Below are 102547 nucleotides of genomic sequence, written 5' to 3' on the forward strand. Positions count from 1 at the left end.
CCGCACGGCATCGCGCAGCCGGTCATGAACCCGGTCCCAGGTGCCGTCAGCACTCCAGCACCGAAACCACCGGTAGGCCACGTCCCACGGCACCAGATCGTGAGGCACATGCCGCCACGCCGCACCAGTGCGCAGCACGTACAGGATCGTGTCGATGACCAACCGACGCGGATAGCGCAACGGCCGACCACCCCGACGTGGATCCCGCACCGGCAGCAGCGGTTCGATCACCGCCCACTGCCCGTCAGTCAGTGACGACTCGTACACCGGTTTACAGACACAGCGACACAGAAGTGATCTTCGCTGACACAGTCAGCGAAGGTCACGTCCAGGTATCACAACACTCTCTAAGGCTGGTTTCAGCTGCGGATGAAGCACTCGAGCGCCTCGGCGGACCCCCACCGCCCGTCGATCTCCCCGCAGCGGCGGGCCCGGCAGCATGCCGGGCCCGCCGTTGTCGGCTTCAGGCGCTCGCCGCGACGAGGGTGAGGCGGTCGTCCAGGCCCGCGGTGATCGGCGCGGTGTCCCGCGACACCAGGAACTCCGGCCGCGTCGGGGCTGCCGGGGCGTTGTCGACCCGGTTGTACGTGATGAGCAGCAACGCGCGTCGGTCGGGCGACTCGTTGTTGGACGACGAGTGCACGATGCTGGGGTGAAACGCGTTGATCGTCCCGGCGGGACCGGTCATGCGCAGGCCGCCCTTGGCCGCCATCAGCTCGGCTGCGCGCTCGTCGCTCACCGTGTAGGTCAGCGTCGTCGACACGTGTTCACGCCAGTGCTTGCCCCGTTGCGCCTCCGCCCGGGGCAGATCGTAGATGCCGTCGTCGTGCGAGCCTGGCACGACCAGCAGCGGCCCGTTGGCGTCGTGCACGTCGTCCAGCGAGATGGCGATGTTCACGGCGTCGGGCCGGGGCATGCCGTCCTCGAGGTGCCAGAACGAGAAGTCCTGGTGCCACGGCCAGGCCGCCCCCTCTTCCGCCTGCTTGAGGTTGACCTTGAACTGGTAGACGTACACCTTGCCGCCGACCAGCGCCTCGGCCAGGCGCACCAACTCCGGCATCCGCACCAGAGCCGCGCACAGGTCGTCGAATGCGTGGCACCCGTGGACCGCGCGCACCGTGGCGCCGTCGTCCTCGTGGACGACCTCGGGTCGCGTTGACGCGCACAGCTCGTCGATGCGGTCGCGGACAGCCGAGACGGAGGCGGCAGCCAGCCGCGCTGCCGGCGAGCACCAGCCATGCTCGTCGTAGCGGGAGCGCAGCGTGGCAAGGTCGGTCGGGGAGAACATCATCTCTTTGCGACTCCGCTGGGCGTGAGGGACGGTCATCGGTGGGACGGGGAGGCCGGTCGGCCACCGTGATCGCGCACGAGCGCCAGCCGGTCGACCTTCCCGCTCGGCGTACGGGGGAACTCCGCCGGGAGGTGGACGAACCGCGACGGCAGCATGTAGTCGGGCACCCGGGCCGTGATCGCCCGACGCAGCGTGTCGGGGTGGATCTGCTCGCCCGAGGCGGTGCGGTAGAAGGCGGTGAGGCGGGTGTCGCCCACCCCGAGGGTCTCTGCGGTCACGATCGCCCCGACGACGCCGGGCGCTTGGCGTACCACGGCCTCGACCTCGCCCAACTCGACGCGATAACCGCGGATCTTCACCATGCCGTCGCGCCGGCCCAGGAACTCGATCCGCCCGTCGTGAAGGAACCGGGCGATGTCGCCGGTCCGGTACAGCCGCCCGATTCCGGGCAGTGGGCTGTCGACGAAGCGTTCCCGAGTCAGCTCGGGCTTGCGCCAGTAGCCGTCGGCCAGCGGCAGCCCGGAGACGCACAACTCGCCGGCGACACCGACGGGCTGGGGTCGCAGCCGGTCGTCGAGGATGGTTACGCGGGCGCTGTTGATCGGGTAGCCGATGGCCGGCAGCAGTGGCCACGTGGCCGGATCGCCGTCGATCCGCAGTGATGTCACGCTGTGGGTCTCGCTCGGGCCGTACTGGTTGAACAGCGTCGCGTCGACGAGTGCGGCGAAGAACTGCCGAATGGCCGGTGTGACGTGGATCTGCTCGCCGGCGCAGACGAACTCCCGAAGGGGCGGCGGCTCCAGCCCGAGTGCGGTCACGTACTGGGCGATGCTCTGCAACGCCGCGAACGGCAGAAACATACGCCGTACGGTGTGCTTCCCGATCACCGCCAGCAGCAGGTCGTAGTCGGCCCGCTCCTCGGCGTCGACGAGCACCAGCGTGCCGCCCGTCGACCAGGTGCTGAAGATCTCCAGGAACGACGCGTCGAAGCTGAGCGCCGAGTACTGCAGGGTCCGGTCGCCGGGGCCACAGGCGGAGTCACCGCATTGCCAGGCGACCAGCCCGGCCAGCGGGCCGTGTGGCATCGCCACGCCCTTGGGTAGGCCGGTGGAGCCGGAGGTGTAGATCAGGTAGGCGAGGTCGGCCTCGGTCGCGGCGGGCAGCGCGGACTCGGCTCCGTCCGGCAGGTCGTACCATCGATCCGGTTCGAGGACGGTGACGCCGTCGGGTATCGGCACCGCGTCGGCCAGCCACGGCTGGGCGAGCAGGCATGCCACGTCGCTGTCGCCCAGCATGTACGCCAGGCGCTCGCCCGGATAGGTCGGGTCCAGGGGCACGTAGGCGGCGCCCGACTTGAGCACCGCCAGCACCGCGATGACCATGTCGATGGACCGCTCCAGGAGAATCCCGATCGGTCGCACCGGTTTCCCGTCGCGCTGCTGATGCAGCACCTGGGCCAGCCGGTCGGCGGCGTCGCCCACCTCGGCGTAGGTGACCTGCCGGTCTCGCCAGATCGCGGCGATCGCGTCGGGGGTGCGTTGCCGCTGCGCCTCGAACGCCTCGTGTGCCAGCGCTGGCCGGGTGGTGGGCGCCGGGGCCTGTGCGAACACCCGCGTGACGAGGTCGAACTCGTCAGGGGCCAGCAGGTCGAGGTCGCCGACCAACTGACTCGGCTGGGTGAGCGCGCTCGCCAGCAGCGTCCGGAACCGGTCGACCAGGCGCTGCGCGGTCGCCGGACGGTAGAGTTCGGTGGAATAGTCGAGCATGCCCAGCATCGGGCCGTCGGATCCACTCAGCCGTAGCAGCAGGTCGAACTTGCTCGTGCCGGTGTGTACCTCCAGCGGCTCGACCCGCAGACCCGGCAGCCGCAGCTGGGTCGACTCGCCGTCGTCTATCCCGATGACCGTCTGGAACAGTGGGAAGCGATCCGGTTCGCCGGCGGTGACGGTCTGGCGGACGATCGTCGTGAGCGGTACGCCGCAATGCCGTTGCGCCGCCAGGCACTCCTGCTTGACCGCCGCCACCAGCTCGGCGAACGACATCTCCGGCGTCACCGTGAGCCGCAGCGGCATCAGATCTGCCAGGCAGCCCACGACCCGGTCCAGTTCGGCGGCACCGCGACGGGCCACCGGCGTGCCGATGACCAGGTCCTGCTGCCCGCCGTGGCGGTGCAGCAGGGCGGCGTACGCGGCCGTCAGCACGGTGAACGCGGTGGTGCGCCCGGCGCGCGCGACGGCCCGTACGGCCTGCGTGGTCGCGGCGTCGAGTACGAACTCGACCCGACCCCCTGCGTGTCCGAGCTCGGCTGGGCGCCGCCGGTCGGCCGGGATCGTCGTGAACTGTGGCGGCGACTGCAGCCGGTCGCGCCAGTAGGCCACGGCTGCGGCGTCGACTTCCTGCGCCCGCTGGCGCTGTGCGTACTCACCCATAGTCAGCGCGGGCGCCGGCGGCAGCGTCGGGTTGGCGTACCAGCGGGCGATGTCGTCGGCCATGACCTGAAGCGACCAACCGTCCATGGCGATGTGGTGCATCAGGACGGCGAGCACATGGTCCTCGCGTCCGAGCCGGAGCAGAAAGGCCCGCATCGGGGTCTGGTCCAAGTCGAGATCGAGCTCAGCCAGCTCACGCAGCCGCCGGTCGACCGCCTCCGGCGGACAGTCTTCGCTCTCGAGCGCCGCTGCCGAGTCCTCGACGATCTGAGTCGGCTGCCCCTCGTGCAGCCTGTACCGGGTGCGCAACCCCGGGTGTGCGGATGTCAGGCGGTCGATCGCCAGTGCGAGCGCGCCGGTGTCGAGCGGGCCGTGGATGCGGTGCGTCCACAGCACGGTGTAGCGAGACCTGCTCTCCGCGAAGGCGTCGCTGAGCCAGATCGCCTCCTGCTCGTGGGTCATGGGGTAGACGGTCAACGCGTGCTCCGGGTTCGGGTCGTCGGGGTACGGGCCGCGTTCGCCAGCGCATCGCGGTCGAGCTTGCCGTTGGGGGTCAGTGGGAACCGGTCCAGGGCCCGCACGATCGTCGGGACGAGCGACCGGGGCAGCCGGTTCAGCAGGTCGCGGCGCAACGCCGCAGGCCCGCCCGGATCGTCGCCGGGCACGTAGAACAGCGCCAGGGCCTGGTCGACGACGGTCACCGTGCAGTCCCGTACGCCAGGTGACTGTCGGGCCGCCGCCTCGACCTCCGCGGGTTCGATGCGATGGCCGCCGACCTTCATCTGGCGGTCGCGCCGGCCCCGGAAGCGCAGTAGGCCGTCCGGATCGATCAGGCCGTAGTCGCCGGTGCGGTACGCCCGCACCATTTCGCCGCTGATCTCGACCGGCGCGAACGCGCGGGCGGTCAGCTCCGGCTCGCCCAGGTAGCAGGTGGCCAGGCCGTCGCCTGCGACACAGATCTCGCCGGTTTCCCCGGGCGGGCAGATCCGGCCCTGCCCGTCGAGCACCAGCACGGTCGTCGCCGGGACGGGGGAGCCGAGAGGGATGTCCGCGCCGTCGGCGCAGTCTTCGAGCCGGACCCGGTGGGTGGTGGTGTGCATGCAGCTCTCGGTCGGGCCGTATCCGTTGAGCAGCACGGTCCGCGGGTGGCGGCGCAGGAACCGGGCTGCGTGCGGCGCGGGCAGGCGTTCCCCGCCCACCAGCACCGTCCCCAGCCCGGCGAAGCTGTCGAGGTCTTCGTCGACGAAGAGCGCGAACAGTGAGGTCGTCAGGCGCAGCGTGGTCGCGCCGTGCTGGTCGACCATCCGGCGCAGTTTCCCGGGGGTGAGGTAGTCGCCGTCGACGAGCAGCGACGTGCCGCCGGTCATCAGCTGGCCGAGCAACTCGTAGCTGTACATGTCCCACCACGGCGGCGCCCCCTGCGGCATCGCGTAGCCGGGGCCGAAACCTGGCGGCGGGGTGGTACGGAACATCCGCGTCATCGCCCGGTGCGGCAGCACCACGCCCTTGGGCCGGCCGGTGGTGCCCGAGGTGAAGACGACCGTCGCCGCCGCCTCCGCGTCGATCGCCGTCTCGGGCGCGGCGGGCGGGCGTGCCGTGCTGCCCGGCCCGGCAGGACCGATCGCCGTCAGCGGCAGGACCGTGCGGCCGCCCCAGTCCTGACCCGGATCGGTGGTGAGCACCAGGGCAGCCCCGACAAGGTCGGTGATGGCGAGCCGGCGCGGCGTCGGCCACCGCGGGTCGATGGTCGTGTACGCCGCGCCGCACCACAGTACGCCGAGTTGGGCGGCGACCAACTCCGGGCAGCGGTGTGCGCAGAGCGGCACGATCGCACCCGCACCGATCCCGCTTGCGCTGAGGCGTGCGGCCACGGCGAGCGCGCGCCGGTGCAGGTCGGCGTACTCGACCGGTGACCCCTGGTGCACGAGGGCGGTGGCGTGCGGAAACCGCTCGGCCGTCCGGGCGACCGCCTGGTGGACCAGGGTCTGCCCTGCACCGTCAGCCGGCGGCACCGGCAGACCTCGCCGACACGAGGGCGATGAAGTCGCCGAACACGTCGTTGTCCAGCAGGTCGACCGGGGTCAGAGCGACTCCGGTCCCACTCTCGATCCGTGCGCAGATCCGCAGCGCCTGCAGCGACGTGCCGTCGTGGTCGTAGAAGCTGTCCGCGGGATCGACCTCGTCCAGGTCGAGGACGTCGGCGATGACGTCCGCGACGATCTGCGCGGTGGACCGCGTCACTGGGCAGCCTCCGCGCTGATCGCTGACGCGAGCGCGACGACCGTACGGTTGCGCAGGATCAGCCGCATCGGCAGGCGACTGCCGACGCGGTCGGTGAGTTCGACCATCACCTGCACAGCGGTCAGCGAGTTGCCTCCGGCGACCTCGAAGAAGGGGTCCTCGTCGCCGAAGTCGGCGTGGCCCAGCACCTTCTCCCACACCGCACGCACCTCGTCGACGAGGTGCTGCGGCGGATTCTGGGTGGCATTGGACATCGTCACTCCGTTTCTCCACAGGCCGATGGTCAGTCGCGACGGGCGGCGCTGTCGAGGCGCTCCGTCAGCGCGGCGGCGAGCGCCGCGACGGTCGGGTACTTGAACAGGTCGGTGACCGGCACCTCGACCGCGAATTCCCGTCGGATCTCGCGGTGCACCTGGATGAGCGTCATCGAGCTGGCGCCCAGCGCGAACAGGGGCACGTCGCGCGGCAGGCGCTCGGGCGCGGCGCCGAGCGCTCCTGCCCAAAGGTCGGTGAGTTTCCGCTCGACCACGCCGCGCGGCTGTGCGTCGGCGGCGACCGGGAGACCCACCTCCGGCACGGGCAGGCGGCGGGGATCCGCCTTGCCGGTGTTCCCGGTCGGGATCCGGTCGATCCCGACCAGGTAGGCGGGAACCAGTTCGGCGGGCAGCTCCCCGGCGAGGTGCGCGCGGAGCCGCGCCGTGTCGAGACCGTCGAGGGTGACCGCGTACGCCACGAGCGCGTCGGGCCGTCGGGGATGGACCGCGACGAGGGCGTCGACGATGCCGGGAAACCTCAGCACGATCCGCCGAACACCCTCCAGCTCGACGCGCAGTCCGCGGACCTTGACCTGGCCGTCCTCACGGCCCAGGTAGGCGATGTTGCCGTCACCGCACAACCGAGCCAGGTCGCCGGTGCGGTACAGGCGGCCTCCGCCCTGGCGGCTGACGGTATCGGGCACGAACACCTTTGCGGTCAGCTCGTCGCGGTTGACGTAGCCCAGTGCCAGTCCGACGCCCCCGACGTGGAGTTCGCCAGGGAACCCCGGCGGCAGTAGCTGTCCGCCCTGGCCGAGGACGTAGGTCCGCGCCCCGGCCACAGGCCGACCGATGGGCAGGTCCGCGTCGGGCTCCAGCGGCCCGTCGGCGAGGACGTGGAATGTCGCATCGATGGTGGCTTCGCTCGGCCCGTAGAGATTCACCACGCGGGCGCGGGTGGCGGCGGCCGCCGCGGCAGCCGTCTCATGGGTCAGCCGCTCCCCGCCGCAGAAGATCCACCGCAGGCGTGGACAGTCCCAGTCGGAGCGTTCCGCGAGCATCGCGTTGAGCAGGGTCGGCACGAACTGCGCCACGCTCACGTCGTGGGTGCGTAGCTCGGTGTGCATCAGGGCCGGGTCGCGGTGGGCGTGGGCAGGAGCGACGACGACAGCAGCGCCGATGACCAGCGGAGTCAGGTATTCCCAGACAGAGGCGTCGAACACCGGTGAGGTCTTGAAGTAGAACCGGTCGGTGCGGTCGAGGCCGAACTCGTGCTGCTTGAAACGCAGGTGGTTGAGGATGGCGTGGTGCGGGATGACCGCCGTCTTCGGTAGGCCCGTGGTACCCGAGGTGGTGATCAGGTACGCCGGAGCGGCGGGGTCGGCGGCAACGTGGGTGACCGGCGCCCCCGACCCGGCTGGCGGAGGCGCCTGCGCTGCGACGATCACCGGCAGCCCGGCCGGGGCGTCGGCGGTCGCCGTGACGACCGCGGCGCCGGCCGCTGCGTCGCTCAGCACGAAGGAGCGTCGACCGGCCGGTTGTTCCATGTCCACGGGTAGGAAGGCGTGGCCGCACCGCAGGACCGCGAGCGCGGCTGCGACGAACGCCGCCGAGCGCGTCATGCACAGCGCCACCACCGAAGCGGGCGGTAGGGACAGCACGCCGATCTCTGCGGCCAGGTGGCCGGACCACCGGTCCAGGTCGGCGTAGCTCACGGTGTGATCGCCGGCGATGAGCGCGAGCGCGTCGGGCCGGTCGTCGGCGCAGGCACGGAACGCCTCGATGACGCCGGGGCCTTCGTGGGCCGGCGGGCCCACGGACCAGTCGGTGAGGATGCGCTCCTGGGTTTCGGGGTCGGCCAGCTGCACCGCGAGCGGGCTGCCGGCGTCGGTGAGGAGCTGGGCCAGCACCGTCTCGAACCCGCGGGCGATGGCGTCGGCCTCGGCGGCGTGGAACAGGTTCGTGCAGTAGTCGAGCCGCCCGGTGAGCGCTCCGTCGCGCATGTTGATGGACAACAACAGCTCGGCCTTGCTGCCCCGGGTGGCGAACTCGACCGGCTCGCTGACGACGCCGGGCAGGGTGAGGAGGGGGAAGGACGCGTCGTTGAAGGAGAGCACCGCCGGCAGCGGAGGACGACCCGGCTGGATCAGGCGTCCGCCCGACCGTGCCGCGTCCAGTGCGACGCCCTGGTGCTCCACCCCGTCCATGACACGGTCCTGCACCAGGCGCGCGTACTCACCGAGCGTGGGAGTGACCAGGCTGGGCGCGCGAAGTCGAAGCATGTCGGAGAACAGACCGACGACCTGCCGGTACCGCGGTCGTCGCCAGTCGACGCCGGGGAAGGCGACCACGACGTCATCGCTGCGGGTGTAGTGCTGCAACACCAGCGTGTACGCGGCCATGCAGGCAGAGAACGGCGTCACCTCGATGCGGGCAGCCTGGGCGCCCAGGTCGACGGGCAGCCGGACCGCGACCGACGCGACGCGGGGCTCGACGGCGGCCGACGCGACGGTGCTCGGGGCGATGCCGCCGCCCGGGTCGACCCCGTCCAGGGACTCCTGCCAGAACCGCTGCGCGGCGCGGCCGGCGGGGGAGGCGGCAAAGTCCTGCTGCCACCGCACGTAGGAGAAGTAGTCGGGGCCGTCGGTCTCCGGTTCGGCGACGCCCGCGTACGCACGCGACAGCTGGTCCAGGAACACGGGCAGCGACGGCGCGTCCACCGCGAGGTGGTCGAAGATGATCAGCAGCAGTGCCGCCGCGTCCCCCTGGCGCAGAAGGTGGGCCCGCAGCCGTACCGAATCCTCGGCCACGAATGGCACCGCGCACAGTGCCGTCAGGTGCGCGTCGAGGTCGTCCGCGACCACGTCTGCGGTCCGCAGCAGCGACGCAGGTGCCGGCTGGAGCACCTGGTAGGTGACGGACTGCTCCTCCTGCAGTTGGACGCGCAGTTGCGGCTGCCGCCGGACCACCTCCGTGAGGGCCCGGTCCAGCCGCCCTTCGTCCAGGGCACCTGTCAGCCGGTACGCCACGGCAACGTTGTAGCCCGCGCCGTCCGCGACGAACTGCTGTGCGACATGCACGGCGCGCTGCTGGACGCTGAGCGGCGCGCGAGCGTGGTCCGGCCGCGATGGCTTCACATGCTCCCCCCGGTCATGAGCGGCTCGGATGCGCCCCTCGTCAGCGGCCGTACGGCCCTACCGTCCCATCCACGTCGGAGTAAGTGGCCCGCCAGATCGGCGACCGTGCGAATTATTGGTCGATTGAAGCACGTCTTTCAATGCAGTGTGAGTTGTTTCACATCGGTTGCTCGCCTGTGATTCCACCGATAGCTTGACCGGAAGCGATTGACGTCAAAGCCGCATGTCGAATGACGGAAATGTCGACTGCTCGCCGCGCCGCCAAGCCGCAAGGGCGTCGCGCTCTACCGGAGGCGCGTGCGTCGAATTCTTCGGAGTCAATTAAATAGCATGCGTATTGCCGGTGTCGCCTGCGCTACCACGGCCGGTCTTGTTGCGCGCACAACAGGCAAAGGAGACCGAACCTGATGGCACTGATCGATCTGCTGTCCGAACTCGCGGGCTTGGGCATGCGCCTTTCCGCACAGGGTGACAAGCTGCGGATAAGCGGCCCGCGCGAGCGGCTCACCGAGCCGCTGCGAGCCCGCCTCGCCGCGCACCGCGACGAGGTGCTGCAGTTCGTTCGCGAGCAGGAGCACGAAGAGCGGCGCCGCAGTGTGCGCATCGTCCCGGTCGACCGCACCCGACCGCTACCGGCCTCGTACGCGCAGCGGCGCCTCTGGCTGATCGAGCAACTCGCGACCGACGTGCCGATCTACAACATGTACATGGCGCGCACCATCACCGGTCCGCTCGACACCGGCGCGATGCGGTCTGCCGTCGAGACCATCACGGCCCGGCACGAGATCCTGCGCAGCGCACTCGTGGAGGACGGCGACGACCTGCTTCAGGTGCCGGACCCGGCGGGACGGCCCGCGTACACCGAGCACGACCTGCGGGAAGCCGCCGATGAGGCGGTCCGGCAACTGCTGTACGACATCGTCGCGACCCGCTTCGACCTGTCGCGGGCTCCGCTCATCCGCTTCGACCTCATCCGCACCGGCGCCTCGGACTGGATCTTCGTCATCACCCAGCACCATGTCATCTCCGACGGCTGGTCGGCGGGCATCATCCGCAAGGAGATCTCGGAGCTGTACTCCGCCGCCGTCGAAGGCCGCGAGCCGGACCTGCCCGACCTGCCGGTGCAGTATGCCGACTTCGCCGCGTGGGAGCGGCAGTGGATCACCAGCGAGGTGGCCGAACAGCAGCGCGAGTTCTGGCGCGGCCAGTTGGCGCACTTGCCGCCGGCGCTGGAGCTGATGCCCGGCCGGCCCCGGGCCGCGGTGCAGAGCTACCGCGGTGACGCGCTGGTGTTCACCTACGACGCGGATCTGATGAAGCGGCTGCGGGAGCTGTGCGCCGAGTGTGGCACCACCCTCTACGGCGCCCTGGTAGCGGCGTACGGCCTGCTGCTGTCACGGATGACCCGCGCTGACGACCTCGCGGTCGGAAGCCCGCTGGCCAGTCGGCCCTACCCGGTGCTGGAGAACACCCTCGGCCTGTTCTTCAACTCGATCACCGTGCGGATGCGGCCCGATCCGCAGCAGACGGTCCGCGAGTTCCTCGCCGCGGTCCGCCGCAGCGTCTTCGACGCCTTCGCCCACCAGGATCTCCCTTTCGACCAGGTGGTCCAAGCGGTCGCGCCGGAGCGCAGCGTCTCGCACTCGCCGCTGTTCCAGGCCATCTTCATCCTGCAGAGCTACCCCGAGACCGGGCTGTCGCTGACGGGCCTGGAGACCGGGCAGGCCGTCGCGCCGGTCTACGCGACGCAGTACGACATCATGTTCAAGTTGCGCGAGGACGGCGATCTGGGCAGGGGCTTCCTCGTCTACAACAGCGAGATGTTCGCCAAGTCCGACATGTCCCGCCTGGTGGACTGGTTCGCGCGTGTGGTCCGACTGATAGCGGCCGACCCCGACACCAGGCTCGGCGACCTGGTGCTGGCCAGTGCCGAAGACCTCGCCCACGTGGCCCGATGGAACGCCGCCACCACTCGGGAACTGCCCGCCCAGCCGGTGCACCGGCAGATCCTGGCCCAGCTGCACGCCGACCCCACCGCACCCGCGGTGACCTTTCGTGGCCGCACCCTCACCAATGCTGCACTGGCCGAGCGGGCCCTGGCCATCACGGCAGGTCTTGTCGCGGCGGGGCTACGCCCCGGCGACCGCGTCGGCGTGCTGGTCCCCCGATCCACCGATCTCGTCGCGACCCTGCTCGGCGTACTCAGCGCCGGCTTGGCGTACGTACCTCTCGACGGCGCCGCACCGCAGCAGCGGTCGGCGGCCAGCCTGACCATCGCCGAATGCGCCGCGCTGATCGTCGAACACCCCGCCGTGCCGCTACCGCCGTTCGGCGGCCGGGTCCTGCCGCTGACCGAACTCACCGAACACCCGCCGCTGACCGCCCTTCCTGAGGTTCCGGCAGACAGCACCGCGTACGTCATCTTCACCTCGGGCTCAACCGGCGTGCCGAAGGGCGTCCGCGTCGGACATCGGAACCTGACCAACTTCTTCACGGCGATGGACGAAACGGTCCCGCTTCCGCCACGGCCGGTATGGCTCGCGGTCACCAACGTCACCTTCGACATCGCGGTACTCGAACTGCTGTGGACTCTCAGCCGCAATGTCCACGTCATCGTCGGCGAGAGCATGGAGACGCTGCACCAGTTGGCGGAAGCCGACACCGAACCGGTAAAGGTCCCCGATCTGATTGAGACCGCCGGCGTCACCGCGCTGCAAGCGACACCCACATTCGTCCGGACGATGCTGCGGATGCCCGGCGGGCCCCAGGCCCTCGCCCGGCTGCACACCCTGCTGGTCGGCGGTGAGCCGCTGGACCCGACGCTGGCCGCCACGCTGCGCGAACTCGGCATCCCCAAGGTGTTGAACATGTACGGTCCGACCGAGACCACGGTATGGTCCACCGCCTGGCAGCTCGACTCCGGGTCGCCGCTGGTCGGTAGGCCGCTCGCCAACACCACCGTGCACATCGTCGATGCCTTCCTGCGTCCGGTGCCCATCGGCATGTTCGGCGAGCTCGTCATCGGCGGCGCGGGGGTCAGCCAGGGCTATGTCGGGGACCCGGAACTGACCGCGCGACGCTTCGTCTCGGCGCCGCACCTCGACGACGGAGCCACCGTCTACCGCACCGGCGACCTCGCGCGGATCACGTCCGACGGCACGATCGAACTGGTCGGGCGCTTCGACAACCAGGTCAAGCTCAACGGCCACCGGATAGAGCTGGAGGAGATCGAGCGGGCGGTGACCGCCCTGCCCGGTCTGCAGGACTGCGCCGTGGTCGTGCAGACCGACGGCGAGCAGACCCGCCTCGCCGCCCACTGCGTCACCGCCGACGGGGCAGCGGTGGACGAGGAATGGCTGCGGGTCGAGCTGGCGCGCACGCTGCCGCCCCAGATGATCCCCGGCCTGGTCGCCACCATCCCCGCCCTGCCGGTCTCTCCCAACGGCAAACTCGACCGCAAGGCGCTTCCCAGGATCGAGGCACGCGCCGCCGGGTCCGAGCCGGTCACGGCGGATGGCGACGTCGAAGAGGCGCTGCTGGCGGCCTGGCGCCGGGTGCTGGGCGACGAGCGTATCGGGGTGACCGACGACTTCTTCCGCTCCGGCGGCAACTCGTTGCTGGTGGTCCGCCTGCTCAGTGAGGTGCGTGCGCAGGCCGCGCCCCAGGCGCGCATCGTCGACCTGTTTCGCTTCTCGACGGTACGGTCATTCGCGGCGCACCTGGCCGGTGCGGCCGCCGACGAGCCCAACGTGGCAGCGGATCACGATGAGGCACAGCGCGCCCGCCTACGCCGGCAGCAGCAGGTGCGCCGCAAACGGCAGGCGCGCACCGAGGGTTAGCGACGCGTCGAACGCTCAGCGGTAGACGACGTTCAAGCGCTCGTTCAGCTCGGTCAGAGATGCCAGGATCGCCTCGTGCGTCGTCGCCGTACCGTGCACCAGACCGATGCTGTTGGCGGTGCCGTCGCGCCAGTCCAGCGCCCGGCCCGGCTTCGAGCGCAACTCGATGCTGCGGATACCGCCGACGTCGCGGGGCCGCACGTCGTTCCAGGACACCAGGGTCTTCGCTTCGACCGGCGGTGCCAGCAGGTAGGCGAACTCCACGCGCTTCCACACCAGGGCAGGCACCGTCACCCGGTCGCCTGTCGCGAGCCGCAGCACGGTCCGCACGAGGTCAAAGCCGGACGCTCGACGCAGCAGCACCGGAACGTAACCGCCAAGCCGGCCGTTCACTTCGATGACGTGAGGGCCGGTCGGGGTCAGCTTGATCTCGGTGTGCGTCACGCCGTGCCGGACCCCCAGCGCCCGCAGTGCGGCACTGGCGACCTCCGCCGCGGCTGCCTGGTCGCGCTCCGACAGCGTGCAGGGAAGCACGTGCCCCGTCTCGCGGAACGGCGGCGCGAGCGGGAGCTTGGACGTCACGCAGACGGTCTGGACGTCCTCGCCCTGCACCACGGATTCGACCGAAACGTAGTCACCCCAGCATTCCCCAGCCACCGAAGGGTCTCCGGTCAGCAGCTCTTCCAGGACGAAGTCGCCGGTGCCGCGTGCCACGAACTCAGCCACGTAGCTGCGGCACTGCCCCAGCGACTCGATGCGGGCGGTGTCCACACTGCCGGCACCGTTGCGGGGCTTCAGCACCGCCGGCAGTCCGACCTCGGCGAGAGCGGCGACCGCATCGTCGACCGTACGCACCAGCCGCGCCTGCGGCGAAGGCACCGCCGCCGCGTTCAGCAAAGTGCGCTGCAAGAACTTGTCGGTCAGGGCGGGCACGGTCGCCGGGCTGTGGAACGACAGCCCGCAGCGCTGGGCGATGCGGGCAGCCAGGTGCAGCCAGTTGTCGTTGAACGCTGCCACCCCGTCCGGGCTCAGGGTCGCAGCCAGGTCGCAGATCTCGTCCTCGGACAGCCCGACAGCATCGACGACGCGAACGTTTTCGGGGATCGCCCACATGTCCGCAGCTGCCGCGTCCTCATGCCTCATCCGCAGGAACACGACATCACAGACGTCGCGGGCGGCCGACAGGACGGTCACCGCGCTGGCCGAGCCTCTGTCGTAGACGATGAGGCAAGTCGGAAGACTCATCTGGCCGGCTCCTCCAACCTTCGGCTCCGGACTCGACGGGCGCCCCTACCGCAGGCATGGACGGACGCCGACGTCGTCAGAACGGCCCGACCTCGACGTTCCGCGCCGCTGCCACCCGGTCGCAGAGAGCGCAACGCCCAATTCGCCAAGCCCGGACGGATTGACCGCGTACCCGGCCGCCCGCGCTGGGGACATGGGCGAAACAGGACCTGCCCGATGGTAGCGGTAATCCGGGGCGGCTGGGTCCCGAGGCACCCACCGGCAAGGGTGAGCATCGGTTGAGAGACGTACGCGCCACGATCGAGCACGTGAGCCGTAATGTCGATCCCGAATGTCCCCGATACCTCAAAAACCGGCGAAGTCTACGGCGCGGCCATCAGGGCCGGGAAATGCGATTCCCCGAAGTCTGAGGTCCTCCAGAGGTGGGAACCGCGGGTGTGCGTGCCGACCAGCCACCCCATCCATCCGAGGGAGGCCCGACGCACTAGCGTTGCCGCGGCCCGGGACGGCTCTGCTGAAACGAGACGAAATGCGTTGGCTCCAGCGGTTACTGGGCGGCGGGCGGGTCCAACTCGATCTGGGGCGGCGGCAGGCGGTCGAGATCATCGCCGAGGCGCACCGCCGGGCCGGGGCAGTCAGCGCGCAGCTGCGGCAGGCCGTACTTGCTGCAAGGGCTCCCGGTCTCTGGGGTGAGCCCCTCACGCCCGGATGGCCACCCATCATGACATGCCGCTGCCGAACCCCGATCTGGTTGAGCGGTGACGATGAGGTCCAGGCCGCGCCCGGGCCGCCTTGGCTCAGCCCAGCGCGTCCATCAGGGCGGTGACATAGGCGTCCAGCCGCTCCTCCACGGCTCGCGTCGTCAGCTCCGTCCTCCCCGCCTCCCGCCATGGCTGCGCCACCACCTGCACCTCCTCTGAGCACGCCAGCGCGTCCCGCACCTGCCAGTACAGCCGCTCGCTCGCGGCCGCGGCCAGCACCCCGCCGGCCTCCTCGTACGCCTGAGCGAACCGCAGACCCCACGCCGGGCCGTGCAACAGCGCGAGATTGGTGCAGCAGTGCGCCACATCGAGATCCGCCGGGCCCCAGGAGGCCGCTGCCCAGTCGACGACGCCGGTGATCCGGACACCTGCCGCCCTGGGGGGCGGCACGTCGAACAGCACGTTGCCCGGTTGGAAGTCCCGGTGCAGGAATCGCCCTTCATGGGGCGGCGCGGGCCTGCGGATCACGTCGATCGCCGCGGCCCATGCCGCCGCGTCGGCGCCCTTCGGAGTCACGACGGTGTCGGCGGTCGTCAACGCCACATACTCTCGGGGCCGCTCGGCGGGCCGCACCGCGTGGATCGCCACGAGTTGACGGGCCAGCAGAGGAACCCGCGTCTCCAATCCCTCGTCCTCGAGGACCGTCCGTCCGGCCAGATGTGTCATCAGCAGCGATGGATACTCGCAATGCACGGCGGTCGGATCAACCGCGACCAGCTCAGGAGCCGGCACGCCGGTCCCCATGAGCAGGGACAGGGCGGCGGCCTCCCGATGCAGCCAGTCCTCGGCGTGCCCCACGTGGAAAGGGTCTACGAAGCTCCGCAGCACCAGCTCACGGGTGCTTCCGTCCCGCGTGCCGATGGTCAGCCTCCGCATTTCGGCAGTGATGCCGCCGTGCAGCGCCTCGGTCCTGACGATCCGTTCGCCGACCTCCAGGTGCCGACTGACCCAAGCCAGCGTCAACGGCAGGACAGCCGCCGCCTCATCGTGGTTGATCACCCTGCCACCTCATCATCCGGAAGGCGGCACGCGAAGCGTTTATGCGGGAGAGCACCGACCGTCGCTGCACAGCGGGATCAATCACCAGCAGCACCGAGTGTCCGGCAGGAACCGAACGTCTCTGATCAGGCCGGCATCGGTGGCGTCAGTGCGTGGGCCAGCGGGTCGGGATGCCCCCGAGCGCAAGTCGTGGCCGCAGCTCGTCAGGGGGCGGCACCGGCTCGCGGGATCGGACCGCGCCGGTCAGCCGCATGACCGCACCCAGGGCCGATGTAAAGATTTCTAGACACGAAGTCAAAGATTCGGTACCTTCGTGATGTCAAAGATTCCAGACATACGGAGGGCTTGCCGTGACCCACGAAGAGAAACGCGCCTGGATCGGGCTGGTCGTCGCCGTGCTCGGTTACTCCGCCTACGTGGCCCTCATCGCCAGCCGCGCCGATGGTCGCTCGCTGCCCGACGTGCCGTACGTGAGCGCCCTGTTGTGGACGGTCGGCGCGGCCATCGTCGCGTCGATCGTGGCGGAGATCGGCATGGCCGTCGTGAATCCGCGCGCGCCGCGCGCCAAGGACGTGCGGGACCGTGAGATCGGGCGGCTCGGCGACCACGTCGGCCAGTCGTTCGTCGTCATCGGCGCGGTCGCGGCGATGTTCATGGCCATGGCGGACTGGGACCGGTTCTGGATCGCCAACGTCATCTACCTGTGCTTCGTGCTGTCGGCCATCGTCGGCGGCATCACCAAGGTCGTCGTGTACCGCAGGAGCTTCCCGCAGTGGTGAAGCCGACGCAGGTCACCAACTGCATCCGCGCGCTGCGCTTCGCGCACGGTGAGATGACCCAGGCCGAGCTCGCCGAGCGCATCGGCGTGACCCGGCAGACCCTCATCGCCATCGAGCAGGGCCGCTATTCGCCGTCCCTGGAAATGGCCTTCCGGATCGCCCGGGTGTTCGGCGTTCCGCTCGACGACGTGTTCCAGTACCCCGACTCCCCTGAGGAGAAGTCATGAAGGCGATCGTCCGAGACGTGTACGGCCCGGCCGACGTGCTCGAACTCCGCGAGGTCGACAAACCCTCGATCGGAGACGACGAGGTGCTCATCGAGGTACGCGCCGCCGGCCTGGACCCGGGCGTGTGGATCTTCATGACCGGCCGGCCCATGGCGGTGCGGCTCGCGGCCGGGCTGCGCCGGCCCAGGGTCGCGGTGCTCGGTCGGGCCGTCGCCGGTGTGGTGGTGGCGGTCGGCGCCGGCGTGACCCGCCTGCGCGCCGGCGACGAGGTGTACGGCACCTGTCAGAGCGGCTCGTTCGCCCAGTACGCGACAGCGCGGCAGCACCGGGTGGCACCCAAGCCGGCCAACCTCACCTTCGAGCAGGCGGCGGCGGTGCCCATCTCCGCGGTGACCGCGCTGCAGAGCATCCGCGACGCACGTGTGCAGCCCGGACAGCGGGTGCTGATCACCGGCGCGGCCGGAGGTGTCGGGTCGTTCGCCGTCCAACTGGTCACGGTGTACGGGGCGAGCGTGACCGGCGTCTGCGGCACCTCGAAGATCGAGCTGGTGCGTTCCATCGGTGCCGAGGACGTCATCGACTACACCCAGCACGAGATCGACCGTGGCGGCGCGCGGTACGACGTCATCGTCGACACCGCCGGCAACCGGCCGTTGTCGCTGCTCCGGCGCGCGACCACGCCGCGCGGGACGATCGCCCTCGTCGGTGGCGGCCACGCCACGGGCCGGCTGCTCGGCGGCTTCCAACGCCAGATGGCCGCGCCGCTGCTCTCCCTGTTCGGCAGCCAGCGGGTGCGCGGCGTAACCGCTCGGGAGCGCTACGAGGACCTCGAGGAACTGACCACCCTCATCGAGGCGGGCTCGGTCACCCCGGTCATCGACCGCAGCTACGCCCTCGTCGACGCGCCCGACGCGATGCGCTACCTCGCCCAGGGCCATCCCGCGGGAAAGATCGTCGTCACGGTGTAGCCCCGCCGGCAGCGGCACCGCACGCCCCTCCCGGCGACCGCGAACCACACCAGTCCATCCGCTGGCGACGACGACCCACCAAAGGGTCGGCCGTGGCGGGCCAGGCCACCGACCGGACGTACCGGTTCGGCAGACGCCAGCGCCACTTCGTCGCCACCGCCGGGGGGGCATTATGGCCGGTCGCCGATCCGTCCACACTGGTCGGACGGTCCGGAGTTCGGAGGCGTTCGTGGTCGGATCTCCGTCCGCCCAGATCTGGTCTGCGCCGGACAACGTCGATATCGTTACCGGCCAATCGGACGGCCGATGACCGTTCGTCGTCAGCCGACCTCCCCAAGATTCGAGATCAGGAGGACGCGCTCGTGGCCTCACCCGCCGATTCGACAGTCACCGGCGACGACGTCGAGCCGCAGCGGCCCATTCCGCGGTTCCTCACCGAGTTCACGCCCACTCGGTGGCGCCGTCGGCTGAGCCCTTTCTCGCGCGTGCCCAAGCACTCCAAGATGGGCGAGACCTGGCACGTGGCGGCGAAGACCGCCCCGGACGAGCTGGTCATCGTCGATCGCCCGCCGGACATCGACCCCGGCGGAGCCGAAGCCCGCACCTACACGCAGTGGGCGGAACTCGTCGACCGCGCCGCAGCCTGGCTGCACAAGGCGGGCGTGCGCCCGTGGGACCGGGTGGCGATCCTCAAGCAGAACCACCTGGACATCGTCGTTCTCGGCTGCGCCATCGCCCGGATCGGCGCCATCCCCTGCATGTTCTCCGGCTCCTACGGGCCGGAGGCGATGATCCCGATGCTGAAGCGGCTGGAACGGCCGTTCCTGCTGACCGACCAGAAGCACCTCGACAAGTGCGGCATCACCCCCGAGGTGGTGGCCGAGCTCACCGTACGGACGATCAGCGTCGACGCGGTCGCGGACCGGCCGGACGTGCTGCGCCTGGACGACTTCAAGGACGCGCCGCCGGTCCAGCCGAACATGCGCGAGTTCAAGGAGCCGGTGGTCATCACGCACACCTCCGGCACCACCGGCATTCCCAAGCTGGTCATGCACTCCGCCGAGTCCATCTACGCGATGGCGATCGTGGAGACCGAGCGGTGGCCCCGGTTCGGGCTGCGGCGCAGCGACACGGTGGCGTTCTGCGACCCCTACACGCACGAGCGGCTCACCACCATGCAGTTGGCGATGGCCGCGGTCGGCCCGCGGGTGATCTACCTGTCCGACCCGCTCTCGCCACGGGTCCGGGAGCTGCTGGCCGAGCACAAGCCGACGCTGGTGGAGGCGCTGCCGAACATCTACCTCGCCTGGGAGCCGCTGGCCCGCGACCCCGCCGGCCTGTTCAGCAACGTGCGGGAGTACGTCAACTCGTTCGACGCCATCCACACCCGCACGATCCGCACCTTCATGGCCGCCACCAAGCGCCGGTTCCCGATCTGGGTCCAGTCGTGGAGCCAGAGCGAGAACGGCGCGCTGTGCATCCGGCCGTTCTTCCGCTTCGTCGTGCGCCGCAGGGGGCACCGGCCGCCGCCGACGCAGCTGATCGGCTGGCCCATCCCGTTCCACGCCAAGATGCGGGCGGTGGACCCGGAGACCGGCAAGGAGGTCCCGCGCGGCCAGGTCGGCCTGATCGAGATCGACCAGCCGGGACGGTGCCTCGCGTACGTGGGCGAGCAGGACCGGCATGACCTGAAGTGCAACGGCAGGTGGTGGAACACCGGCGACCTCGCGGTCATCAACAAGTGGGGCGCCGTGCGGATCGTGGACCGGGAGATCGACCGGATCCCCGGCGGCAGCGCGATCGAGTTCGAGGACCTCATCCTCGACCGGATCGAGTACACCACCGAGGTCGTCATCCTTCCGGTCGCCGGTGACCTGCCGGTACCCGTGGTCAGCACCGCGGACGACGTACCGCTGGACAAGGCCGACTGGGAGCGGGCGGTCGCCGACCTGAGCCCGATGGCCGCGCCGATCCAGATAAAGTGGGACGAATTCCCGCGAACCGGCACATGGAAGATCCGCCGGGTCGCGCTCCGGGAGAAGCTGCTCTCCGGTGCCCAGGCGATCGGCATCGGGCGTTGGAGCTGAGCGTCCTCATCCCCTGATCACCCCGACGCGGCGCCGGTCCTGACTGTGCCGGCGCCGCGTCGTTCCGGACCACCGCGGTCGAGCGAAGGGTAACTGTGATGTTGGATCTCCTCGGCCGGCTCGCGCACCGGGCGCGCTGGTGGGTGATCGCCGCCGCCGCGGTGTTCCTGGTCGGCGCGGGCGGCTGGGGAGCCGGCGCCTTCGACGACCTGGCGGTCGGCGGGTTCACCTACGCGGCCAGTGAGAGTTCCCGCGCCGACGAGGTCGAACGCAAGGCGCTCGGACGCAACGACGCGGACGTCGTCGTGCTGTTCGGCAGCGACCGCTGGACGGTGGAGGACCCCGCGTACGCCGACGCCGCCCGACGCGTGCTGGACGGGCTGCCGGCGGACCGGGTCGAGGGCGTGACCGACTACTGGCGGGCCAGCGTTCCCGCCCTGGTCAGCACCGACCGGCACGAGACGTTCGCGGCGGTGCAGATCGCCGGCGCCACCGAGAACGACCGCCTCACCAACTACCTGGCCATCAAGGACAGCCTGACCAGCCCGGACCTCGACGTCACCGTCGGGGGGCCGCTGGCGCTGATCGACGACGTCAACAGCCAGAGCAAGGCCGACCTGACCCGCGCCGAGGCGCTGGCGTTGCCGATCCTGTTCCTGCTGCTGGTGCTCATCTTCCGCAATCTGCTGGCGGCGCTGCTGCCGGTCGTCGTCGGGGTGCTGGCGATCGTGGGCTCGATGGCCGGCCTGCGGCTGCTGGCGCAGTTCACCGACATCTCGATCTTCGCGGTCAACGTGGTCACGCTGCTCGGTCTCGGGCTGGCCGTGGACTACAGCCTGTTCATGGTCAGCCGGTTCCGGGAGGAACTCGGCGCCGGCCACCCCGTCCCGGAGGCGTTGCGGCGGACCATGGTCACCGCGGGCCGGACCATCGTCGTGTCCGCGGTGACCGTCGCGCTCGCGCTGGCCAGCCTGGCCGTCTTCCCGCAGGTGTTCCTCCGGTCCATCGCCGTCGGAGGGGTCGCCGCGGTGCTGCTGGCGGGGTTCTTCGCGATGACCGTGATGGCGGCGATGCTGTCCCTGTTCGGGCTGCGGCTGCGGGAACGTCGCCGCAGGCCGGTCGACACCGACCCGGACTCCGGCGCGTGGGCGCGGATCGCGCGGACGGTGATGCGCCGACCCGTACTCATCGGGGGCGCGGTCATCGCCGTGCTGGTGGTTCTCGGTCTGCCGTTCCTGCGTATCTCCTACGGCTGGCTGGACACCCGCGTGCTGCCTGCCTCGGCGGAGAGCCGGCAGGTCCAGGACACCATCGAACGGTCGTTCCCGGACAGCGTCACCCGGCCGATCGAAGCCATCGTCACGCTGGACGGCCCGGTGACCGGTTCTTCCGGCCGGGAGGAGATCGCCGCGTACGTGCAGCGGGTGGCCGCCCTGCCGGACGTACGGCAGGCGGACCTCAGCGGTCTGGCCGGCGACACCGCGCGGGTCACCGTCCGCTTCGACGCGGAACCGATCTCCGAGCAGGGACGGGACCTCGTCGACGCCGTCCGCGACGTCGCACCGCCGCCGTCCGGCACGGTGCTGGTCGGCGGCGACGCCGCCGGGTTCGCCGACCTGATGGACATGCTCGCGCAGCGGCTGCCGTGGATGGCGCTGCTCGTCGTGGTCACCACGTTCGTGCTGTTGTTCCTGTCCTTCGGCTCGCTGGTGCTGCCGGTCAAGGCGATCCTGATGAACGTGCTGAGCCTGACCGCGGCGTTCGGCGCGGTGGTGTGGGTCTTCCAGGACGGCAACCTCGCCGGGCTGCTGCGGTTCACCTCCACCGGCAACATCGACGTGGTGCAACCCATCCTGATCTTCGCCGTCGCCTTCGGACTGTCGATGGACTACGAGGTGTTCCTGCTCTCGCGCATCCGAGAGCACTACGACCTCAGCGGTGACAACACCGAGGCGGTGGCGGTCGGGTTGCAGCGCTCCGGCCGGATCATCACCAGCGCGGCCCTGCTGCTGGTGGTGGTGATCGGGTCGTTCGCGACCGCGAGCGTGCTGGTCGTGAAGATCATCGGCATCGGGCTCGCCCTCGCCGTCGTCGTCGACGCCACCGTCGTCCGGGCGCTGCTGATGCCGGCCACGATGCGGCTGCTCGGCCGGCTCAACTGGTGGGTGCCCGGGCCACTGCGACCGCTCTACAGCCGGTGGGGGATCCGCGGCGAGAGCGCCCACCTGGACGCGGAGCGTACGACCGTGTAGAGCCGCCCCGCCGCGGTGTCCGCGGCGGGGAAGTCACCGCCCGTCGTGAGGCGCGCCCGTGGCCTGGGGGACCGCCCCCAGGCCACGGAATGGAAGGTCAGTAGATCAACGCCCGGCCGAGGCCCATGTCGGTGAGGCGGGTGGAGTGCACGATGCTCGTGACCTCGACAGCCTTCTGGAGGCGCTCCTCGGGTGTGGTGTCGACCAGCCGCCGCCCGTCCCACACCTCGTAGTCACCGATGGCGGCCAGGTGCGGGGCGATGCCTTCCTGGAACCAGTTCTCCCAGCGGGTGAGCTGGTCGGACACCGGCAACTGCTCCCACAGCCGCATGCCGTCGCGGATGAGCGCGACGAGGCGTTCCTTGTCGTCGGGGTGCCGCTGCACATGCTCCCGGATGATCGACGTGCCGACGGCCAGGTGGCGCACCTCGTCGATGGCGGCGCCCTTCTCCATGTCCGCCATTCGCGGGTCGATCGGCCGCCACTTGCGCTCGCTGAGTTCGAACGACGGGGCGAGGAACCCTTCGACCAGGATCGTCAGCAGCACCACGCCGCCGAGGAAGTCCTGTCGATCGCGCACGATCGGCATGCCGTACTCCTCCAACGGATCGAGGATGGCCGCCCTGTCGTGCGCGGTCTCCCGGGCGATGACGGCGGCGACGTCCCGCTCGTCGATGCCGAGGTTCCGCAGGTGGTTCCGGAAGATCATCGCGTGCCGGGTCTCGTCCATCAGCTGCGTGGCGTAGAACTCGGCGGTCGTGGAGTCCGGCGCGCACGCCACGATGTAGCCGATCGCGCGGGCCGCCCGCTCCTCGGCCAGCGCCCGGAACGCGACCTCCTGGATCAGTGCGTCGCGCAGCGGACCGGGCTCGTGCAGGAAGTCCGGGGTCACCAGCTCCGGCGAGTAGCCGACGATGTTTCCGCGCAGCGTGCGCTGCGGGACGTTGGCGAACCAGTACCGCAGGTCGCAGTCGCGTGCGGTCAGCCGGATGCCCTCCGCGCCGTCGAACAGGGCGGACGCCTGGTCCCAGTCGGCGGCGTCGTCGGCCGTCATCCCCGACCGCTCGCCGGAGCGGGGGACGGCGGGCTGGGGACTGTAGGTGACCGCCGGCTGCGGGCGCGGGGCGGGCACGGTGACCGGCGCCGCCTCGGCTCGATCAGGGGCCGGGGTGGGGGCCGGCTCGATCGTGCGGTCGGGCGCGGGTGCGCCGGCCGACGCGACCACGGACGGCGGCGCCGGCGCAACCGGTGCCTGAGGCGCGACTGGCGGCTGTGGGGCAACCGGGGCCTGAGGTGCCGCCGCTGATGGTTGCGCGGCCGGTGCCGGGGCGCTGTCGTTCATCATGAACGGGCCGGTGCCGTCGAGGAAGTCGACAAGCGGCGCCGCGACGCTGGCCCGCGACGGCGGGTGGAACGCGACGCACTGACAGGCCGCGACCAGGTAGGCCACCTCGGGGGAGCGGATGAAGGACATTCCCCCGAGCATCTCGACCGCCTGGCGGGCGGCGTCGGTGATGGCGTCCTGCGCGCCGTAGCGGGCCATCAGCACACGGGCCAGCGCGTCGTTGTCCGTGTCGCCGGCCTGCATGGCGCGGGCCGCGCCCTCCAGCAGCTGCGTCGCCGTCTCCAGGCGGGTGCCCAGGGCGGCGCGGTCGGTGACCGCGCCGCGCCGGTCGGCCAACGCGCGTTCGACGAGCGCGCTGGCCATGCCCAGGTACGACGCGGTGATGAGCAGCTCGAACCAGATGAACCCGACGGTCTGCAGGTCGTCGAGCATCCCGTCCGGGCCGTTCTCGGTCGGGATGACCAGTTCCTCCTCGATGAACACGTCGGTCAGCCGGACCTCGTCGCTCTCCGCGCCGGCGAGCACGCTGCTGCCCCAGAACGGGTGCCGGGTGATGCCGCGCAGCGTGGCCGGCATGAGCAGGAAGGCCGTCTGCTGGCCGCCGCCCGGTGCGGGCACCGCCACGCTGGCCGTCAGCAGGTCCATCGAGTGGCTCAGGCTGCACGGCTTCTTCGACCCGTTGATCCGGTAGCCGCCGTCCACCGGCGTCGCCGTCATCGCGGGGGAGAGGATCCCCTGGGCCGGGCGGCCCTCGGCGAAGCCCGAGGAGACCAGCAGGTTGCGGCTGGTGATCGCCTCCAGCAGGGCCCACTCCATGCCCGAGTTCTTGATGCTCTCGGCGAAGGTGAACAGCGTCGCCACGGAGAAGTGGTGCATCGTGGTCGCGACCGCCAGCGACGGCGCGTGGGCGCCGATCGCGCGGGTGACCCGTACCGCGTCCAACGGGGACGCGCCGAGCCCGCCGTAGTCCTTCGGGATCACCAGGCTCGGGCCGCCGCTGGCCCGGAACACCGGCAGCGTGGCGCTCCCGGCGGCCTCCCGCTGCTCGAACGGGATCTTCGACAACCCGTCGAGCAGCCCCGGCAGGTACGACTCGCAGAGGGCGCGGGCCTGATCGAGGGATCGCACAGATGTCCTCCGGGGGCGACGGTCAACGAGGGATGAGTGAGTGGGCCGCCGCGCGGCGCAGCTTGCCCGACGGGGTCTTCGGAAGGGTGCCCGGCGGCAGCACCACGATCTGCGCCGGACGGGCGTCGACGTCGGCGAGGACCCGGTTGGCGATGGCGTCGGACAGCGCCTTCTCGGCGGCCGGGTCCCCGGCCAGGCGTGACTCGACCAGCACCGCGAACGACTCCCGCGCCACCGAGTCGCCGGCCATGAGTCGTACCGCCGCGACGTTGCCGTCCCGGACGCCGTCGACGCCGGCGGCGGCGCGTTCGATGTCGGTGGGGTAGATGTTGCGGCCGCCCATGATGATGACGTCCTTGCGGCGGCCGCAGACCACGATCTGCCCGTCGACCAGGTAGCCCTCGTCGCCGATGTCCAACCAGCCGTCGTCGTCGAGGGCGGGGGTCGGGCCGTCCTCGGTGAGGTAGCCGCGGGTCACCGAGTCACCGCGCAGCTGCAACCGGCCGACCTCGCGGTCGCCCAGCTCGGCGCCGGAGTCGTCGACGACCCGCACGGCGGCACTCGGGTGGGCGGCGCCGAGCATGGGCAGCCGGCGTACGCCGGTCGGGTGGTCCTCGCCCGCCGGCACCGCCCGCCGGTTCTTCTCCAGCTCCAGGGCGTCGACGGTGTCGAGGAGCATCGGATCCGACAGCGCCGACAGCGAGATGACCAGGGCGCTCTCCGCCGCCCCGTAGCAGCAGTTCACCGCCTCGGGCCGCAGGCCGAACCGTGCGCCGGCCGCGACGAACGCCTCCACCGTCGACGGGTCGATCGGCTCCGCGCCGTTACACAGGGCCTTCAACCGGGACAGGTCGAGCGAACCGGCGTCGGCGCGGGCGAGCTGCCGGGTCAGGATCGCGTACGCGAAGTTCGGCGCGGCCGTGATCGTGCCGCCGTAGCGGCTCATCAGTTCCGCCCACACCATCGGGCGGGCGAGGAACTCCGCGGGCGTGACCATGACCAGGTCGATGCCGGTGAACATGGGCAGCAGCAGGCAGCCGACCATGCCCATGTCGTGGAAGAGCGGCAGCCAGCTGACCAGCACGTCGTTGTCGCCGCACTCGAGGTGGGCCGCGGTGTCGACGAGGTTGGCGTGGATGTTGCGGTGGGTGATCCGCACCGCCTTCGGCTCGGCGGTCGAGCCGCTGGTCAACTGCAGCAGCGCGGCGTCGTCCTCGGCGGCGGGCACGACGGTGAACTCCCGGTCGCTGTCCAGGTCGCCGATCATCAGGTGGGGGATGCCCCGCTCGCGCAGCACGCCGGCCATCGCCTCGAACGGGGCGCCCACCAGCACCAGCCGCGCGTCGATCATGCGCAGCACCCGCAGCGTGTCGTCGCGCCAGACCGACAGGTCGGTCCGCGGGGTCGGCTGGTGCAGCATGGTCGCGCTGCCGCCGGCCAGCCACGTCCCCTGGGCGACCCGCGCGACCTCTCCCGGGTCACCGGCCAGGACCGCGACGGCCTGGCGGGGGGCCAGCCCGCCCGCGACCAGTGCCGCCGCCGTACGCCGTGCCGCCTCGTGCAACTGCCCCCAGCTGCGCCGCACCGGGTTCGCGGCGGCGCAGGTGACCATGCCGCCCGGCGACCGCCCGGCGGTGCCGACCACGGCGTCGACGAAACGGCTCACCTCAGTCTCGCCAGAATCATGCCGGCCAGCCTAGACAGCCCGATCGACAAAGACCATAGATCCTTTGTGGAGTCCGTACGGGCGATTGTGCCCGCGGCCATGGCCGATAAAGGATGACCGCTGCCCGGTAGTCGACCGCGGCACTCACGATGATGATCCGGAAGGCGGCCGCCTGAATGGGTGACTCCAGGACGCAGTGGTGGTTGGATGTCGTACGCACCCAGGCGGCTGAGGCGCTCGGCCGGCCGCGGGGCGACGTCACTCCCGACGGCGCCTTCGCCGACCTGGGCTTCGACTCACTGACCGCGCTCGAACTGGCCGACCGGCTGTCCGAGGCGAGCGGGCTCCAACTGTCCGGCACCCTCGCCTTCGACTATCCCAACCCGCAGGCCCTGGCCGAGTACCTGGCCGCACAGGTCGACGGCCCGGACGCGGACCCGGGACCGGGGCACCGCAGCGCGACCGGCGAGCCGGGCGGCACGCGGTCGGGTGAGCCCGAGCCGATCGCCATCGTGGCGATGGCCTGCCGCTTCCCCGGCGGAGCGGCCACCCCCGAGGACTTCTGGACCTTCCTGGCCGACGGCCGCGACGGCGTCGGCCCGTTCCCGACCGACCGGGGCTGGGACCCGCAGGTGTTCCATCCCGACCCCGACCGCCCCGGCTCCACCTACGCCCGGCACGGGGGATTCCTCTACGACGCCGGCGACTTCGACGCCGGGTTCTTCGGCCTGTCGCCCCGCGAGGCGTTGGCCACCGACCCGCAGCAGCGGCTGATGCTGGAGATCTCCTGGGAGGCGCTGGAACGCGCCGGCGTCGACCCCCGCACGCTGCGCGGAAGCCGCACCGGCGTGTACACCGGCGTCATCGCCAGCGACTACGCCCCGCGCCTCGGCGCCATCCCGGCGGAGGTCGCCGGCTTTCTGATGCCCGGCAACGCGTCCAGCATCGTCTCCGGCCGCGTGTCGTACGCGCTGGGCCTGGAAGGGCCCTCGCTGTCGGTCGACACGGCCTGCTCGTCGTCGCTGGTCGCGCTGCACCTGGCGGCCCGCTCGCTGCGTAGCGGCGAGTGCGACCTCGCCCTGGCCGGCGGGGTCACCGTGATCGGGACGCCCTTGGTGTTCACCGAGTTCAGCCGCCAGCGCGGCCTCTCCCCGGACGGGCGGTGCCGGTCGTTCGCCGCGTCCGCCGACGGCACCGGGTGGGCCGAGGGTGCCGGCGTGCTGGTCCTCGAACGGCTCGCCGACGCACGCCGCCACGGCCGGCGCGTCCTGGCGGTCCTGCGGGGCAGCGCGGTCAACTCCGACGGGGCGTCCAACGGCCTCACCGCCCCCAACGGCCCGTCCCAGCAACGCCTCATCGCCGACGCGCTCGCCGATGCGGGGCTCGACGCCCGCGACGTGGACGTGGTGGAGGCACACGGCACCGGCACCCGGCTGGGCGACCCGATCGAGGCTCAGGCGCTGATCGCCGCGTACGGCCCAGGCCGGCAGCGTCCGCTGTGGCTCGGGTCGGTCAAGTCGAACATCGGACACACCCAGGCGGCGGCCGGCGTGGCCGGTGTCATCAAGATGGTGGCGGCGCTGCGGCACGAGCGGCTGCCCCGCACCCTGCACGTCGACGAACCCACCCCGTACGTGGACTGGTCCACCGGCCCGCTGCGGCTGCTCACCGACGAGCAGCCCTGGCCGGCCGGCGCCCGGCCGCGCCGCGCCGCGGTGTCGTCGTTCGGGATCAGCGGCACGAACGCGCACGTCATCGTCGAGGAGGCGCCGCAGGACGAGCCCGCCGCCGGGACCGACGACACGGCCGTGCCGGCGCCGCTGGTGCTCTCCGCGCGGACCGTCCCCGCGCTGCGCGAACACGCCCGCCGCCTCGACGCCTTCCTCGACGCCCACCCTGACCTGCCGACCCGCGCGGCGGCGGTCGCGGCAGCCCGGCGGACGGCGTTCGAACAGCGCGCCGTCGTCCTCGACCGCGCCGCCCTCGCGACGCTCGCCGCCGGGCAGGACACCCCGGCCGTGGTCACCGGCATGGCGGGCGAGGGCAGGCTGGCCCTGGTCTTTCCCGGACAGGGATCCCAGCGCCCCGGGATGGGGCGGGAACTCGCCGCGGCCGAACCGCGCTTCGCCGCCGCCCTGGACGAGGTCTGCGCCGCCCTGGACCGGCACCTGGACCGCCCCGTCCGCGCGGTCGTCGACGGCGACCCGGACCTGCTGGACCAGACCGAATACACCCAGCCGGCGCTGTTCGCCGTCGAAGTGGCGCTGTACCGGCTGCTGCGACACTGGGGCGTGCGGCCGGACTTCGTCCTCGGCCACTCGATCGGGGAGATCACCGCCGCCCACGTGGCCGGAGCGCTGTCGCTGGACGACGCCGCCCGCCTCGTCGTCGCCCGCGGACGGCTGATGCAGGCGCTGCCCGCCGGCGGCGCGATGGCCGCGATCCAGGCCACCGAGCAGGAGGTCGAGCCGCTGATCGCCGACCCCGCGGCGCAGGTCGGGCTCGCCGCCGTCAACGGCCCGACGTCGGTCGTCATCGCCGGCCCGCGCGACGCGGTGCAGACCGTCGCCGACGCGTTCGCCGCCCGAGGACGCAGGACCACCCGGCTACGCGTCAGCCACGCGTTCCACTCCCCGTTGATGGAGCCGATGCTCGCGGACCTCGCCAAGCTGGAGGCGGACCTCACCCACCGGGCGCCGGAGATCCCGCTGGTCTCCAACGAGACGGGCCTGCCGGTGGACATGATCACACCGGGGCACTGGAGTCGGCACGCGCGGCAGCCGGTGCGGTTCGCGCAGAGCGTACGCCGGCTTCGCGAGCAGGGGGTGAGCCGGTTCCTGGAGGTCGGGCCCGGCGGCGTGCTGTCGGCCATGGTCCTCGACTGCGTCGGCGACCTGGACGCCGACACGGGTGACCCGACGATCGCCGTGCCGCTGCTGCGCGACGGGCGCGACGAACGGGACTCCGCCTGGGACGCGGTGGCCCGCCTGTTCGTCCGCGGCGTGGACGTCGACTGGCCCGCGCTGGTCGGCGGGGACGTCCCGCCCGTGGAGCTGCCCACCTATCCGTTCCAGCACCGGCGGTACTGGTTGACCCCAGCGGCCCGGCCGCTGCCCGGGGAGCCGGTCGAGACGCCGGACGCCGCAGTGTTGACCGGCGAACTGTCGGTCGCTGCCCAACCGTGGCTCGCCCAGCACCGGGTGGGCGGGGCGGTGGTCGTGCCGGGGGCGCTGCTGGCGGAGCTGGCGGCGCGCGCGGGGGCGCACGCCGGGTGCCCCGAGGTGGTGGAACTCCTGCTGCAGGCGCCGCTGGTGCTCCCCGAGGCCGGCACCGTGCAGACCCGGGTGGTCGTCGCCGGGACCGACGGCGATCCGACCCGCCCGCTGACGATCCACGCGCGCCCGCCCGGCGGAGCGTGGACGCCGCACGCGACGGGAACCGTCGCCCCGGTGCGGACCAGCGACGCCACCCGGTTGAAGCTGTGGCCGCCGCCGGGCGCGGCGCCGTTGGACACGGAGGGCTTCTACGACCGCCTGCGCGCCGGTGGCTACGACTACGGCCCGGTGTTCCGGGGCGTCGGTCGGGCGTGGAAGCGGGGCGACGAGATCTTCGCCGACGTGACGTTGCCGGCCGACGCCGCCGGCGCGGCCGAGGGCTTCCTGCTGCACCCGGCGCTGCTCGACGCTTCGCTGCACGCCCTCGGCCTGCTCGGCGACGCCGGGGCGGACGACGGGATCGCGCTGCCGTTCGCCTGGACGGGCCTGCAGGTGCACGCCGCAGGCGCCACGGCGCTGCGGGTCCGGCTGACCCGCGACGGCGACGGTGTCGACGTCGTCCTCGCCGATCCGTCCGGTGCGCCGGTCGCCTCGGTGCGGCACGTCGCGCTGCGGCCGATCGCCCCCGACCGGCTCGCCCTCGGGCCGTCCGGGTCGGGCGGCGGGTACGAGCTGCGCTGGGTGCCGGCCGCTGCGGTCCGCTCCGAGCGGCCGGTGGTCTGGCTCGACGGGTTGACGGCCAGTGACCAGGTTCCCGACCTCGTCTTCACCGAACTGCCGCCGGGCGGTGACGACCCGCACCCCACCGTCGCCGCCGCGCTCGACCTGGCACACCGCTGGCTGGCCGACCCGCGGTACGGCGCCGCCCGGTTGGCGGTGGTGACCCGGGGGGCCGTCGGGGAGCAGTGCCGGGATCTGGCTCAGGCGGCGGCGTGGGGGCTGCTGCGCTCGGCGCAGTCCGAGCACCCCGACCGGCTCGTGTTGATCGACCTGGACGACGACCCGGCGTCGCGGCAGGCGCTCGCCGCGGCCGGCGCCGCCGGAGAACCGCAGGTCGCCGTCCGCGCCGGCAACCTGCTGGTGCCCCGGCTGCGCCCGTCGGCCGCCGACGGCCACGGCCCGGAGACCGGGGCCCCCGCTGGTTCCCCGGCCGTCACCCGTGTCGGAGCACGGCCGTGGGCCCCGCAGGGCACCGTCCTCGTCACCGGCGCGACCGGCGCCATCGGCCGTCTCGTGGCACGGCACCTCATCGAGCGGCGCGGGGTGCGGCACCTGGTGCTCACGTCCCGGCGTGGAGCCGACGCCCCCGGCGCCGCCGACCTGGTCGGCGAGCTGTCCGCGCTCGGCGCGGAGTCGGCACGCGTCGTCGCCTGCGACGTCGCCGACCCGGCGGCCCTGACCGACCTGCTGAGGTCCGTCCCCGCCGAGCATCCGCTCACCGCCGTGCTGCACCTGGCCGGTGTGCTGGACGACGGGGTCGTCGAGACGCAGACCCCGCAGCGGGTGGCCGCAGTGCTGCGGGCGAAGGCGGACGGCGCCCGGCAGCTGCACGAGCAGACCCGCGGCTGCGACCTGGCCGCGTTCGTGCTCTTCTCCTCCGCCGCCGGCCTGCTCGGCTCGCCCGGACAGTCGGGGTACGCCGCCGCCAACGCCTACCTCGACGCCCTCGCCGCACAGCGGCGCGCGCAGGGGCTGCCCGGGCAGTCGCTGGCGTGGGGCCTGTGGGAGCTGCCGGACGGGATGGCCGGGCAGGTCAGCGCCACCGGCCTGCGTCGCATGCGCGGGATCGGGCTGACGCCGTTGTCGCCGGCACGCGGACTGGCCCTGCTGGATCGGGCGCTCGACTCGGACGCGGCGACGCCGGTCCTCGTCGACGTGGACGGCGCCCTGCTCGACGGGCACGACCGGCGGTCGGTGCCGTCGGTGCTGCACGACCTGATGGCCACCGACCGCCTGGCCGGCGCGCACGTCGCCGACCTGGCGTCGCCGGCCACCGCGTCGGTCGACCCGGGGACCGGGGGCGCGCCCGGCGGCACCCGGGCCGCAGGCACGGACCTCGCCGGGACGCTGCCCGGGCTCGCTCCCGCCGAACAGGACCGGGTGCTGCGTGAGCTGGTGCTCGCCGAGGCCGCCCTGGTGCTCGGCCACACCTCCGCCGCTGACCTGGACGGCACCCGGAGCCTGCCCGAACTCGGGTTCGACTCGCTGACGGCGGTCGAGCTGCGCAACCGGCTCGCCGCCGCGACCGGGCTGACGCTGCCGGCGACCCTGGTGTTGGACTACCCGAACGTGCGGGAACTCGTCGGCTACCTGCGCGGTGAGCTGCTACCCGATCAGGCGTCCACGCCGATCGGGGTGCTGGAGGAGTTGACCCGGCTGGAGTCCAGCCTGGCCAACCTGACGATGGACGCCGTGGCGCGCAAGCGGCTCGCCGACGCACTGAACCAGCTGCTGTCGCTCGTCGACACCGAGTCGGACAAGGTCGACGCGGCGAAGGACGACTTCTTCGACCTGCTCGACTAGGGGCCCCGCCTCGGCCGCAGCAACGCGGGCCGTCTTCCAGCCGCTCCGGCGACTGGAAGACGGCCCGCGGGTCGCTCAGCCGACCGGGGCGGCCTCCACCACGGTGACCTCGATGTCGGAGCCGAACAGCCCGAGCAGGATGTTCCGGATCGAGTCGCGCATCGCCGCGCACGCCACCGGGTCGATCAGGCTCGCCAGGGAGGCGATGCCCAGGTCGAATCGGCTCTCGAACTCGACCCGAACCGCCTCGTCGGCCTCGACGACCAGCCACGAGCCGGTGAACGTCGCGAAGTCGCCCTTGGTCTGTTCGAAGTCGATGCGGCGGTTGACCGGGTCGATCTCGTCGCGTTCGGTCCAGACGAGGATGCCCCGGCGGAAGTTCACCTCCCACGTCGACTCCACCTGGGTCGGGCTGACCTGGGTCACCCCGACCGTCCGTACGGTGTCGGTGAACTCCGGATACGCCGCGAAGTCGGCCAGCCGGTCGAACGACTCCTTGGCCTCTGCCCTGGGCAGCAGAGCGTGCACGATGACGGAACACTCCATCGCGGGTGGCCTCCTCAGCTCGGGTTGAGGATCACTGCTGCAACCCCCGGATCAGGTGACGCAGGCTGACCCGCCACGCGTCCTCGGCCTGCGCCGGGGTCATCGCGTCCGGTCCGCCGGGAATCGTGCCGAACGACGTCGGCAGCAGTTCGGGGATGATGACCAGCCCGCAGACGGCCACCACGCCGTCCAGCCGTGCCAGGTCCTCGGGGGGAAGGACGTCCGCGAATGCCGGACGGACGAGCCGATCCACGATGGACGGGTCCGCGATCCGGCCGTCGGGTACGTCCATGCCGCACTCGCGGGCGGTCTCCGTCACCAGTTCGAGGTAGCGCTCCACGGGGATGCCGGCGGGTCCGGCGGTCAGCCAGTAGTCGCCCTTGCGTAGATCGGCGTCGAGCACCGCGCGGATCGCCTGCGCGACCATGTCCTGCGGGACGAGGTCGAAGAACGTGCCGGGATGCGCCGGGACGAAGGGCAGCTCGCCCGTCACCAGGTACTCGGCGAGCTGGTGCACCCCCTGGTGCTGGCGGATGACGCCGGTACGGGAGTCGCCGATGACGATCGCCGGCCGGACGATCACCGCGTCGATGCCGCTGTCGCGGACCAGCTGCTCGCCGAGGTACTTCGACGTGACGTACTCGTCGGTCCGGGCGGCTGCCTTCTCGGTGCCCAGCCTGCCGCCGCCGCCTTCGCAGCCGTACCGGGACACGTAGGCGGTGCTGACGTGGACCAGGGTCGCGTCCGCCTCGGCGGCGAACTCGACGACCCGGCCGAGGCCCTCGATGTTGAGCCGGTTGACCTCCGCCTGGTCGGCGGAGAAGTTGACGATGGCGGCCGAGTGGACCACCGCGTCGACCTCGGCGCACAGCTCACGGTAGGCGCGGCGGTCGAGCCCGAGCGAGGGGGCGTGCAGGTCCAGCCTGACCACCCGGTTCGAGCCGCCCGGCAGGCGTCGGTAGGCGGCGGCGAGCACGTCGTACCCGGAGAGCTCGGCCAGTACGGCGGTGCCCACGACGCCGCTGGCCCCGGTGACCAGGACGGTACGTCGCGTCATGCGGGGGAGTCGCTTCCGGTGTCGGGGAAACGCGCGGCCAGGCCGGCGCAGGCCCGCTCGAACGAGGCGACCAGCCGCGTCTCCTCGTCGGGGGTCATCGTGGCGGGTGGGGTCAGCCGCAGCACCGGGTGCGCGTTCATCGAGTGGTTGACGACCACGTCGTTGTCGAGCAGGTCCATCAGGAACTCCGCGGCGTGCATGGCGGAGTGGAACTCCACCCCGATGAGCAGCCCGGCGCCGCGTACGTCGGCCACCAGATGCCCGATCGGGCGCACCGCCTCGGTGATCGCCGCGAGCAGCCGCGCGCCCAGCTCGGCGGCCCGCTCCACCAGCTTCTCATCCCTGATCACCTCGACCGTCGCGCGGACGGCGGCCATGGCGAGGGGATTCGCGGAGAACGTGGACGTGTGCAGGTAGGGGTCCTTGTCGAACGGGGCGAACGCCTCCGCGGTCGCCAGGGTCGCCGCGACCGGCACCAGCCCGCCGCTGAGCGCCTTGCCGACCAGCAGGACATCGGGTCGTACGCCTTCGCGGTCCGCTGCCCACCAGGTCCCGAGCCGCCCCAGCCCGGTCATCACCTCGTCCAGGACGAGCATCGCCCCCCGATCGCGGCACAGCGCCTCGACCGCCTTGAGGTAGCCGGGCTCAGGGATGATCACCCCGCCCTCGCTCTGCACCGGTTCGACGACCACGCAGACGTCCCGGTCGACGACGGCGGCCAGTTCGTCCAGGTCGCCGAACCTGACGTGGGTGACCTCGGGCAGCAGCGGGCGGAACGGATCCTGGTAGAGCGACCGCGCGGTGAGCGACAGCGCGCCGACCGTCTTGCCGTGGTATCCGCTGTGCATGGAGACCAGCCGGTGCCGCCCGTTCGCCCGGGCGATCTTGATCGCGGTCTCGACCGCCTCCGCGCCGGAGTTGGAGAAGTGCACCTTGACCAGGCCCTCCGGCGCCACCGAGACCAACGCCTCGGCGGCCCGGGCGGCGGGCTCGTTCAGCAGCACCCGGGTGGACAACGCCTGCCGTTCGAGCTGGTCGCGCACCGCCGCGAGCACGACCGGATTGCCGGCACCGACGAAGAACACGCCGTAGCCGGCGCAGTTCAGCAGTTGACGGCCGTCCGCGGTGTGCACCACGGTGCCCGTGGCGCCGACCTCCAGTGGTGTGTGGAGCATGGCGGCGACCCGCCCCAGCCCCTCGCCGAGATGGCGGCGGTAGATCTCGAAGACACTGGAGGACACGGCGGAAGTCTGCCCGAACGGCAGCAGCCGGACAATGGTCTACTCAGGACAGGCGACGGTGACCGAACAGCCGACCCGTCGAGCATTGCTGCGGGCGTTGACCTTGCTCTATGGTGCGGCCGTGGACACGTACCGCGAGATCATTTACTCCGTTTCGGACCGGATCGCCACGGTCTCGCTCAACCGTCCAGAGGAGCGCAACGGCTACACCCTGCGGATGGCCGACGAACTCGCCCACGCGTTCGACCGTGCCGACCGCGACGACGACGTCCGGGTCGTGGTCCTCACCGGTACGGGCGAGCACTTCTGCGCCGGGCTGGACCCGTCCGTGACGGAGTTCGACACCCCCGACGACCCCGAGGCCGAGTGGGCGGAGCCGGCGGGGCGGTGCTCGATGCGGATCTTCGCGATGAACAAGCCGGTCATCGCCGCGATCCGGGGCGCGGCCGTCGGCGCGGGCGCCACCATCATCCTGCCGGCCGACTACCGCCTCGCCGCCACCGACGCACGATTCGGGTACGTCTTCAGCCGGCGCGGCATCTACGCCGAAGGCGCGTCCACCTGGTTCCTCCCGCGGCTGGTCGGGATGGGCTGCGCGCTCGACTGGATGATCAGCGGGCGGGCGTTCGACGCCGCCGAGGCGCTCTCGGCCGGCCTGGTGCACAGCGTCCACGAGCCGGAGCACCTGCTCGACAAGGCGTACCAGCTCGCACGGACCATCATCACCACCACCGCGCCGGTGTCCGTGGCGGTCATCCGGCAGATGCTGTACCGCACCAGCGCGCTGGACTCGCCGTACCCGGCGCACCGGCTGGACTCCCGCCTCTCCGCCGAGGCGCTGACCAGCGCGGACGCGAGGGAGGGCTTCGACTCCTTCCGGCAGCGACGCGCTCCGGCCTTCCCCGGGCGGGTCAGCAGCGACCTGCCCGACCACCTCCCGTGGAGGAACGAATGACATCTGTGGTTGCGGCATGACGCGGGCAGCCGGGCACGGTCCGGAAATCGCCGAACAGATCACCGTCGCCGCACCGGCGGGGACGGTCTACGCGGCCGTCGCCGACGTGCAGCGGATGGCCCGATGGAGCCCGGAGTGCGTCGCGGTCTGGGTCACCCGGCGCGACGGCGGGCAGCCGCGGCGGTTCGTCGGCTGGAACCGTCGGGGCCCGTTGCTGTGGTTCACCACCTGCCGGGTCGTCACCGCCACGCCGGGCAGCGAGTTCGCCTTCGACGTCACCACCTTCGGCCAGCCGGTGGCCCGCTGGGGCTACCGGTTCAGCGCGACCGACGGCGGCACCGAGGTGACCGAGTACTGGCAGGACCGGCGCAACGGAGCGGCCCACGTTCTCGGCCGGATCTTCACCGGCAAGGTGGCGGGCGACCGCCCGACCGCGAACCGGAGTGGCATGCGTGAGACTTTGCGCCGGTTGAAGCGGGAGCTGGAAGCGGCCTGAGCCCCGGTGGCAATTGGCGGCGATCGACGCCATGTCCTGCCGGTGCGCGTGTTCGGGACGTGGCCTGCGCGCTGGCCAACGCGCTGCGCGTCGTCACCAGGCAGCTCGCGGCAAGCAGCTCGTGGACGTCAGGGTCATGGTGTCCGGCACCGCGCTCATGAAGCGGCTGCGCCAGGGCGCCGGCGACATCATCGCGTACGACCGCCCCGGCGCCCGGCGCCCGAGGTCCACTGGGCCCGGGCGGTGGCGGACGGTACGTCCCGGCGAACAGCAGGTGCGGTGTGGGGGCGATGAGCGTGCCGCTGCCTCTCGGCCCAATGGCTCCGTGCATCGATGAGCCATCATGAGCGCCGTGGACAGACCGTTGGGACGACGGGTCAGCGCGCTTCTCGCGGCGGCGGTATGGGCGGCCGGCGCCGCCTTCCTGCTCTGGACCGTGGCGGTGCCGTACCTGGTCGCCGCGACCGGCTTGGGCCCACCGGCCGGGACGGTCGTCGTCGAGGATTGCTGGCGGAAGACCGACGTCGACGGCTCGTATACCGGCCACAACTGCAAGGGCGCCTTCACCCCCGCCGGCGCCGACCAGCCGGCGGCTGTCGTCACCTTCACCGCCAGCGGCCTGCACCGGTCGGGGAAGGTGATCGAGGTGTGGGGCGTCGAGGGCGCTGCCCTCACCGAGCGGTATCTCGGTCACATCATGGTCATGACCTGGGTGACGTTGGGCATCGTCATACTCGGCTGGACACCGCTGGTCTGGTTGCTCAGTCCCCTGGGCCGCCACGAGGACGCCGACTTCCCGCGTCTCGTCATAGTCGTCCTGCTGTCGTGCGGGGTGCTGGCCGTCCTCGGCTGCGTTCTGCTGTTGTTTCCCTGAGGGCGGCTCGCCGTGGCCGGCGCAGTCGAAGGCCACTTGCACCGCAGCCCTGGTTGCCCGCCGTGACAGTGGCGTCGTCGTACCCCCTTTGCAGGTCGCGCGCGGAGATCGGCATCCCGGCGACGTCGGAGGAGTCGTTCATCCTCGATGACGACGACACGATCGCCACCGTCCAGCGCGCGCACCGCGAAGCCTGCGAAGCGTCACGCCAAGCGACGTCATCCCTGGGTCTGGACGACGTCCTGCACGGGCACCGGCGGGGCCCGCTTCCGCTGCGGTGGGTGTATCTCCACGTGCTGCGCGAGCTCGCCCAGCGCTGTGGGCACGCAGACATTCTCCGAGAGCAGCTCATGAACGAGTAGTGCGCGGACGTCCGCCCATGCCGCCGACAACGCGCGCCCGGCCTCACGGCGGTGGTCGGCACCGGTCAGTTGCGGCCGGATCTGATCATCTAGTATCGGCGGCCGGTACGGCGCACGACATGGGGGTTGGGTGGCATGTGGCCGTTCACGAAACGGCCAAAGGATCCGGTCCTGGACCCGACCTTTGGTGACCCGCACCGGAAGGCCCTGATCCGCGCGCTGGAGAAGCGCAAGTGGAAGTTCGCCCGGGAACTGCTCGACATGGCGGCCGATCCGGACGAGATGGCCTTTCTGATGGAGGCGGTCGGCGGGGTCGACGGGGTCCAAGACTGGGTCGGCGATTGGATCGGCGCCGAGCCTGACTCGACTCTGCCTGTGCTGGTGGCCGGCTGTCACGCCGTGCACTGGGCGTGGGAGGCTCGCGGCGGCAAGCGGGCGAAATACACCACTGCTGCCCAGTTCAAGGCTTTCCATGAGCGGTTGCGCTACGCCGAGGCGTTGTTGCAGCAAGTACTCGCACGCGAACCGGACAACGTGACCGCGCGGGCATGGTTGGTCACCAGTTCACGAGGCCTGGGCGTTGGGGCGGCGGAGGCCCGGCAGCGCTTCGAGGCGGTGACCCGACTACACCCGGGGCACGTGGTCGCGCACGAGCAGCGGTTGCAGTATCTGTGTGCCAAATGGTCCGGCAGCCACGAGGAGATGTTCGACTTCGCCCGGGGCGCCGCGACGGCGGCTGGACCGAACAGCCTTCTGCACGAACTGGTGGCCGTCGCCCATATCGAGAAGTGGCACGCCAGTGAACGGGAGGAGGGCAACGAGTACATCGTCTCGGACGAGGTCCGTACCGAACTTCTCACCGCGGCGGACAACTCGATCTTTCACCCGGACTACATCCCCGCCGGCCCCGGCTGGGCACCCCGGGTGGCGACATTCGCGATGGCCTTGGAACTGGCCGACGAGTTCGACGCGGCGGGGCACGCGTTCGCGCTGCTGGACGGCTTGGTCACCGAGTGGCCGTGGCAGATCCTCGGCGACCCGGTCGAGAAGTTCACCGCCTCCCGCGACTATGTGAGCACCAACCGTAGCTGACGATCCAGGCGGAGATCGCGGTGTCCCCAGCGCCATTCCGGCGCGTCCCAGCCCCGGCGCCGACAGTGCCCTGATCGGGGTTTCTACCTGTTGACCCCCCTTCGGCGAGCCCGAAGGCGTCAGCGCCCTGGTCGCTCTTGTCAGCCGGTGCCATCCTCAACTGCCGATGACAGTGTGTCTGAACTCGACTGAAGATCGCGATGCGGCAGTCGCGAGTGATAGGGCCGCGGCTATGCGTGGGGCGGGGTGGCTGTCTTCGCGGCCGGTGTCTGGTCGAACTCGTCGCGGTTGCGGAGGATGTCGCCCTGGTGGCCACGGACCCAGTGCACGAGTCCGTCCACGGCCTCGCTCAGTGAACGGCCGAGCGGCGTCAGGGCATATTCAACCCTCGGGGGTACTTCCGGGTATGCGGTCCTGGCCACCAACCCGTCGCGGGTGAGGGCGCGCAGCGTCTGGCTGAGCATCCGCTGGGAGATGCCGGCGACCTGCTCGTGCAGCGCGGTGAAGCGCAGCGATCCGGACGCCAGGACCGTGATGGTCAGCAGCGTCCACTTGTCGCCCACCCGCGCCAGCACGTCGCGGACGAGCTCGATCGTCTGGACGCAGTCCGGCGCGACCCCGCGCTGCGCGAGTTCGGTACCACGGAAGCTTGTCATGGCTTTGTTCCTCATGCGTCAGTAGCTGACTTCAAAGTGCGTATGGGAGAGCCGGACTAAAACCGGCGGGCCCACGTTTCTTACTGATCGTAACTGACGTGCGGCCACCCTTCGTGGCCGTGACAGCGGGAGGACGACATGGTCCGGCACGACACCTTCACGATCTCGCGGCACCTCGACGTGCCGCCCGGCGAGGTCTTCACCGCGTTCGCCGACACCACGATCAGGCGGCGGTGGTTCCGGCTTCCCGGCAGCGAAGCTTCCTACGAGCACGACTTCCGGGTGAGCGGAGGCGAGACGGCGCGCAGCACCTACACCGGGCTGGACACCGCGCCCGAACGGCTCGAGTACCGGTCGCGATACATCGACATCGCGGGCACCCACCGGATCGTCTACGGCTACGAGGCCGTCGTCGACGGCGAGCTGCGATGGACCTCGCTGGTCACCGTCCGGCTCGATGCCGAAACGGACGGAACCCGCCTGGAATGGACCGAACAGGTGACCTTTCTCAGGTACGAGGGCGACGGCAGTGTGGACCTGGCGCACCTGCGCGGCGCAAGCGTGCTGCGGCTGAACGGCCTCGACTCGGCGCTGCAATCCGGACGTCGGCCTCAGTAACGGCAATGAAAGTGCGTGTCGGATGGAGGGATTGATTCGAGCCGCACAACGTTTCCGACCATCAATAACCATCGGATCAGCAGGAACGGACCAGGCATGACGAACATCGGGATCATCCTCGGCAGTACCCGCCCCGGCCGGGTCGGTCACCAGGTAGCCGAGTGGGTAGCCGAGCAGGGCGGCCAGCACGACGGCATCGACGTCGAGGTGGTGGACATCGAGGACTACGGGCTGCCGGTCTTCGACGAGCCGCAATCACCGCTACTCGGCTCCTACGCCCACGCCCACACAAGGAAGTGGAGCAACAAGATCGCCGAATTCGACGGATACGTCTTCGTCACCCCGGAGTACAACCGATCGATCCCCGCGGCGTTGAAGAACGCCATCGACTACCTCTACGGCGAGTGGAACAACAAGGCGGCAGGCTTCGTCTCCTACGGCAGCAACGTCGGCGGCGCCCGCGCGGTGGAACACCTGCGCCTCATCACGGCAGGCCTCCACCTGGCCGGCGTACGCACCCAGGTCAGCCTGTCACTCGCCACCGACTTCGCGGCGTTCACCGCGTTCACCCCCGGCGACCGCCACAACACCATGCTCCGCCAACTCTTCACCGAGGTGACCGCCTGGGCCGAAGCGCTCGCACCACTGCGCCGACCCTGACCACACTCAAACCGCTCACGATGACAGTCAGGCCACCGCCCAGGCGATGGCCTGACCCGTCGCGGCAGCCTCCGCAAACTGATCCAGGTGCTTGATTGGCGAGAGATAAACGACGCCCGCATCTGCCGCCGACCGCGCGTCACGGATCACAGCCGCCGTCCATGTGTCGCGGCGCGCGGTGGTGCCGATGAGAGCGCCGTCCCGGACGGCCGCCCGACGCAGATTGCGGTTTTGCAACCGCAACGCGTCCCATGAGGTCAACGGTCAGTCTGCCGCACAACCCGCGCTCGATGGGCTGTTCGCCGGTGCACCACGATGGGCACGAACACCACGCCGACCGCTACAGCGATCAGGGCGGCGACCCACCACGGCAACACCGGAACCAGTAGCAAACCGAAGAACAACAGCGGCACGAACACCGCAGCGTCCGCCACGCTATGGTCGGCCGACCAGCGCCGAACCCGCGAAAAGGACAGTGCGGCAGCGCCTAGAAGCGATCCATACGTCAAGAAGGCCAGCACGCCCAAAACCGGCCCCCGTCGTTCGGCCAGCCCAAACCCTAGGAGACCGGCGAGTGCCACGGCGCCGACGAAGCGCGCGGCCCTCCACGTCTGGCCAACGGACCGCGCGGATCTAGTGAGAGGTGCCACGTCAACATCATGACGAGAGATCGCGCGTTCCACATCTGCCGTCGTCGACTCGGTATCCGCTTCTGTCGCGATCAGGGTGGGGGAGCGTGGAGTCAGTGTGCCGTCGGTGCCGGTCTGCGGCGAGCCCGCCACCACACCTCGACGAGGATCGGTGGCAGCGCGATCGCGGCGCCGGCGAACGCAAGTGCCCGGGTGCGCCGTTGCTGGATTTCTTCACGTAGTTCTTCGTAGGTGGCCTGGTGTTCGATGACGTCGCCGTGGGACCGTACGCATTCGTCGCCGGGCCCGATCAGGACATCGTGGTTGGCCGGGTTGGCCTCGAAGCAGGCGATCCTGGTCGGCTTCAGTTCCCAGTTGACGCGGTCCCAGTCGACGTCGATCCACGACTGCGACGTGCACACATCGCCTGAGCAGGAGGTTCGCACCGGCAGCTCCCAGCCGGAACGCAGCATGAGAGCACCGACGAACAAGCCCAGCAGGACAGAGCTGAGGGAGACGACCGCGCGCATGTCAGGTTGGACCGCCGGCAGTCGTGCCTGGTTCCACCAGAGGCCCTCCAGAATGATCCTTTCCGCGCTCGCCTCGGTGTACTCCACCGAGGCGAGCGCGAGATTGCGTTATCTACGTGGACTCCCATGTGGGCTTTCAAACGGGCTTACCTCGTCGAGGACGAGACGCACTCATCTGCCGCCGACCGTGCGCGTTCGGCGCCGCCTTGTCACGCCGCCGATGTGCACGGGTGAGCCACAGGCTTCAGGAGGTTGCGGTGGGCGTTGGCTTCAGACGCTTTCGCTCGACCACGCTCGTCGCCGTCACCACAGTTAGCGGCGGCACGTCCCTCGCGACGACGGCGCCTGCGCCGACGACCGAGCCACGACCGATCGTCACTCCAGGGGTGACCGTGGCGGCGGCGCCGATCCACACGTCATCCTCGATGACGATGGGCGCGTGCGTGATGAAGTCGTACCGCTCGTCGAGTTCCACGGGGTGCCCGGCCGTGCTCAGAGTCACTCGGGGACCGATCATGACGCGGTCACCGACGGTGATGCCCCCGTAGTCGAGGAAGAAACATCCCTGATTGATGAACACGCGCTCTCCGAACGATGCTCCAAGCCCGTAGTCGCAGTAGAACGGGGGCAGGATGGACACAGAGTCAGGGATCGGTTCACCGAAGATCTCGGTGAGTAGCGTCCTGCGCGCGTCGAGGTCGTCAAACGGCAGCACGTTGAGGCGCGAGGTCAGGTTCATGACGAGCCGTACGCGCTCCGCGAAGGCTCGCGACTCGGGCGTCCGTGTTCGTAGGCGTTGCTGGTTGCGCACGAGGCCATGCTGGCACGGCGAGTCAGGGACCCGGTGACGACACCGGCAGGGGGGAACGTGTCGCCCCGCGGTCGGTCCGAGCGCATCTCTCCCGCGGCGGAATGGGCGCGTATCGCTGGTCGGCGGTCTGCCCATGACCATGTGCACACATCTCCCGCGACCGATGCGCCACCAATCTGGACTGGTCGCCCGACTGGGTGAAGCCTGGGCAGGTGCACGCGTGGGAAGAGGACGGGACATTCTTCGCCCGGTGTTCTGGTGCTGCGGGATTCTCTCCCCCCTGCGTCAGCCGAGGGCGGGGCGCGTCAGCACGAGACTCTGCAGTGACGGCACGTTCCGCAGATACCGCTGAGCGCGCGCTACCCGCCTACCTCACCGGTGGGCGAAGACGAACCCGCCCTCGACGTTCGGGGCTGGGCGGTGCACCATCTCGGCCTCGACGGTGAAGCCGGCGGCGTCCAGCCAGGCCGTGATCCGATCCGGTGGGCGGCGGTGCACGTAGACGTTCATCGGGTGACCGCCGTAGCCCTCCGTCTTGAGCTGACTGACGTCGCCGGCCTGGAACCCGAGCAGCACGACCCCGCCGGGCCGCAGCACACGGTGGAACTCGGCAAGGACCGTGGGTACCTCGTCATCGGGAACGTGGATCAGGGAGAACCAGGCGAGCAGGCCGGTCAGGCAGTTGTCGGCCAGTTCGAGGCGCGTCATGGAGCCGACGTCGAAGCGTAGGCCGGGATGGTCCCGACGGGCCACCTCGATCATCACGGGCGACAGGTCGATGCCGAGCACGTCCAGGCCGATGTTGTGCAGGTGGGCTGTGATCCGGCCGGGGCCGCAGCCGATGTCGGCGACCGGCCCGTTCCCTTGGGCGCGGATCAGCTCGGCGAAGAGAGCAAAGATGCCCCGCTGGAACGGCTCGCGGGCGAGGGCGTCGCGCAGCAGATCGGCGTAGCTGACCGCCACGGTGTCGTAGGAGGTCCGGGTGTCGTCGAGCCAACCAGGAACGTGCACGGCTGCACAATAGCCTCGACTCGCCCAACGGCGTCGGTCTGGCCAGCGTCATCGACCGATGAATGAGACCGCCGTGACGGTCATGTATTCATGACCCATGATCACATGCACGGTTCTGCCGCGAGGTGCGCGTTGGACCGCTCGCCGATGTCCGCTAATCCTCGAAGTCGAACGCGAAGGTGCCCGACTCGATGCGGTCGATGAGCTCGCCGACATCATCGGCTTGCCGGATGGCGTTGTCCCATCCGCTGCTGGTGATGTCGACCAGCAGCACCGGTGCGGGGTCGCTGCGCAGGTCGAGCACGAGCTGTTCACGGGATCCGTCACCGCCGATGATCGCGATGCCGGGGTGCGCGTCGGTGCTCTCGTCCCATGCGTGGTGCAGCTCGAGCATCTCGCGTGGCGTGTTGAGCCAAACATAGGCTCCGCCTGTCATCCACCCTCGCCGGAACCACGACGCACCCTGCAAGTAGGCCCGCCACGCGGCCGGTAGCGCCCTGCCCAGCGCGTGATGGGCGTCGGTGAACTCCTGGTCGTCCACGGGACCGCGGTAGTCGGCTTCCTCGATGATCGCGCCGACGATGTGGGCGTTGAGGTCGGCAAGCTCCTCTGCGGGGATCCAGTATTCCAGCACGTCGCGGCCACCGACCTGATGAACCTCGTAACGGTCCAGGTACGCACGCTGGACCTCGAACCGGGTCACGTAGCCGATGCCACCAGCTGGGACATTCCACTCGCGGGCGATCTTTGTGGCGTACCAGCGGTTGAGTACCGGGTAGAAGATCGGCTGGTCCGGCAGACGTGGTGGCCATGCCCGCCATCCGGACGCCGCCACAAGGTCGAGTTCGTCCTGCCCGGTGGGCCGCCACAGGGTGATCGTGTCGGAGGCGTCGATGGGTCTGCTCCCTGCAACCATGGTTATCGCGTGATCGTGGCGAGCCACGAATGCAACTTTCTGATGCCGTCGGCCCCGGACGTTACCGCGGCCAGTTCGTTCAGGGCGATGACATGGGACCCAGGTACACGGATCTGGCACCCCTCTGTGTCAAGAGGCGGCGGCGAGGGTTGTTTTAGGCTGGGGTGTGGCGGGTCCGGGAAGTGACTTTTCCGAAGTGTCGATCTTGGGGTTTGGGTCGGCCGCGCTGGATTGCAGAGTCGCCCCCGCGTGTCCTCCCGGGCCCGTCTTGACCAGCTTCGCGTCGGCCACCATCTGTCGGTAGACGATGTCGGACAGACGCCGCTTCAGTGCCCGTAGGGCCTCCATCGGGGTCTTGCCCGCGGCCAGTCTGCGTCGGTAGTAGCGGCGCCCTTCGGTGTCACGGCGCAGCTGGACGATGGCCATGATGTGCAGGGCACGGTTGATGCGCCGGTTGCCGGCTCTGGAGAGCCGGTGACGGTTCTGGTCGCCGGACGAGGCGTCGATCGGTGCGGTGCCGTTCCACGAGGCGAAGTGGGCGCGGCTGGTGAACCGGGCGATGTCGCCGATGTCGCCGAGCAGGCGGGCCGCGCCGGACGGTCCGATGCCGGTCAGGTCCATCAGCCGGCTGCCGGTGTTGTTGACCAGGTCGGTGAGTTCCTGTTTCGCGGTTTTGATCTTCTTGTCGATGACGACGAGTTCGCCGATCAGCTCGGAGGCCAGCCGGCGGCGGGTCTTGCCGACCACGTCACGTGGGCGCACGGTGCCCAGCAGGGCGCGGGCCTGCTGGGCGGACAGGTCCTTCTTCGCGCCGCCGGGCACCAGTTCGAGTAGCAGGTGGTGCAGCCGGGAGACCACGTCGGTGCGGGCACGGCCGAGCTGGTCACGGCGGTCGACCAGCAGCCGTAACGCGACTGTGGTGTCGTCGGTGACGACCTGCCGCAGACCTTCGGTGCGCAGGGCGACCACAGCGACGCTGCGGGCATCGACCGGGTCGGTCTTGCGGCCCTGGCCGGTGGCGAACACGCGGGCCCGGGCGGACAGCTTCGCGGGAACGTCCACGACGGTCTCGCCGTCAGCGACCAGGCGTTGAGCGACGTGCCGGCCGATGCCGTTGCAGCCTTCGACCGCCCAAAGGCGGTCCTTGTGCTTGCGTCCGGCGGCGAGCATGGCCTGGTAGCCGTCGCGGTCGGTGCCGAACCGACCCTGCCCTACTGTCTTCTCCCGGGCGTTGATGATTTCGATGGTGGCGGAACGCTTGTGCGGGTCCACGCCGATGATGACCTGGGCCATCGTGTCCTCCCTCGATCCGACGGTGGGTCGTCGACGGGAGGGCAGCGCTACCTTGAGCCGGGCAGTCCCCTCTTGAGCCTCTCTCCGCCGCGGTGGCCGGCGGGGCGCACGCCAGATGAGAGCCACACCAACCTGCGGTGGGCAGCCGCGATGAGAGCGACCCCACCGGTCACCTCGACCAAGCCTGGCCGGGCTGCGGTCGTACCACCAGTCAATAGGTAGCCGCGATCCGCGCGCCGCTGTACCTCGCGCAAGCGACGGCACCCCCGCACGCGGTCTTGCCGACAGGAGTGCGTCGTCGAGGCAGCGTGGCGCTGCTTCCCCCGTCAGATCGGAACGCGGCAGCCGAAGGATCCATGTGGCTCGCACCGGGGTGGACACCGTGACCGGGCCGAGCAGCAGGCGAGTGCCGAGGAGAGCACGGGCGCTGAAAACCAGTCCTCCGCTTGCGCGGAGGTACCGAATCGAACGGGATAGCAGGAAGCGCCCGCATGGCCTCGGCTCTCGCCGCTTACTCAGGGATCAGCTCACTGAGCCGATCGAGTGTATACGCCTCCGAACCGTCTGGCAGGTCCTCGGGCGCCTCGATGCCGACGAAGGTGACCGGCTCGTCCGGCAGCCGGCCGTTCCACATCGTCACCTCCGTCCGCGCGCGCCAACGGTCGACAAGGTAGGACACGGTGAGGTGACGCCGCTCCATCAGTGCTCGTACCCGGTCGGCCGTGGTGAACGTGTTCTCCTCCACCCGGTTGAACGACGGCCTACCCCGCAGGTACAGGTGCAGCCACACGGCCTGCCAGCCATGCTCGCTCCTGGCGAACACCATCGGCAGCGCGACCCGGCCCTGGCCTCGCAGGTGCGAACGCGCCCGCACGGTCCGTGCGTCGAACGGGGCGCCGAGCTGGTCCCGTGTGCGGGTCTGGTACCCGAACATCGACTCGGCGACCTCGTCGAACGACTCGCCCGAATAGATGTTGACCTGCGGAACCACATAGTGCCCGCGGGCGGTCAGCGGCACGTCGATGAACTCGGTCGCACCGTTCGTCGCGTCGGTGATGTCGCCGGAATGCACCACGCCGTCGTGGCGGTAGTTCGTCCACGACACCTGGCCCGCACTGTGGAACCCGTCATCGAGCAGCAGCACCGACAGGTCGTAGTCGGTGCGACGACTGCTCTGGCGCCAGTACGTGAAGAAGCGCAGCAGCTCACCGGAGACCGACGCCCGCGAGCCCCTCGGCAGCACCGCGAAACCGCCCTCGGTCGCCTTGCCGGACAGCGGCAGTGCGACGTCGAGCACCTGCGGGTCCACCACCAGCGGTCGTTCCGACTCCGGTAGCCGGGCGCTGATCTCGGCGTCGAGCATCGACGACAGCTCGGCCACCAGCCCGGCCGGCAGCGGCGGCCGCTCGTCGGGCCCGACCCAGGCGTTGCGCGAGCGGCTCGCGTACATCCGGGCGGACGCGGGCGTCAGCCGGTTGTCGACATGCTCCCGCAACGAGAGGAGCACCCGGCCCGACGCCGAGCCGAGCGCACCGGTGACCGATTCGACAACGGCGGTCCGCTCCGACGCCGGCGCCAGCCGCAGCAGCCGGTCGGCGGATCGCAGGAGCAGGCCCGGCGCAGCCGACAGCACCGATGCGGCCCGACCGACGGCTCCGGCGCGGATCGCCACCTCCGCGCGGCCGGCGATGGTGCGTACCCGCCGCTCGCCACGCGCGACCGCGAACACCTCCTGCGCGTGCGGCCACTGGTCGTACTCGTGCGGGTGCAGCCGTTCCCCGAGCCGCTTCCACCGCTCCGCGTAGCGCACGACGTCACCCAGCTTGGCCGGACTCGCACCGACGACCTCGTCCAGCGCGGCCAGCAGCATCCGCCGCTCCGGGCGCCGGAAGGCACGAAATCGCGTGGGCGTCTCGAGCGAGGCGTCCCCACCGGAGACCTGGCAGGCAAGGCGCAGCACGTCGGTCGTCGTGTCCACGCCGACCAGCGGCCGGCCGAGGACGAGCCGGATCCCGTTGAGCACGGCACGGTTCTCCCGTACCGGAATCTCGGCCGGCTGCGCGCCGTCGACGCAGGCGACTGCGAGCTGGCTGAGGATCGCAAGGTCCGTCTCGCCGTGTGGCGTCAAGCTGCCGGCCAGGGCCAGATAGAGCCGCGCTGCCTCCACGTCTGCGGTGTCGCCGAGACGCAGCAGGGTCACCCGGTCACCGGCTGCGGTGAGCAGGTCGTCGTGCGCGGCCAACAGTTCGGCGTAGGTGTGCTGGTAGGTCCCGTAAGCCGGCAGGTCGAGCAGGTTCACCCCGCCCGACGCGACGGCGTCCCGCAGCTGCTCGTCGGTCGCCGTGCCCCCGCCGGTGAGTACGGCCGCCCGCAGCCGGTCCGTCCAGAACTCGATGGTGTCCGGCACGTCGTCCGGGAAGCCGATGAAATAGGCGTTGTGCTGGACATGGTCGCCCACCAGCTCGCGTACCGCCGAGACGACCGTAGCGGCGAGGTCCATCGCCGGCGCGGGGGCCAGGGTGCCGATGTGTTCCAGCAGCGCCCGCGACGCCGAGAACCCGACATCGAGCAGCGCCGCGTCCAGTTGCCGGGCCACCGGTGCGCCGTCGCCGGCCGCGCCGGTGCTGGCCGGCACGCGCAGGGTCTTCTGGATGATCAGCTTCTCGAGCACGTGGTCCTCCGGTCCGGTCGACTCCGGCACATGCCGGCCTGCAGCCGCGGCACAGTGGGTCGCCGGGGACTCGAACCCCGAACCCTTCGATCCAACTAGGAGAAGGAAGCACTTCCATGACCGCACAGGCGGAGAGCGGACGCGCTACTCAGTCGAATGCTCTGCCATTGAGCTAGCGACCCAGATGTCGATCATCGCATCGCCGGGTCGACATGGCTATCGGGTTTCGGGGTCCCGCAGGCGTGACGAATCCGTTGCAGGACGTGCTCGATGGCCCAGGATCCAGCACCCCCTAGAGTTTGACCTCATGGGCTGGTTCGGGACGCTGCTGCTGGCAAGACCGACGACCGCCACGCTTCCGTCGCAGCCGGGGGTGCGCGAGGCGTTCGGCTCTTCCTTCGCCACGCCAACCTTTTGGGGCAACAACAAGCTCGGGCTCTACGACCTGGGCCAGGGCTGGCAGCGAGTGGGAGTCAGCCGTTCTACACGGAGCGGCTGCGGTTCTCCGCGGGCGTGGACGATCTCGTGACGGTTACGGCGGCTCCAGCTGTGGCTGCGTACGTGTCCAACAGCGCCTGCGCCCACCTGGAGGGCCGGACTTCGGCGGGCCACAGCTTCTCGCTGCACCTACCCAACACGGACCAGCCATGCGGGCACCGGCACTCGGAGGGCAGGCCCGGGCGGGTCGACCCGGACGTCGCGGTGGATGTCTTGCGTACCTGGGCGGTGGAAGCCGGCCGGACGCCTTCGACGGAGGCCGTCGCAGCCGTCGTCACCAGCCGCGAAGACGACCTGCCGGTGATGCAGGACGCCGTGTTGAGGTTGTTCGCGGGTCTGGGCTTCACCCCGGAGGCTGAGATTCTGCCCGTCGTCAACCCTGACGACCCGGCGTTCGGAGACTACGAACTCGTGGCGGGTATGGCCGACGTCAGGGCGGCTCGTGAGCAGCACACGGTGAGCAGAGGGTGGCCGCTTGACGATGACCTGAAGGCAACCCCACAGGACCTCGACTACCTCCGCTTCCGGGATCTGCTGTGGAGTTCGGTCTACGGCGGAGGAGCGACACGGGACGAGCTGGTCGCGCAGTACCAGCAGTTGGCCGCTCGATGGAAGAAGCACTGACGGTCGCCCGGTCCCGCTCGAGGAGACGCGCGGCGGCCGGCAGGTTCGCCGCCGCCGAGGCCACACGCCTGCTGTCGCTCACCCACGAGCCGGGCACCAGCCTGCTGCTCGGTCACCACAAGCGGTGTCTTCAGACCAGGAGACGCTCCCGCATCATCGCACCCAGATTGATGGCACCCACCGCCCGAGGGCCGGTCGGATCGTGCACGGGGAGGGTGTTGTTGCGACGCATCAGCTCACGGACCGCAGGTGGCAGTCGGGGCGGGTCGTCCATGGCTGCGAGGATCTGCCCGGCGCATGAGATCAGTCGATCCGCCAGGGCGGCGGCGTCGGTGTCTATCCGCACCCGGCCGTACTCCCAGCCGGCGGTGGTGAGGTCGAGCACCTCGAACACGTGGGTCACCAGCGGGTTCGGGTCGGTCACCCGGTCGAGCCGGGGCGCCTGGCTGCCGACCACCGCGACGGCGGCGGCCACCTGCGCGTACGGGTGGAAGCCGGACGGCAACGCGATCAGTGGCCAGCGCAGTGCTGGGCCGGCCTCCAGCCACAGCGGCCGGTAGTTGCGGCGGTGCACCAGGAGCCGCCGTCCCGTTCGCCGGTGTATGTCGTGGGCCTGGGCCTGTAGGTCCGCGTAGGCCTCGTCGGCGACCTGGCTCACGATCCGGGCCGCCACCACCAGGCCGTCGTCGCCGTTCAGCATCCCGGCGATCGCCTCGGCCTGCTCGGGAAACCGGATCTGCGCGTGGGCGCCGTACCGTTGCTGGACGTCCCGTAGCAGCGCCTGCTGTCGTCCCGGGTCGAGCTGGACCCGCCCGCCGCCCAGCAACCGCTGGAACCAACGCATTTCGCCTCGTTTCAGCAGAGCCGTCCCGGACTGGGGCAATGCTAGTGCGTCGGGCCCTTCTCGTGTCCGAAGGGGTGGCCGAGCGATCCCCTTGACCTTGACTGCACTCGCTCTCGTCGGCACCCGATCCAGCCATCGCCTCCTGTCGTGGGTCTGGCGAGGCGCTGTGAGCCTGCGCTGAGGCCCGCTCTGTCTGGTGCGGCAGGATGCTGGTGTGAGCGCGGAGGAGAACGACGAGTTCGAGGAGGTCGCCGATGTCCTTCGAGGGCGGGCGACCGTTGACGCGGAACTTCGCCCGGCGCTTGAGACGCTTGAGGCTCGGCTCGGTCAGCCCGTCATTGCCCTTACCTGCGGGTCCATGAACTATGTGGCCGGCCACGGAGTCCCGGGCGTGGAGGTTCCGACCATCACCGCCTGGGTACGTGGCGCGGCACTCGACCATGATCGCCGCCTGGAGGCGGACGCCCTGCTCGATCAGATCGTTGCCGAGTTCGGTCCGTGGCGGTGGCGGCAGTTCACGGCACGGGCGTTGCGGATCGGGAGCCTTCGAAGTTCGCGCGCCCGGCGCATCGCAGCGCTAGCCGGCGTCGAGTACGTGACTGATCCGATCCTGAGCGGGCTGGGGTACTTCGATGAGGAGGCCACGGCACGCGTCATGGCAGCGATACCGCAGCAGCGGTGGGACCAGTCGCGCGACGACTGGGGAGACAGCGTCTGGACCGTCGCGGTGAACGCGGATCTTCACCGCATATCCGTGTTCGTCCACACTGCGGCGCAGGTCGCGCAACTGCAGCAGACACCGCGATGGCATGAGTGGGAACGACAGCTCCGCGCCCTCATCGCCGAGGAGGACGAGTTCGGGTCGACGAGCATCGTCCCGGTCAATATCGCTCTCGAGAGCCGGGAATCATTCGAGTCCGACTGCCAGGGGAACTGGAGCTACTACTGGTACTGAGGTTCGTGCCGCGCTCGCGCTCGCGCCGAGCACCACACCGGTGGCCCGCCGTCGCGACAGGCCGGCGTCGACCACCGGCTGCGCCCCCGGCCTCGGGATCGGTCGAGGGTCGCGATGGCTCCTGGGCGAAGAGCAGGGGAGGGGTGGGGCGGCGGTGTTGCTGCCGGCTGGCGTGGTGTCGGCATGGCTGTCTCGTTGCCCTCGTCTGGCCGGGCTGCGTCGTAGCGCCAGTTGACGAACAGCCGGTGAGAGTGCGTCGCTCGACCGGCAGCCTCGCGATCAAAGCAGCTCGCCGGCGCAGCGTTCATGCTTGCCACAGCCATAGCAGGTGTATCGCATGCAGCCGGTGCAGATCCCGAGGTTCTCCAGTCGGTACCGGTCATGGCAGGTGGAACAGATCTCGCGGCTGTTGAGCATGGCGTTCCAGCCGGCGGACCCGCCATTGAGTTCGTGCGAGGCGGCGACGAACTCGGCCAGCTCGGCATCGTAGGTCGGAGCCGTCGGGTCGCCGATCTTGTAGTTCAAGCTCCAGCAGTAGACCGCGAAGAACGCCGTGTCGGTGACCAGGAAAGCGCGACCGCGTCCGTCCCGGACCCAGGCGTCGTGGAGGTGCTGGACGCGTTCCCGGAAAGGTCGCGAGCCGTCCAACATCACGTGTTCGCCAGTCATCATGGCATTATGCGGGCAGAGTCGAGTGGTGGTTGCAGCGGCGCTGGTGCGCCGTGGGCTCGTTGCACACCGGCGGCGTCACCTGTTCGATCCGCTCCCGGACGCATGTCGGGCATTGTCCGCGCTACTCAGGACGGCGGCCGGGGTGTGTCGCCGACCGGCCGCCCTGCCCGCCGCGACCCCAGGGGAAGTAGTGACGACGCGGTCGGGGCCGGCACCGCGCCGGGCCCCGACCGCGTATCGGGAATCAGCCCTTGCGACCCTGGGTGGCGACGCCCTCGATGAAGTACCGCTGGCCGAAGCTGAACAGCAGCAGCATGGGCAGCGTGACGAGCAGCGAGGCGACCATGACGTACTGGTAGTCGCCCTGCCCGCCGGCCGTGGGGCTGTACTTCGTCATGGCGTACGCGATGCCGAGCGGAGCGGTGAAGTCCTCCATCGACTCCCCGTTGAGATAGATCAGCGCGCCCTGGAAGTTGTTCCACGCCGCCTGGAACTCGAACAGGAAGACGATGACGAACGACGGGATCGACAGCGGCATGGCGATCTTCCAGAACAGCTGCCAGTAGCTGGCCCCGTCGATCCGGGCCGCCTCGAACAGCTCCCGGGGCAGGCTCAGGTAGAACTGCCGTTGCAGGAAGATGTAGAACGCCGAGCCGAACAGGTTGGCGCCGAACAGCGGCACCCAGGTGCCGAGGAGACCCGTCTCCTTCCAGATCAGGTACATCGGGATCATCGTGACCGCGCCGGGCAGCATCATCGTGCCCAGGACCAGCCCGAACAGGAGGTTGCGGCCGGGGAAGCGGAAGTACGCGAACCCGAAGGCCACCATCGAGCTGGAGATGGCGACCGTTATCGCGGCGAGCAGTGCGATCGACACGCTGTTGAACACCCAGTGCAGCAGCGGCAGCTCGCTCCAGACCTGGACGTAGTTGTCCCACCGCCAGGTCTTGGGGATCAACGAGTTGTCGAACACCTGGCTGGCCGGCTTGAGGCTGGCAGCGATCAGCCAGACCAGGGGATACAGGAACAACGCGGCGAAGCCGACGAGCAGGAGGGTGAGCAGTACCCGCCCGAGCGTCCATCTCGTGGGTCGGCGCCCGGACTCCCGTAGCCCTCCGGAGGGCGCGGCGTCCACGGCCTGGGCCAGGACGGGGGCTGCGGTGGGTGCCGTGCTGGGGCCGATTGTCGTCACGACCGCTCTCCCTCGTAGTACACGAAGCGGTTGCCGACCTTGACCTGGATGAAGGTCAGGATCATCAGGATGACGAAGAGCAGCCAGGCCATCGCCGCCGCGAAGCCGAAGTTGAACTGCCGGAACGCCTCCTGGAACAGGTAGACCGCGTAGAACAGCGACGCCTCCGGCGCCGGGTTGTTCTGGTCCCGCCAGAACAGCAGGTAAGCCTGGTCGAAGACCTGGAACGCCGCGATGGTCAGGATGATGACGTTGAAGAACAGCGCCCCGGAGATCATCGGCAGGGTGATGGAGAAGAACTGGCGGACGGGGCCCGCCCCGTCGAGCGCGGCGACCTCGTATAGGTCACGCGGCACGTTCTTCAGCGCGGCCAGGAAGATGACCATCGTGCCGCTGACCGTCCAAAGGGCCATGAGCACGATCGACGGCTTGACCCACGTCGGGTCCACCAGCCACTGCGGGCCCTCGACGCCGATGAAGCGCAGACCCTGGTTGATGGCGCCGGTGTTGCCGTTCAGCAGCAGGAAGAAGATCGACGCCGTGGCCACCGCCGGGGTCATCTTCGGCAGGTAGTAGACCGTGCGGAAGAACCCGGCGCCGCGGCCCACCCGGTTGAGCAGCACCGCCAGCAGCAGCGCGAAGCAGATCTCCAGGGGTACGGCCAGCACGGCGTAGAACAGGGTGTTCGCCAGCGCCTTGGCGACCTTCGGGTTTTCCAGCAACGCCTCGTAGTTGCTGGTCCCGGTCGGTCGGATGACGTTGGTCGCCAGGTTGTACTTGCTGAACGAGATGACGAGGCTGTAGATCATCGATCCGGCGGTGAAGACGAGGAAGCCGATGATCCACGGCGAGATGAAGAGGTAGCCGGCCAGCGCCTCCCGGCGGTTGTACTTCCTTCCCCGGCCCGGCCGCTTCCTGCTGCTGTCGCGAGTGCCGTCGCCGGAGGGTGCGACGGTGGTACTTGTCATCCAACGCCTCCATGGTGTGCCGGGTGCCGGAGGTTCCCGGGGTGGATCGCAAGATCTCCCACAATGGGGCGTGGCGGCCCCCCGCGCCATGCGAGGACCCGCCACGCCCACGAGAAACGTTGCTGGCGGTCAGCCGCCGGTAACGGTCTTGTACGCGCTCATCGATGCCGTCTGGGCGTCGGCGAGCGCCTGCTGGGCGGGCTTGCTGCCGAGCAGCGTGGCGGTGACGGCGTTCAGCAGCTCCTGCTTGATCTGCTGGCCGGCCGGCGACGCTCCCACGCTCTTGCCGGCGCCCGCGACCTCGTAGTACGTGCTGATCACCTGGTCGAAGCCGGCGTCACCGCTGGGCTTGACGAACTTCTCCCGGATGGCCTTGTCGGACACCGGCGACCCGGTGAACAGGCCGGTGTTGATGGACTTCTTCTCCTGCACCGTCTTGGCCCGGGCCTCGGCGGCGGCGTTCCAGGAGCCCTCCTCGGTCAACGCGAGCGCCCACTTGCAGGCGGCCGAGGGGTTCTTCGCCTGGGCGGGGATCACGAACGAGGTGCCGCCGGCCTGGGTGACCGGGTTGCCGTCCTTGCCCTTGAACGGCACGGCGCCCAGCTTGATCTTGTCCTTGTACGGCGAGAGGACGTTGGGGTACCACTGGGCGTCCACTTCCGCCCCGACCTGGTTCTGGACGAACTGGTTCTTCTCGCCGAACATGTCGAACGAGTCGGTGAAGCTCTTGTACTTGGCGAACCCGCCCTGCGCGTCCACGATCTTCTTGAGCAGTTCGAGCGCGGCCACGTTGTTCGGGTCGTCCAGGGTGGGCTTGCCGTCCGCGTCCGCGAGCTTGCCGCCCATGCCGACGAGCCAGAGGTTGATCTGGCCGGTCGCCTGCGGGTTGAACCCGAGCGTCGTCGGCACGCCGTTGCTGGCCTTGTACATCTTCGCGACGGCAGCGAGCAGCTTGTCGGGGCTCGACGTGTCGATGTCGGCGTCCTGCACGCCCGCCGCGTCCATGGCCTTCTTGTTCAGGATGATCGCCGCCGGCTGGTAGAACTGCGGCACCGCCCACATCTGGCCCTTGTACGTGACGTCGTTGGCCACGGACGGGTACCAGCGGTCCTTCGTGACCTTGTGGACCTCCAGGCACTTGTCCAGCGGCTGGATGAGGCCCTGGGCGGCGTAGGTGAGTACCAGCTCGCGGTCCATCTGCACCACGTCGGGGACGTTGCCGCTGGCCTGACGGGTGGTGAACTTCTGCGCGTCGAAGCCGGTCTGGTCCATCTCGATCTTGACGCCGTCGAGCTGCTTCGCCGCGTACTCGATCCGGGCCTTGCCGACGTCGTCGGCGTTGTTGAAGCCCCAGGCACTCAGGGTGCCGGTGGGCTTGGCGTCGAAGTTCGCGGCCTCGCCGCCGTTGTCGCCTTCGGACGAGCCACAGGCGGCAGTCGCGACAAGTGCGGCGGCGACGCCTGCGGCTATGAAGGCAGCTCGCCTTTTCCTCATCTGGGTCCCTTCGACGGCGTGCGGGGCCGGCAGGACCGGCCCTCAAGAGGCTGAATCCAGCATGGAATCCGTACCAGGCGGGACCGTATCCGAACGTGACACCGGACACAAGTGGAGAATGTTTCCATTCGATATCGGCCCAGGTCAGACGCAAAGCTGGGGTTGCCAGAGCGGCCAAAGTGGAGTTGGATCCGGTGTGACAACGATGCCACAATCGGGGGCCTGAGTGTCGACCATCAGCCAGATCCTGCTCATCGGACATACCCACCACGACGTTGGCTACACCAACAGCCCGCGGCTGCTGGACGACCAGCACCGGCGCGTCGTCGCCGAGGTGCTGCGGCTCTGCGAGGCGTACCCGCAACCGGGCCCGGCCCAGTTCCGCTGGACCTTCGAGGTGGCCCGGCCGGTGCTGCGCTACCTCGCCGAGACCGGCGAGGCTGGGGCGGCGCGGCTGCGGCGGCTCGTGCACGAGGGCCGGGTCGCCGTGACGGGTGGCTACCTCAACATGACCCAGTTGCCGTCCGATGCGGAGTTCGGGGCGGCGTACGACGCGCTCCAGGTGCTTCGGGCCGCCGGGCTGCCGGTCCGCACCGAGCAGCACGGCGACGTCAACGGGATCCCCTGGGGCACCGTCGACGCGATGCGCCGGGCGGGGATGTCCCGGCTCGTGATGGCGCTCAACCCCGACCACGGCCGGGCGCCGTACGAGCAGCCGACCGGGTTCTGGTGGGAGGGTCCCAGCGGCCAGCGGGTGTTCGTGTGGCTGTCCACGCACTACGGCATTGGCGAGGAGTGGGGGATCGTCGACGGCGACGTGGTCGCCGCGCAACGCCACATCGCGGCCTTCGTCGAGCGACTGGCGGCGCGCCCGGACTACCCGTACGACGTCGCGGTGGTCCACGCGGCGAACGACAACCGCTGGCCGACGCCGTTGTTCCTCGACGTGGTACGGCACTGGAACGCCGTACCGGGCAACCCGCCGATGCGCACCGCGACCATCGACGAGGCCCTCGACCTGCTGGAGCCGCAGGCCAGCCGGGCGGACGTGCCGGTCGTACGCGGCGAGTGGTCGGACTGGTGGTCGCACGGCCACGGCTCCACGGCCCGGGAGGTGGCCGTCTACCGGGAGGCCCGGTCGTTCGCCCGGGCGGCCCAGACGAGTCTCGGGCTGACCCTGCTCAGGGGGGACGGCGAACCGGCCCTCGCCCACGTGCTCGGCTACCGGCGCGGGCCGACGCGGCTGCGCGACGAAGACGAGGTGGTCGCCGACCTGGCCAGGGTGGACGAGGACCTGCTGCTCTTCGGCGAGCACACCTGGGGCTCCTGGGAGACGTACTCCAAGCCGCACTCCACCTTCAGCCACTCGCACTGGAACGCCAAGGCCGGGTTCGCGTACCAGGCGTACGACCTCGCGCGTGACCTGGCCGTCGAGGGGATGTTCCGGCTCGCGGCGAGCGGCGCGGGCCCGGCCGACGCGGCGCCCGTGCCGGCCGCGGGCGACGGGATCCTCGTGGTCAACCCGACCGAGCGGGACCGGACCGAGCCTGTCGAGGTCGAGCTGGACACGACCCGCCGGTGCCGGCTGGTCGCCCGGGCGCCGGCCTTCGGTGTGGCACTGCTGCCGCCGCCCGCAGCAGCGTCGACGGCGCGGCACGGCCGGGAGATCGCCAAGGGGCCGTACCGGGTGGTGGTCGATCCGGCGCGCGGCGGTGTGGTGTCCCTGGTCGACCAGCGCGACGGTCGGGAGCTGGTGGACGCCGCCGTGCCGCACGGGCTGGGCGCCGTCGTGATCGAGAGGATCCCCGCCGGCTGCGACCATCCGATGGTGGTGCGCTCGCCCAAGGACTTCCATCCGGATTTCCCGGGACCGGACTTCGAACGGCTGGTCGCCCGGGGCGAGGACGAACCGACGATCGCCGAGTCGGCCGAGCTGGCAACCATCACGTGGCGGGTCACCCCGCCGGATCTCCCGGCGGCCACCGTGGCGCTCACCCTCTACCGCGACGTCGACGTCGTGGACCTCGACGTGCACCTGGTCAAGCCCGCGAGGCTGGAACCGGAGAGCATCTTCGTGGCGTTCCCGTTCGCGGTGCCCGACCCGGAGTTCCTGCTGGAGACCACTGGCGCGGTGTACGCGGCCGAGACCGAACAGCTCCCGGACACCAGCAAGGACTGGTACTCGGTCCAGCACGCCGTCGGCGTGACCAACCGCGACCACGGCATCCTGTGGGGCAGCTTCGACGCGCCGCTGGTGCAGGTGGGCGGCTTCCACACCGGACGGTGGGCGCGGACCCTCGCGGTGGCCGGTGGACAGGTGAACAGCTGGCTGATGAACAACCTGCACTTCACCAACTTCCAGGCGAGCCAGGACGGGACCCGGCGGTACCGGTACCGGTTCGCCGCGCGCCCCGGCCCCGTGACCCGCGAGCAGGTCCGGGTGTACGGCCGGAACCTGCTGGAACCCCTGCAGGCGCGGCGGTACGCGGGACCGGTCGCCGTGGCGGGCGGCAGCGGGCTCCGGGTGGAACCGGCGGACCGCCTGCTCGCCGAGGTCCGGCCGGCCGGCGGGCAGGCGGTGCGGGTACGGCTGCGCAACATCGGCGCCGAACCGGTGGCGGCCACCGTCGACTGGGCCGGCCCGGGGGTGACCGGCGGCGGCCCGGTGACCGTCGCCGGCCACGGGGTCGCCGACGTGACGCTGCGCCGCGCCGACGACCCGCCGTCCTGACCGCAGCGACCCAGGCGTGATCTTCGCTGACTGACAAGGTCAGCGAAGATCACGCCTGGATGTCACCACACTGTCTCAGGCCTGCGCCGGCGTCAGTCGGAGCGTCACCACCTGGAACGGGGTCAGGGCGAGGTGGACGGCGTCGCCCTCGACCGTGACCGGGGCCAGCGCGGCGACCGCTTCGTCCGCCCGCTCCAGCAGGTCGACCACCCGCGCCTCGGCGAGGTCGAACGAGGTGCGCAGGCGGGCGCGGGCGCGTCCGCCGAGCGACTCGTACAGCCGGACGATCACGTCGCCGGAGCGGTCGTCGGCCAGCTTCACCGCCTCCACCACGACGGCCGGGTCGCTGACCTCGATCAGCGGGTCCACCGGGTGCCCACCGGTGCGCCGGCGCACCGGCAGGTTGGCCCGGTAGCCCTCGCGTACCGCGTCCTCGATCTCCGCCCCGCAGACCAGCGCGTAGCCGAAGCGGTGCGCGCCCCGGTCGGTGTCCGGGTCGGGATAGCGGGGGCCGCGCAGCAGCGACAGCCGTACGGTGGTCGGCTGCGCGCCCTGCGCGTCGCCGGGCGGCCGGCGCGTCACGTCGTGGCCGTACGTGCCGTCGTTGACCAGCGCCACGCCGTATCCCGGTTCGCCGACGTGCAGCCACCGGTGCGCGCAGATCTCGAAGCGCGCCGCGTCCCACGAGGTGTTGGTGTGGGTGGGCCGCTGAAGGTGGCCGAACTGGATCTCCGAGCTGGAGTGCGGGGCCTGGACGTCGATGGGGAAGGCCACCTTGAGGAACGTCTCCCGCTCGTGCCAGTCCACCTCGGTCTCGAACCGCAGCACCCGCTCCCCGGCGGCGAGGGACACCGTCTGCACGTACGCGGAGTTCCGGTCGTTGCGGCTGATCCGGACGCGGACGCACCGGGGATCGTCGGCCTGGACCGTCAGCTCGGTGACCTCGGTGAGGTCGTGCCGCCGGTTGCGGTAGAACTCGTCGACGTCCCAGGCGTCGAACTTGTTCGGCAGGTCCGGGTGCAGTTGCAGGACGTTGGCCGGGGCGCCGGCCGGCAGCACCTCCCGGTCGGCCACCAGGTCGCGGACCGCCGCGAGGGTCCCGTCGGCGGCGATGCGCACCCGGAGCAGGCCGTTGTCCAGCACGGTGCCGTCCGGGCCCGTCCGCACCGACACCTCCTCAGCGGCGGCGTCGGGCGCGGTGCCGTCCGCACGGGTCGTCGCGATCCCGAGCGCCGGCACGCCGGGCCGCGCGTGCGGCGCGGCGTTGGCGACCAGCGGCACCGACCCCGGGCCGGTGAGCGCCGCGAGCGCCGCGTCGATCAGCGTTTCGAGGCGGTCGGCCAGTCTCGCGTACGTCTGCCGGGCCTCGCGGTGCACCCAGGCGATCGAGCTGCCCGGCAGGATGTCGTGGAACTGCAGCAGCAGGGTCTCCTGCCAGATGGCGTCCAGTTCGTCGTACGGGTACTCGTGGCCGGTCCGCGCCGCCGCCGTGGCGCACCACAGCTCGGCCTCGCGCAGCAGGTGCTCGGTGTGCCGGTTGCCGCGCTTCATCGCCGACTGGCTGGTGTACGTGCCCCGGTGGTATTCGAGGTACATCTCGCCGTTCCACACGGGCGCGTCCGGATACTCGTGCTCCGCCTCGGCGAAGAACTCGGCCGGGGTGCGGATGGCCAGCCGGGGCGAGCCTTCGAGGTCGGCGACCCGGCGGGCGATCTCCAGCATCTCCCGGGTCGGCCCGCCGCCGCCGTTGCCGTAGCCGAACGGCAGCAGCGACGCGGTGGAGCGCCCGTGCTCGGTGAAGTTGGCGACCCCGAACGCCAGCTCGCGCCCGCTCAGCTCCGAGCTGTACGTCTCGGCCGGCGGGAAGTGGGTGAAGATCCGGCTCCCGTCGATGCCCTCCCACCAGAAGGTGTGGTGCGGGAAGCGGTTGGTCTGGTTCCAGGACATCTTCTGGCTGAGGAACCAGCGGAATCCGGCGAGGCGGGCGAGCTGCGGCAGGGACCCGGAGTAGCCGAACGAATCCGGCAGCCAGACCTCGCGTGGCTCGACGCCGAACTCGGCGGCGAAGAACCGCTTCCCCTGGGTGAACTGGCGCACCAGGGCCTCGCCGCCCGGCATGTTCGTGTCGGACTCCACCCACATGCCGCCGACCGGCAGGAACTGCCCGCTGGCCACCTTCTCCGCCACGCGGCGGTACACCTGCGGGTGGTGCTCGCGCAGCCAGGCGTACTGCTGGGCGGAGGAACAGGCGAAGACGAGCTCGGGGTACTCGTCGGCGAGCGCCACGACGTTCGAGAAGGTGCGCGAGCACTTGCGGATCGTCTCGCGTACCGGCCAGAGCCAGGCGGAGTCGATGTGCGCGTGACCGACGGCGGTGACCCGGTGGGCGCTCGGCGCCGCCGGGGAGGCGAGGACGCCGGCCAGCCGCTTGCGGGCGGCGGGCGCGCTGCCGGTGAGGTCGCCGAGGTCCAGCTCGTCGAGCATCAGCTCCAGGGCGCGACGGATCTCGTGGTGCCGCGGGTCGGTCACGGCCAGCTCCAGGGCGAGCTGGTGCAGCACCTGCACGTCCAGGACGAGCGCGTACACCTCCTCGTCCCGCATCGCCAGTTCCGCCCGGTCGAGCCGGTAGAGCGGCGTGTCGGGGGCGGTCTCCCGGTCGCCGAGCTGCGTGACGGTGCCGTCGAAGCGGGGGTTCGCCGCGGCCTCGACGTACACCTGGACGCGCTCGCCGCCGGCCGCCTCCCGCGCCACGGGCACGTACGCCGTCCGCGGCTCGATGCCCTTGATCGGCGTGCCGTCCGCCGTGTACGCGAGGCCCTCCGAGCGGAATCCGGGCCCGGCCCGTTCGAAGCCGAGATCGACGATCAGTTCCACCCGCCCGCCGCGCATCCGCTCGGGCACCTCGCCGGTGAACCGGAACCAGGTGGTGCTCCAGGCGGGGCCCCAGAACTGGCCCACGGTGAACGGCGCGTAGGGCAGCGCCAGCCCGACGTCGGCGGGCACCGGCTCGCCGGGCAGGTGGGCCGCCTCGACGGTCACGGGTTCGACGTCGCGGTAGATCGCGGGGATCAACCGTTCGAGCAGAACCCGGTCGATCCGTTGGGTCAGGTTGGACAGAGAGCGATGCATCGGGAAGCTCCCGGGGGAGTGAGCGGCCGGACCGCTTGTGGGAACGAACCCACAGACGCAACCACACGCTTTTTGCTCGTGTCAATGCGTTCCGACCGTCCGATCCCTGGTCTTAGGGGGCCTGTTTCCGCTATCTTGGCGGCTCCATAGTGGCATCGATCCCAGAGTGAGAAGGACGTGCACGCCAAGGTGACCGGCCCCCTGCCCGCTGCCGTGGCAGCCCCCACGCCACTGCGTAACGCGGCCGGTGCGACGGCCGGCTCGGCGCTCGGGACGGTCGACGTCGTCTGGGCCGACGGCCGTGCCGAACCGGCCGCCGACGGGCCGTTCACCGCCACCCTCCACTGTGCGCCGCCGTCGGCCACCGGGCGACGGAACGTCCGGCTGACCGTCGAGTACCGGGGCGAAACGGTGGTGGACGCGGGAATCCGGTACCGGGTCGAGCTCGCCGCCGACCCCGACCCGCCGTGGTGGCTGCTGCCCGGCGCGTTCTACGGCGAGAACCGGCCGGCGGACTGCCTGCGGGTGTATCCCCGGTTCGCGGTCGACGGCGCCGACCACGCCGGCATGGTGAGCGACCACTGGGAGTTCCGGGCCGACCGGGCGGCCACCCCGGCGGTGTTCGGCTGGGCCGGCGAGGGCGGCGTCGCCCTGGTCGCCGACGAGACCACCGCCCTCGGCATGACCGGGCTGGGGTTCGGGCACGACGCCGGGCGCGGCCGCGGACACCTGCACCTGACGTTTCCGTTCCGGGAGGCCCCGGTCAGCTACGACGGATCCGCGGCACCGAGGCCCGCCGAGGTCAGCACGCACACCTGGCGCCCGGGCGAGCGGGTGGAGGTGGAGTTCGCCGTCTACGCGCTGGACCGGGACCGGCACGGCTACGCGGCCGTGCTGCGTGAGGAGCACGCCCGCCAGGCCGCGTCCGCCCCGCTGCGGCCCTGGGTCGACGTCACACAGGCCGCCGCGCTGGCCGCCGAGGGGTTGTGCCGGTGGCACTACGCCGAGCCCGGCGTCCTGCTGGAGACGGTCGCGTTCGACCGGGGCATCAGCGGCCAGGACGGGCTGCCCGTGGACCGGCAGGCCATGCACGTGGGCTGGATCAGCGGCATTCCGTGGGCGTACGCCCTGCTGGCGCACGGCCGGCGGGTCGGCGCGACGGCCGACGTCACGGCCGCGGAACGGGTCATCGACTTCTGCTGCGCCGAGCTGGCCCCGTCCGGCACCTTCTGGGGCGTCTGGTACCGCCACCGGGGCTGGGCGCAGAGCTGGTCACCGGTGCCGCACACGCTGCACTCGCGCACCCTCGCCGAGGCGACCCAGTTCCTCGTCCGGGCCCTGGAACTCGACGGCGACCCGCGCGGCTCGCGGCCGGCGTGGATCCACGCGGTCCGGTCCAACCTCGACGCGGTCGTCGCCCGGCAGCGGCCGGACGGCAACCTCGGCTCGACCCACCACGCGCTGACCGGCGAGGTGCTCTCCTGGGCCGGCTGCGCGGGACTGGCCTGGGTGGGCGCCCTCGCCGAGGCCGCCCGCTGGGACGGGCCGGACGGCGCCGGGGGCGCTTACCTGGCCGCCGCCGTCCGGGCCGGGGAGTACTACGCGCCGTTCGTGGAGAGCGAGTTCCTGCACGGCGCGCCGGAGGACGTGGACCTGGCCCCCACCTCGGAGGACGGCTACGTTGCCGTGATGGCGTACCTGGCGCTGTACCGCCGGACCGGCGAGCGGCGCTGGCTGGACCTCGCCCGCCGCGCCGCGGACTGGACGCTGACCTTCCGGTACACGTACAACACCACGTTCCCGGCCGGCACCCTGCTGCACACCTACCGGTTCGCCACCCGGGGGGCCGACAACGCCTCGCCCTCCAACCAGCACCTGCACGCGTACGGGCTGATCTGCACCGCCGAGTTCGCGGAACTCTCCACCGCCTGCGGCGACCCGCACTACGTCGAGCGTGCGCGCGAGGCGCTGGCCTGCTTCCGCCAGTTCGTCGCGCGCTTCGACGGCGACTTCAACGCGTACCGGGGGATGGTGAGCGAGCGGTACTACCAGACCGCCTGCTTCCAGCCGAAGGGCATGCTGCTGACGCTGTCGCACGCGTGGAGCGTGGGGGTGCTGCTGCTCGGCTGCGAGCAGGCACTGGCCGACCCCACCCTCCTGGTCCCGCCCCGCTGACCCCACCCCGGACGCGCAGCGCGGAGGCGGGGTCAGCGGGGGAGCGGTCCCGCGCGCCGGGGCTCAGCCGACCTCGCGGCGGCGCTGGTTCGGGGCCAGCCGCTCGGCCGGCATCGTCGCGTCGGAGGACTCGCGGTCGGGCTCGGTGCTCCGCCGCCCGCCCGGCGCCGCCGGCATCGTCGACTCCGTGACCGACCCGGGCGACGCCTCGGCGAGGTCCCACTCGATGAGGTCGACCTCCCGCACGGCGCCCCCGTCGACCGGCACCCGGAAGGTGCGGAGTTGGCTGGGACCGAAGTCGGCCTCGACGACCCGACCGAGCACCGGCAGGTCGATGCGGACCCGGGCGGGCCGGCCGGTGGTCTCCACCGCCCGGACGATCAGGTCCGGGGTGGGACCGCCGTCCTCGTGGCCCTTCACGGCGGTCACCATCACCTGGTCACCGCCGTCCGACAGGTAGCTCTGCTCGGCCGGCAACGGACCCCGGTGGAAGCTCTCCAACATGGCCCGGACCGGCGCGCCCAGCTCGGCCGCCCGCCGGGCCAGGCCGGCCTGCCGCCAGTCGCCCCCGTGCGGCACGAGCAGGTAGCGGAAGGACTGGATCCCCTGGTCCTGGTACGAGTAGAAACCGTCCGGATCGAGCTGGCGCGGATCGTGCCAGGAGTAGACGGGACTGCGTACGGCGGTGATGCCGATGCTCGGGGTGTCCCCGCCGGGAGTGCCCGGCGAGACGTCGTACCCGTGCTTGGCGTTGTTGACCACCGCGAGCCCGGCGGGCCGGCCGCCCACCGTGCCGGTGACGTCCACCCACGACTGGGCGGGGTTCTCCCCGCCGTCGACCGGCTGCCCGATGGAGCCGAACGGAATCTCGTAGGTGGCGACCGGGTCGCTCACGGCCGTCGGGAAGCAGAGCTTGAGCAGGTGCGCCCGCTCCCGCCAGTCGAGGGTCACCCGGACCTCGACGTGGTCGTCGCGGTGCCCGAGGATGAACTCCTCCACCAGGGTGGAGCGGTTCCATTCCCGCTCCACCCGGAGCCGGGCGCGCAGCGGCCCGGCCTCGCGCAGGGTGACCCGGCTGGTCCGCATGGGCGTCCCGGGCCACCGGTACGAGACGACCCGGTGCCCCCAGGTGTCCGTCGGGTCCTGGCAGATCTGGGTGTGCTCGCCGCTGGCGCCGGCTGCCAGGTCCACCCCGGTCCGCTTGTCGAGCAGCCCGCGCAGCCACCCGGTCTCCGGGTCGATCTCCACCCGGAGCAGGTCGTTCTCCAGGACCGTGTCGGTGGCCCGCAGGCTGCCCGCGTGCCGCTCGCTGACCTGCGCGTCCGCCGGCGCGGCACCGGACCGCAGCCGGTAGAGCCGGTAGCCCAGCGGCGGCAGCACCGCCTCGAACACCGTCGCCCCGCGTCCCTTGTCGTCGGTGGTGGCCACCGACTGGGTCCGCTGGGCGAGCGTCACGCGGTCGTCGGCGTCCACCACGTGCACCCCGGTGGGCTGGGCGCCGTACTGGAGTTCCACCTGCGCCGTCACCGGCCAGGGATGCGGATTGAAGACCAGGACGGGCTGGGTGCCCTCGGCCAGCGGGATGTCGACGTGCCGGGCGATCACGTTGTGCGTACGCGTGACGATCCGCTTGGCGACCGCCACCGCCTCGCCGAGCTGGTCGCGGGCGTCGTCGTACGCGCTCTCGATGGCGGAGCCGGGCAGCACGTCGTGGAACTGGTTGAACAGGATCTGCCGCCAGGCCCGGCCGAGGTCGTCGGTCGGGTGGTCCAGCCCGAACAGCGTCGAGCCGATCACCGCCCACCGCTCCGCGGAGAGGACCGCGGCCTGCGCGCGGCGCTGCCAGAGCTTGATCCCGGAATGCGCCGAGTAGCAGCCCGGGGCGTGCATCTGCAGGTCGTCCCGCCACACCGGGAGCTTCGCCAGCCCTTCGGCGCCCTGGTTCTTGGCGAACTCGTCGAAGTAGCGGGCCGGCGAGGAGATGACCATCCGGCCGAACGAGCCCATCCGGTCGTAGCGGTGGATGGATTCGATGTTGGCCCGGGTGGGTCCGCCGCCGTGGTTGCCGACGCCGAAATAGATCATCATGTCGCCCAGGCCGTGGTCGAGCACGCCGAGCGACTTGTCGGTCTGCCCCGCCACGTCACCGGGTGGACTGCAGTACTCGAACGGGATCCGGTAGGCGAGCACCCGGGAACCGTCGGGCGACTCCCACCAGAAGGCGGTGCCGGTGAGGCTGGACTCGTGCGGGCCGGGCCGCAGGAAGCAGTACGCGTGCATGCCCTGGCCGCGCAGGATCTGCGGCAGCATGCCGTGGTGTCCGAACGGGTCGACGTTCATGCCGACCGTGGCGGTGACCCCGAACTTCTCCTTGAGATAGCGCTGGCCGTAGAGCCCCTGCCGGACGAACGACTCGCCCGAGGGCATGTTGCAGTCCGGCTCCACCCACCAGCCGCCGACCATCTGCCAGCGGCCCTCGGCGACCCGTTCCCTGATCCGGGCGAACAGCTCCGGGTCGGACTCCTCCACCCAGCTCAGCAGCACCACCTGGTTGCAGGTGAACACGAAGTCCGGATACTCCTCCATCCGGTGGATCGCCGACCAGAAGGTAGCCCGGGCCTCCTGGTAGCCCTCCTGCCACGGCCACAGCCAGACCGGATCGAGATGGGCGTTCCCGATCATGTGCAGGGTGCGTTGCGGCGTCGCCGCCGGGCGGCGCGCGGGGTACAGGCCGGGCGGCTGGTCGCCGGAGGGAGCGTTGGCGACCGGCGCCGCCGGGTGTCCGGCGGGGACCGGCGCCGCCGTCCGCTGCCGGGGCGGTTCCGCCGCCGGGCCCGTCGGTGGCTCCGGCAGCGGGGTTCCGGCGCCGGTGTCGTCGCGGTGGTCGGGCTCGGTCACGCCGTGGGCTCCTCGCCGGCGGCCCACGCGTCGACCATCTCGCTGATCACATGCAACATCAGGGTGTGCATCTCCTGGATCCGCTGGGTGCTCTTGCTGGGAACGAGCAGGGCGTGGTCGGCGTGGATCCGGGCCGGACCGCCGTCGCCGCCGGCGAACAGCACCGTCGTGGCGCCGCCGGCCTGCCCGGCGGCGAGGGCCGCCACGACGTTGGGGGACCGCCCTGAGGTGGTGAAGGCGATGACCACGTCGTCCGGGCGGGCGAGCGCGCGCACCTGGCGGGAGAAGACGTCCTCGTACGAGTAGTCGTTGGCGATGCAGGTCATCACGCTGGCGTCGGTGCTCAGCGTCACCGCGGGCAGTGGCCTGCGGTCGCGCTTGTAGTGGCCGATGAGTTCCCCGGCGAGGTGCTGCGCGTCCGCGGCGCTACCTCCGTTGCCGAGGGTGTAGACGACGCCGCCGCGACTGAGCCGGTCGCAGACGAGGCTGCCCACCGCTCGGATGTCGTCGGCCAGCGTGGCGGTCGCCTCGGCGACGGCCACGTGGTCGCCCAGTTGGGTCTCCAACCAGTCAGACATGGGCTCGCTCCACTCGTAGGTCCTGGGCCAGCCCGCCGGCCAGATCGGCCTCGTTGAGCAGGTCGTGGCCGATGGTTCCGGCGCCCACCACACAGACCAGGTCGCCGAGTTCGGCCAGGACGACGCGGGCGGCGCGGGCGGCCGGCGCCATGGCCTCCCGCGCCACGAGGGCGCGGACCGGGTCGATCAGCATGGCTCCCGCCCGGGTGACCCCGCCGCCCAGCACCACCAGATCGGGTTCGAACACGTTCACGAGGTCGGTCACCGCCGCGCCGAGCAGGTCGACGGTCTCGGCCCACACCTGTACAGCGAGCGGGTCACCGGCGGCGGCCGCCGCCGAGACGTCCGCGGCGGTCAACGTGGGCAGCGCCGACATCGACGAGGCCGCGCCACCGGCCAGTGCCTCACGGGCGCGCTGGGCGATCGACGTGCCCGAGGCGTACGCCTCGACGCAGCCATGTCGTCCGCAGCTGCATCGCCGGCCGCCCCGGTGCACGGTCAGGTGCCCGAACTCTCCGCCGTTGCCCGCGGCGCCGCGGTGCAAAGTGCCGTTGACGATGGCGCCACCGCCGACTCCGGTCGAGACGGTCAGGTAGAGCATGGTGGCGGTGCCCCGGCCGGCGCCGAACCGGTACTCGGCGATGGCTCCGACGGTCGCGTCGTTCTGCAGCGCGAACGGCACCCCGAACGCGTCCGCCGCGAGCGGCCCGATGGGCACGTCGGTCCAGCCGGGCAGGTGCGGTGGGGACAGCAGCCTGCCGGACGGCCCGTCCAACGGTCCGCCGCAGGCGATGCCCACCGCCTGGACGGGGCCGACGCCGGCGAGTTCGACGGCGCGGCGGCCCATCTCGAAGAGCCGTCGTGTCACGACGCGCCAGCCGTCCTCCCGGCGGGTGGGCTCCACCACCAGGCCGTGGCAGGAGCCGTCGGCCGTCACCACGCCCACGGCCAGCTTCGTGCCGCCGATGTCGAGGGCCAGAACCGGGACCGGGCTGCCGACGGGCGGCAGGGCGAACGGGTCAGGGTCGGTCATAGGAGTCCTTTCGGTCGGCCCCGGGGATGGTGCAGCGGGATGCCCGCGGGGTCGCCGGCGCGGCCGTCGGAAGGGCGAGCGGTCTATGGGATCGATCCCAGACAGAGCCTATGAGTGAGCCCGGACGTCGTCAAGGGAGGGTGCCCGGGTGCGTGCCGGGCGGGTCGCGGTGGCGTGAGCGTGCCGGTGCGGTCGGGCCCGACGCGTCGCCGCCCTGGTCAGCGGGCGGGGGGCGGGGCCGTCGAGCCGCGGGAGGCGACCGTGGCCGAGAGCAGCACGGTGCGCACCGGCGCGAGCGGCGACTGGATGCGCTCGAAGAGTTGGGAGATGGCCGCCTCGCCGAGGGCCACCGGATCCTGGGCCACGGCGGTCACCCCGGGTTGGACCAGGCTCATCCACGAGACGTCGTCGAACGACACCAGGCTGAGCTGGTCGGGGATGGTCAGGTTGAGTTCGGTCGCGGCCCGCCACACGGCCTCGGCCAGGACGTTGTTGGCGGCGAACACGGCGGTCGGCGGCTCTGGCCGGCTGAGCAGTTTGTGTGCCTCGATCCGCGCGGCGTCCACGTCCCAGCCGGCGCTGACCACCAGCGAGTCGTCGAACGGCACGCCGGCCGCCGCGAACGCCGCCCGGTAGCCGGCGAGCCGGTCCCGGCCGGTGGTCCAGTGCATCTCGTCGATCACCATCGCGATGCGCCGGTGACCGAGGTCCAGCAGTTGCGAGGTGACCTGCCGGGCGGCACTGCTGTTGTCGACCATGACGGCGTCGCAGGCGCCCAGCGAGAACTGCCGGTCCACCTCCACCACCGGGATCCGCTGCCGCGCCAGGTAGGTGCTGATCTGCGCCGATACCGGGGTGACGATGACACCGGCCACCCGCAGGGCGACGAACGCCTCGGCCGCCTCCGCCTCGACCTCCGGGGAGCCGCCGTCGTCGGCCAGCATCATCGTGTACTGCCGCTTGCGGGCCTGCTGGCTGATGCCGGCCGCGAGCCCCGCGTAGAACGGGTTGTTCAGGTCCGACACCAGCACGCCGATCGACTGGCTGGCCTGCTGCCGCAGGTGTCGGGCGGTCGCGTCGGGCACGTAGCCGAGGCTGCGGGCGACCTCCCGGACCCGGTCCCGCACCGCCGGTGCGACGTACCCGCGACCGGTCAGGGCCCGGGAGGCGGTCGACCGGGACACCCCGGCCGTCTCGGCGACCTCCCGGATGGTAGGCCGACGTGCCGGAGGGAACCCGTCGGGCACCGTCAGCCCACTCTTCATTCGGCCACCTGTCCAGCTTCCGTCACGTCGACCCAGCTTCTGTCACGTCCACCAGCGCCTCCGCGTGCTGGCCCAGGTGGAGACCACCGATGCTCACATCGGCGGCCATCCGGGCCCGCCGCCGCGCCGGCCCTGTCATCGTCACCTCGACCTCGACCTCCCCCCGCCCGAGCGGGGGCAACGAGATCGCCGCGACGTCCGGCACAGCGACCCAGCCTACCGGCAGCACAAGACATACCACGGCTTTCTCGACGGAGGGTCGTGGGTTGCTCACGCTGACGACGAAGCGGGCGACCGTGCCAGTCTGCGCCCGCGAGTAGTAGGGCGCAATTCGGGCGAGTACGCCGTCCGCGACGACCTCGCACTCGTCCAGCGGCAGCAGGTCCCGGTGGATCCGGACGAGTTCGTCGCCCGCCTCGGTCAGCAGCTCCAGGTAGTCGTCGGTGACCCATCGCGGCGACCAGTGCCCGGAGACCATCAGCCCCGGGCCGACCCGGCGGTACAGCTCGGCGCTCGCCCGGTAGTCGCCGATGCGGAAGCGGTTGCGGTACTGGTAGTTCAGGACCTCGCGGGGGCCGCCCCGCACTCCCGCGCCGACCTGCTGGTCGCTGGTGACCAGGACGGTCACTCCGTCCACCACGAACTCGTACGCCGCCGCGTACAGGGTGTGGCCGGGCAGTTCATGGACCATGATCTCGTACTCGTGCCAGGTGAAGCTCTCGCCCAGCGGAAGCCGCCGGTCCACGGGGATCGGGTCGTACCAGGTGCACGGCAGGTCCTGGACCATGGGCTCCTCGAGGATCCCGGCCACGTTCTCCGGCGCCCAGATCTCGGTGCCCGCCACGTCCCGCAACAGGTTCATGCCGGCCACGTGGTCGTCGTGGTAGTGGGTCGGCAGGGCCACCTCGATCGACGTGACACCGTGGTGGCGCCGCAGCGCCGGCAGGGAGGCCAGCCACGGGCGGCGCGACGCCCGGTCGGTGCCCGCGGGCAGGCCGGTGGTCATGTCGTAGCCGTAGTCGATCACAAGTGCCGCGCCCGTCCCGGACAGCAGGACGTAGCTGCACGAGTTGCTGGTCCGGTTCAACAGCAGGTGTTCGGTGAGCGCGGTGAACGGGTTGTCCAGCCGGTCCCGCAGGTCCCACGGGTACGGGCGGCGCGAGTCGACGTACTGGCCCATCCGGGTGGCGAGCAGGCCCAGGGCCACCTGCGGCTCGTCCATCGGCTCGCCGTGCGAGGGCAGCAGCAGGTCGAGGTCGCGTTCCATGAGGTGGTAGCAGCTCAGCACCGTCATCGCCGGGCCCTCGTTGTCGGTGTACGACCACTGCGTGGCGGCCAGCGACCAGACCTTGCCCGGGGCGTAGATCAGGTCGCCGGTGAATGCGAGACGACGGCCGTCGCGCTCGACGAGATAGGTCACCGATCCGGTGGTGTGGCCGGGCGTGGGCACCACCTCGACGGTGGTCCCGGCGTACGTGCGCCGCCGGTACTCGGGCACCACGTCGTGCACCGGTACGGACTCCAGCAGCGAGAGCCTGTCCTGCCGCAGGTTGTAGTCGTTGTGCAGGGTGCGCGCCTGCCACATCCCCTCCACGTCGGCGAACAGGTCCCGCTCGACCGGCGGCACGTGGATCCGAATGCCCGCGGCCACCGCCAGCGGCAGGCCCTGCCCCTGGTCGCGGTGGTGGTGGGTCATCAGGACGTCGGTGATCCGGTCTATCCCCATCTCGGCCAGGTGGTCGAGTGCGAGACCGGAGCCGAAGTCGATGGCGAAGGCGGTGCGCGGGGCCGGGGCGCCGCCCTGGCCGGTCACGCCGTCCGGTTCTTCAGGTCCTTCCGGCGAGCGCACCACGTAGACGTTGCAGGTGTCCGTTACCCGGAAGATGCCGGGCGCAACCTCCGATACGCGCGACGCGGTCATGTGCGGAATGGTATCGATCCCATGTACCTGCGCGGAAGAACCAGTTTTCGCATCAGGATAAGGCTTGGTTCATAAGGGAAGAGCCTGCTGATAACGTTCCCAGAATGTCGGCTCTCATCCCGTTCCCGGCTGGTCAACAACCCCCCGCCCTGTCCACCCGCGGCACCGTCGAGGGTTTCTACGGGCCGCCCTGGTCGCACGCCGAGCGCATGGCGCACCTGGAGTTCTCCGCCAGCATCGGCCTGAACGCGTACGTCTACGCCCCGAAGAACGACCCCTACCACCGGGCCCGCTGGCGGCACCGGTACCCGGCGCCCGACCTCGCCCGGCTCGCCGAGCTGGCGGAGACCGCCCGTGCGCTGGGCATCCGCTTCACGTACGCGATCAGCCCCGGCCTCTCGATGCGGTTCGCCGAGGAGGTGGACTACCGGGCGCTCGCCGAGAAGGCCGCCCAGTTGTACGACGCCGGAGTGACCTCGTTCGCCCTGTTCTTCGACGACGTACCGGCCGAACTGACCCGGCCCGAGGAGGTGGACCGTTGGCCCGGCGCCGGGGCGGCCGGCGCCGCGCACGGCGAGACGTGCACCCGGTTCGTGGCGGAGTTCCTCACGCCCCGCGGCATCCGGGAGCCGCTGCTGGTCTGCCCCACGGACTATGCCGGGGTCGAGGAGACCGCGTACCGCCGGCGGTTCGCCGCGACCGCCCCACTGGACGTCACGGTGGCCTGGACCGGGCACGACATCGTGGTGGGCGAGGTCAGCCGGTCGGACATCGACAAGGCCTCGGCCAGTTACCGACGCCGCCTGGTGCTGTGGGACAACTTCCCGGTCAACGACTTCGAGCCGAGCCGGCTCTTCCTCGGTCCGCTCACCGGGCGTACCACCGAGCTGGCCGGCTCGCCGCTGGTCGGGGTGCTCACCAACCCGATGATCCAGGCCGTGCCGTCCCGGATCCCGTTGATGTCGGTGGCCGACTGGGCCCGCGACCCGGACCGTTACGACCCGGCGACGTCGGCCCGGCGTGCGCTGGCCACGGTGGCGGGAGCCGGAGCGGAGCACCTGGCGCCGCTGGTCCGGGTGTGCGACTCCTGGCCGCCGAGCGCGGAACCGGACGCCGAGCTGGTCCGGGCGGTGCGCGACACCCTCGCCGGCCGGCCGGGCGCGGCCGACGTGCTTACCGGGCGCCTCACCGGGTTGGCCCGGGCGTGCCGCGCGGCGGCCGAGCCGGAACCGCTGGTGGCGGCCCTGCGCCCGTGGCTCGTCGCGGGCGCCGACATGGCCGCGGCGGGACTGGCGGCCGTCCGCCTGCTGGACACCGCGACCACCGACGCGGGCGAGGAGACCCGGCGGGCCCTGGCGCGGGCCGAGAGCCACTACGCCGACGTCCTGCGCTCGGCCATTCCGCCGTTCGTGCGGGAGGTACTGGACCGCACCGGTCAGGCGGATCCGGGGCGGCCCGGACAGGCGGAGCGGGACGCGGCCGGCCAGGCCGCTCGCGCCGACGGCCGGCCGGTGGCACTGCTGGTCACCGGCGAGCGCCGCACCGCCGGGGACGAGGCCGTCACCGCGCTACTCGGCGAACGGGGATACGCGGTGTGCCGGCACCACGCGCCGGGCCCCGACGAGGTCGCGGCGGCGTCGCTCGTCGTGGTCACCCGGGGCGCCGACGGACCGGCGATCGAGGCGGTCGCCCGCGCCGACGTACCGCTGCTGGCGTGGCACGGCCTCGTCCCGCTCGGGCTCGCCCGGCACAGCGAGGTGCTGCTCGCCCGCGACCGGGTGCGGATCGTGGACCCCGCCGACCCCGCCGCGGCCGGACTCGACGACGTGGTCCCGGTCTACCGGGGACCGGCCAAGCTGACGGTGGCCGAGGTCGGGCCGGACGCGCAGATCGTGGCGCTGGTCGTCGACGAGAACCGCCCGGCCCTGTTCCGCTACCCGCGGGGTGCCCGACTGCCGGACGGGACCATCGCACCCGCGCCGCGGGTCGGCGTGTTCCTGGGAGCGGACGGCCTGGCGCCGTGGCTGATGACCGCCGAGGGGAGGGCGCTGGTCGTGGCCGCGCTGGACGCCTGCGCGGCCCGAAGCCGTCCCGTGTCCGCCGCGGGGGAGCAGCCGGCCGCGGTCGAGGGGGGCCCGGCCGCGAAGCGGCAGGGCGGGACGTCACAGGCCGAGGATCTGCCCCGCGTCCCGGAGGTGTCGCTGTAGCAGCCGGGTGCCACCGACTGCACGGGACGGCCGTCGCGCAGCGCCAGCGTGGCGGCCAACCCGGCGGCGTGCCCCAGTATCTGGTACTGCACCTCCATCCGGATCGACGAGAACGCCACGTGCGAGGCGGAGACGCAGACCGGGACGAGGAGGTTCAGGCAGTCGGCGTAGCGGGGCACTGGTCGAGCCAGCGCTGGAAGATCGTTTCGGCGACCCGCGGCTCGGGGCCCGCGTAGCGGCCCACCGGCACGCCGTAGTGCTCCGCGACCTCCCGCCGGAACCGGGCGGCCGGGCCGCCCAGCACCCGCACGTCACCGACGTCCGTGTAGCCGAGTCCGCCGGAGGTCATCCCCCCGACGTGCCGGCCCGGTTCGAGGAGCAGGACGTCGGCGCCCGCGTCCGCGGCCGCCACGGCCGCGCACACGCCGGCCGAGGTGGCGGCGTACACGACCACCTCGGCCGGCGTGGTCATCCGACCTCCACCGGTCGGGGTTCGGTCGCCGCCGGGTCGCCGTCGGCCGTGTCCTGCCCGGCCCGGTAGTCCTGCCAGGTGCGGGCCACCAGGGCGAGGTCGTCCCCGGTCAGCTCCTCGGCGGAGCGGTCGATGCGTTCGGCGTAGTAGAGCGCCGGCACGCCGAGCCGGCGCTGCGCCTCGACGTACGCGCGCCACTCCGCCCGGTCCGCGATCGGCCACTGGTCGGTGTCGACGAGATGGCCGGGCATCGTCGCCGCGACCACGGCGTGCCGGAAGGCGAGCTGGTCGACGGCCGGGACGACCCCGCCGGCCGGATCGCGTTCGAGGATGTCGTTCAGGCGGATCATGTCGCAGACGTCACCGAAGCCGGGATGCGGCGTGTGGGTGACGACGAGAGCGTCCGGCTTGACCGCCTTCGCGGCCCGGTACAGCGTCTCCAGCATCCGGTGCAGCGCCGCGACGCCCCACGGGGCGTCGGCCGGGGCTCCCGGTCGCCGCAGCCCCCGGCCGGTCGGGGCGCGCTGGGTAAAGTCGATCTTGAAGCCGTCCGCGTCCAGGCCGTCCGGGCCGAGCAGCCTGGTCACGATCCCGGCCAGCCGGTCGAGGTACTCGGGGCTGCCGGGGTCGACGGCGACCGGCCGCCCGCCCGGGTCGGTCACGCATTCCGCCGCCGGCAGGCCGGTCGGGTCCCACGCCTTCCACCAGAGCAGCACCCGCTGGCCGGCGGCGTGTCGCTGGTCGATCCAGGACCGCAGGTCGGGCCAGCGGGCCGGGTCCGGCTCGGCGGTGCCGTACGCCAGCTGCCAGCGGTCGTCGATCACCACCGTGCCCGGGACGACGCCGTGTTCCGCGAGCCGGCCGAGCCAGCCGTCGTACCGGTCCTGACGGGCCAGGTCGAAGGCGATCGGCAGGCCGTCCGGCACCAGCGCCGGTCCGAGTTCCGAAAGGTGGTACGGGTACGACATCGGTTGGCCCGGGATGGGCGCGGCGGCGCACTGCGCGCCCCAGCCGCAGAAGATCGGCTCGGTCCACCAGCCGGCCCGGGGCATGACCGGAGCGGCGGGCGCGAATCGGCGCTCCACCAGGTCCGCCCGGTACGTCGCCAGCCCCTGCCACGGGTCGGCCGCCGGCCGGAGCACGACGGTGGGGCTCTCGAACGACCCGTCGACGCGGGTGTGCCCGTCGTAGTCGAGTTCCAGCAGGAAGCCGCCGTCCAGCGGGACGTACCTCAGCTCGGTGAAGCGCAGGTCGGCGACGTGGCCCAGCACTCCCGCGGTGAGCCAGCCACCGCCGGGGACGTGCGTGGCGTGCTCGGCGGGTTCCCGCCCGAACGCCAGGAACAGCGGCGGCGGGGAGAAGACGCCGTGCAGCCGCCCGGCCGAGGCGTCGCCGACGATCCCGAGGGCGGCGCCGGCGGAGGCCGGCCGCACCACCTGGACCGGCTCGGTGGGGGTGGGGTTGAACACCGAGGCGAAGTCGGTCGAGGAGCGGAAGGTGCCGCATGCCCCGCTCGGCAGGATCGCCCGGCCGCCCAGCAGCCGGACGTCGCCGAGCGTGCCGGAGCCGGTGACGCCGACCGACGTCTCGATCCGGTCGGCGAAGCAGCGGAGCCGGACCGACTTGGCCGTCCACGCGGTGCTGCGGCAGGCCAGTTCCACCTCGACGACGTCCTCGCCGTCGTGTTGCCCGGCGGACACCACCGGCTCGTCGAAGTCGTACGACTCGTCCGCCAGGTCGGCCCGGTCCACCGAGGCCAGCAGGCTCAGCCGGGACCAGATCCGGCCGTCCGCGTCGGCCAGGACGGCGAGCCGCTGCGGGCCGCGTACCTGCAACACGTAGCCGGCAGCCGTGACGGTGTGGGTGCCGGGCCCAGAGGTGAGCTTGATGGGAGTTCTCCTTCGATGTCAGCCGAACGGCGGCACGGCGGGGCGGGTGTCGGGAAGCTGGCCGGTGGCGGCGATCCGGGCGTACACCCTGCCGGAGTCCTTCACGGTCAGCCGGCCGGAGGGATAGTCCAGGTGCACCAGGCCGAACCGGGGGCGGTAGCCGAGCGCCCACTCGAAGTTGTCCAGCAGCGACCAGTGCAGATAGCCCACCACCTCCGCGCCCGCGTCGACGGCCTGGCCCACCGCCCGCAGGTGGCCGAGCAGGAAGTCGATGCGCCGCTGGTCGTGCACCAGCCCGTCGTGGGTGGGGGTGTCGCCGTACACCGCCCCGTTCTCCGTGATCATCAGAGGGACCCCGGGGTGGTCGCGGTGCAACCGGATCAGCAGGTCACGCAGGCTGTCCGGGGCCACCTCCCAGCCCTCGTCGGTGCGGGTCACGTCACCGGAGGGACCCACCACCCGCCACGGGAAGGGCCGCCCGGGCCCGGCCTGCGCCGCGGCCATGACGCGGCGGGTGTAGTAGTTGACGCCCAGGAAGTCGCTGCGCCCGCCGATCAGCTCGGCGTCGCCGGGCCGGATGATGTCGTCGAGGCCGCCGCCCAGGGCCCGTTCGTAGTGCGCCCACATGTCAACTGGGTAGCCATCGCCGAGCAGGGGGTCGAGGTACCACCGGTTCACGTAGCCGTCCGAGCCCCGGGCGGCGGCGAGGTCGGCCGGGTCGTCGCTGGCCGGGTCGCACGGGAACAGGCTCAGCGCGCAGCCGACCCGCGCCTGTGGCGCGCGGGCGTGGATCACGTCGGCGCCCGCGCCGTGTCCGAGCAGGACGTGGTGACCGGCCGCGACCGACGAGCGCAGGTCCCGGATGCCGGGGGCGTGCAGGCCGAGCTGGTAGCCCAGCAGCGCGATGATCCACGGCTCGTTCTGGGTGATCCACCAGTGCACCCGGTCGCCGAGCCGGTCGGCCACCGCCGCCGCGAACTCGGCGAAGGCGTCCACACTGGAGCGGCCCACCCAGCCGCCGTCGGCCATCAGTGCCTCCGGCATGTCCCAGTGGTTGAGCGTGAGGACCGGCGTCACGTCGCGGGCGAGCAGCGCGTCGACGAAGCGCTCGTAGTGGTCCAGGCCGCGCGGCTCGATCCGGCCGCGGCCCTGCGGCAGGATCCGGGACCAGGAGACCGAGAACCGGTACGCGCCCAGGCCGAGCCGGGCGATCAGCTCCACGTCGCGGTCCCACCGCCGGTACGAGTCGCAGGCCCGCGAGCCGTCGCCGCCGCCCTCGATGGTGCCCGGCCGCGCGGCGAAGGTGTCCCACACCGAGGGCCCCCGCCCGTCGGCGTCGAGGCTGCCCTCGATCTGGTACGCCGAGGTCGCCGCGCCCCAGAGGAAGCCGGGCGGGAAGCGGTGTGTCGTCATCGGTCACTTCCTCGGGAACGCTGCCGGATCAGTCCGGCCGGTCGGACAGGACACGCAACAGCGCGGCCACGCCGCCGTGCGGCGAACTGAGCACCGGCACCGGGACGTCGGCCAGCGCTGCGGCGCGGGCCATGGAGGCCTGGGCCAGCACGACCACGTCCGCGCCGGCCGCGGCGCGGGCGACGGCCGCCGCGACGAGGCTGTCCACGCGCTCCCGGTCGCCGCGGTCCTGCGCCTCGGCGGCGTCCGCCACCAGTTCCGCGGTCACCTCCACGGGCCGGCCGGCGCTGCGGGCCGCCCGCTCGACGAGCCGTCCGGTCGGCCCGAGCGTGGTCGGGAGGGTGGCGAGCACGCGGATCCGTCCCCGCGCCCCGGGTCCGGCGGCGACGGCAACGGCCTCGTCGGCCATCGCCGCGTCCACCCGTACGACCGGAACACGCATCCGCCCGGCCGCCGCCTCCGCCGCCTCGCCGATGGAGGAGCAGGTAACCAGGACGGCGTCGACCCCGACCGACTCCAGGTTGCGCAGGTGCGCGAGCACGGTGTCCCGGACGGCCGGCGTGACGCCCTCGCGGCGTGCGGTGTCCAGCAGCCAGGCGTCGGCGACGTGGATCCGGCGGGGCTTCGCGGTCGAGGCGCGCAGCAGGTCGTCGAACGTCGCGGCCAGCGCGGGAACGGTGTGCAGCAGGCCGACCGTGCCCGGCTCGGCGGTCATGCCTTCCGCCACGGCGTCGCCTCCCGGTCGACCACCTCGACGAGCCGTTCGAGGCGGGGCACGGAGATCTCGGCCAGTGCCCGGTCCACGTCGGGGCGGCCCACCACGTCGCTCCACAGCGCCCGGCCGGCGAGGAAGCCGCTGGCACCGCCCTGACACGCGGCCCGTACCGCGTTCAGGAAGTCGTCCCGGTGGACGCCCTGGGACAGCACCACCCAGGGTCCGGTGACGGCGGAGCCGAGGTCCTCGCACGCCCGCCGGAGTTCGCCGGTCGTGCCCCGGCCGTGCCGGGGCACCTGCGCCTTGTAGAGGCTGGGACGCAGCGGGGAGAGTTCCCGGGCCGCCTCGATGATCGCCGCGTCCTCGTCCCACCGGCCGGCGGACAGTTCCTCGGGGGTCGCCCGGACCACCGGCTCCAGCACCGAGAGCACGTCGCGCTCGGCGGCCAGGCCGATGAACCGCCGGGCGAGTTCGACGCGCTGCTCGCGGCGGGCGTCGCGGCGCCAGAGCAGCAAGAGCTTGATCGCCCGTACGCCGGTGAGGTCGAACTGTGGCGCGGCGACCACCTCGTCGAGCCCGGTGTCCTCGACCGGCTGGCCGGGCTCCTGGTCGAGGGCGTCGGCGGCGAGGATCAGCCCGCACCCGGCGGGCAGCAGCCCGTCGCGGCGGATCTGGTCGAGGCCGGTGGTCCGGTCGATGAGGAACCCGGACGCCAGCGGGCCGAGCGCGCGGGCCACCGCGGTCTTGAAGGCGACCATCCCGTCGTGGTCCGGTCGGCCGGCGCCCGCCTCGGCGAACATCGTCCGCAGGCTCTCCCGCTGGTCCATCGCCACCATCGCGAACCCGCCTGCGGGCCGCGCGATGGCGTCCAGCGTGGGCGTCGCTCTTTCCGATCCCGTCACCTGACCTCTTCTCCTCGCGAATCGTCGTCCGCCACCCCGGAACGGGTGGCGGCCGTCACGAACCTGGCGAACGGCTCGTCGTAGTCCCGGCCCGCGCCAGCGACCGCTGGCCCGGGCCGCCAGGGCAGCGCCGGGGCCGCCGGCCCGGTCCGGTGCGCCCGGACGGCGGCGACGATCGCCGCGCCCGCGGCCACCGGCTCCGCCGCCGGCACCACCCGCAGCTCGCCGGGCAGGACGTGGGCCTTGACCCGGACCCAGGCGGGGTTGGCCGCGCCGGCCCCGCCGAACATGGTCACCGCCGGACCCGGCGGCCCGCCGGCGAGCCGGGCCTGCTCGTGCAGCATCCACCGGGTCTGCAGGCAGAGCCCTTCGAACATCGCGCGGGCCAGCTCGGCCGGTGTGTGCGTGGGTCGCCGCCCGAGGATCCGCAGCCGGGCCCGTGGGTCGGGCGCCGGGGCCTGCCGCCCGGACAGGTACGGCAGGACGATCACGTCGGTGGGCCGGTCACCGCAGCCGAGCACCTGGGCCGAGAGTTCGGCAGTCGGCACGCCGCCCGACTCGTGGGCCAGCCACCAGGCGACGGTGGCCCCGGCGCTCGACGAGCCGGCGAGGATCGCCCGATGCCGGCCGGCCACCGGGACGACCGTGCTCATCCCCGCCCGGGCCACCGCCACCGGGTCGGGGCAGCCGGCGACGACGGAGAGCACCGCCTCGGCCGTACCGAGCGAGTCCGCGACGTCGCCCGGCTCCCGCACCCCACAGGCGTACGCGCCGACGGCGTGGTCGTGGCCCGCCACCACGACCGGTGTCCCGGCCCGCAGCCCGGCACCTGTGAAGGCCGGGTCCCGGACGGTGGCGGCGAACGTGTCCGGTGGCACGACGGGCGGCAGCTGTTCCGGTCGCAGGCCCACCTCGGCCAGCAGGTCGGTGTCGAAGGCCTCCGGCACCGGCTGGCCGGGGTCGGGCAGCCGGTACGCCATGGTCCGCCCGGCCAGCGTGTGGTCGGTCGTCAGGTGGCCGGTGAGCAGCAGGCAGACGAGGTCCGCCGCGCCCGCCCAGGATGCCATGGCCCGCCATTCGGTTGGCCGGTTGGCCCGCAGCCACGCCCAGTTGGCCAGCGGAACCTTGGCGCTGGGCCGTACCCCCGTCGCCCGGACGAGGTGCGCCCAGCCGAGCCGGCGGGACAGCTCGTCTGCCTCGGTCCCGGCCCGGTGGCCGTCCCAGCGCAGCCAGGGACCGAGTGGCGTTCCGGTCGCGTCGAGCGGCACGCCGGTCTCGGCCATGGAGGCGATGCCCACGGCGTCCGGTGTCGGCGACCCGTCCAGCACCTGGCGGAGCAGGCCGACCAGCACGGGCCCCACCGAGCCGGGCGGGGGAGTGGGGGCGGTGGCGACGGCGCGTACCCGGACGGCGGAGCCATCGATTGCCACCAGGGCCACCTTGGTGTTCGTGGTCCCCACGTCGATGCCCACGCTCAGGCAGGCCCCGCCCGAGGGACCGCGCCGCGTCTCCCGCGGGTCGGCCTCGGCCGCGTCGGCTGGACGCGTGGCGCCATTCACCGGGCCATTCTGTTCGGTTCCGAACGAACGGGTCAAGGTCGATGTTCGGCGATTGACAAAGTGGGGGAGTCGCACTTGGATGGACCGGTGCGCTACACGCAGGCCCCCGAGCGGCGTCGCGAACTCCTGCGCCGGGTGGCCGAAGCCGGCTACGTCTCCTCGACCGATGCCGCGGCCGAGCTGGGCGTTTCGGAGATGACCATCCGCCGTGACCTGCGGCAGTTGGCCGCCCAGGGACTGGTGAACCGGGTCGCCGGCGGCGCGAGCGCCCCCGTGCCCGCGTCCGGCGCACCATTCGAACAGCGCCGGGGCGCCGCGACGGCGGAGAAGGAGGCTGTCGCCCGGGCCGCCGTACCGCTCGTACCGGCGGGCGTGGTGGTGGCCCTCGACGCCGGCACCACGGTCGCGGCCCTCGCGGCCCTGCTGCCCGGTGGCCTCACCCTCGTCACCCACTCGGTGCCGGTGATCCTCGCGTGCACCGGCCGCGAGGACCTCGAACTGATCTCCCTCGGCGGTGCCTACCACCGCGCGACCCGCTCCTTCACCGGGCCGATCACCCGTACCAGCCTGGAGGACCTGGCGGTGGACGTGGCCGTGCTCTCCGCGACGGCGGCCGGGTCGACGGGGGTCTACTCCGCGAACGCCGCGGACGCCGAGATCAAGCGGGCGATGGCCCGCATCGCCCGCCGGGTGGTCCTGCTGCTCGACCACGGCAAGCTGTCGGCGCACGCCCCGATGCGGTTCCTGGACCTGGCGGCGGTGGACACGGTCGTCGTCGACGCGGGGGCGGACGCCAACCAGCTCGGGCTGCTGCGAGGGGCCTGCCGGGAGGTGGTGGTCGCGCCGCTGGACGCCGGGACGGCCGGCCCGGCGACCCGGCCGGCAGTGGGCGCGACCCCGGCGGTCACCCGGTGACCGGGCCCTGGCTCGGTGCCGTGGCGGACGACCTCACCGGGGCCTGCGACCTCGCGGACGCGGTGAGCGAGGCGGGCGGGTCAGCGGTCGTGGTGGTGGGCCACCCCACGGCGCCGCCGCCCGCCTGCGACTGCGTGGTCGTGGCGCTGAAGTCTCGGACCGCGCCGGGCGGCCAGGCCGTCGCGGAGTCACTCGCCGCGGCGCGGTGGTTGCTCGACGCCGGCTGCACGACGCTCTATCAGAAGTACTGCTCGACGTTCGACTCCACCGACGAGGGCAACATCGGCCCGGTGGCGGACGCCCTGGTCGACCTGGTCGGGGGCGCCGACACCATCGCCGTGGGCACGCCGGCCACGCCGCGCGTGGGCCGCACGGTCTATCAGGGGCACCTCTTCGTCGGCCGGCAGTTGCTGTCCGAGTCGCCGCTGCGGGACCACCCGCTCACCCCCATGCGCGACCCCGACCTCGTGCGGGTGCTCTCCCGCCAAGCCGAGGGCAGGGTCGCGCTCGTCGACTGGGCCACGGTCGCCGCCGGCCCGGCCGCCGTGATCGCCGCGGTCGAGGCCGCCCGCAGGGACGGCGCCCGGCACGTGATCGTCGACGCCCTCGCCGACGGCGACCTGGACACGCTGGCGACGGCGCTGCTGGCGACACCGGAATCCGGGCGACTGGTGGGCGGCGCCGCCGGGCTGGCGGCCGCGCTGGCGCGGGTGTCCGGCACGGTGGCGGGTTCCCCGGTGGCGGGTTCCCCGGTGGCGGGTTCCCCGGTGGCGGGCGCCGGTCCGGGCGGCGCGGTCGCCGCGCGGGCCGTCCCGGTGGTGCCGGAGGGCCGGCGGTTGATCCTCTCCGGCAGCTGCTCCGCGCGTACCCGGGAACAGGTGGACGGCTTCTCCGGGCCCCGGGTCGCCCTGTCCCCGGTCGACCTCGACACCAGTTTCCCGGCCACGGTGGACGCCGTGGCCGCCGCCGTGGCCCGGGCGTACCGGGACACCGCCGGGCCCGTCCTGGTCACCTCCTCGGCCGATCCGGAACAGGTTGCGCGCTACGAGTCCCGGCTCGGCCCCGGGCGGGCCGCCGCGCTGCTGGAGGCGGCGACCGCGCAGATCGCCCGCCGCGCGGTGGACACCCTCGGCGTCCGCCGCCTGCTGGTGGCCGGCGGTGAGACATCGGGGGCGGTGGTCCGGGCGCTCGATCTCGGCACGCTGCGGGTGGGACCGGCGGCCGGCCCCGGCCTGCCGTGGATGGTCCCCGAGGGCGGCCCCGCGCTCGCCCTGTTGTTCAAGTCGGGCAACTTCGGTGCACCGGACCTGTTCGACACCGCCTGGCGGCACTGTCCCTGATGGCCGGTCGCGGTCGTCGCGTGCGGCGAACGCCGTCCACGGGTCCGTCGGCGGCGGCCCTCCGCGCGCCGGCATCGCGTCCGCTTCCCGGCGGCCGCCGTGCCTCCGGCGCCGGCTGCGACGCTCAAGAACGGGGAGTTCTAGTGCGGCATCCGTAGCCCGGCGGAGGAGGCACCCCGCAGGTCGACGTATCCGTTGATCCGCCGCGCGATCGCGGCGTAACGCGTCCGTTGAAGGGCGGGCACCAGTGGGTCACTCATGGCGGCGGTCAGGTCGACGACCCGAGCCCTCGGTCGGTACTCCATCCAGGTTGGCAGCACGGTCACGCCGGTGACCTCCCACCGACCGGACGGGGTGCGGGTGAAGGTGAACTCCGGCACCACCGCGTCCTGGGTATTCTCCGCCGAGCCGTCACCGAACCGGGTCGTCAGGTTGCCCATGCCGTAGGCGACCCACTTCGCGCCGATCTTTTCGAAGGGCTGCACCACGTGCGCATGGTGGCCGACGATCAGGTCGATGTCGGGCGAGGACAGCAGCCGGCTCGCGAGGTCGACCTGATCGGCGTTCGGTTCGTTCTGGTACTCCGTACCCCAGTGCATCGACAGGATGACGATCTGCGCGCCGGCAACGCGGGCCCGCCGTGCCTCGGCGAGGATGGCGTCCGCGTCGATCAGGTTGGCCGCCCATGGTCGTTCCGGTGGCAGTGGGATGTCGTTGAAGCTCAAGGTGTACGACAGTTGTCCGATCTTCACGCCGTCCACGTCCATGACGTTCGGGCGTTGGCGCTCCGCCGCGGCGCGGGCCGTGCCGGTGTGCCGCAGGCCCACCCGGTCGAGGTTGTCGAGAGTACGGGCGATGCCGTCGACCCCGGTGTCCAGGGAGTGGTTGGAGGCGGTGGAACAGGTGTCGAAGCCTGCCCATGCGGCGGCGTCGGCGAGTGCGGGGGGCACGCTGAAGTTCGGCCAGCCGGTGAACGGACCGCTGGGCTCGGCCAGGGGCGTCTCCATGTGACAGATGGCCAGGTCGGCGGCGCTCACGCGGGCGCGGACCGCGGCGAGCACCTGGGTGAAGTCGTGCCCATCACGTCCTGCTCGGCGTGCATCGGCGGCCGCCTGCTCGGTGAGCGCGGGGTGTACGAGCAGATCACCGGCTGCCACCACGGTGAGGGTGGTTCGGGGGCTGGGGCTGGTGGCGGGGGAAAAGCTGGGCGGCCCGCTTGCCGTCTCCCTCTCCGGCGCGTCGCAGCCGCACACCAGAGCTGCGGTCATGAGCACTACCAGAGCTGGCATTGTTCGCATATCAGTACATGATGCCGAGGCTCCGCGCGCAGCGTGGGAAAAGACCAAGAACCTAGAGTGCGCAGCACTTCACCGGCGAGACTGTCACCGCGCTCCGGCACGCCCTCGAGGCGGAGGCTTCCGCGGCAGGGCTGGTGGGCGATCCCGGCTTCGATCTCGTGCTCGCCGTGCACGAACTGGTCACCAACGCCGTCCGTCATGGCGGCGGCCACGGGCACATCGAACTGCGCCGTGAGGAAGACGTCCTGATCTGCGAGATCACCGACCACGGTGCGGCGGCTGACAGTTTGCCCGTGCGGCTACCGGCGGTCGATGTCGCCGGTGGCCGCGGACTGTGGCTCGCCCACCAGTTGACAGGCGGGCTCATCCTCACCCGCCGACCCGTCGGGGTGACCGCCACGGTCACCGTATGCTTGCAGCCATTGAGCGGCCCCGACATCAGCGCAGCATCGGCCGCACGACAGAACGAGGGTCTCAGCAACCCTGGGGAGGGCAACGGGTGATGAACCCTCAGCCAAGCTGGCAGCACCAGGTTCGCGTCGAGCCGGACCGCAGGATCGTCCTGATCTCTGGGGAGATCGACGTCAACGGAGCGGACCACCTCCTGGACCTCCTCAGTCAGACGATCAACGCGGCGCAGCGGGTCGACGTCGACATGTCAGCGGTCCAGTTCATGGACTCGACTGTCATCGGCGCACTGATCACCGCCCGGAACACGGCGACGGCAGCCGGGAGACAACTCGTCGTCACGAATCCCAGCAGGACCGCCCGTCGAGTCCTGGGCATCACCGGCGTACTCGACGCCCTTTCACCCACCAGCGCCTGACGGACCTTCACCCGTACCCGCTGGCCCTCGGCTTCGCGCCGTGCGGCCGGACTGGACCGACAAGCTGACCGGGTCGCCTCGGCTGCGCACAATGATCGACGCGGGCGCCGACGTGGTCGGCGCCTGGGCCGACGAGCTGGCGGACTTCGACCGCCGGCGCCAACCCCACCTGCTCGACCGGTGATTCAGGCGTAGAGCCAGCTGAAGGTCGCCAGGACGAGATAGCCGACGGGGATCACGCAGGAGGGCACGAGAACGGCAACCCATCCACGCCTCCTGCGTGCCTCCGGTGCTTGCGGTGCGGAGGCAAAGGGCGAGGTGACGAGGTCGTCGTCCAGGTCACGAGCCAGCTCCCGGCGCTCGACGAACGCCAGGACGAGGACCACCACGAACAGCCCGACGGAGAGCACCGGGGCCGGAGGGTCAGCAGGCCGGAAGGCCGAACCGGTCGGAGGCCGCTGCCCCCAGTGCGACGAGGGGGCGCCAGGGCGCCCAGGGGAACACCGACCGCCCAGGGGTGACGCATCAGGGGCGACAGAAGCTTGGGCAGGCTCAGGAGCACGAGCAGGAACAACCGAGGCAGGCCAGCTGGACCGCGTTGTAGCTCAACCGCTCGCCGCTCAGGGTGCCGGATATTGGGGACTCGCACCCGCCCTGTGATGGGCAGTTCGGTGAAACAAGCCCAAACCCGATCCGTTCCAGGCTGCTTCGCCCGGTGCATACACTCGGCGGATGAGCTCACCCGGATACCCTGCCCCAGCCCGACCGCCGGTGGTCCGCCCGCTCTGGTCGCTTGCCGGTCCGGCATTTGGTGCAATGGTCGCCGCCGGACTGCTCACCGCGCCGATCGGCCCGCTGGGTGGCGCGATCGGGCGTGATCTCGGGCTTTCCACCGCAGCCATGGCAGCGACTGTGGTTGCGCCGGGCGTGGTGGCGACGGTGGCCTTGGTCGTGCCCGGCTATCTGCTCGGGCGGCGGTGGCCCACGGCAGCCGGGGTGCCAGCGCTGGTGCTCCTGGCCGTTGGGTGCGTGGTGAGTGCGCTCGCCTCGGGGGCGGCGCTGATGGCGGTTGGGCGGGTGGTTGGCGGGCTGGGTGCCGGAATCGTAGTCGGTGTCGCTCTCGCCCTCTCCGGTCAGCTGGGCCGTTGGCGTTCCCGGGCGCGACTGGTGCTCGGCGTCGCGCTCGGTGCTGCTCTGCTGTTCGGGCCTGCCGCGAGCGGCGTGGTGGCGCAGGCGCTGAGTTGGCGGTCGGTGTTCCTGTTCGACGTGCTGGTGGTCGTGCTCGCGTTGGCCGGCACTATAGCGGGCGGCATCGCGATGTGGGCCGTGCGTCTGTCCCGGCCGAGCCCGCCGGCCGCGCCCGCCGGGGCAACGCTGCTTCCCGACGAGACCCGGGTCGGCGGCCAGCACGCTGACAATCCGTCAACTTGACCTGAACAACTTGGAGGGCGTCTGAATTACGAATTTCGTGAGTGATGCTGCTTTCAGTCGTCTCACCAGGTTGGGGTGGTTTCGCCGGTGACGCGTTTGGTGAGGTAGTCGATCATGGCGATGCAGATCATGCTGGCCAAGATCCGAGCCCTCGGCGAACGCGCCGTCTCCACCCTCAAGACCTGGAAAATCCTGACCAAACTACGCTGCTGCCCCCGCCGGGCTACCCCGATCGTGCAGGCCATCCTCGTCCTTCAAGCCACCGAAAACGCCCGCCACCCAGATGCCTCTGTACTGCGGCCATCTTTAGTGGATCCCGTGTCGCGCACGCTCAGCGTTGCCTGCGGATGGTGCCGTCAGTGCAGAGTCTCGTGCTGACGCGCCCAGTCCTCGGCTGACGCACGGCTGTCAGCAGGGGGAGAATCTCGCAGGCACCCAGAACACCGGGCGAAATGTGTCCCGCCTTCTTCCCATGCGTGCACCTGCCCAGGCTTCACCCAGTCGGGCGACCAATCCACTTTGAAGGCGTACAGCAGTCCAGAGGTGACACCTTCCATCAGCCGTTCGATCGTGGCGTCGCTGAGACCCAACCCCGACATGCAGTTCGTCACCTGTAGTTCGGTCCTGACGCTGTCCTCCAGCAGAGAGATCAGGCGAACCTCACGTGCGCTGTCGGTCTCCTTCCCCATGCGCACATCCTGCCCAAACGACCGCTCATCGGCCAGTCCGGACGCCGCCTGCCCTCCCCGCATGACGCTGTAGCGCACGGGTCACGGCAGATCCGGACGCCGAGAGAGCCTGGGCGGACAAGTCGATCACGTGGTCGAGGGAGCGGCCGAGCCTGTCGTAAATGGTGACCACCAGACCTTTCTACTTTGGGGCGCATCGCATGGACCCGAGGGAGGGCCTAATAGAGATGCTGGAGCGCGGCCTCGTACTGCTTCTTGACGCGGTCGAGGTCCTCATGTCCGTAGTGCGAGGCCTCGACCAGCACCTCGTACACACCGACCGCGTCGTGGCCCAGCAGGTCGACTTCGCCCGCCACCGGGCGGCCGCGGTATCGGTCAATGTTCGAGGCGTCGCCGGGGTGGCGTTCCCGCTGGTACTTGGCCAACAACCGGGCCAACCGGGCCCGGGCGTCCGCAGCGTGAGCCATCAGCTCCGCCGGCATGGACGGGGCATCGTCGCTCACGGGCGGGTCGGCGATGCTGGATGGCCATGCCGGTGAACTGCCGCTGCACCAGATCCGGTGCGGTCGCGGTCGCTGCGGCCTTACGGCGGGGCTTGCCACGCCTGCGCCGGTGGGCGCCCTCGATCCCGGCCAGGCGCATCAGTCGGGCCACCGCCTTGCGGTTGCACCGGTGTCCGCGCTCGTGCAACTCACCGGTGAGCCGCCTGGCGCCGTAGACGCCGCGGTGTTCCGACCAGGCCTGCCGGGTGACCTCGGCCCGGTGCTGGTCGTGGCGTTCCGAAACGGTGCCCGGCGGGTGGCCGAACATCCTGCCGGGCGGTGTCGGTGGTGCCTGCTTCAATGCGGTGGACGTTCGGAGCCGGGAGGGCGAGGATCAGTGGGCACCTGGGGCAGCGGAAACTTCGACGACGACACGGCCGCCGACCACCTGTCGGGCCTGACCGACCGGCTGATCGCCGAGGTCACGGAGGCGATGTCCGGCGACCCGGTCGGCATCGAGCCCGACGAGTACTGGGGCGTCGCGGTGCCCTGCAACCTGGAGCTGCTGCACCTCATCGCACGACAGAACTACGTCGGGGTCAGCCTGCCCGACCAGACGACGATCGCCGGCTGGAAGAGCAGATACCTGGCCGTCTGGGACCAGACGATCGACGGCTTGGAGCCCGGTCCGGAATACAAGCAGCAGCGGCGCGCGACCCTCGTACGTACCTTCGACCAGCTCGCCGAGTTGGCGAAGGAGTAGGCAACTGGCGGCCGGCAGGCTCGAGCCGGTGACGCGACGCGTCACGATGGGGCCGGGTCGGCCGACTGCTCCCGGCAAGCCACGGAGCGAGCACCCACCCCGCAGCGGCAACAACATGTGGATTTGAGCTGCTAACTAAATGGACGAGCAGAGACTCACGGCTCTACACCACTCCGCGGGACGCGACCACCACGGACCTACGGACGCCACGTCCGGAACGCAAGTGGGCAAGCAGACGGTCATCAAGACCAGCAACAGCGCCACCCACACTGGGACGCCGCCGGCAAGCTGGCGGCAGAGTTCGTCGAAACCTTGCGCTGCTCGGGCTCGACATCGACGAAGCCGCCGAAGCCTGCCGTCGGGTCATCGCCCCGACCACAAGGGGTTCGTACGCGACTACCCGGCACCGGTCACCGACCACACCGACCTGCTCGACACGGTGACGTCGGCGCGGGACCGGGACGACGCCCCCTGGACGGGGTGGCCCGTCGGGTGGAGTCGCTGAGCCGACGCGCCGCCCAGCTGGCCCGGCCCCGCACCCGCGTGGCTGCCGTCGACCGGTCGGCGCCCGGGTCGGACGCCAGACACGATGGGCGCCATGCGGAGATCGACGAGGCGACTCCTCGGTGAACTGGACGTCCTGTCGTACCGGGAGCGGATGGCGACCCTGGGTGCGGGCGGCAGGGCTGCGACGGCTGGTCCAGGCCGACGAGGCGGACCAGGGTCCGGGCCCCGCCCGGGGGCCGACCGGCCCGCCGCCGGCTGACCGCCGCTCTGCGCGCGGCGCGGAACTGGGGGCCGGTACGCGGACCCGGCGTTTTGCGTCCCGCCGAGGCCGGGCGGGCAGCGCGCTGTTGTGACGCAACGGACCGGGTCGGGAAAGGGACACAGTGGCTCTCCCGACGGTGGTAGAAAGCGGGCGAGTACCTCACCTCAGGAGATCATCGTGGAGCGAAACTTCGTGTCCCGTCGGTCGCTGCTGGCCACCGGCGGGGCCACCGCTGTCGCGCTCGGCCTCGCCGCCTCCCGGCCGGCGGCGGCCGCCCCGAGCCAGTCGCCCGTCGTCACCCCGGCCGAGGCGTGGCAGCGGCTGCGTCACGGCAACCATCGATTCATCACCGGGCACAGCCGGCACCCGCACCAGAGCCTGGCCGACCTGCGCCGCTTGGCCGCTGGTCAGCACCCGTTCGCCATCACCCTCGGCTGCGCCGATTCCCGGGTCGCCCCCGAGGTGCTGTTCGACCAGGGTCTGGGCGACCTGTTCGACAACCGGGTGGCCGGGAACATCGTCGACGACCTGCTGCTGGGCAGCATCGAGTTCGCCGTGGAGGAGTTCCACAGCCCGTTGATCGTCGTGCTCGGCCACGAGCGGTGCGGGGCGATTACCGCCACCATCGACGCCATCCGTACCGGCGGTTCCGCCCCCGGTCACATCGCCACTATCGTCGAGAGCCTGCGGCCGGTGGTGGAGCCGGTGCTGGGGCAGCCCGGGGACGAGGTGGACAACGGCGTCCGCGCCAACGTCCGAGCTCAGGTCCAGGCGCTGACCGCACGCAGTCCGATCATCACCGAGCGGGTGCACGCGGGCGCGCTGAAGGTGGTCGGCGCCCGGTACGACCTGGACAACGGGCAGGTTACGTTGGTGGACTGACCTCGGTCGGCGCCCGACCTGACGGCACCGGCACGCCGAACTGACCGGGCCAGCTGCGGACACGCCCGCAGCTGGCCCGGTCAGCGCGTAGGCGCGTCCCCGCCGGCGGGCCGGTCTGGCTAACGGTGTTTTCGGCGATCTTGGTTAGTAGGTTTCAGCGGCTGGGAAGCGGTCGCTGAAGGTGGTGGCGAAGGTGTTCAACGTGGGCTTCCAGCGCATCGTCCACCGGGTCCTGCCTGCTCCGGTGGGGTCCAGGGACCCGGCTCACCAGGTACAGACACGCGGCCTGTTCGTTGGGGACGTGGCTGCGGGCCTTCACGGCCCGCCGGTAGCGGGCGTTGAGCGATTCGATGGCGTTGGTTGAGCAGATGACCTTGCAGATCTCACGGGTCACGTAGCCGATGCCACCGGTAGGGACGTTCCACTCGCGGGCGATCTTTGTGGCGTACCAGCGGTCGAGTACCGGGTAGAAGATCGGCTGGTCCGGCAGGCGTGGTGGTCAAGCCCGCCATAGTTGTTGCTGGCCATCAGGTTGTTGACGGCAGGCGACGGCTCGAATCGTCGCGGGTGCTGGATCCATGTAGTGCGGCTCGCTGGTCTGGGAAAGGCAGTCCGGACACGGTTCTGGGTCATCGACGACATACGTGTCTATCCGCGGTGTGGCTCCGGTCGGGCGTCGCCCGTCGCCGGACCGGGTTGGGCGTGCAGAACCTCGCGCGCCTGCTCGGCGGCGCGGACGATGCTCTCGCTGATGAAGTCGAGGAAGCGGGCGATGTTCTCGAGGCGCGCGGCTGCCGGGGTGTGGGACCCGAGGACGCCGACGCCCTGCCGCGCGGTCTTGGCGAGCTGGTCGTTGAAGCGCGCGCTGGCGATCGTCGACTGGTACCACACGTCGTTATCGGCGATATAGCGCTCACGACGCCCCGCGGCGCGTTCCCGGCGGACGAGGCCCTGGCCCTCGAGGAAGGAGATCGCCTTGGAGACGGACGCGGGGCTGACCTGGAGACGCTGGACCAGCTCGGACGCGGTGACGCTGCCCGCATCGGTGGTGAACAGGCACGTCAGCACCTGGGCAGGCATCTTGGGCAGTCCTGAGGCCATGAGCACGGTGGTGAGGGTTTCCTCGAAATCCGCCACGGCCTCGGCATCGCGCCCGTGAGGCTGCGGTGAGACCTGCGCCGACCCGCGCGGTGCGGCTGGCCGGCGACCGCGGACGCGGCGCTCGGTGGCGCGCTGGGCCAGATCGGCGCGATAGCCCGTCGGGCCGCCGTTGCGCATCACCTCGCGCGTGACCGTCGAGGTCGGACGGTTGAGGCGGCGGGCGATCTCAGCGTAGGAGAGGCTGTCGGCCAACCCCAGCGCAATCTGCTGACGCTCCTGCTTGGTGAGGCGTCCTCCTGGCATGGCGATCTCCTTGGTGTGCCTCGTGGTGGTCCCCGCGCGTCCCACCATAGCGTTCACTTTTGACCCATTGCAACGCGCGCCGCCGACCACGTTGCGTTCAGCGCATAGCTGTTGCACCGACTAATAGCACTTGAGCAGCGAGAATCGGGCAGAGATGCAACATCGGTGTTGTGTGCTAGCGGAATGCAACGTAGCGTTTCATCTGCCGGAAACAGCAATCACCGCCCAGCTCAGGAGATGGCAACATGCAGAAGTTCGACACCCCCGCCCCGATCACCGCCGTCCTGGACGTTCCGGCTGGACGCATCCAGCTCATCGCGGCCGACCGCGCCAATACCACGGTCGAGGTGCTGCCGGCGGACGCCGCCAAGGACCGCGACGTGACGGCGGCCCGGCAGACCACAGTCGAATACGCCGACGGCGTCCTTCGAGTCACGACCCCGCTCAAGCCCCAGATCCTCGGTGCCTCCGGAACCGTCGAGGTCAGCATCCAGCTGCCGTCCGGTTCCCGCCTGAAGGCGAAGGCGGCCGCGGCCGAACTGCGTGGCGTCGGCCGCCTCGGCGAGGTCTCCTACGACGGCTCGCAGGCCGAGATCAAGCTCGACGAGGTTGCGGGCGCCCACCTGGCCACCAGCGCCGGATCGGTCGCGATCGGTCGCCTGACCGGTCCCGCGTACGTCACCACCATGCAGGGCGACATCCGCATTGCCGAGGCCGTGCGCGGCGCCCTCGAACTGCGTACGCAGGACGGCGACATCACCATCGGCGCCGCCGCCGGAGTCTCCGCCACCCTGGATGCCGGCACCAGCATGGGCCGGATCCGCAACGCACTGACCAACACCGGCGGCACCGCCGACCTGGAGATCCAGGCGACCACCACCCGGGGCGACATCGACGCCCGCAGCCTCTGACCACCCAGACCAGCACACCGACGACACCGACAAGATCTGGGGACATCATGACGAACGGCGGCGCACTCGCAGCCAGCACGACGACCACGACATGGACCGGCATGGTGCCGGTCGACGACACGGCCCTGGCCGTCACCGACACCGGCGGACCGGGGATCCCGGTGCTGTATCTCAACGGCCAGTTCGCCACCCAGGGGTACTGGCGGCGGGTCATCGCGGACCTGGGCCCGGGCTGGCGGCACATCACCTACGACGAGCGGGCCCGCGGAACGAAGTCCAAGCGATCGGCGGACTACTCGTTCGAGGCTGCCGTCCGGGACGTGGATGCCGTTCTCGCGGCGCGGGGTGTGCAGCGGGCGCTGCTCGCCGGCTGGTCCTACGGCGCGGTCGTCGCAGCGCACTGGGCCCACCGGAACCCGGACTGTGCCCTGGGGGCCGTGCTGGTGGACGGCGCGTTCCCGCACGACTGGCTGGACGACGCGATGGAGGAGCGGATCCGCACGCTGTTCCGGCGTATGCGTCCGATCACGATGCTGATGCGCCCGACCGGACTGACGCCGCGCATGAACGCCGCCCAGCAGGCCGAGAGCAACATCGAGCTCGGCAAGCTCTCCCGCGAGCGGGAGCTGGGCCCGGTGCTGGATGCCATCACCGTGCCGGTGCGGTACGTCGTCGCCTCCGGGACGTCGCTGGGGAGCAAGGGCGACGAGCAGGAGCAGATCCGCGCCAGCCTCGAGGCGGTGACGGTGCGCAACGCGAACATCCGGATCAGCGCGAAGGTCGCCAGCAACCATGGCGCCATCCTCAGGAAGGACTTCCGCGCCGTCGCGGCCGCCGTGCGCGAGATCGCTGGCCACGACCGACAGGAGGGCTGAGCCATCACCGGTCAGCCGCCTGCGCAGGCCGGGCAGACGACAGCGAAGGCCGGGACGTTTGGGCACCGCCACGCTCCGACCCTCGCTGCCCTGACATGCACCTCGCGGCGGCCGGCACGAAAGTTGTCGACGTCGCCTGCGATAGGTATGCGTCTCGCATCCACGGGTGGACACGGAGTCGAATCTGGAGACGGCCATCAACGAGTGGCATGAAAGGTGTGAACGCGGGCGATCTGCAACGGTCGGCTGAGGCGGTCGGGGATCCGGTTGCCGTCCTCGGCGAGGTCCGCCGTCTGCTGGCACACCTGATCACCACCATCCGACCCATCGACGACATACATCGATGGTCGCGATGGCGACGCCGACACCAGTACCGCGCCAGAACAGCCCACTACCAGCGAAGACACCGACTTCATCAGGTGCGGCTGGAGTACTAATGGCGGATGGCACCCGCGCGGGCCCACGGACCGTCGGTCACACGGGCTCGGCGTTGCGATACCGTCAAGACGCCCACACCGTCGTCGACCAGTCCGCGTTCACCGGCTGGCGATGGTCCGTAGGGCACCCCACGAATCCAGGGAGATCCCGATGGCGGAGCCTGAGCCTGTTCAAGACGCCCACGCCGAGAACACCGACACGCCAACCACCGCCGAGACCGAGACCGACGAGCCCGCCGCTTACACAAATCGGGCTGCCCGACGCGCGAAAGGCAAGGCCTCCTCGCCTCAACCGCTTGGGAAGGGGCAGCGCCTGGACGGCCGGGGTTCGGTCCAGGGCCCGCGCCAGTGGGGTAACCGCCGAAGCGGCTGATCCGTTCATGCAGCATTCGTCGGCACACCGCTCCCGGTGCTCCCGGCGATGGTGGCAGGGGAGCAGTCCGGGAACAGCAGGGTGCCCGTACGTCAGACGGCCCGCCCACCCGAGGAGCAGGCCCGCTACGGGCACGCCTCCGCCACCGTGATCGTCGAGGATCTAGACGCGGTCGTCGCCAGGCTGGTCGCCTCGGGCGGCGGGATCACCACCCCGGTGGCGACCAGCCCGACCGGTCGTTACCTGTACGCCCGGCATCCTGGTGGGGCCGAGGTCGAGTACGTCGAGTGGGTGCCAGAGTTGATCGACTGGATTATCGACCCCTGTCTGACCCGAAAATCGGTCAGTGAGCTGTTCTCCACCGGAGTGACGCTGCTCCTCGACCAGTTCAAGTCGGAAGCTGCGGAGGCGCCATTGTCAACCGTTGAACATCGGCGAAACCTGGCTTTCCCTCGACGTACGGACGGCAGTGGCGGCATCGGCCGCCACCCGCAGGGCGCTACGGGCCACGCGGTCGGTCTCACGCAGCATCGTGGGATCGGTGCGCGGCATCGGGCTGATGATCGTGTTGCCCATCACCTCGTCAAGGGGGATGCCGGCGACGTGGAACGCGGCGTCGCGCGTGCCGTCGGGATGGACCAGTAGCCCCGTCTGGGGGTCGACATCGTATCCGCCGGTGGGGTGCCGACGTCCGTCCCGTCCGCAGACGTTGAATGGACGGATGCGGCCCGCCGCCGCGAGCGAGTGGGTGAGGGTGTCGGCGCTGGCCGTGATGTCGTGCGAGTGCATCCACGCGTCGATGAGCACGGGACTGGTCACGGCGGAACCGGCGACGGCGGGCGACTCGGCGTGGAAGAGGCCGAGTTCGTCGTCGGCGACGACGAGCGCCGCGGGGCCGATGAACCTGACGAGACCGGCGTCCACGAGGGCCAGCAACTGCCGGCTGCGAAAGGCCGGTGGGCCGCTGCCGACCATGCCGCCAAACGCTTGCAGGGTGCGGAAGCCGTTCGCGCGCGACTCGGCGTCGAAGCCACCGAACGTTCCGATGGTGTTCGCCAGCTGTCGTGCCGCGCTGATCGACCACAGTCCGGCCTTGATGGCGCTGTCCCGTCCCTTCGCCGACTCGGTGAGGTCGTCGCCTATGTAGTCGGCGACCCAGGCGGCGAATGTCTCGGGGTTGGGGAACGCTTCGCGGACCGGCGACATCGCTGCCGGCAGGTCGAAGCGGTCCGCGGCGTCCGGAACGTGTGGCGCTATCGCGGCGTCGAGTGCCGACGGCACGCCTTCGGTGGTGACGATCGTCGCGAGGACCGTGGTCAGTGGGGCGGCGAACGCTTCGGGGCGCACGCGGTGAAGCGTCTCGTAGTAGTCGACGAATGCGTCCTTGACGATGAGCGGCCACAGCTGACGGTCGAAGTCGATGGGGCGTGGGATCGTCGACCAGTCGACCGACCGCAGGTAACGCTGCGGTGGCGAGGGTGGCAGTGAGCCGTAGAGCGACTTCGCCCGGTAGGGGACGCCCCGGTGAGAGGTGACGTACATCTTCGGTTCGCGTCCCGACGGTTCGTAGCGCACGCCCGCCCGCGTCAGCGAGTCGTCGACGAATCGCCCACCGCGACCGATGGTCAGCAGCGTCATCGCGTCGAAGAAGCCCATCCCGAGCCCGCGTACGATCGCGGTCGCCCCGTCCGGAACACTCCCGAGGGCCTGGTCGATCGGGTTGTCGGGACGTACCCACATCATCTCGGGATGCCTGGCCAGCACCGCCAGGAAACCGTGCTCCTCGTCGGTGTGGTCGCGCGGCAGCCACCCGGTCGCGGCCACGACGGCATCGCACGCGAGCACCGCACCGGTGCTGAGTTCGATGAGCTGGCGCCCGCCGTCCTCGCGTATGCCGACGGCTCGCGCCAGGTGGGTGGCAACGCTCACGCGCGCCGGCATGGTGTGGAGTGCCCGCTCGAAGCACCAGCGGATGTACTCGCCATAGAGTGCCCGGCTTGGATGGGTTGCGACCGTGATCGCCTCAAGCTCGTCGCGGTAGTCGTCGACGAAGCCCGGGCGGACGGCAACGGAGGCGAACGCGGCCCGGTGGGCCGGATCGATGTCTGTCACCTGAATCGCCGACGGCGGCGACGGGTGCGCGGCATCGAGTGCGAGCCGGCACCACTCGAACAGCGTGGGTCCGGGTACGACCGGGCCCGCCATCGTCACGGTGTCATCGGTAAAAAGCGTCACGGCCCCCGCGAGGGTGTTCATGCACATCTGGCGCGTTTGGTCGGTACGCCAGATACGGCCCGCGCCGAGCTGCGTGTCGTCAATGACATGAATATCGAGGTGGTCGATATCGGGGAAGTCCGCGAGATTCGCACCGATTCGCTCGAGCAGCGATACCCCACGGGGGCCCGCGCCGATGAGTGCGATGACGGGGCGGGCGGGGCGGAGTGTCCATATTGGATGAATGCCTATGAATCGGGTCACAAAGATACCCTACCTGGCCGCTAGGCTTAGTAGGGTTCCCGGCATGGCGAACTTGCTGGTCATCCGTCACACGCGAGCAGTGCTGCGGCGTGACGCTGGCGGGACGGACGACGTGGGCAATCCCCCCGGTGCTCTCCGGCAACGTCGAGGGCCGGCTGGGTGAAGGCCAACCCCCCGGGGCGCTTCGGTGCCGGCACAACCAACCGTTATGCCGGCGGTCGACTCTCCGTTGCCACACCGGCGCGTTGTCGCCTGCCATTTTTCGGATTGTGTCGAGATTAAAATGAGCGCGGGAAGGAAGCGCAGCGACGGTGATCGAGTTCCGCGACCTGAAGAAGTCCTACGGCGATCACGTCGTGCTCGACGAGATAAACCTGCAGATCGGCCAGAGGGAGATATTTGGCCTGGTCGGCGTGAGCGGCGCAGGGAAGTCCACGTTGCTGCGGTGCATCAACCGGCTCGAGAAGATCGACAGCGGCACCCTCATCGTCGACGGCACGGACGTGCGTGCCATCAGCGATCGGGACCTTCCACAGTTCCGCCGCCGAATCGGCATGGTGTTCCAACAGTTCTCTCTGATGGAGCGCAAGAACGTTTACGACAACGTGTACTTCCCCCTCAAGTGCCAGGGCGTACGCAGATCAGCAGCCGACCGGAAGGTACGCGATCTCCTCGAGCTCGTCGGACTCGGTGAGAAGCTCAAGGCGCTGCCCCGGGAGTTGAGCGGCGGGCAGAAGCAGCGGGTCGCCATCGCGCGGGCCCTGGTGAACGATCCCACAATCCTGCTATGCGACGAGGCCACCTCCGCGCTCGATCCGAACATCACCGAGGCGGTCCTCGACCTCCTCAAGCGCATCAACGGCGAGCTCGGCCTCACGATCGTCGTGGTGACTCACGAGGTGGCGGTCATGAAGTCCGTCTGCACTCGGATGGGCTTGCTCAGCGACGGGCGCCTGCGCGCGGAGGGAACCGTTGAGCACTTCTTCCTGGAGAACCCGGAACTGCTGGGGGACTTCATTCGCGACGCGGGGCGTCGCCCGGAAGTCGCGCCCGGCACCTCGCTCGTCCGGGTCGTCCAGCGGGACGCCGCGGGGACCAGTCTGCTGTCGCAGCTCGCCATCCGCACCGGCGTGCCGTTCGAGATCTCGTGGGGCGGGCTCGACCGCTACCGGGACCAGGTCTCGGGATCGTTCCTGCTTCAGGTCGCCGACGCCGATCTTCGCGCGGTGTGCGACGGCCTGACCGCTCTCGGGGCCGCCTGGAAGGAGATCTGATGTACCAGTACGAGTTTTCCGAGCTCTTCGAGCGGATCATCCTGCCCGGGCTGCTCGACACCATCATCATGCTGCTCGGCTCGTTCGTCACGTGCACCCTTGTGGGGTTCACGCTCGCACTGGTCCTCGTGACGACCGACACGCACGGGCTCCGACCGAACCGGGCGGTTCACGAGATCGTGAGCACCGTTATCAGCATGCTGCGGTCGGTGCCGTTCATCATCCTCGCCATCTCGATCATCCCGCTGACCCGCCTGGTACTCGGCACGTCGATCGGCGTGTGGGCGGCGGTCTTCGCCATCACATTCGCGGGCAGCCCGCTGATCGCACGGCTCCTCGAGAGCGCCTTCAAGGAGGTCAATCCGAGCCTCATCGAGGCGGCACGATCCTTCGGCGCGAGCGACCGGCAGATCACCTTCCGGGTCATCGTCACCGAGTCGGTACCGGCGGTCATCTCGCAGATGACGCTCGGCGTGATCTCGCTGCTCGGCTTCACCGCGGTGGCCGGCACGATCGGCGCCGGCGGCCTGGGTGCCGTCGCCCTGACCTACGGCTACCAGAACTTCAACGACCAAATCATGTACGGCACCGTCGCGATCCTGGTCGTCATGGTGATCGGCATTCAGCTCGGCGGCAACGCCCTCTACCGCAAACTCCGGTAACCCAGCCCCCGTCATTCGCCCAGCACGAAAGGCAGCACCCCCATGAGAAACCCTCTCAGGAGAGCGATCCCGCTTCTCGTCGTCGTCGCCCTGGGCGTGTCCCTCGCGGGCTGCTCGTCCGGCTCCGACTCCGGAGGCGACGGCAAGACAGTCACGATAGGCGTACTCGCCCGCGAGGAGCCCGACCTGACCTTCGTGGCCGAGCACCTGGCTGAGCAGGGCTACACGATGAAGGTCCAGGTGTTCGACGACAACATCGCCATGAATCGGGCCACCGAGGACGGCAGCATCGACGCCAACTTCTTCCAGAACGCCAACTACCTCAAGAGCTACAAGGACAGCAACGGATCATCGCTCGTCACCTACGGTCCCTGGCTGCAGACCACGGCCGTGCAGTTCGTCTCGAGCAAGCACGACTCGGCCGACGCTCTCCCGAACGGCGCACGCATCGGCATCGCCAACGACTCCGCGAACCGCGCCCGTGAGCTTCAGCTCCTCGCCGCCAACGGCCTCATCGAGCTCGCGAAGGGCGTCGAGGCACCCACGATCCTCGACGTCACCGCCAATCCGAAGAACCTCCGCTGGGTCGAGGTCAACCCGCGCAGCAAGGCCGCAGCGTTCCCCGACCTGGACGCGATGACCGCTCCGTCGATCACCGTCCACCTGATGAAGGACCCCTCGATCAAGGCCCTCTACGAGGAGACGCCGGAGGTCTACGGCACCTACGGAGGCACGCTCTGGGTCGTCAAGGAGGGCTACGAGAACACCGCTTGGCTCGACGTGGCGGTCTCGTACATGCAGTCCACGGACTACAAGAGCTGGATCGCGAACACCTACAAGGGCCTCAAGAAGACGCCCTGAGTCCTCGCCAGCCCATCGGACCACGACCCCCAGGAAGGGAACACCATGGTCAGCATCGTCGGCATGACCGATCTCCCGCTCGACAAGGTCGATCTCCCCACGTTTGTCGACGAAATCGGGCGTGCGGCGCAGACAGCTTTCGAGTTGCCCCCGCACATGCGCAGCGTCTACCTCGTGCCGCTGCCACACGAGAACTGCACGGTGAAGGACGGCTACGAAATCACGTTCTTCCTGTACACGGCACCCGGCAAGAGCGTGGAGCTCAAGCGACGGATAGTGAAGGCGCTCAACGATGTCGTCCAGGCCAATGACTGGGGCGACATCGTCAAGGTGGTGGTCATCATCAAGGAGCATGCCGCCGAAGACGTCGGAGTCGGCGGGGTTCTTCGCCTCGACATGACCTGACATCGGCCGACCGTGCCGTTGCTGAGTAGGGCGGCCGTCAATTGGGCGATGCGGATGAGGCGCCGCAGCCCCACCAGCCCAATTGACGGCCGACCCACCTCGTTGGTCGAGTAATTTCGAGAGGAATATCGCATGAAGTACCGCCCGATCGGCCGGAGCTCGCTGAAGGCGTCCGTGGTCACCTTTGGCGCCATGGGCATCGGCGGCGGTTTCCGCTACCCGGATGCCGACGACGCGGTGTCGGTCCGCGCCGTACGCGCCGCCCTCGACCGTGGTATCAACGTCATCGACACTGCACCGGTTTATGGATTCGGCCACAGTGAGGAAGTGATCGGCGAGGCCATTCGCGGTCGTCGCGACGACGTCATCGTCGCGACCAAGTGCGGGCTGTGGTGGGGCGACGACGAGGGTAGCTACCGCTTCACGTGGGACGGGCACGCCGTCAAGCGCAACCTCAGTCCGCGGACCATCCGGATCGAGGTGGAGGAGAGCCTGCGCCGGCTCGGCACCGACCGCATCGACATCTACTACACCCACAACCCGGCGATGCCGCCGTTCATGACGCCGATCGAGGACACGATCGCGACGCTCATCGAGCTGCGCGACGAGGGGAAGATCCTCACGATCGGGGCGTCGAACTGTCCTCCGGAGGACGTCGAGACCTACCTCGCGCACGACGCGATCGAGATCGTGCAGCGCAGGTACAGCCTCCTCGCCCGCGGGGTACGCGACGACATCCTGCCGCTGTGCGCGTCGACGGGGCTGTCCCTGCACGCTTACTCACCCCTCGCGAACGGGCTGCTCACAGGCGCATTCACCAGGTCCACGCCGCCGGCGCGTGCAGGTTCCCGGCGTGACGACCCGCTGTTCGGCGACCGCTTCGGAGCGGCCATGGACCTCGTCGAGGGACTGACCGCCGTCGCCTCGTCCCTGGGCACCACTCCCGGTGCGCTGGCGATCGCCTACCTCCTCGCGTCGTCAGATGCCGTCAACGTCATCTGCGGCATCCGGCGCGAGTCGCATCTGGACGACATCATCGCGGGCGCCGGACTCGACATCGACGCGAGCGTCACGGCCGTCCTCGACGAGCTGGCGCAGGATTTCGAGGCTGCGGCCCCGGTGACGGCGTGAACCGGTCGGCGCGGGCGGCGGGCCCCGCAGGTGCCGTCCTGAGCCGGCTCTGGAGCGGGAGACGGCTGGCCCCGTCGCTGTCCGCCTATCACCACCTGCATGCCCATCCCGAACTGTCTGGACAGGAGCACCGGACCGCCGAGTTCGTCGAGGCGCGACTCGTCGAACTGGGCATCGAGACGTTCCGGTGCGGCGGTACGGGCGTCGTCGGCATCCTGCGCAACGGGGAAGGACCCGTCGTGGCATACCGCGCGGACCTCGACGGGCTTCCGATCCAAGAGGAGTCGGGCGTGGCCTACGCGAGCACCGACAAGGGCCGACTGACGGACGGATCGGTGTCCGGGGTGATGCATGCCTGCGGCCATGACCTCCACATGACGGTCGCGCTCGCGGCCGCCGGCGTGCTGACCGAGAACCGGGCCGCCTGGGCCGGCACCGTCGTGTGGATCTTCCAGCCGGCCGAGGAGACGGCCGCTGGGGCGGCGGCGATGGTCGACGACGGGCTGTGGGAGAAGGCCCCACGTCCCGACGCGGTGCTGGCGCAGCACGTGACATCCCTATCGAGCGACCGGGTGCGGATCGGCGTCGGGAACGTCATGAACCTCGGCGACTCGTGGCGCGTGCGACTACGCGGACGCGGCGCACACGGGGCCCGCCCGCACGAGTCCATCGACCCGATCGTGCTCGGTGCCCACCTCGTCACCCGCCTGCAGACCGTCGTCTCCCGGCAGGTGGAACCCGGGTCTCCGGCCGTGCTCACCGTCGGCACCTTCCACGCCGGCACCAAGGAGAACATCATTCCCGACGAGGCGACCCTCTCGCTCAACATCCGCACGCCGGATGCCCAGACGCGGGAGACCGTACTTTCCGCTGTCCGGCGCATGATCGCCGCCGAGGCGAGCGCGAGCGGCGCGCCCGAGCCGACGATCGAGGAGATCAGCCGCTTTCCCCGGTGCTTCAACGCGCCGGAGCAGGCCGGCGAGGTGGCGGCGGCCCTCGATGCCGTCTTCGGGTCGGACAACGTCGCACGCGACCTGCGGGCGACCGGCAGCGAGGACGTGGGTTGGCTCGCCGACGCGATCGGCGTGCCGCTCGTTTTCTGGATGTTCGGCGCCTACCGCCCCGGCCGGGCACCCGGCGACATGCCGTCGAACCATACGCCGCACTTCGCCCCGGAGCCCGAGTACGCGATCCCCGCGGGGGTGCGCGCCGCGCTCGCGGCTTTCGGCACCCGTCTCGACATTCCGTCCTAGTGTCCTGAGTCGTTAATTCGCTGGTAGCTTGTCCGTGTGGGTGATGGTCGTGGTCCGAAGCTGGTGCCGCTGGAGTTGACCGTCGAGGAA

Annotated in this window: 80 protein-coding genes, 1 tRNA gene and 7 pseudogenes; 37 read left to right on the plus strand and 51 right to left on the minus strand. The window is 70.9% G+C overall.

All coding sequences use genetic code 11. The features are described from left to right. The 7 genes from AB0G13_RS04480 to AB0G13_RS04510 form a co-directional block, all read right to left on the minus strand. The coding region (locus AB0G13_RS04480) for a transposase (protein ID WP_357868783.1) at positions 1–267 on the minus strand (267 nt) is incomplete at its 3' end. Between the two features lie 196 nt (positions 268–463). After that, positions 464–1291 (minus strand): phytanoyl-CoA dioxygenase family protein, encoded by an 828-nt coding sequence (locus AB0G13_RS04485; protein WP_357868786.1) that lies wholly within the window; start codon positions 1289–1291, stop codon positions 464–466. Positions 1292–1323: 32 nt separating this feature from the next. After that, on the minus strand, positions 1324–4182 hold the full coding sequence (locus AB0G13_RS04490; RefSeq protein ID WP_357868788.1) for an amino acid adenylation domain-containing protein: 2859 nt from the start codon (positions 4180–4182) through the stop codon (positions 1324–1326). An 11-nt stretch (positions 4183–4193) separates the two neighbouring features. After that, complete coding sequence (locus tag AB0G13_RS04495; RefSeq protein WP_357868790.1) at positions 4194–5732, minus strand: amino acid adenylation domain-containing protein; 1539 nt, start codon at positions 5730–5732, stop codon at positions 4194–4196. After that, a complete protein-coding gene (locus AB0G13_RS04500) occupies positions 5719–5961 on the minus strand; it encodes a phosphopantetheine-binding protein (protein ID WP_357868792.1) in 243 nt (80 codons plus the stop codon). The genes AB0G13_RS04495 and AB0G13_RS04500 overlap by 14 nt, the downstream gene beginning before the upstream one ends. Further along, on the minus strand, positions 5958–6215 hold the full coding sequence (locus AB0G13_RS04505; protein ID WP_357868794.1) for an acyl carrier protein: 258 nt from the start codon (positions 6213–6215) through the stop codon (positions 5958–5960). The genes AB0G13_RS04500 and AB0G13_RS04505 overlap by 4 nt, the downstream gene beginning before the upstream one ends. A gap of 29 nt (positions 6216–6244) precedes the next feature. Then, positions 6245–9352 carry an amino acid adenylation domain-containing protein gene (locus AB0G13_RS04510; RefSeq protein WP_357868797.1) on the minus strand — a complete coding sequence of 1036 codons (3108 nt, stop codon included), beginning with the start codon at positions 9350–9352 and terminating at the stop codon, positions 6245–6247. A gap of 407 nt (positions 9353–9759) precedes the next feature. Between AB0G13_RS04510 and AB0G13_RS04515 the strand changes: the two genes are divergently transcribed. Beyond that, positions 9760–13191 (plus strand): amino acid adenylation domain-containing protein, encoded by a 3432-nt coding sequence (locus AB0G13_RS04515; protein ID WP_357868800.1) that lies wholly within the window; start codon positions 9760–9762, stop codon positions 13189–13191. Between the two features lie 15 nt (positions 13192–13206). Here the strand turns inward: AB0G13_RS04515 and AB0G13_RS04520 are convergent, their stop codons facing one another. After that, positions 13207–14436 (minus strand): ATP-grasp domain-containing protein, encoded by a 1230-nt coding sequence (locus AB0G13_RS04520; protein WP_357868803.1) that lies wholly within the window; start codon positions 14434–14436, stop codon positions 13207–13209. 797 nt (positions 14437–15233) lie between these two features. Continuing rightward, positions 15234–16196 carry a phosphotransferase gene (locus AB0G13_RS04525; protein WP_357868805.1) on the minus strand — a complete coding sequence of 321 codons (963 nt, stop codon included), beginning with the start codon at positions 16194–16196 and terminating at the stop codon, positions 15234–15236. A 350-nt stretch (positions 16197–16546) separates the two neighbouring features. Between AB0G13_RS04525 and AB0G13_RS04530 the strand changes: the two genes are divergently transcribed. From AB0G13_RS04530 to AB0G13_RS04550, 5 genes are all read left to right on the plus strand, one after another. Next, on the plus strand, positions 16547–16975 hold the full coding sequence (locus AB0G13_RS04530) for a hypothetical protein (protein WP_357868808.1): 429 nt from the start codon (positions 16547–16549) through the stop codon (positions 16973–16975). Next, the gene (locus AB0G13_RS04535; protein ID WP_350712691.1) at positions 16969–17202 is read left to right on the plus strand and encodes a helix-turn-helix transcriptional regulator; all 234 of its coding nucleotides are present in this window, start codon (positions 16969–16971) and stop codon (positions 17200–17202) included. The genes AB0G13_RS04530 and AB0G13_RS04535 overlap by 7 nt, the downstream gene beginning before the upstream one ends. Beyond that, entirely contained in the window at positions 17199–18170 is a 972-nt protein-coding gene (locus AB0G13_RS04540; protein WP_357868811.1) for an NAD(P)-dependent alcohol dehydrogenase, read from the plus strand. The genes AB0G13_RS04535 and AB0G13_RS04540 overlap by 4 nt, the downstream gene beginning before the upstream one ends. Before the next feature lie 485 nt (positions 18171–18655). Next, a complete protein-coding gene (locus AB0G13_RS04545; RefSeq protein WP_357868813.1) occupies positions 18656–20257 on the plus strand; it encodes a class I adenylate-forming enzyme family protein in 1602 nt (533 codons plus the stop codon). Positions 20258–20355: 98 nt separating this feature from the next. After that, positions 20356–22509 carry an MMPL family transporter gene (locus AB0G13_RS04550; protein ID WP_357868816.1) on the plus strand — a complete coding sequence of 718 codons (2154 nt, stop codon included), beginning with the start codon at positions 20356–20358 and terminating at the stop codon, positions 22507–22509. A 97-nt stretch (positions 22510–22606) separates the two neighbouring features. Here AB0G13_RS04550 and AB0G13_RS04555 read toward each other — a convergent pair whose 3' ends face one another. Both AB0G13_RS04555 and AB0G13_RS04560 read right to left on the minus strand, forming a co-directional pair. Further along, complete coding sequence (locus AB0G13_RS04555) at positions 22607–24982, minus strand: acyl-CoA dehydrogenase family protein (protein WP_357868818.1); 2376 nt, start codon at positions 24980–24982, stop codon at positions 22607–22609. Between the two features lie 22 nt (positions 24983–25004). After that, positions 25005–26648 carry a fatty acyl-AMP ligase gene (locus AB0G13_RS04560; protein WP_357868821.1) on the minus strand — a complete coding sequence of 548 codons (1644 nt, stop codon included), beginning with the start codon at positions 26646–26648 and terminating at the stop codon, positions 25005–25007. A gap of 176 nt (positions 26649–26824) precedes the next feature. Between AB0G13_RS04560 and AB0G13_RS04565 the strand changes: the two genes are divergently transcribed. Then, entirely contained in the window at positions 26825–32446 is a 5622-nt protein-coding gene (locus AB0G13_RS04565; RefSeq protein ID WP_357868823.1) for a type I polyketide synthase, read from the plus strand. Between the two features lie 75 nt (positions 32447–32521). Here AB0G13_RS04565 and AB0G13_RS04570 read toward each other — a convergent pair whose 3' ends face one another. The 3 genes from AB0G13_RS04570 to AB0G13_RS04580 are packed head-to-tail and all read right to left on the minus strand — an operon-like array spanning position 32522 to position 35290. Further along, complete coding sequence (locus tag AB0G13_RS04570; protein ID WP_357868826.1) at positions 32522–32992, minus strand: SRPBCC family protein; 471 nt, start codon at positions 32990–32992, stop codon at positions 32522–32524. A 31-nt stretch (positions 32993–33023) separates the two neighbouring features. Continuing rightward, entirely contained in the window at positions 33024–34049 is a 1026-nt protein-coding gene (locus AB0G13_RS04575) for an SDR family oxidoreductase (RefSeq protein WP_357868829.1), read from the minus strand. Further along, positions 34046–35290 carry an aminotransferase class III-fold pyridoxal phosphate-dependent enzyme gene (locus AB0G13_RS04580; RefSeq protein WP_357868831.1) on the minus strand — a complete coding sequence of 415 codons (1245 nt, stop codon included), beginning with the start codon at positions 35288–35290 and terminating at the stop codon, positions 34046–34048. The genes AB0G13_RS04575 and AB0G13_RS04580 overlap by 4 nt, the downstream gene beginning before the upstream one ends. 121 nt (positions 35291–35411) lie before the next feature. On the opposite strand from AB0G13_RS04580, the gene AB0G13_RS04585 reads away from it, so the two are divergent. The 5 genes from AB0G13_RS04585 (at position 35412) to AB0G13_RS04605 (ending at position 39069) form a co-directional block, all read left to right on the plus strand. Further along, positions 35412–36245 (plus strand): enoyl-CoA hydratase-related protein, encoded by an 834-nt coding sequence (locus AB0G13_RS04585; RefSeq protein ID WP_357868835.1) that lies wholly within the window; start codon positions 35412–35414, stop codon positions 36243–36245. A 16-nt stretch (positions 36246–36261) separates the two neighbouring features. Next, positions 36262–36741, plus strand: a complete 480-nt coding sequence (locus AB0G13_RS04590; RefSeq protein ID WP_357868838.1) for an SRPBCC family protein — start codon at positions 36262–36264, stop codon at positions 36739–36741. Between the two features lie 352 nt (positions 36742–37093). After that, on the plus strand, positions 37094–37615 hold the full coding sequence (locus AB0G13_RS04595; protein ID WP_357868841.1) for a hypothetical protein: 522 nt from the start codon (positions 37094–37096) through the stop codon (positions 37613–37615). A 68-nt stretch (positions 37616–37683) separates the two neighbouring features. Then, a complete protein-coding gene (locus AB0G13_RS04600) occupies positions 37684–37977 on the plus strand; it encodes a DUF664 domain-containing protein (RefSeq protein WP_357868992.1) in 294 nt (97 codons plus the stop codon). Positions 37978–38112: 135 nt separating this feature from the next. After that, entirely contained in the window at positions 38113–39069 is a 957-nt protein-coding gene (locus AB0G13_RS04605) for a DUF4034 domain-containing protein (protein ID WP_357868844.1), read from the plus strand. A 230-nt stretch (positions 39070–39299) separates the two neighbouring features. On the opposite strand, the gene AB0G13_RS04610 is transcribed toward AB0G13_RS04605, so the two are convergent. Continuing rightward, positions 39300–39725 carry a helix-turn-helix domain-containing protein gene (locus AB0G13_RS04610; RefSeq protein ID WP_357868847.1) on the minus strand — a complete coding sequence of 142 codons (426 nt, stop codon included), beginning with the start codon at positions 39723–39725 and terminating at the stop codon, positions 39300–39302. A gap of 138 nt (positions 39726–39863) precedes the next feature. On the opposite strand from AB0G13_RS04610, the gene AB0G13_RS04615 reads away from it, so the two are divergent. Both AB0G13_RS04615 and AB0G13_RS04620 read left to right on the plus strand, forming a co-directional pair. After that, positions 39864–40343, plus strand: coding sequence for an SRPBCC domain-containing protein (locus tag AB0G13_RS04615; RefSeq protein ID WP_357868850.1), 480 nt, complete (start codon positions 39864–39866; stop codon positions 40341–40343). Positions 40344–40439: 96 nt separating this feature from the next. Next, entirely contained in the window at positions 40440–41003 is a 564-nt protein-coding gene (locus AB0G13_RS04620) for an NADPH-dependent FMN reductase (RefSeq protein WP_357868853.1), read from the plus strand. A 27-nt stretch (positions 41004–41030) separates the two neighbouring features. On the opposite strand, the gene AB0G13_RS04625 is transcribed toward AB0G13_RS04620, so the two are convergent. The 9 genes and pseudogenes from AB0G13_RS04625 to AB0G13_RS04665 all read right to left on the minus strand — a co-directional run bounded on the left by AB0G13_RS04625 (position 41031) and on the right by AB0G13_RS04665 (position 49046). After that, positions 41031–41264 carry a hypothetical protein gene (locus AB0G13_RS04625; RefSeq protein WP_357868856.1) on the minus strand — a complete coding sequence of 78 codons (234 nt, stop codon included), beginning with the start codon at positions 41262–41264 and terminating at the stop codon, positions 41031–41033. Further along, positions 41261–41524: a hypothetical protein gene (locus tag AB0G13_RS04630; protein WP_357868859.1), complete on the minus strand. Its 264-nt coding sequence runs from the start codon at positions 41522–41524 to the stop codon at positions 41261–41263. The genes AB0G13_RS04625 and AB0G13_RS04630 overlap by 4 nt, the downstream gene beginning before the upstream one ends. 221 nt (positions 41525–41745) lie before the next feature. Next, a complete protein-coding gene (locus AB0G13_RS04635) occupies positions 41746–42249 on the minus strand; it encodes a hypothetical protein (RefSeq protein WP_357868862.1) in 504 nt (167 codons plus the stop codon). Between the two features lie 157 nt (positions 42250–42406). Next, complete coding sequence (locus AB0G13_RS04640; protein ID WP_357868865.1) at positions 42407–42973, minus strand: sugar O-acetyltransferase; 567 nt, start codon at positions 42971–42973, stop codon at positions 42407–42409. 372 nt (positions 42974–43345) lie between these two features. Next, complete coding sequence (locus AB0G13_RS04645) at positions 43346–43984, minus strand: class I SAM-dependent methyltransferase (RefSeq protein WP_357868868.1); 639 nt, start codon at positions 43982–43984, stop codon at positions 43346–43348. A gap of 568 nt (positions 43985–44552) precedes the next feature. After that, positions 44553–44900: pseudogene (locus AB0G13_RS04650) on the minus strand (ADP-ribosylation/crystallin J1); the annotation flags it as partial. 129 nt (positions 44901–45029) lie between these two features. Next, complete coding sequence (locus tag AB0G13_RS04655) at positions 45030–46193, minus strand: IS110 family transposase (RefSeq protein ID WP_357868871.1); 1164 nt, start codon at positions 46191–46193, stop codon at positions 45030–45032. 511 nt (positions 46194–46704) lie between these two features. Further along, positions 46705–48864 (minus strand): hypothetical protein, encoded by a 2160-nt coding sequence (locus AB0G13_RS04660; protein ID WP_357868874.1) that lies wholly within the window; start codon positions 48862–48864, stop codon positions 46705–46707. A gap of 55 nt (positions 48865–48919) precedes the next feature. After that, positions 48920–49046: transfer RNA gene (locus tag AB0G13_RS04665), tRNA-OTHER, on the minus strand. Between the two features lie 125 nt (positions 49047–49171). Between AB0G13_RS04665 and AB0G13_RS04670 the strand changes: the two genes are divergently transcribed. Both AB0G13_RS04670 and AB0G13_RS04675 read left to right on the plus strand, forming a co-directional pair. Next, positions 49172–49393, plus strand: a complete 222-nt coding sequence (locus AB0G13_RS04670) for a hypothetical protein (protein ID WP_357868876.1) — start codon at positions 49172–49174, stop codon at positions 49391–49393. Beyond that, on the plus strand, positions 49378–49986 hold the full coding sequence (locus AB0G13_RS04675; protein WP_357868879.1) for a hypothetical protein: 609 nt from the start codon (positions 49378–49380) through the stop codon (positions 49984–49986). The genes AB0G13_RS04670 and AB0G13_RS04675 overlap by 16 nt, the downstream gene beginning before the upstream one ends. 130 nt (positions 49987–50116) lie before the next feature. Here AB0G13_RS04675 and AB0G13_RS04680 read toward each other — a convergent pair whose 3' ends face one another. After that, positions 50117–50830: a hypothetical protein gene (locus AB0G13_RS04680; protein WP_357868882.1), complete on the minus strand. Its 714-nt coding sequence runs from the start codon at positions 50828–50830 to the stop codon at positions 50117–50119. A gap of 214 nt (positions 50831–51044) precedes the next feature. Between AB0G13_RS04680 and AB0G13_RS04685 the strand changes: the two genes are divergently transcribed. After that, positions 51045–51785: a hypothetical protein gene (locus AB0G13_RS04685; RefSeq protein WP_357868884.1), complete on the plus strand. Its 741-nt coding sequence runs from the start codon at positions 51045–51047 to the stop codon at positions 51783–51785. Between the two features lie 279 nt (positions 51786–52064). On the opposite strand, the gene AB0G13_RS04690 is transcribed toward AB0G13_RS04685, so the two are convergent. The 4 genes from AB0G13_RS04690 to AB0G13_RS04705 all read right to left on the minus strand — a co-directional run bounded on the left by AB0G13_RS04690 (position 52065) and on the right by AB0G13_RS04705 (position 56111). Further along, positions 52065–52454 (minus strand): hypothetical protein, encoded by a 390-nt coding sequence (locus AB0G13_RS04690; protein WP_357868887.1) that lies wholly within the window; start codon positions 52452–52454, stop codon positions 52065–52067. Positions 52455–52701: 247 nt separating this feature from the next. Next, the gene (locus AB0G13_RS04695; RefSeq protein WP_357868889.1) at positions 52702–53649 is read right to left on the minus strand and encodes a carbohydrate ABC transporter permease; all 948 of its coding nucleotides are present in this window, start codon (positions 53647–53649) and stop codon (positions 52702–52704) included. After that, positions 53646–54617 (minus strand): sugar ABC transporter permease, encoded by a 972-nt coding sequence (locus tag AB0G13_RS04700; RefSeq protein WP_357868891.1) that lies wholly within the window; start codon positions 54615–54617, stop codon positions 53646–53648. The genes AB0G13_RS04695 and AB0G13_RS04700 overlap by 4 nt, the downstream gene beginning before the upstream one ends. Positions 54618–54746: 129 nt before the next feature. Then, entirely contained in the window at positions 54747–56111 is a 1365-nt protein-coding gene (locus AB0G13_RS04705) for a hypothetical protein (RefSeq protein WP_357868894.1), read from the minus strand. A gap of 226 nt (positions 56112–56337) precedes the next feature. Here AB0G13_RS04705 and AB0G13_RS04710 point away from each other — a divergent pair, with 226 nt between their 5' ends. After that, positions 56338–58842: a hypothetical protein gene (locus AB0G13_RS04710; protein ID WP_357868896.1), complete on the plus strand. Its 2505-nt coding sequence runs from the start codon at positions 56338–56340 to the stop codon at positions 58840–58842. 75 nt (positions 58843–58917) lie between these two features. On the opposite strand, the gene AB0G13_RS04715 is transcribed toward AB0G13_RS04710, so the two are convergent. Next, positions 58918–61971, minus strand: coding sequence for a glycoside hydrolase family 38 C-terminal domain-containing protein (locus AB0G13_RS04715; protein WP_357868899.1), 3054 nt, complete (start codon positions 61969–61971; stop codon positions 58918–58920). Positions 61972–62148: 177 nt separating this feature from the next. Between AB0G13_RS04715 and AB0G13_RS04720 the strand changes: the two genes are divergently transcribed. After that, positions 62149–64146: a hypothetical protein gene (locus AB0G13_RS04720; protein ID WP_357868901.1), complete on the plus strand. Its 1998-nt coding sequence runs from the start codon at positions 62149–62151 to the stop codon at positions 64144–64146. 63 nt (positions 64147–64209) lie between these two features. Here AB0G13_RS04720 and AB0G13_RS04725 read toward each other — a convergent pair whose 3' ends face one another. From AB0G13_RS04725 to AB0G13_RS04745, 5 genes are all read right to left on the minus strand, one after another. Then, positions 64210–67044, minus strand: a complete 2835-nt coding sequence (locus tag AB0G13_RS04725; protein WP_357868904.1) for a glycoside hydrolase family 38 C-terminal domain-containing protein — start codon at positions 67042–67044, stop codon at positions 64210–64212. Further along, positions 67041–67622 (minus strand): SIS domain-containing protein, encoded by a 582-nt coding sequence (locus AB0G13_RS04730; RefSeq protein ID WP_357868907.1) that lies wholly within the window; start codon positions 67620–67622, stop codon positions 67041–67043. Before AB0G13_RS04730 ends, AB0G13_RS04725 begins: the two co-directional genes overlap by 4 nt. Beyond that, positions 67615–68655 (minus strand): ROK family protein, encoded by a 1041-nt coding sequence (locus AB0G13_RS04735; RefSeq protein WP_357868909.1) that lies wholly within the window; start codon positions 68653–68655, stop codon positions 67615–67617. Before AB0G13_RS04735 ends, AB0G13_RS04730 begins: the two co-directional genes overlap by 8 nt. A 218-nt stretch (positions 68656–68873) precedes the next feature. Beyond that, positions 68874–69920: a LacI family DNA-binding transcriptional regulator gene (locus AB0G13_RS04740; RefSeq protein ID WP_357868912.1), complete on the minus strand. Its 1047-nt coding sequence runs from the start codon at positions 69918–69920 to the stop codon at positions 68874–68876. 22 nt (positions 69921–69942) lie between these two features. Continuing rightward, a complete protein-coding gene (locus AB0G13_RS04745) occupies positions 69943–71841 on the minus strand; it encodes an MBL fold metallo-hydrolase (RefSeq protein ID WP_357868915.1) in 1899 nt (632 codons plus the stop codon). A gap of 104 nt (positions 71842–71945) precedes the next feature. Between AB0G13_RS04745 and AB0G13_RS04750 the strand changes: the two genes are divergently transcribed. Continuing rightward, complete coding sequence (locus AB0G13_RS04750; protein WP_357868917.1) at positions 71946–74048, plus strand: protein O-GlcNAcase; 2103 nt, start codon at positions 71946–71948, stop codon at positions 74046–74048. A 68-nt stretch (positions 74049–74116) separates the two neighbouring features. Here AB0G13_RS04750 and AB0G13_RS04755 read toward each other — a convergent pair. The 7 genes and pseudogenes from AB0G13_RS04755 to AB0G13_RS04785 all read right to left on the minus strand — a co-directional run. After that, a pseudogene (locus tag AB0G13_RS04755) lies at positions 74117–74227 on the minus strand (hypothetical protein); the annotation flags it as partial. Further along, on the minus strand, positions 74203–74520 hold the full coding sequence (locus AB0G13_RS04760) for an FAD-dependent oxidoreductase (RefSeq protein WP_357868919.1): 318 nt from the start codon (positions 74518–74520) through the stop codon (positions 74203–74205). The gene AB0G13_RS04760 and the pseudogene AB0G13_RS04755, both read right to left, overlap by 25 nt. Then, positions 74517–76358 (minus strand): hypothetical protein, encoded by a 1842-nt coding sequence (locus AB0G13_RS04765; RefSeq protein ID WP_357868921.1) that lies wholly within the window; start codon positions 76356–76358, stop codon positions 74517–74519. Before AB0G13_RS04765 ends, AB0G13_RS04760 begins: the two co-directional genes overlap by 4 nt. Positions 76359–76427: 69 nt before the next feature. Beyond that, positions 76428–77822 carry a GH1 family beta-glucosidase gene (locus AB0G13_RS04770; RefSeq protein ID WP_357868924.1) on the minus strand — a complete coding sequence of 465 codons (1395 nt, stop codon included), beginning with the start codon at positions 77820–77822 and terminating at the stop codon, positions 76428–76430. A 28-nt stretch (positions 77823–77850) separates the two neighbouring features. After that, positions 77851–78549, minus strand: coding sequence for an aspartate/glutamate racemase family protein (locus AB0G13_RS04775; RefSeq protein WP_357868926.1), 699 nt, complete (start codon positions 78547–78549; stop codon positions 77851–77853). After that, positions 78534–79439 carry a hypothetical protein gene (locus AB0G13_RS04780; RefSeq protein WP_357868929.1) on the minus strand — a complete coding sequence of 302 codons (906 nt, stop codon included), beginning with the start codon at positions 79437–79439 and terminating at the stop codon, positions 78534–78536. The genes AB0G13_RS04775 and AB0G13_RS04780 overlap by 16 nt, the downstream gene beginning before the upstream one ends. Beyond that, the gene (locus AB0G13_RS04785) at positions 79436–80998 is read right to left on the minus strand and encodes an FGGY family carbohydrate kinase (RefSeq protein ID WP_357868931.1); all 1563 of its coding nucleotides are present in this window, start codon (positions 80996–80998) and stop codon (positions 79436–79438) included. Before AB0G13_RS04785 ends, AB0G13_RS04780 begins: the two co-directional genes overlap by 4 nt. Positions 80999–81085: 87 nt before the next feature. Here AB0G13_RS04785 and AB0G13_RS04790 point away from each other — a divergent pair, with 87 nt between their 5' ends. Both AB0G13_RS04790 and otnK read left to right on the plus strand, forming a co-directional pair. Then, positions 81086–81913: a DeoR/GlpR family DNA-binding transcription regulator gene (locus AB0G13_RS04790; RefSeq protein ID WP_357868934.1), complete on the plus strand. Its 828-nt coding sequence runs from the start codon at positions 81086–81088 to the stop codon at positions 81911–81913. Further along, on the plus strand, positions 81910–83253 hold the full coding sequence (gene otnK, locus AB0G13_RS04795; protein ID WP_357868937.1) for a 3-oxo-tetronate kinase: 1344 nt from the start codon (positions 81910–81912) through the stop codon (positions 83251–83253). The genes AB0G13_RS04790 and otnK overlap by 4 nt, the downstream gene beginning before the upstream one ends. Before the next feature lie 140 nt (positions 83254–83393). Here the strand turns inward: otnK and AB0G13_RS04800 are convergent, their stop codons facing one another. Next, on the minus strand, positions 83394–84410 hold the full coding sequence (locus tag AB0G13_RS04800) for a CapA family protein (RefSeq protein ID WP_357868940.1): 1017 nt from the start codon (positions 84408–84410) through the stop codon (positions 83394–83396). 230 nt (positions 84411–84640) lie between these two features. Between AB0G13_RS04800 and AB0G13_RS04805 the strand changes: the two are divergent. The 3 genes and pseudogenes from AB0G13_RS04805 to AB0G13_RS04815 form a co-directional block, all read left to right on the plus strand. Beyond that, a pseudogene (locus AB0G13_RS04805) lies at positions 84641–85054 on the plus strand (ATP-binding protein); the annotation flags it as partial. Then, entirely contained in the window at positions 85054–85377 is a 324-nt protein-coding gene (locus tag AB0G13_RS04810; protein ID WP_357868943.1) for an STAS domain-containing protein, read from the plus strand. The pseudogene AB0G13_RS04805 and the gene AB0G13_RS04810, both read left to right, overlap by 1 nt. Positions 85378–85417: 40 nt before the next feature. Continuing rightward, the gene (locus tag AB0G13_RS04815; RefSeq protein ID WP_357868945.1) at positions 85418–85561 is read left to right on the plus strand and encodes a hypothetical protein; all 144 of its coding nucleotides are present in this window, start codon (positions 85418–85420) and stop codon (positions 85559–85561) included. A gap of 1 nt (position 85562) precedes the next feature. Here AB0G13_RS04815 and AB0G13_RS04820 read toward each other — a convergent pair whose 3' ends face one another. Beyond that, positions 85563–85787, minus strand: a complete 225-nt coding sequence (locus AB0G13_RS04820) for a hypothetical protein (RefSeq protein ID WP_357868948.1) — start codon at positions 85785–85787, stop codon at positions 85563–85565. Between the two features lie 322 nt (positions 85788–86109). Here AB0G13_RS04820 and AB0G13_RS04825 point away from each other — a divergent pair, with 322 nt between their 5' ends. Then, positions 86110–86808: an MFS transporter gene (locus AB0G13_RS04825; RefSeq protein ID WP_357868951.1), complete on the plus strand. Its 699-nt coding sequence runs from the start codon at positions 86110–86112 to the stop codon at positions 86806–86808. Positions 86809–86943: 135 nt separating this feature from the next. Continuing rightward, positions 86944–87063, plus strand: a pseudogene (locus tag AB0G13_RS04830) (IS5/IS1182 family transposase); the annotation flags it as partial. Between the two features lie 101 nt (positions 87064–87164). Here the strand turns inward: AB0G13_RS04830 and AB0G13_RS04835 are convergent. From AB0G13_RS04835 to AB0G13_RS04845, 3 genes and pseudogenes are all read right to left on the minus strand, one after another. Further along, complete coding sequence (locus AB0G13_RS04835; protein ID WP_357868954.1) at positions 87165–87497, minus strand: hypothetical protein; 333 nt, start codon at positions 87495–87497, stop codon at positions 87165–87167. A gap of 218 nt (positions 87498–87715) precedes the next feature. Then, positions 87716–88000, minus strand: coding sequence for a hypothetical protein (locus AB0G13_RS04840; protein ID WP_357868995.1), 285 nt, complete (start codon positions 87998–88000; stop codon positions 87716–87718). 109 nt (positions 88001–88109) lie between these two features. After that, positions 88110–88307 (minus strand): annotated as a pseudogene (locus tag AB0G13_RS04845) (IS3 family transposase); the annotation flags it as partial. 69 nt (positions 88308–88376) lie between these two features. Between AB0G13_RS04845 and AB0G13_RS04850 the strand changes: the two are divergent. Next, positions 88377–88742 (plus strand): DUF4259 domain-containing protein, encoded by a 366-nt coding sequence (locus AB0G13_RS04850; protein WP_357868957.1) that lies wholly within the window; start codon positions 88377–88379, stop codon positions 88740–88742. A 946-nt stretch (positions 88743–89688) separates the two neighbouring features. Beyond that, positions 89689–90393 (plus strand): carbonic anhydrase, encoded by a 705-nt coding sequence (locus AB0G13_RS04855; protein WP_357868960.1) that lies wholly within the window; start codon positions 89689–89691, stop codon positions 90391–90393. A gap of 144 nt (positions 90394–90537) precedes the next feature. Here the strand turns inward: AB0G13_RS04855 and AB0G13_RS04860 are convergent. From AB0G13_RS04860 to AB0G13_RS04870, 3 genes and pseudogenes are all read right to left on the minus strand, one after another. After that, positions 90538–90778 (minus strand): annotated as a pseudogene (locus tag AB0G13_RS04860) (transposase); the annotation flags it as partial. Further along, positions 90779–90904 (minus strand): annotated as a pseudogene (locus tag AB0G13_RS04865) (ADP-ribosylation/crystallin J1); the annotation flags it as partial. It lies immediately after the preceding pseudogene. 137 nt (positions 90905–91041) lie between these two features. Beyond that, complete coding sequence (locus AB0G13_RS04870) at positions 91042–91797, minus strand: helix-turn-helix domain-containing protein (RefSeq protein WP_357868962.1); 756 nt, start codon at positions 91795–91797, stop codon at positions 91042–91044. A gap of 245 nt (positions 91798–92042) precedes the next feature. On the opposite strand from AB0G13_RS04870, the gene AB0G13_RS04875 reads away from it, so the two are divergent. After that, a complete protein-coding gene (locus AB0G13_RS04875) occupies positions 92043–92708 on the plus strand; it encodes a DUF4097 family beta strand repeat-containing protein (protein WP_357868965.1) in 666 nt (221 codons plus the stop codon). Between the two features lie 47 nt (positions 92709–92755). Further along, positions 92756–93583, plus strand: coding sequence for an alpha/beta hydrolase (locus AB0G13_RS04880; protein ID WP_357868968.1), 828 nt, complete (start codon positions 92756–92758; stop codon positions 93581–93583). A 1227-nt stretch (positions 93584–94810) separates the two neighbouring features. Here AB0G13_RS04880 and AB0G13_RS04885 read toward each other — a convergent pair. Continuing rightward, entirely contained in the window at positions 94811–96871 is a 2061-nt protein-coding gene (locus AB0G13_RS04885) for an FAD/NAD(P)-binding protein (protein WP_357868971.1), read from the minus strand. A gap of 311 nt (positions 96872–97182) precedes the next feature. Between AB0G13_RS04885 and AB0G13_RS04890 the strand changes: the two genes are divergently transcribed. From AB0G13_RS04890 to AB0G13_RS04915, 6 genes are all read left to right on the plus strand, one after another. After that, on the plus strand, positions 97183–98145 hold the full coding sequence (locus AB0G13_RS04890; RefSeq protein ID WP_357868974.1) for a methionine ABC transporter ATP-binding protein: 963 nt from the start codon (positions 97183–97185) through the stop codon (positions 98143–98145). Beyond that, positions 98145–98807 (plus strand): methionine ABC transporter permease, encoded by a 663-nt coding sequence (locus AB0G13_RS04895; RefSeq protein ID WP_357868979.1) that lies wholly within the window; start codon positions 98145–98147, stop codon positions 98805–98807. The genes AB0G13_RS04890 and AB0G13_RS04895 overlap by 1 nt, the downstream gene beginning before the upstream one ends. Before the next feature lie 42 nt (positions 98808–98849). Continuing rightward, positions 98850–99668, plus strand: coding sequence for a MetQ/NlpA family ABC transporter substrate-binding protein (locus AB0G13_RS04900; RefSeq protein ID WP_357868982.1), 819 nt, complete (start codon positions 98850–98852; stop codon positions 99666–99668). A 45-nt stretch (positions 99669–99713) separates the two neighbouring features. Beyond that, on the plus strand, positions 99714–100073 hold the full coding sequence (locus AB0G13_RS04905; protein ID WP_357868984.1) for a hypothetical protein: 360 nt from the start codon (positions 99714–99716) through the stop codon (positions 100071–100073). 132 nt (positions 100074–100205) lie between these two features. Then, entirely contained in the window at positions 100206–101204 is a 999-nt protein-coding gene (locus AB0G13_RS04910) for an aldo/keto reductase (protein ID WP_357868987.1), read from the plus strand. Then, on the plus strand, positions 101201–102457 hold the full coding sequence (locus tag AB0G13_RS04915) for an amidohydrolase (protein ID WP_357868989.1): 1257 nt from the start codon (positions 101201–101203) through the stop codon (positions 102455–102457). The genes AB0G13_RS04910 and AB0G13_RS04915 overlap by 4 nt, the downstream gene beginning before the upstream one ends. The last annotated feature ends 90 nt before the right edge of the window (positions 102458–102547 follow it).

Origin of the sequence: Micromonospora sp. NPDC023633 (assembly GCF_040640035.1) — a bacterium.
In the GTDB taxonomy this organism is placed as follows: domain Bacteria; phylum Actinomycetota; class Actinomycetes; order Mycobacteriales; family Micromonosporaceae; genus Micromonospora.

Excerpts from the sequence above, each read along its gene's own strand:
- AB0G13_RS04875 (WP_357868965.1), top strand. The coding sequence starts at position 92,043 with ATGCAGAAGTTCGACACCCCCGCCCCGATCACCGCCGTCCTGGACGTT.
- AB0G13_RS04895 (WP_357868979.1), top strand. The coding sequence starts at position 98,145 with ATGTACCAGTACGAGTTTTCCGAGCTCTTCGAGCGGATCATCCTGCCC.
- AB0G13_RS04750 (WP_357868917.1), top strand. The coding sequence starts at position 71,946 with ATGTCGGCTCTCATCCCGTTCCCGGCTGGTCAACAACCCCCCGCCCTG.
- AB0G13_RS04760 (WP_357868919.1), bottom strand. The coding sequence starts at position 74,520 with ATGACCACGCCGGCCGAGGTGGTCGTGTACGCCGCCACCTCGGCCGGC.
- AB0G13_RS04615 (WP_357868850.1), top strand. The coding sequence starts at position 39,864 with ATGGTCCGGCACGACACCTTCACGATCTCGCGGCACCTCGACGTGCCG.
- AB0G13_RS04505 (WP_357868794.1), bottom strand. The coding sequence starts at position 6,215 with ATGTCCAATGCCACCCAGAATCCGCCGCAGCACCTCGTCGACGAGGTG.
- AB0G13_RS04670 (WP_357868876.1), top strand. The coding sequence starts at position 49,172 with ATGGGCTGGTTCGGGACGCTGCTGCTGGCAAGACCGACGACCGCCACG.
- AB0G13_RS04575 (WP_357868829.1), bottom strand. The coding sequence starts at position 34,049 with ATGACGCGACGTACCGTCCTGGTCACCGGGGCCAGCGGCGTCGTGGGC.
- AB0G13_RS04620 (WP_357868853.1), top strand. The coding sequence starts at position 40,440 with ATGACGAACATCGGGATCATCCTCGGCAGTACCCGCCCCGGCCGGGTC.
- AB0G13_RS04715 (WP_357868899.1), bottom strand. The coding sequence starts at position 61,971 with ATGCATCGCTCTCTGTCCAACCTGACCCAACGGATCGACCGGGTTCTG.
- AB0G13_RS04490 (WP_357868788.1), bottom strand. The coding sequence starts at position 4,182 with ATGACCCACGAGCAGGAGGCGATCTGGCTCAGCGACGCCTTCGCGGAG.
- AB0G13_RS04900 (WP_357868982.1), top strand. The coding sequence starts at position 98,850 with ATGAGAAACCCTCTCAGGAGAGCGATCCCGCTTCTCGTCGTCGTCGCC.
- AB0G13_RS04485 (WP_357868786.1), bottom strand. The coding sequence starts at position 1,291 with ATGATGTTCTCCCCGACCGACCTTGCCACGCTGCGCTCCCGCTACGAC.
- AB0G13_RS04825 (WP_357868951.1), top strand. The coding sequence starts at position 86,110 with ATGAGCTCACCCGGATACCCTGCCCCAGCCCGACCGCCGGTGGTCCGC.
- AB0G13_RS04770 (WP_357868924.1), bottom strand. The coding sequence starts at position 77,822 with ATGACGACACACCGCTTCCCGCCCGGCTTCCTCTGGGGCGCGGCGACC.
- AB0G13_RS04655 (WP_357868871.1), bottom strand. The coding sequence starts at position 46,193 with ATGGCCCAGGTCATCATCGGCGTGGACCCGCACAAGCGTTCCGCCACC.
- AB0G13_RS04870 (WP_357868962.1), bottom strand. The coding sequence starts at position 91,797 with ATGCCAGGAGGACGCCTCACCAAGCAGGAGCGTCAGCAGATTGCGCTG.
- AB0G13_RS04515 (WP_357868800.1), top strand. The coding sequence starts at position 9,760 with ATGGCACTGATCGATCTGCTGTCCGAACTCGCGGGCTTGGGCATGCGC.
- AB0G13_RS04740 (WP_357868912.1), bottom strand. The coding sequence starts at position 69,920 with ATGAAGAGTGGGCTGACGGTGCCCGACGGGTTCCCTCCGGCACGTCGG.
- AB0G13_RS04690 (WP_357868887.1), bottom strand. The coding sequence starts at position 52,454 with ATGACTGGCGAACACGTGATGTTGGACGGCTCGCGACCTTTCCGGGAA.
- AB0G13_RS04705 (WP_357868894.1), bottom strand. The coding sequence starts at position 56,111 with ATGAGGAAAAGGCGAGCTGCCTTCATAGCCGCAGGCGTCGCCGCCGCA.
- AB0G13_RS04680 (WP_357868882.1), bottom strand. The coding sequence starts at position 50,830 with ATGCGTTGGTTCCAGCGGTTGCTGGGCGGCGGGCGGGTCCAGCTCGAC.
- AB0G13_RS04610 (WP_357868847.1), bottom strand. The coding sequence starts at position 39,725 with ATGACAAGCTTCCGTGGTACCGAACTCGCGCAGCGCGGGGTCGCGCCG.
- AB0G13_RS04735 (WP_357868909.1), bottom strand. The coding sequence starts at position 68,655 with ATGACCGACCCTGACCCGTTCGCCCTGCCGCCCGTCGGCAGCCCGGTC.
- AB0G13_RS04520 (WP_357868803.1), bottom strand. The coding sequence starts at position 14,436 with ATGAGTCTTCCGACTTGCCTCATCGTCTACGACAGAGGCTCGGCCAGC.
- AB0G13_RS04605 (WP_357868844.1), top strand. The coding sequence starts at position 38,113 with ATGTGGCCGTTCACGAAACGGCCAAAGGATCCGGTCCTGGACCCGACC.
- AB0G13_RS04550 (WP_357868816.1), top strand. The coding sequence starts at position 20,356 with ATGTTGGATCTCCTCGGCCGGCTCGCGCACCGGGCGCGCTGGTGGGTG.
- AB0G13_RS04910 (WP_357868987.1), top strand. The coding sequence starts at position 100,206 with ATGAAGTACCGCCCGATCGGCCGGAGCTCGCTGAAGGCGTCCGTGGTC.
- AB0G13_RS04880 (WP_357868968.1), top strand. The coding sequence starts at position 92,756 with ATGACGAACGGCGGCGCACTCGCAGCCAGCACGACGACCACGACATGG.
- AB0G13_RS04700 (WP_357868891.1), bottom strand. The coding sequence starts at position 54,617 with ATGACAAGTACCACCGTCGCACCCTCCGGCGACGGCACTCGCGACAGC.
- AB0G13_RS04730 (WP_357868907.1), bottom strand. The coding sequence starts at position 67,622 with ATGTCTGACTGGTTGGAGACCCAACTGGGCGACCACGTGGCCGTCGCC.
- AB0G13_RS04590 (WP_357868838.1), top strand. The coding sequence starts at position 36,262 with ATGACGCGGGCAGCCGGGCACGGTCCGGAAATCGCCGAACAGATCACC.
- AB0G13_RS04540 (WP_357868811.1), top strand. The coding sequence starts at position 17,199 with ATGAAGGCGATCGTCCGAGACGTGTACGGCCCGGCCGACGTGCTCGAA.
- AB0G13_RS04745 (WP_357868915.1), bottom strand. The coding sequence starts at position 71,841 with ATGACCGCGTCGCGCGTATCGGAGGTTGCGCCCGGCATCTTCCGGGTA.
- AB0G13_RS04565 (WP_357868823.1), top strand. The coding sequence starts at position 26,825 with ATGGGTGACTCCAGGACGCAGTGGTGGTTGGATGTCGTACGCACCCAG.
- AB0G13_RS04905 (WP_357868984.1), top strand. The coding sequence starts at position 99,714 with ATGGTCAGCATCGTCGGCATGACCGATCTCCCGCTCGACAAGGTCGAT.
- AB0G13_RS04810 (WP_357868943.1), top strand. The coding sequence starts at position 85,054 with ATGAACCCTCAGCCAAGCTGGCAGCACCAGGTTCGCGTCGAGCCGGAC.
- AB0G13_RS04570 (WP_357868826.1), bottom strand. The coding sequence starts at position 32,992 with ATGGAGTGTTCCGTCATCGTGCACGCTCTGCTGCCCAGGGCAGAGGCC.
- AB0G13_RS04835 (WP_357868954.1), bottom strand. The coding sequence starts at position 87,497 with ATGGGGAAGGAGACCGACAGCGCACGTGAGGTTCGCCTGATCTCTCTG.